Genomic DNA, 115343 nt, shown 5'->3' with positions numbered 1-115343 from the left:
GGCCTCCGCCGTATTCACGGCAGAGCCTGCGGAAAGCGGAGTTGGTGATGCCCGCCATGGGAGCGAGGATCACGGGGGTGTCCACGGTGATCCCGCCCAGCTGCAGTGGCGGAAGCTCAAGCTTGGGAGAAGGGGGCGTTGCTACGACAGTCACCTGTCCATTGTCGCAAATGGTGGCAAATCGATATCCGGGGCAACTTCTCAGGTGGTCCCGCTGGGGCCGTGGTTGCGCCGCTCCGCTTCCCGTTGGGCGCGCCGGCTCCCCGGACGGGCCGGTGGCGATGAATCCTGTGGTGACGCCCCGGCGTCGTGCGTTTCCCCGCGGTCCGAACCCACGACGGCGGCCGCTGCGGCAAGTGCGCCGGTATCGTCCACGTCGTCGGGACTGATGCCCGAAGCGCCGTCCCCGGCGTTCCGGATGCCGGTGGCCTTGACCACCAAAACGGCGATCAGGGTGGTGACCGGGATGGCCAGGACCAGTCCAATGGAACCAACCAGGGTGCGGATGACTTCCTCGGACAATTCAGCGCTGGTCAATGCCTCGTCCAGGGGCCGGTCGTAGAGCATCACAATGATGAGGATCGGCAGGGCCGCCCCGGCGTACGCGAAGGCAATGGTGTAGACGGTGGAGGCGATGTGGTCGCGCCCGATCCGCATGGCCGAGGAGAACAGCTTCCGCGCGCTGGTGTTGGGCGCCAGTTCATACAGTTCCCATACGGCCGACGACTGCGTGATGGTGACGTCGTTGAGGACACCCAGGCCGGAGATGATGAGGCCGCACAAAATGATGCCGGAGATCGAGATGTTGCCGGACATGTTCACCAGCGTTGCGGCATCGTGGTCTCCCACACCGGCCAGGTTGGCTGCGTCGGTGGCCCATGCCGCCAGGAGTGCCGTAATGCCGAGCCCGAAGATCGTGCCAAGCAACGCGGTTGAGGTCCGCGCCGAGAACCCATGGGCGAAGTAGAGCACCCCGATCATGATCACGGTGGACCCCACCAAGGCCAGCAGCAGCGGCGGCTTGCCCTCCACCAGACCGGGAAGGATGAAGCTGACCAGCACGGCGTACGCTCCCACCAGGCCAAGCAGTGCACGGAAGCCGCGCCACCGGGCCACCGCTATGACCACGGCGGCATAGAGCACGGCAAGCAGTGCAATGGGGACGCTGCGCACGAAGTCAACAAACACGTAGGCCGGCGCACCGCTGCCCTGGGAGGCGCCCTGGACCCCGGAGAGATTCAGGTACCGTATGGAATCGCCCACGTCCACGCCATGGGATTTGGCGACATCCGGATTGATGACGACCTTGACGGGATCGCCACCTTTGTCAGGCTCGGTGAACGCGAACGTACATTCCGACCCGGCCTGCTGGCCACCCTGGTTTGGGTCGGTCTGTCCAGGAAGCGACTGGCCCGTCTGCATGCAGCTTTCCTGGACCACGCTTTGGATGCGGCCCGTATCAAAGGTCACCCCCGGGGCAGCCTGGTAGGGACTCGCGAACGAGATACCCTCCCGGCTGCCCGAGGGCCACATCAGGATCATGGCAACGAGCGTCAGCACGCCCAGCGGGACAAGGACGGCCGCCAACAGCCAGTTGGCGCGTTTCCTTGAAGCCAGCGCCTGTGGTGTTGGCGCGGAGCCTTCCGGCTGTCCGTGTGAGTGACCATGGCCCATCAGCAGCAAAACCTCATGCTTTCAACCCTACGCGGGTCAGTCGCTCACGATCAGCGTGTCAGCACCGCGGACGTGTGCCTTGCCGGACTCCAGCAGCGGAGCCAGGACGGAGCGCAGCGCCGCCATGGACTCATCGACTTCCAACAGCACGGGATGCTGGTAGGCAATGAGCGCCAGCAGGTCCCGCACTGCCGATTCCGCCTCGCCGGGAGCGAGGTCCGGATCATGACCCAGGAAGACATCCGAGGGCTCCTCGGAGTTCCCTTGGGCATAACTGATGGCGAAAGCCTGGATCCTGCCCTTCCGGGACGCCGGCACGCCAGGTCCGAAAGCGCTGGCCTTCGGCGCCCGCAGGACGATCGCACCGTGGGCACCGGTGAGGTCGTGCAGGAACAACCGCTGGACGGTGGCAATGCTGAGCTCGCCGGGGCTGTCCCAATGGTGCACGGCCGAGTAGTACCGGCCCACGACGTCGCTGAGCTCCACCGAGCCGGTAGCCAGGTCCTCCACCCGCTCGGAAGCGGCCTCTTCGGAGCCATCGCCGAACCTTGGAAGCTTCAGTGGCTCGGGATCCACGACCACCAGCTGCGAGCGCTGGATGGGGCCCAGGCCGGCTGCCTCGGCGAAGGCGGCACCGGGCGTGCCCGGCTCCACTTTGCTGCGGAGCGCTGAAACGCCCGACGGCGAGTTGGCGGCTTCGCGGCGAAGCATGGTCAGGAGCGTGGCACCGATGCCGCTGCGGCGGTGGTCCTTGGCGACCTCGATGTAGGCCCAAAGCCGCTCCGGATGCAGCGACGCCTCGTGGACCACGCCGGCGGCCACCGGGATGCGGACTCCGTCCACGACGTCCTCGGCCACGATGCACCGGCGCCACGGCTGGTTGCCGGAGGGTGCCAGTGCGGCGCGGAACTGCTCCGCGGGCAGGGTCTCCGGGTCGCCCCAGATTTCCAGGAGGGCGAGATCGTCGCCCTCCTTCCACTCACGGTATTCGAGGGCCACTGCTAGGCACCGATCAGGCGGGCAGCCAGGTAGGCCTCTACCTTGTCCAGGGAAACACGTTCCTGGCTCATGGTGTCGCGCTCACGGATGGTGACGGCCTGGTCCTCGAGGGTGTCGAAGTCCACGGTGATGCAGAACGGTGTGCCGATCTCGTCCTGGCGACGGTAGCGGCGGCCGATCGCGCCGGCGTCGTCGAAGTCGATGTTCCAGTTCTTCCGCAGCTGCGCGCCGAGGGCCTTGGCCTTCGGGGACAGGTCCTCGTTGCGGCTCAGGGGCAGGACAGCTGCCTTGACCGGGGCCAGGCGCGGGTCAAGCTTGAGGACCGTGCGGACATCGACGCCGCCCTTTGCGTTTGGTGCCTCGTCCTCGGTGTAGGAGTCGATCAGGAAGGCCATAAAGGAGCGGGTCAGGCCCGCAGCGGGCTCGATCACGTAGGGGGTGTAGCGCTCGTTGGTGGCCTGGTTGAAGTAGCTCAGGTCCGTGCCGGAGGCCTTGGCGTGCGTGGAGAGGTCGAAGTCCGTGCGGTTGGCGATGCCTTCAAGCTCGCCCCATTCGGAGCCCTGGAAGCCGAAGCGGTACTCGATGTCCGTGGTGCCCTTGGAGTAGTGGCTCAGCTTCTCCAGCGGGTGCTCGAAGAAGCGGAGGTTCTCTTCACGGATGCCCAGGCCGGTGTACCAGGCCATGCGTTCGGTCATCCAGTACTTGTGCCACTCTTCGTCCGTGCCGGGCTCGACGAAGAACTCCATCTCCATCTGTTCGAATTCACGGGTACGGAAGATGAAGTTGCCGGGGGTGATCTCGTTGCGGAAGGACTTGCCGATCTGGCCGATGCCGAACGGCGGCTTCTTGCGGGACGTGGTGAGCACGTTGTTGAAGTTCACGAAAATGCCCTGCGCGGTCTCGGGGCGCAGGTAGTGCAAACCTTCTTCGCTGGCGACCGGGCCGAGGAAGGTCTTCAGGAGGCCGGAGAACTCCTGGGGTTCAGTCCACTGGCCGCGGGTACCGCAGTTGGCGCAGGCGATGTCGGCCAGGCCGTTCTCCGCTGGACGGCCCTTCTTTTCCTCGTACTCTTCCTCGAGGTGGTCTGCACGGTAGCGCTTGTGGCAGGAGAGGCACTCCACCAGGGGGTCGGAGAAGACTTCCACGTGGCCGGAGGCTTCCCACACCTGGCGGGGCAGGATCACGGAGGAGTCCAGGCCAACGACGTCCTCGCGGCCACGGACCATGGACTGCCACCACTGGCGCTTGATGTTTTCCTTCAGTTCAGCACCGAGGGGACCGTAATCCCAGGCAGAGCGGGAGCCACCATAGATTTCACCGGCCTGGAACACGAATCCCCTCCGCTTGGAAAGGGAAATGACCTGGTCGAGGACGGATTTTGCTGCCATGGGTACTCCATATTTCTACAGGGCCGCTGGGTGCGGTCCGCGGTGGTTTGAACTGTGCAGGAAGCTGCGTGTCCTAGCCTACCGGCCTTTGGCGGCCGGCCTTCCGGCAAAGGATCCTTTCGGCCATGGAAGAGTGGCCACAACGATCGCCGCAAGGGTCAGCAGCGTACCGAGCACCGTGGGCAAGGCGACCACCGTTCCGGAGGTGGGGATCACGACGTCGAGCGCCAGGGAGCCCACCAGCTGGCCGGCAATCATGCCCAGGCCGGTGACCAGGACACCCAGGCTGCGGACCAGCAGGGCCGCCAGGCCGATCGCCACACAGCCCAACGGCCCGCCCAGGTAGTACCACAGCTCGCCCGGCAAGGGATTCCCGGGACCTGAGACCGCAGCCTTGATGAGCCAGGCAATCCACAACACCACCGAACCAGCGAGGAAGTTGACCAAGGTGGCCGCAATGGGCGTGCCATAGTGCACGGTCGCCGTTCCGTTCATGGCCTGTTGGAAGCTCATCAGGAAACCCGCTGCCAAAGGCAGGATGACCGGCACAAGCAAGGTTCCGACGTCGGACACGCCGCCCAGGCGCGGCGACACGGCCCAGGCGACGGCAGCTACGGTGAGGATGCTGCCAGCCACCCGCATGCCGGTAACGGACCTCTTGCCGCCGGGAGCTATCCCCAACCGGTCCACCAGCAGTCCGCTCAAGGTCTGTCCTGTCACGGTGGCGACAGTGAACACCGCCACACCCAACAGTCCCACGGTGTAGGACTGGGCAAAGACGAAGAACGCCCCCACGGCGCCGGCCATGACATAGAAGGGCGGGAAACTTCGGTTGCGGACCGCCGGGACAATGCGCTGCAGCCCGGCCCTGCCCTTGGGCGTGGCGAGCGATATCGCTGCGATCACCACCAGGCCTGTGGTGAAACTCACCACCGAGGCGGTAATACCGTCATGAAGGTTGGTGGCCAGTGCCCCGTTGATGCGTCCCTGCACCGGGAGCACCAGCCCCGTCAGGACGGCCAAAGGCAGGCCAAGGACAAGCGGAAAGCTGGAACGACGGGAAGGCTGCGGCACTGTCACCACACTACTTCAGGCATCATTGCTGTATGAGCAACCCCGAAATCGAAGAGATCCCCATCCGCGACGACATGATCCGCCTGGGCCAGCTTTTGAAGCTCGCCAACCTGGTGGAAGACGGGGTTGAGGCTACGGAGCTCATCAAGAACGGCCTGGTCAAGGTCAACGACGACATAGAGGAACGCCGCGGCCGCCAGCTCCACGCCGGCGACACCGTGAGCGTCAATGGACAGACCGTCCGGATTACCGGCAACTCCTAGCCCGGGATCCCCCTAGCCCAGCACCTTGTGGGTGAGGAACTCCCCCACGTGGCCGATCTCCTGCTGGTTGATGCCGTGCCACATCCCCGTGTACAGGACCTTGGTGAGGTCCACATGCTTGCGCACCCAGCCCATGGTGTATTCAATCTTGTCCTGGGTGATGACCGGGTCCTGCTGGTCCCGGCCCCAGAACATCGGCACACTGCCATCAAGTTGGTCGTCGCGGAAGTCAGGGTCGCCGGCGGCGTCCACCACGAAACCTGAAAGCCCGACGACGGCGGCAAAGTCCGCGGGACGGTAGCGGAGCATGGTGGTGGCCATGGCCATGCCCATGGAGAAGCCGAGCAGTGTCACCGAGGAATGGTTCGCTTTGACGGTATCGAGCCACTCGAGCGCGTATCCGGCGGCCAGCTTGACTGCATCCAGTGAGTACTCGATCGATGCAGTCAGCGGAAACCACGTGTACCCGGGCCCGGTGGGCATGGGGGCCCGCAGCGCTGCCACCACGAATCCCTCAGGCAGCAGCCCGGCCAGGCTGAAGAGGTCGTCCTCATTGGAACCGTAACCGTGCAGCAGGACCAGCAGCGGTTTGCCTTCCCGTTCTGACTCGTCGTGGGACCAGAGAACAACGGGCGCGGGGAATGCAACGGCTTCAGTCATGGGTCTATTCTTGCAGTTACCCGCTGGTAACAACCTACGGTCGCGTAGGTTGGCAGGTTAGAGGCAGGATGAGAAGCGTGAGTGACGTGAATTCATTGGTCCGGCCGGACGACCCGGCCCAAAAGCATCCCTGGAGCCGATACGTAGCGCTGGGAGACTCGTTCACCGAAGGCATCGGCGACCCCGAGCCGCAGAACCCCGGTGGTTTCAGGGGATGGGCTGACCGCGTAGCCGAAGAGCTGGGCCGCGGCCACGAAGACTTCGCCTACGCCAACCTCGCCATCCGGGGCAGGCTTCTGCAGCAGATCATCGACGAGCAGGTGGGACCCTGCCTGGAGCTGCAGCCCGACCTCGTCTCCATTTCCGCCGGTGGCAACGACCTCATCCGGCCCGGGGGCGATCCCGACCTTTTGGCAGAGAAGCTGGATGCCGCCGTCGGGCAGTTGGGCTCCGGGGGCGCCACCGTGGTGCTGTTCAACGGGCCCGACACCGCGTCATCCGTACTGGGCCGCATCCGCGGCAAGGTGGCCATCTACAACGAAAACCTCCGCACCGTGGCCGCGCGGCACGACGCCATCATCGCTGACATGTGGTCGCTCAGGCAGCTGGCAGATGTCCGGATGTGGGACGAAGACCGCCTCCACTTCTCGCCCCTGGGGCATCACACCATCGCCATGATGGTCCTCGAAGCACTGAACGTTCCGCACACCCTGGAGCCGTTGAGCCCCAAGCCACTCCCCCCGCGGACGTGGCGCGAGGCGCGTTCCTCGGATCTGGTGTGGGCCCGGGAGTACTTTGTGCCGTGGGTGATCCGCCGGTTGCGCCACCAGTCTTCAGGGGACGGGATCTCACCCAAGCGCCCGACGCCGGGACCCGTGTTCGGACCCGGCAGCACCATGGTGCCGCGCGGCTAGGCAGGGACCGGTCGTGCACGGTGTGACAGGCCAGGCAGCTGCCGTCGTCGACGTCCGCCTGCGGCGGCAACGGCTTCGGCCGCCCTATGGCGCAGACGTAGCCGGCGTCCTGCGACACCTCCTTGCGGTGCAGTCGCAGGAGTTCGCCTACGCGCGCTGGTCCATTGCCCAGCGCACTCCCGGGGCCACAGCCGACGACGTCGAGCAGGCCGTGGCAGACGGGACGATCCTCCGGACCCACATTCTGCGGCCCACCTGGCATTTCGTCCACCGGGACGATCTTGGCTGGTTGATGGCGTTGTCCGCCGAACGCCTTCATCAGGGCAACAAGGGAATGTACCGGCAAACCGGCGTGGATACGGAAACCGCCGCCCGCAGCGGACGGATCCTGGCCGAAGCGGTGGCCGGCGGCAAACACAAGACGCGCGAAGAGCTGGGACAGGTGCTGGAGAGCGCCGGGCTGCCGGGAAAGGGCCTGGGCTTCATTTACCACCTGATGCACGCAGAAACCAGCGGAATCCTGGTCAGCGGCGCGCCGGTGCGTTCAACCGGCGGCGCCCTCAAGCAGACCTATGCACTCTTCGAAGAGCGGGTTCCCAACGCCTCCGGTCTTCAGGAAAGGCCGGGCTTCCGGGGTGACGAGCGCGACCACGCACTGGCACGGCTGGTTCTACGCTACTTCGGCAGCCGGGGTCCTGCGACCGTGAAGGACTGTTCTGTGTGGTCCGGACTGACCATGCAGGACATCCGCCGCGGCCTGGATGCTGCCCGTTCCCTGTCCGCGGAACTCACCACGATGGACGTGGACGGCGTGGAATGCCACGTGGCTGCGGAGGAAGTGGAGTCCCTGGCCCGGTCCGGGCAGCCGGCCCGTCCCGGGCAGGCACTCCCCCGGACGCGGCAGGCGGAGCCCAGGATCGACCTCGTCCAGTGCTATGACGAATACATCATGGGCTACTCCCAAACCCGGCACTACCTGGGCGGAACAGCACCTTATTTTCCGGAGGACAAGGGTCCCATGCACGCGGTGTTGCTGGATGGCCGGCTGGCCGGTTGGTGGCGACACAGGCTCTCGGGCGGAGTATGCGGGCTGGAAGTGCGCATGAACCGTGAACCCGGGCCGGAGGAACAAGCAGCGCTGGACGCCGAGGCCCAACGCTACGGTCAGTTCCTGCGCCTGCAGACGTCGCTGGTGTAACGGCCACCCGTGGTTCCAACAGCCACCGCACCGCTACGCGAAGAACGCCTCGCGGAGCTGGGTGGAAAGCTGGCCGATTTCCGTGAGGAAGCCGTCGTGCCCGATCGGCGCTTCAATGACATGAACAGGGACCTGCCCGGGCAGGTGCGCGGCCAGTTGCCGGGACTGCTCCGGAAAGTAGAGCCTGTCCGTGTCCACTGCCGCGACAAAGAACTCGGCGGTGGCCCGTCCGAGGGCTTCCTGGAGGCTGCCGCGACCACGGGAAACATCGTGGGACATCAGCGCTTCAGTGATGGCGATGTAGCTGTTGGCGTCAAAGCGGCGGACCAGCTTGGTGCCTTGGTGGTCCAGGTAGCTCTCCACCTGGTAGCGGCCGCGTTCGCCCAACACAGCGGCGGCCAGGGGCGTCTCCTGGTGCTGGGCTTCCCTGCCGAAGCGGACATCAAGTTCCAGCGCTGACCGGTAGGTGATGTGCGCGATGCGCCTCGCCAGTGCCAGGCCCGCCTCCGGAGCCGGTCCGTCGTAGTAGTCGCCGTTGTTGAAGTGGGGGTCCTGGCGGATGGCCAAGGTCTGCGACTGGGCAAAGGCGATTTGCTCGGCGGTGCTGTAGGCACCGACTGAGATGACTGCGCATCGTTTGACGCGGTCAGGAAAAGTCACGGCCCATTCAAGGGCCCGGGCACCACCCATGGAGCCGCCAAGCACCGCATGCCACTGGCGGATCCCCAGCGTGTCGGCAAGACGGGCTTCGGCTTCGGTGCTGTCCCGCAGGGTGACCAAGGGGAAGCGGGACCCCCAAGGACGTCCGTCCGGGGCCGTCGAGGACGGTCCGGTGCTTCCGTAGCATCCGCCCACAATGTTGATGGAGACCACGAAGAACCGGTCGGTGTCGATCGTGGCGCCGGGACCCACCAACTGCTCCCACCAACCGTCCTCGTCGGTGGCACCCTTGGCTACGTGCGTGCTTCCCGTCAGCGCATGCTGGATCAGGACAGCGTTCGATGCATCGGCATTCAGCCGTCCCCACGTCTCGTAGGCCAGGACGACATCAGGAAGGAAGCCGCCCGCTTCAAGTTCCAGGGAACCGATGCCCGCGTATTTGACGATGCCGTCTTCTTCGCCCGATTTTGGGAGTGCTGCAGCAGTAATGGTCATTCCTTTGACACCTATCGTCGCGCTTGCCCATCGCCACTTCTGCGACAGGCCAGGTCCTCACCCGGGGCACCCCACCGCGGAGGAGGGTTGCCGGCCAGCAAGCCGGGGCTATGCGCTGGCACTCATGACCTAATACGTAGAGTCTAGGAAGAACATGGCGGTTCTGGCGAAGAATGTGACAGCAGTGTGACGGTTTTTCACTGCCTGGTTCGCCAAAGACCCCGCACGGGCCCCGTCCGGCGAACATTCGACCGGCGGGGCCACGCCAGGGCCTTGCAGAGCCTACGCGCCCTTGGCGGCGCGGAAGCCGGCTTCGAGGTCGGCGATGATGTCGTCGACGTGCTCGATGCCCACAGCCAGGCGGACGAGACCCGGGTTCACGCCTGCTGCCACCTGCTGTTCCACGGTCAGTTGGCTGTGGGTAGTCGACGCCGGGTGGATGACCAGGGACCGGACATCGCCGATGTTCGCAACGTGAGAGTGCAGTTCCAGGGCATCCACAAAGCGCTTGCCTGCCTCGACTCCGCCCTTGATGGTGAAGGCCACCACGGCACCCGTACCGCGTGGACCGTACTTCCGGCCGCGTTCGAACCAGGTGCTGGACGGCAGCCCGGCGTAGGCGACGGATTCGACGTCGTCGTGCGCTTCCAGCCATTGCGCCACTGCCGTGGCGTTGGCGACGTGCCGTTCCACCCGGAGGCTCAGGGTTTCCAGGCCCTGCGCAATCAGGAAAGCATTGAACGGAGACACTGCGGAGCCGAGATCGCGGAGCAACTGGACCCGCGCTTTGAGGATGTAGGAAAGGTTGGCGCCCAGTGCTCCATCCTTCCCGAGGTCACGGGCATAGACGAGGCCGTTGTAGCTGGGATCCGGCGTGTTGAAGTTGGGGAAGCGGTCCGGGTCCTTGCCGAAGTCGAAGTTGCCCGAGTCCACGATCACGCCGGCGATCGCCGCACCGTGACCACCCAGGTACTTGGTGGCTGAGTGCACCACGATGTCCGCACCCCACTCGATGGGACGGATCAGGTAGGGAGTGGAAAGGGTGTTGTCCACGATCAGCGGCACGCCGGCATCGTGTGCCACCTGAGCGATCCCCTCGATGTCCAGGACATCCTGGCGCGGGTTGGACACCACCTCGCCAAAGAAGAGCTTGGTGTTGGGCTGGACGGCGTTGCGCCACTGATCCAGGTTGTCCGGATCCTCAACGAAGGTCACGGCAATCCCGAACTTCTTCAGCGTGTGCGCCAGGAGGTTATACGTGCCCCCGTACAGGCTGGGGCTGGCCACCACATGGTCGCCGGCTTCGGCGATGTTCAGGATGGCGAACGTTTCCGCTGCCTGGCCCGAACTCAGCAGGAGGGCGCCGAGCCCACCTTCCAGGCTGGCAATGCGCTGCTCCACGGCATCCTGGGTGGGGTTGCCGATCCGGGTGTAGATGGGCGCAAGCTCAGCCAGGGCAAACCGGTTGGCAGCACTCTCGGCACTGGGGAACACGAACGAGGTGGTCTGGTAGATCGGAAGCGAACGCGCCCCTGTTGCAGCGTCAGGTTCCTGGCCTGCATGGATCTGGCGGGTTTCAAAGGACCATCCCTGTGACATTGCGTTCTCCTCTTCGTAGCGCATGGGTTTTCAGTTGGTGGTGCCGGGTGGGTTGCGGCCAGTCTAGGAACCCGCCCGCGACTTGGACAGCTTTATGACGAAGACAGTATTTTTCGGTCCCCGCGCGTCTGTTCCGGGTCCAGCCATGACGGTTCCGCTACCCGGGCGGCAACATCCCACCTTGGTTAGGCTTGACTTAGCTGAGACCCCGATCACAAAGTGCCAAGATGAAGCCATGCGCATGGATCACGTCTCTTACGCTTGTGAAAAAGATGGCCTTTTGGCCACCACCGAACGAATTTCCGCGGCTCTGGGAGTGGACGCAGTGCGGGGCGGAGTGCACCCGCGCTTCGGCACCCGGAACATGATCATTCCCCTGGCGGACAACAAATACCTGGAAGTCGTGGAGGTCCTGGACCACCCTGCCTCCGACAAGGCACCCTTCGGCCAGGCAGTACGGGCACGTTCGGCTGCCGGCGGTGGCTGGATGGGCTGGTGCGTCGCCGTTGACGACCTCGTCCCCTTTGAAGACCGCCTCGGCCGCTCCGCCGTTCCGGGCAACCGCAAGTTTCCCGATGGCCGGGAACTCGTGTGGCAGCAGATCGGCATCCTCGGCCTGATCGCCGATCCCCAGGTGCCGTACCTGCTGAAGTGGGAAGGTGACCCCTCCCTGCATCCCTCCAAGGTCTACGAGAGCGACGTCAAGATGTCCAGCCTGACCATCGCCGGGTCGGCTCAACGCGTCACCGAGTGGCTGGGCGAGCCCGTGGAGAAGCCCCTGGAAGACGTGGCAGTCCAGTGGATGGCTCCGCACGGAACCCCGGGCATCATGTCGGTGACCTTCGAAACGTCATCGGGAGCCGTCACCATCTGACGCGTTCTGCCAGAAACTTCGGCCGCCATCAGCGGGTGCCAACGACGTCACCCACCGATGGCGGCCGAATACCTTTAAGCTCCTTCAAGCTGCTTTAAGCTCCGAACGCGGCCCAGGCCGTGGCGTTATCCGAGTCCCACGGCCTTGCCGAAGAGGCTGAATCCCACAAAGGCCACAATGTCCAGCAGGGCGTGGGCGATGACCAAAGGCATGACGCGCTTGGTCTTCGTGTACAACCATGCGAACACCAGGCCCATGACCACGTTGCCGATGAACGGCCCAAAGCCCTGGTACAGGTGATAGCTCCCCCGCAGCAACGCACTGGAGATGATCGCCAGGGGCACGCTCCAGCCGAACTTTCCGAAGCGGTCCATCAGGTACCCCACCACGATCACTTCCTCGACGATCGCGTGACGCAGGGCGGAAAGGACCAGGACCGGCACAGTCCACCAGTAGGCGTCCAACCCGCTGGGGATGATGGCCGTGGTGATGCCCAGGGCGCGGCCGGCCGCATAGAGCCCCAGCGACGGTATGCCGATCGCCGCAGCGAGGCCCAGCCCCTGCAGTGTGTCCTTTCCGGGCCGGGAGAAGTTGAAGCCCAGGCGCGCGAACGCCGAACCGGCGGGGGCGTGAAGGGACAGGAAGTAGAACACCAGGACCACGGGCACCAGGGCGAACATGATGTCCAGCAGCTGGTACGTGAGGTCGAAGTACTCCCGGGTACTTTGGGACCTGTTAAGCGTGGACGTCGCTTCCGACAGCGGAGCGCGGGTCAGTTTATCCAGGAGTTGGACCACCGAATACACGGCGGACTGGCCCAGCGAGAGGCCCAGGACAATCAGGACCTCTGCCCGCAGGCGGCGACGGGAAGCAAGAAGCATGTACCTATCTTGCCTGCAGTTCCTGCGACTTTCCCGAAGGAACCCGGAGGCAGCTCAGGCGGGAGGCGCGACGATGACCTCCGTGCCCTTTGCCTCGAACGCCGCCTTGTCCGCTGCGCTGATGCCGGAGTCCGTGATGAGGTGGCGGAAATCGTAACCGGCCATGGCCGCGAAGGAACGCCGGCCGACCTTGGATGAATCGGCCACCACGTAGGATTCGGTGGCGCGGCGTGCCATGACGGTGTTCACCATGGCTTCGCCCTCGTCCGTGATGGTGGGGCCAAGATCCGGATCCACGCCGTTGACGCCGACGAACGCGATGTCCAGGGCGACTTTCTGCATGATGACGTCCGTGTAGGGTCCCACGAGCTCATAGGAGCGGGTGTTCAGGATGCCGCCCGTGACCATGATCTTGATGTTGGGCCGCACGGCCAGTTGCGAGGCAATGTTGATGGCGTTCGTTACTACTGTCAGCGTGGGCCGGTTGGACGGGGCGTTCAGGTCTTCGCGTGTGGAGAGCAACTGGGCCAGGGCCGTGTTGGTGGTTCCGCCGGTCAGGCCGATCACGGATCCGGGACTGATGAGTGCCGATGCCGCCTGGGCGATGTCCTGCTTGGCCTCGGCGTGGTCGTCGCGGTTGTACCGGCCGGGAAGGTCGTACGCCACGGAGCCGGTGGTGGCACCGCCACGGGTACGGCTCAGGAGGCGCTGTTTGGCGAGGCTGTCCAAGTCCCTGCGGGCGGTGGCAGGCGATACGCCGAGCCGCGTCACGATGTCCTCGACTTCCACATGGCCGGATTCGGCGAGGAGGTCAAGGATAGCGGTCAGCCGATCGGTGCGGGTCATGACAAGCCTTTCGCGGATGTGTCTATTTCGCTTTGGCGAACAGCGTCAGCATACGTGCAGATTCCATCACCAGGGCGTCCCGGCCGGCCGTGATGTACTTCCGCGAATCCACTGCTGCCGGATGGGCGTCGAGGTACTCGCGGACGGCACGGGTGAAGAACCCATTGAAATGTGTGGATACGTTGATCTTAGTCATACCGGCACCGATAGCGGCTACGAGCATACCGTCTGTGACGCCGGAGGATCCATGGAGGACCAGCGGTTTGCCGACGGCGGCCTTGAGGCTGGCGATCAGGTCCAGGTCCAGCGTGGCGCTCCGCTCCGTCATGGCATGCGAGGAGCCCACGGCCACGGCGAGCGCATCAACGCCCGTGGCTTCAACGAACGCCCGTGCCTCACCCGGGTCGGTGCGGACACCGGGCGCGTGGGCGCCGTCCTTGCCACCGACCTTGCCGAGTTCGGCTTCCACATAGACTCCACGGTCATGGGCGTAGCGGGCCACTCGCCGTGTGACCTCCACGTTCCAGTCGTAGGGCAAATGGGCGCCGTCGAACATTACGGACCCGAATCCGAGGTCCACGGCGGCCAGAGCGAGGTCTTCGGACTCGGCATGGTCCAGGTGCACGGCCACCGGCACCGCTGCGTCCCGGGCAATGGCCAGGGTTGCGGCAGCAAGGGGTTCGAGGCCACCGTGGTACTTGGCGCAGTTCTCCGAAATCTGCAGGATCAGGGGCACCCCTGCCGCTTCGGCACCAGCTACCAGCCCTTCTGCCGTTTCGACATGGAGGACGTTGAACGCGCCTTGTCCGGTGCCCTCCGCCGCGGCCCTGTCCATCAGTTCCCTGGTATTGACCAGCGTCACAGGGTCTCCTTCCATGTCACGATCAGTTGATCTTCAAGTTCCTTGTACTGCGGCGATATTTCGCCCGCCGCTGGCATCAGCACGGCGGCCGCCGACCAGGCCGTGGCGCGTTGGAGTAACAGGCGTGGTTCCGTCACGCCTTCGGCGAGCGCGACGGCGGCAGCCGCCACACCGGCGTCGCCCGCTCCTGTGGGATTCCCGCTCAATGGAGCCGGCAGCCGCGCACTCCAGTAGCCGCCGGGGGCAGCGTGGTCGAAGGCGAGCATGCCGTCAGCCCCGGCGCTGACGAGTACCGTCCTGGCGCCCAACGAAATCAGCCAGAGGGCGGCCTCCTCCAGGCTCTGCTTCCCCGTCGCTTCGGCGAGTTCATGGTGGTTGGGTTTGAGGACATCGGCACCTGCCCGGGCTGCGGCGATAATCGCCGGACCGGAGGTGTCGATGATGGCTGGTATCCCGGCGTCGTGGGCCAGCTCCACCAGGAAGGGGTAGAAGTCGGCGGGAGCATCCGGCGGCAGACTGCCGGAACCTACCAGGACGGCGGCAGCTTGGTGGCCGTCACCGCCCTGGACGGCTGTCACGACGGCGGCACGCAGCGAGCGCCAGTCGTCCGGCAGGAGGGCCTGGCCTTCTTCGTTGAAGATGGAGGTCTCCCCTGCAACGGTGTCCACCAAGGCGATACTCCGCCGGGTTTCGGCGGCGACGTTCACGAGGCTGTGCGGCACGCCGCTGGTCCACAGCTCGGCGGCGAGGGTTTGTCCGGCGGCACCTCCTGTTGGGGCAACGGCGAGGACGGGATGCCCTACCTGGTGTGCCACCCTGGCGACATTGAGTCCCTTGCCTCCGGCGCGGCTCAGGGGTGTTGGAACCCGGTGGCTGGCACCCTCGGTGATGCCGTGCACCGTGTAGGTCATGTCGATCGCCGGGTTGGCAGTGACGGTGACGATGCGGTTCATGGGGTGGTCCCCAGCAGTGCCCTCGCGTTCAGGGCGGCTCCGAGCAACCCGGCGTCCTGTCCAAGTTGGGCACGGATCAGTTGGGGCCGGCGTTGGAAGTCCAGGGTCCGGTCCACGCGCGCCCTCAGGGGTTGGAGCAGTTCTTCGCCCGCTTCGGCGAGGCCGCCGCCGATCACCACGGCCTCGGTGCCCATGATGTTGACGCACTGGCAGATGGTAAAGGCGAGGGCATCCAGGGCATCGGACCAGACCCGGGCAGCGAGCTGGTCTCCTGCCTTCGCCCGGAGGAGGACGTCGCGGGCACCGGTGACTGGCGCACCGGATCCGGCGGCATACCGTTTGGCAATGGCACCCGCTGAGCCGACCGCCTCAAGGATGGTGGCCCCGGGAAGGCCTGGACCGGCGTCGGGGTTGGGAACCTGGGCATGGCCCAGTTCGCCGGCGAACCCGCCAGCGGTGACCGGGCTCCCGCCGGAGAACACGGCGGCAGCGATACCAGTGCCCACCACCATGACCACCACGTCTTTGAAGTCCCTGGAGCCGCCGAAGCGGTGCTCCACCGCAGCTGCCGATCGGACATCGTGGTCGAAGGCCACGGGAATCCCCAGCCGCTTGCTGGCCTCAGCGGTGAAGGGAAAGTCGCGCCATCCCAGGTTGGCCGAATAAACGCCGATGCCCTCCACGGGGTCGACGATGCCGGGCACGATCACGCCGGCCGCCTTGGGCGGGATGCCGGGAAACTCCGCGGCGAGTTCGTCCGCGAGGACTGCGAGGCGGTCGAGGACCGCCTCCCCGGGGTGGATAGGGTCCACGGGGGTGGGGACGCGCCGCAGTCCGAGGACCGTTCCCTGGGTATCCACGAGTCCTGCCTTGACGTCCGTGCCTCCGACGTCGAAGGCCAGGACTGCCGACTGGGCGGCTCCGAGAACCATGGCGGGGCCTAGGCTGTTGCGTCGAGGATGACGGAGCGGGTCAGGTTGCGGGGCAGGTCCGGATTGAGGCCGCGTGCGCGTGCACGTTCCAGCGTGACTTTGTGGACCCGGGCCAGTTCCGCCAGCGGGTGCTTTTCGGTGTGGAGGTACAGGGCGCCCGTGACGGCCATGTCATTGTCCAGGCCTTCGGGCTGCTGGCCGAACAACCAGGTCACCCGGCCGGGAGCGGCGATGGAGATCGGTCCGTGGCGGTACTCCATGGCCGGGTAGGACTCGGTCCAGCCCTGGACGGCTTCGCGCATTTTGAGGCCTGCCTCGTGGGCGAGGCCGATGGTCCATCCGGTGCCCAGGAAGGTGAACTGCTCGGCGTCCAGCAGTTCCTGCGCCACGGGTTCTGTTACGGCACCGCGGGCGTCGGCAATGGCCGTCGTGAGGTCGACGCCCAGGCTGGCCAGCAGGTACACCAGGGCAGAGGTTGCGAACCGCGTCTGCACCACGGAGCGCTCATCGGCGTAGGGCAGGCCGATCACGGCGTCCGCCAGTTCCACGATGGGCGATGACGTATCACCGATGATCGCTACCGTCGGGACGAGCCCCTTCAGTGCACCCAGAATCTCCAGCACCTCGGTGGTGGTGCCGGAGCGCGTGATGGCCACAACGGCGTCATACTGCCGTTCCGGGCTGTTGTTGTTCAGGAACGCCTCGGAGGCGGCGAAAGCATCGGTCACGCCCTTGCCCGCTGATTCACGTGCTGCGGCGTAGCTCTGTGCCATGAACCAGGACGTGCCGCAGCCGATCACGGCGATGCGCTGGCCGTCGGCGGGGAGGAGGTTTTCCGCAGCGGCTTGTTCGATGGCGCGCTGCCATACCGCAGGCTGCGATGTGAGTTCTTCTTCCATGAAGGCACCCAGGATGTTGTGGCTCATAGCGTGTTCTGCTCCCGCTCAACTAATGACGTTTCTTGATCCAAGAAAACACTAAACGATCATTTTCAATCTCACAAGGATCATCTACTGGAGTGGATACAGCCATTGGCACCCTGGGGACGAACGCTTCGCTCAATCGCTCATTCCTGTTCCCCCTTGTTCGCTTTAGTCAATTCGGCGTTAAGTCTTGTCAACTTCTGTGCAATGAAGCAGTCTTAGGAGCGCTAGATAGAAGTTGATTGTTTCGAGCACAAAAAGATCATGAAGGAGCACCATGCCCGAGCCTTCCTCCATCAGACGACTAACGGCGCTCAGTCTGGCCTGCGTCGTCGCCTCATCCACGCTGGGACTCTTGGCCCTGCACCCGACGCCTGCGTCAGCGGTGACGGAAACTGCGGGCAGCACCACCCTGCAGTCCGGTCAGCTCAGCGTTGACGTCTCCACCACGTTCCCCCAGGTCCTGAACTACACCGACACTGCCACCAGGGCATCGCTGCCCGGCACGCCCGCTTCGCTGAAGACCATCACCATCAACGGCACCGAATACGAGGTTGAGGGGACATCCACGACGTCCGGCAAGGACACGATCGACTACGTCCTCACCGTGCCCACGTTTGGAAACGCCACCATCAAGGCCCGGCTGTCCGTGAAGAAGAATGTGGTCTCGTTCAACGTCACCGAGATCAAGGATTCCCCGGAATTCCTGGTCAAGACCTTGCAGCTCCCCCGCCTCAACCTCGTCACCGTGGATTCCACGCAGCCCGGGGCCCAGGTCTCCACGGCCAACCTGTCCGTGGACCGCAGCGTCACCGGCGACGAGTTCACGCCCATCACCGCCTCTACCCCCGTGGATACAGCAGCCAAGAGCTCTGCGTACGCACTGGCCAACACCTCCGCGCTGGGGGCCGCGTTGGAATCCAATGCCCTCTATGACACCTCGTCAGGACCGGGTTCCAAGGACCGCGGCCGGTTCTGGCGCCAGGCGGTGTCCAACGGGACCGACGGAGTCTCCATGGGAATCGCGAGCGGCCAATGGCTCTACCGCGCCGAGGGTTCGGACACCACGGAGGAACTGCCGTGGACGCGCGTGGCCATCACCCCCGACGCCAACTCTGACGGCATCGTCGACTGGCAGGACGCCGCCATCGCCATGCGCTCAATCCAAGTCAGCGCCAACAAAGGCGAACAGACCCCGGACAATGTGGTCACCCACATTCCCTTCAATTTCGCCTCCCAGGCCACCCACCCCTTCCTCCGCACGCTGGACGACGTCAAGCGGATTTCCCTGGCCACCGACGGGCTGGGGCAGGTTGCCATGCTCAAGGGCTACACCAGCGAGGGCCACGACTCTGCCAACACCGATTACGGTGACAACTTCAACACCCGTGCCGGCGGCTTGGAAGACCTCAACACACTGGTCAAGGAAGGCAAGGACTGGAACGCCAGCTTCGGTGTCCACATCAACGCCACCGAGATCTACCCCGAGGCCAAGTCCTTCAGCGAAGACCTGCTCAGGGCGGACAAGGCCCTCGGGTGGAACTGGCTGGACCAGTCCTACTACATCAACCAAAGGCACGACATTAACTCGGGCAAACTGGCCCAGCGCATCAAGGAACTGCGCGAGGCCACGGACAAGAACCTGGATTTCGTGTACGTCGATGTCTACTACGAGTACGGCTGGCTGGCCGAACGCCTGCAGCAGGAACTGGTCAAGAACGGCTTCCGCGTAGGTTCCGAGTGGGCGGACCACCTGTCCCGGAACAACACGTGGTCGCACTGGGCCAACGACGAGAAGTACGGCGGTTCCACCAACAAGGGCATCAACTCCCAGATCCTCCGGTTCATCAACAACAGCCAGTCCGACGTCTGGAACCCCGATCCCAAGCTCGGGGTAAGCCACATCGTCGAGTTCGAAGGCTGGACCGGCCAGAACGACTTCAACGCGTTCAGCGAGAACATCTGGACCGCCAACCTGCCGGCCAAGTTCCTCCAGCACCACCCGATCACCAAGTGGACCGCGGACCGCATCGACCTCACTGATGGCGTGGCGGTCACCGGGAATACCGCTGAAGCCCGCAACATCACCGTGGGTGGAGCCTCCGTCCTCTCCGGCGGTTCCTATCTCCTGCCGTGGTCCTCCAAGGAGAACAACACCTTGGACAAGATGTACCACTACAACCCCACGGGCGGCTCCAGCACGTGGACACTGACCAAGGACTTTGCCAACGCCAAGTCCCTGGAACTGTTCAAGCTGACGGACAACGGACGGGTGAAGGTCGCGGACGTGCCTGTCATCAACGGACAGGTCAGCCTCGCCGCGGACGCCAAACAGCCGTATGTGCTCACTGCGAAGAACAACGCACTTCCCAAGAACGCTTCCTTCGGTTCCGGAACTTCGTTCAACGATCCCGGCTTCAACGGAGCCGACCTCACCGCCTGGAACCCCACCGGAACCGTCACCCAGGTGCGTGACGACAAGGGCCGCCGCTTCGCCCAATTGGGCGCGTCGCCGTCGTCGATCAGCCAGGACGTAAAGCTCGACGCCGGAACCCAGTCAGTGAGTGCGTGGCTGGAAATCCAGCCGGGCAAAACGCGGCCCACCACACTGTCGGTGACGGTCGATGGCAAGACCGAAAGCACCACCATCGATTCCTCGAACGCCGAAAACTTCGTCGCCGGCGACGAAAAGCACGGCACGGCCTTCCAAAGGGTCCGTGTGCTGGTGGACGTGCCGCGCAACGACACCAAGGCAACTGTCACCCTCACGGCGGACGACGGCGACGCCACTGTGCGCGTGGATGACTTCCGGGCGGTGAAAACCTCCCGCGTGGCCACCACCGGCGTGCTCAGCGAAGACTTCGAAAACGTGGACCAGGGTTGGGGACCATTCGTGAAGGGCAACGCCGGAGGGTCTACCGATCCCCGGACGCACATCACCGAACGCAACGAACCCTTCACCCAGAAGGGCTGGCATACCAACGTGATCGACGAGGTTCTGGACGGTCGGTGGTCCTTGATCGCCCACGACGAAAACCGCGCTCCCAATGGAGGACCCGGCATGGTGTACCGCACTACCGAGGCGACAGTTCCGTTCAAGGCCGGTCACAAGTACAAGGTCTCGTTCGACTACCAGAACTCCAAGGCCGGGCAGTACGCCTGGGTTTCGGGTTATGACTCCGCGGCAGGCCCTGCGGTAACAGGCAGCCAGCCGATTGACACCAAGACCTCCACCACGCGGTTCGAGCAGGTCTTCGATACGGGCTTCTGCGGAGACTATTTCGTCGGGCTGCAAAGGACCGGCAGCGCCAACGGCTCGGACTTCACCCTGGACAACCTCCTGGTGGAGGACCTCGGCGCCTCAGATGCCGTCCCGGCATGCGCCCAGCTCACGGCTGCCCTCCAGGACGACGTCATCCAGCAGGGCCAGGCCCAGGATTTCATGACGACGTTCGTGTCCGATGAGCCTGCGGCCATCAAGGATTTGGCCGTGGAACTCGCCTTGCCCGAAGGATGGACAGCGAGCCCGGCCACCCCGTCCACTGCCGGGGACCTGCCAGCCGGTGGCCGCCTCACCACCACGTGGAAGGTCACCGCACCCGCTTCAGCCGACGGTGACTACCCCATCACAGCGACGGCAAAGTACACCACCACCACGGAACCCGCGGGCAGCCGCACCATCAGCACCACGGCCAGCGTCCGGACACTGCCCAAACCGCCGCAGGCCACCGTCTACGCGAGCGACCACCCCTGGGTGAGTGCCACGAACGGCTGGGGACCAGTGGAGAAGGACATGTCCAATGGAGGAACCGGAGCCGGTGACGGCACGCCGCTCACCTTGAACGGCACCGTCTTTGCCAAAGGTCTCGGCGCCCACGCCAACGGCACCATCCGGTACTTCCTCGGCGGCCGTTGCACCACGTTCACCGCCACCGTGGGCATCGATGACGCCCAGCCAACGCGGGGCAGCGTCAAGTTCTCCGTGGTTGCTGACGGTACGGCCAAAGTGACCACGCCAGTGCTTGGACCCACCAGCGCTCCCCTGCCACTGACTGTCGATGTCGCCGGAGCCCAGTACGTGGAGCTAGTGGCCAACGATTCCGGTGACGGCAATGGCAACGACCACGCCGACTGGGCGGACGCCAAGTTCACCTGTTCGTAGGCTATGGCCCCGCTCCTAGAAAGCCTGCCGGCCGGCCCGCCACACCGAGTGCGTGAGCGGAATTCCCGGCCGGTAGGCCAGGTGCGTCGCTGAGGGCGCCTTGAGCATATGCAGGTCCGCGCGATGACCGACGGCGAGCGAGCCCACCGCCCGTTCGCCGTCGACGTCGTTCCCGGACTCCCGGCCCAACGCCAAGGCGCCGCCGTACGTCGCCGCCCGGACGGCCTCGTGGACGCTCAAGCGCATCTGGAGGACCGCCGTCGTCACGCAAAACGCCATGGAACTCGTGTAGGAGGTACCGGGGTTGCAATTCGCGGCGAGCGCGATCTGGACGCCGGCGTCGATCAGCTCCCGGCCAAGGGCCAGGGGTTGCCGGGTGGACAGGTCGCAGGCGGGCAGGCACGTGGCCACGGTGCCTTTTGCGCCGATGCCTGACCGGGCGTCCCAACCTGACCAGGTTTCAGCGAGCGCCTTGATGTCTGCTTCGGAAAGATAGTTCACGTGGTCCACGCTCGCGGCGGCAAACTCCACGGCCAACGCAACGCCCGGGCCCTCGCCCAACTGGTTGCCGTGCACGCGCAGTCCCAGCCCTGCGGCCTGGGCCGCCTTGAGCACCCTGCGGGACTGGTCCTCGGTGAAGGCACCGGTCTCGCAAAAGACATCCGCCCAGCGGACGTGCGGCAGGACGGCGTCGAGCATTTCACCGCAAACCAGGTCCGTGTACTCCTCGGGGTCTGCCCCAGCGGGGACGAGGTGGGCGCCAAGGTAGGTGACCTCATCCACCAGCTCGGCCGCGATCCGGGCGCTGCGGGCCTCGTTCTCCACGTCCAGGCCGTATCCGGTCTTGCTCTCCAGATATGTGGTGCCCTGCGAGAGCGCCTCTTCTACGCGGCCCTTGACCAGCCGGGTCAGCTCCTCGTCGCTGACACTTCGTGTGGCGCCCGTGGTCACGGCAATGCCGCCAGCACTGTAGCTCTCCCCGGCCATGCGTGCCTCGAACTCGGCGGTGCGGTCGCCGGCGAAAACGAGATGGGAATGCGAGTCCACCCAGCCCGGCAGGACGGCGCGGCCCTCGGCGTCGATCCTGTCATCAGCCGCCGGGGCGTCGGCGCTGGAACCGATCCAGGAGATGCGCTCGCCTTCGAACACGATCGCCGCGTCTTTCAGGACCCGATGATCCAGGTCCTGGGTCATCAGTTCGCCGATGTTGGTGATGAGGGTGCTGGCTGGTGTCATGTCCCTATTGTTCAGCGCCGGATGGACCAGCGGACCGCCGCGAGCTGCTCCGCTGTCCGGGATTCCGGACTGCCGGCTTTTGTTTCGCCAAGGATGAGGCCTGCCGCCAGTTCTGCTACCGCGGAACTAGTCTGGAATCCGTAACCGCCCTGGCCGGCCAGCCAAAAGAAGCCGGGGGCCTCGGCGTCGAACCCCACCACGGGAATCCCGTCCGCGGCTTCGGTCCGCAGGCCCGTCCAGGAACGGTCCACCGAGTCGATGCCCAGGGTGGTCACGGTGTTGAGGGTGTCGATGAGTTTGTCCACGTCTCCGGCGTAGGGCCTGGCATCTTCAGCGCCGCTGGGAACGTGCTCGGACGGCGACACCAGCACCTGGCCGCCTTCGGGCCGGAAGTAGAAGGAATCGTCCGCGGCGCAGACCATGGGCGTTTGCGGGGCGAGAGGCGTTCTGACATTGACGATCGCCGCGGTCCGGCGGTACGGCTGGAGTCCCAATTTTTCGACGCCGCTGATGACGGCCAGTTCATCTGCCCACGCGCCCGCGGCGTTAACCACGACGCCGGCTTGGAAGCCTTCGGTGCCGGCGCCCACCTCCCAGCCGCTGCCGATGCGTTGTGCGGAGTGGACGCGCGCTCCGGTGAAGATGTCGACACCCGCCGCTTCAGCCCGTTTGCGGTGGTCGTCCAGCAACAAGGGTGCGTTGCAGCCATACGATCCACTGTCCAGGCCTGCTGCAGTGAAAGAGTCCGGTTTGAGGACCGGGCAGAGCTGGAGTGCCTCGGCATGCGTGATGGTGTGCATGTTGCCGCTGGCTTCTGCTTTGACCTTTTCTTCGTCACCCACCAGCATGAAACCACGCGGAGTCAGGACCGGTTCGGGAAGGTTTTCGTCTCTTGCCCTCATCAGCTCCAAGGTGCGGATAGTCAATTCCTGCACCACGGGCGGACCGTAGCTGGGAATCAGCTGGCGGGCTGAACGTGAGGAGGTGTGGAAGGCCAGGGTGTGCTCGGCTTCCACCAGGGCGACTGAGCACTCTTTCCCCAGGGCTGATGCGAGGGACAGTCCCGCGATCCCACCGCCAACGATTACCACGTCATAATTCGAAGCCATGGTTCCATCCTTCCAGACGCTCTCTCACCAAACACCCCCTCCTGGGCGTCCCTCTCTCACCAAACACCCCCTCCTAGGCGTCCCTCTCTCACCAAACACCCCCTCCTAGGCGTCCCTCTCTCACTTGCCCGAGGGGAGTGAGAGAGGGACGCACCAAAGGGGGTTATCGGTGAGAGAGCGTTCGGCCAAAGGGGGTTATCGGTGAGAGAGGGACGCACCAATGGGGGTTATCGGTGAGAGAGGGTGGTGGGGTCCAGCATCGGTTCTGCCCGTGTCAGGCGACGGCGTCGCGACTCTTGACGAACGCCTGGACGCACGCTTCGACGTCGTCCGTGCTGTGCGCGGCGGAGAGCTGGACGCGGATCCGTGCCGCGCCCTTCGGGACCACGGGGTAGCTGAAGGCGGTGACGAAGACGCCGTGGGACAGCATCTCGTCGGCAATGCGCGCCGCAACCACGGCGTCACCGAACATGACCGGGATGATGGCGTGCTCGCCGTCGAGCAGTTCGAAACCTTCCTCGCTCATCCGGCGACGGAACAGGGCAGCGTTTTCGAACAGGCGCGTCCGCAGCTCACCGGAACCCTGCACGAGTTCCAGGGCCTTAAGAGTGGCAGCCACGATCGCCGGCGCAAGGGAGTTGGAGAACAAATACGGACGGGCCTTCTGGCGCAGCATCGCGACGATCTCGCCGCGGCCGGAAACATAGCCACCGGAAGCGCCGCCCAACGCCTTGCCAAAGGTACCGGTGTAGATGTCCACGCGGTCCGAGACTCCGGCGTGCTCGGGCGTCCCGGCACCAGTGGAACCCATGAAGCCCACGGCGTGGGAGTCGTCAACCATGACCAGGGCGTCGTGCTTCTCGGCGAGGTCGCAGATCGCTTCCAAGGGTGCGAGGTAGCCGTCCATGGAGAACACACCGTCGGTGACGATGATCTTGCGCCGCGAACCCGAGGCCTCAAGGAGCTTGGCTTCGAGGTCTGCCATGTCCTGGTTGGCGTAACGGAAGCGCTTGGCCTTGCTCAACCGGATGCCGTCAATGATCGAAGCGTGGTTGAGGGAGTCGGAGATGATGGCATCGTCCGGGCCAAAGAGGGACTCGAAGACTCCCCCATTGGCATCGAAGCAGCTGGAGAAAAGGATGGTGTCCTCGGTGCCGAGGAAGGCCGAAACGCGGGACTCAAGTTCCAGGTGGAGGTCCTGGGTGCCGCAGATGAACCGAACGGAAGCCATGCCGAAGCCGCGCTCGTCCATGGCGGACTTCGCAGCGGCGATGATCTCCGGGTGGTCGGCCAGGCCAAGGTAGTTGTTGGCGCAGAAGTTCAGTACCTGGTTGGCCGGCTGCCCGAGCTGGCCCGCGGCGATGTGGCTTGCCTGCGGGGAATCGATGTGGCGTTCGGTCTTGAAGAGCCCGGCGCTGCGGATCTCCTCGAGTTCGCCCTGGAGTTGGTCTTTGATGGCTGAGTACATTGAATTGCTCCTGAGGGTTCTAGAGTTCAGTCCAGTCGAGGACCACTTTGCCGCCTACGCCGTTGCGGGCGATCTCGAAGCCCTTCTCCCACTCGGTGGCGGGAAGCTTGTCGGTGATAACGGCCGAGATGTTGCGGTGCAGCACAGGGTTGGAGGACAGCATGGCGCTCATGGCGTACCAGGTTTCGAACATTTCGCGACCGTAGATGCCCTTGAGCGTGAGCATGTGGGTCACCACCTTGCCCCAGTCGATGTCGATGGACTGGCTGGGCAATCCCAACATGGCGATGCGTCCGCCGTGGTTCATGTTGTCGATCATCTCAGGCAGCGCCGTGGGGTGTCCCGACATTTCCAGGCCGATATCGAAGCCTTCGCGCATGCCCAGCTCCTGCTGTGCCTCGCGGACGCGCATCCTGGACACGTCGACGGCGAGGTCCACGCCCAGTTGACGGGCCAGTTCCAGGCGCGGCGCCGAAACGTCGGTGATGGCGATCTTGCGTGCCCCTGCGTGACGCGCCACGGCAATGGCCATGAGGCCGATGGGTCCGGCGCCCGTGATGAGGACATCTTCACCGACCAGCGGGAAGCTCAGCGCCGTGTGCACGGCGTTGCCGAAGGGGTCGAAAATGGCACCGAGCTCGGGGGTGACGGATTCGTCGTGGTGGACCCAGACGTTGGTCTCCGGGATCACGACGTATTCGGCGAACGCACCATCGCGCTGCACGCCCACGGAAACCGTGTGGATGCACATTTGCCGGCGGCCTGCGCGGCAATTCCGGCAGATCCCGCAGACCACGTGGCCTTCGCCGGAGACGCGGTCGCCGACCTTGACATCGCGCACGTCCTCGCCGATTTCCACCACTTCTCCGTAGAACTCGTGCCCGGCAATGAGCGGAGTCTGGATGATGCTTTGGGCCCAGGCATCCCAACTCTGGATATGGAGATCGGTGCCGCAGATGCCGGTGGTCATGACCCGGATCTTGACGTCGGACGGGCCCGTTGCGGGCTCGGGCCGATCGACGAGTTCGAACCCTTCGTGGGGTCCGGATTTGTAGAGAGCCTTCATGGGGTTCCTCACTGGCTGGGTGCTTCGTTGCTGCTGAGTCCATTGAAGACCCACGCATGGTTTAGCACAACTAGATTCTTCTCAATCAACGATTTAGCATTTGCTAATGGAAATTCATCAGCTGCAGATGCTCCGCGAACTCGGCGACCTGGGCAGCGTAAAAGCCGTGGCGGAGACCCTCATGGTCACGCCCTCCGCGGTTTCGCAGCAATTGGCCCTGTTGCAGAAATCCGTTGATGTGCCGCTGACCCGCAAGGAAGGCCGCGCCTTGGTGCTCACTGACGCAGGCCGCGTCCTCGCGGAGGCGGGTGCCGCCGTCGTCAATGCCATGGCAGACGCGCGGGCCGCAATCGGCGCGTACCACGAAGCTCCGGACTCGACTGTCAGCGTGAGCGCGTTCCACAGCGCCGGCCAAGCCTTGTTCGCGCCCTTGGCTGCATTGCTCCGCGCGCAAAAAGCGTCCGACGGCGGTGCGTCGCCGCTGCTGCGACTCTCCGATGAGGATGTGGCCCAGGAGGATTTCCCGGGGTTGGTGGCCCGCTACGATCTTGTCCTGGCCCACAGGATGGACAACAGCCCGCCATGGCCGGAAGACAAGGTGGCGGTGATCCCGTTGGCGGACGAGCCACTGGACATTGCTTTGCCGGCAGGACACCCGCTGGCGTCCCGGCGCGAACTCGAGCCTGCCGACGTCGTCGACGAACCGTGGGTGACCAGCCGCGACGGGTACTCGCCCGCGGACGTGCTGGCCGCCGTCGTGGCTGTCAGCGGACGCCCGGCGGAAGTCCTGCACCGCATCAACGACTATTCAACGGTGGCGGCCCTCGTTTCCGCAGGGGGTTCGATCGGGTTGCTGCCGAGGTTCACCGCGCGGCGGGTGCTGGATGCCGGCGTGGTGCTGCGTCCCCTTGCCGGGGTGAACTCGGTGCGCAAGATCGACATCCTGGCCCGTCCGGAGACCCTTAAGCGGAAATCGGTCATGACGGTGTGCGAGTCACTTCAAACCGTCATGACCGGGCTCTCCTCACCCAACTAGGTCGCATTTGTGCGCGTTTTGAGCGCTCAAACGCGCTTAACTGCGACCCAGTTGGGTACGCGGGGGTGGTTCAGTCGCGGACCAGGGCGGGCTGGCCGGCGTCGAAATACTCCACCAATCCGGCGGGCAACTCCGGCACCTCCCGGGCGGAGCCATCGCCGCGCAAAGACTCGGCCGCGAGGATGCCGGCGACCACCGCCTGCCGCGCCGCAACGGGGCTGGTCTGGGTGGCGCCGCCCTCCGCAGCAAACCGCAGGAACTCCTCGACCAGCCGCGGATCGGCTCCGCCATGCCCGCCATCGCCGTCCTGGATGGTGATCACCTGGTCAGGCTCCCCCCGCCCGGACGTCCGGGAGGTCCACACATTGATGGTCTCCCCCGGGCCATCGCCGAAGTTCTCGATCCGGCCCTTGGTGCCGATGATGGTGTAGTTCCGCCAATAGTCCGGAGTGAAGTGGCACTGCTGGTAGGAGGCCAGCACGCCGTTGTCCAGGACCATGTTCATCATGGAGATGTCCTCCACATCGATGACCTCGGCCAGGTCCTTCTGCTCCGTCGGCGGCCAATTGTCCAGGGAGAACCAATCCCCCATCCGTTTGCCGTCATTGTTGCCGCGGTTCGGCACCCCGCCGTACACAGCCAGGTCCCCCACCGCGGCGACGCGCTTGGTGTAACCGCCGGCCAGCCAATGGATGACGTCGATGTCGTGGGCACCTTTCTGCAGCAGCAGAGAGGTCACGTTCGCGCGTTGGGCATGCCAGTCCTTGAAGTAGAAATCGCCCCCATGACCCACAAAGTGGCGGCACCAGATCGCCTTGACCTCGCCGATGGTGCCCTCCTCGATGAGCTGCCGCATCTGGACCACCACCGGCATGTGCCGCATGTTGTGCCCGACATAAAGCCGGGTCACTGTTTCATACGCCGTCTGCAGGACAAGATCTGCAGCTTCGACCGTGACATCCAACGGCTTCTCGCAGAACGTGGGGATTCCCGCCTTCAGCGTGCGGACAGCGACGGCGGCATGCTGGTTGTCGGGTGTCAGCACCATGACGGCGTCCAACCCGGCGGCCAGCAACTCCTCGAGGTCGGCGGTGATGCGGGCCGAGGGGATGCGGTCGGCGGCATCCGCCCGGCCGCGCTCGCTGAGGTCGCACACGATCGTGACCTCAGACCCTTCGCCCGGCTTGTGGGCGTGCTTCCACAGCCCTGAGCGCAGGCCGAAACCTACGATGCCGACCTTCAAATCCTTTTCCATGGTGTACAAGGTTCTTTCTGCTGGTTGTTAGTTGTGTCTGTTGGCGGCGCTGCGATGGGGCGCCGATTCCCTCACGAACAGGTGCCAGGGGAAGTCCAGGACGGTGGGTGTTTCCGGGCCGCCCTGGTCTGTGGCCCGCTGCAGGAGCAGGTGGGCCAGTTTGTCGAAGAAGTCCACCGGACCCACTGTGCTCAGGGACGGTGACATCCGCTCCCCCTCCACGGTGTTGCCGACGCCGATGATGTCTACGTCCTTCCCAACAGCGAGCCCGAGTCGTTGGGCGGCGTTGATCGCACTGACGGCGGCATAGTCCGTGGTGGCGTAGATGGCGGTGGGTCGGTCCGGAAGCGCCAAGAGGCGGGTGGTGGCCGCATATGCCCCGGCCGAGGTTCCATCGAAGAGCCCCACGTAATCCCCGCGCTCAGCGATCCCGGCGGCAGCCAGGGCCTCGGCGTAGGCACGGTACCTGGTACCCCCGGACGTCCCCGCCGAAGTAGCCGGGGTGAGGCAGGCGACCCTCCGGTGGCCGTGCAGCAGGTGCTCCACCGCCATCCGGCAACCCGGCCCGGCGATGGAACGGATGACGTCGAATCCGTCGGCCTCAAGCTCCTCGTCAAAGACCACCAGGGTGGTGCCGTGCTGTGCCAGCTTCCGCAGGGCGTCCCGCTCCCCGGCCCGGACGGCATCCACGAACACCGCGTCGGCATTGTGCGTCCCGAGCACCTTCACCCAGTCTGCGTCGCCGAGGATCATCGGCGTGATGCCCAGCGGCTCCGAAGCACGCTGGACCGCTTCGATGACCGACAGGGACCATGGATCGGACAGCATGGTCAGCGAGAGGATCACGGTGTTGGTGCGTCCGGTGCGGATGGCACGGGCCGCCTGGTTTGGTCGGTACCCGAGCCGCTCCGCAGCTGCCTTGACCTTTTCCGCCGTCGGGTCTGAAACACCGGGACCGCCATCACCGCGGCGGCCCGACAACACATACGAAACCGTGGCGGTGGAGACGCCGGCAAGTTCAGCCACCATACGGATGGTGGGCCTGACGCCGGTACTGCTTGTTTTTGCCATGGTTCCCCCTGGTTGAAGATGTGGTGTCCGTTACCCGTGGTGTAGAGGCTAGTCCCTTGACGCGGGCTAGCTCCGGAACACCGGCGCGTTGGGGTCCAAGGCGGCCTGGTATTCGTCCCGCATCTTGTCGCCGCCCTCGCTCTTCCAGCGCTTGACCGCGTCCTTGAGCTCGTCGATTTTGGCGCGCCCGGTGATGATGTCCACCACCTTGTCCCGGAGCTGCTTGGTGATCTTGGCGCCCACCTTGGCGTTGGTGTCCGAGTAAGTACCGTTGGTGGGGTTGCGCCAGGCGATCTCCAGGAGCTTCTGTTCCTGCTGGTTGACGTAGCGCGTGTCATCGTCAAAGCCGGGATTGAAGATGACGTTTTCAGGGCTGGCCATGATGTTCAGGGCCGAAACCAGCCCCGGGGCGTTGGTGGTGCCGGTCTCCGTGCGTACCGGGTTGCCGTTGCCGTCCAGCGTGTAATCCTGGCCGGCCTCGCCGAAGTTCTTCTGCATGTACTCCACCGTGCCGAACGGGGCGGAGAGGTAGTTGATGAGGGCAAGCAGCTCGCGGATCTTGCCTTCGTCGGCCTTCTTGAACGGTGTGAATCCCACGGTGCCGTAGCCCATGTCATATACCGGCTTGACCTTGCCATCCGCGCTGAAGGGGATGAGGATGTCGAACTTTGTATTCTTGCTCAAAGCACGGTAGCTGCGGATGTCGTGGGGGCCGCTGACCACCTGCGCCGCCACGCTGCCATTGGCCACCCTGGTACGGATGTCCGCGGCCTTTGAGTCGGGGTAGAACACGCCTGCCGCGAACATCCTGGCCGTGAACTCCACGCCGGCCAAGTATTCATCGGTCTCATACAGGTGCGTCAGGGTGCGGTCCTTGTTGACGGCCCAGCTGTTGGGGGCCCCGAACCATTCGGTCACCATGTGGAGGGCGTTGATGTAGGCAGGCTCCAGGGCGTACTTCTGTTCGCCCGGCCGGGTCAGCTCCTTGGCCTTCTCCAGGAATTCGTCCGCCGAGGCGGCCTCGAACCCGCCCACCTCTTCCCAGACGTTGTGGTTGCCTACGTAGACCTGTCCGAACGGGGTGCTGGGGATGGGAGCACCCCAGATTTTGCCATTCACGACGGCGGTCTTCCAGGAATCCGGCTTAAGTGCGGCCAGGTTGGGGTACTCAAGGACGGCGTCCCCGGAGAGGTAGGGCGTGAGGTCCTGGAACTTGGCCTCCAGCATGGGCCCGACGTTGGGGATGCCCTGGTTGGGCGGAACCCACATCATGTCCGGCAGCTCATTGCTCGCCAGGACCGTAGCGAACTTGGCCGGGTAGCCATCCCCGATGTCCTCGGCGATTTGCAGTTCGAGGTCGCCGCCGAGTTTCGCATTCAGGCGCTGCCAGAAGGGGTTGTCCTTCAAGCCCGGGCTCATCGTGTCGAACGTTTCGGTCAGGCCGCTGACTTTGCCCTTGAGGGGCGGGGTCTTTACTGACTGCACGGCTTCGGGCAGCTTGAAGTATCCGGCCTGGAGACCCTTGGCATTGCCGGGCAGGTCCGGGGTCACGCCGGTGAATTCCTTGTAGGTTGGCAGCTTCACCGAGGCGGAGGCTGCGGCGCCTCCGTTCCCGGCCCCTCCACCGCTGCCGCATGCGGACAATCCAACGGCAGTGACGGCCAGGCCGGCGAGGCCGAGGAAACCGCGGCGGCTGAAGCCCGCCTGTCCTGAGGTAGTGCTGGTCATAGCATGACCCTTTCTGGTGATGTGTTCTTAGGTGATCGTGACGAGGTTGGTGCGGAGAGCTAGCCCTTGACGGCGCCGGTGATGACGCCCTTGGCGAAGTGCTTTTGGAGGAACGGGTAGACCATGAGGATTGGCACCAGCGCCACCACCACCACGGCCATCTGGATGGACTGCGGCGGGGGTGTGGTGGTGATGCCAAGCTGGTCCGCAGCACCGCTGCCCTGCACTACGAAGTTGCGCAGGAGCAATTGAATGGGCCACTTGCTGTGGTCGTTGATGTACAGGAGTGCGTTGAAGAAGGAGTTCCAGAAACCCACGGCGTAAAACAGGCCGACCACTGCGATTACGGCCTTGGACAACGGCATGACGATCCGCCACAGGATCTGCCAGTCGTTGGCGCCGTCGATCCTGGCGCTTTCGATCAGTTCACCGGGGATATTCATGAAGAACGACCGCATCACCACAAAGTTGAAGGCGCCGAAGATGCCCGGCAGGATCAGTGACCACAACGAGTCCAGCAGTCCAAGCTGCCGGATCATGAGGAAGGACGGGATCAGCCCGGGAGCAAACAGGAGCGTGAACAGCACCGCCAGCACTACCGGCCGGCCGAACAGCACCGAACGGCTCGTGGCGTAAGCCATGGTGATCGTGACGAACAGGGCCAGGATGGTTCCCACTGCCGTCACCAGCACACTGACTCCCAGCGACTGCAGCACCATGGGTCCCTTGAAGATGGTGGCGTACGCCTCCAGCGTGGGACGTTCGGGCCACAGGACAAACCCACCGGCCTCCACCAGCTGCTGGTTGTCCGCCAGCGAGGTGGAGACCACCAGCAGGATGGGCGTGAGGATGGACAGGCTGAAGGCCACCAGGACCACCGCCTTGACTGTTTGGTACAGGGCGGAGGGGCGCTCCTTCCATACCGGACGCTTGGGGCTGTAGCTCAGCTCCCGTGGTTTCCTGGTGAAAAGTCTTGTTGCCATGAAGTTCTCCTTGTGCGGCAGCTGCGGGCCTGCGTGGCCTTCAGCGCGCTTGTTTTGCGAAAATTCCGTCTTCGCCAAAGCGGTGGGCAAGTTTGTTGGCGCCGTAGATCAGCAGCGCGCTGACGACGCCTTTGGCAAGTCCTGCCGCTGCGCCTGAACTCCAGCCACCACCTACCACGCCGGTGTAATAGGTGAAGGTGTCCAGCACTTCGGCTGCCCCGGCTCCCACGGCATCGCGCTGCAGGATGAACTGCTCGAAGCCCACGGAGAGGATGTCTCCGATGCGCAGGATCAGCAGCAGGACGATGACGGGCCGGAGGCCCGGGAGGGTGATGTGCCACATGCGGCGCCAGCGCCCTGCGCCGTCGGCCGCGGCGGCCTCGTAGAGCGAGGCATCAATACTGGCGAGGGCTGCCAGGAAGATGATCATGGCCCATCCGGCGTCCTTCCAGATCATCTGCACCACTACCAGCACGGGGAACGTTTCCGGGTTGGTCATGAACGGGATCGGCTCCATGCCCCAGTCCCGGAACACGTTGTTGACGAACCCCGCGCCGCCGAGCATCTGCTGGAAGAAGGCGATGACCAGGACCCAGGACAGGAAGTGTGGAAGGTAGGCGATGCTCTGGAAGATCCGCCGCACCCGCGTGCTGATGAGTGAGTCCACGATCAGCGCCAGCACCAGCGGTACCGGGAAGAGGAAGACCAACTGCCACGCGGCCAGGTAAAGGGTGTTCCAGAACGCATGGATGAAGTCCGGGTTGGCAAAGAGATCCGTGAAGTTTTGCCAGCCGACGAACAGGCTGTCCCCGATCCCCAGGTAGGGCTGGTAGTCCTGGAAAGCAATGACGTTCCCCAGGATGGGGATGTAGAAGAAGACGAGCAGGAATGCCACACCCGGCACCATCATCAGGAGCATCTGCTTGTCACGCCGGAACCGCGCGCGGAAACTCTGCGCAGGGGTCCTGCTGCCCTTGCGCCCGCCCCCTCCGGGTTTTCCCGGCTTGGCCGCCGGGGCACCATTGCCCTGTGCTGCCGCGACCCGGCCGGCGGCCGGCGCGACCGGAGCCTGTTCCGTTGTCGAGTTCATACTGTCTCCTCGTGTGCCGGGCGAAAACCATTAGTGTGATCCGCACCACGCTCGTTAACCGTTTAACAAACCATAAGGGAGGTGCCATGCGTTTGCAAGATCATGATTGAAACCGGTTCTAAAAATCACTTTTCATCACTTTTGTGCTGCCCCCTGTAGAATTCTCGTCAGCATGCCCAAGGGGCTCGCGGCGGGGACCGCACCCGTTTCCGCCCGGCGCGCCCACTGGAACGGGTGCGCGTGGTGGAAAGGGGTGCGCTCCCGCTGTGGATCGGGTGCGCATGGCGGAAAGAGGTGCGCTACCGCTGCGGAACACGCGGGCAGCGCACGGAATCAGACTGAGGATTGACATGGCAGATTGCTGCAGTCCGGGCGCAGGCTCCGGGAAAAGTACGACGCCGGAGCTGACGCCGGCACAGCGCACGGCGGGCGGCCACCCCATGGCGGGTACCGGCGTCGTACCTTCCGCCTCCGTGAGCGCAAACGACGTCCCTGTCCCCGCCGGAACGTTCGCCATGGGTGACGCCTTCAACGAAGGCAACGCCGGCGACGGCGAGGCCCCGGTCCATCCTGTATCCGTTTCGGCCTTCCGCATCAGCGCCACCACAGTGACCAACCAGCAGTTCGCGGAGTTCGTGGAAGCCACCGGCCACCGCACGGAATCAGAGACCTTCGGGACCTCTGCCGTGTTCCATCTGGCGGTCAAGGCCAAAGAGCAGGACATCCTCAACCGGGTCAACGACGTCCCCTGGTGGCTTAATGTCCGCGGAGCGAACTGGGCCCACCCTGCCGGCCCGTTGTCGCACTGGACCGAAGTCCCGGACCATCCGGTGACCCATGTGTCCCATGACGATGCCCTGGCCTACTGTGCATGGGCTGGCCGGCGGCTCCCCACGGAAGCCGAATGGGAGTACGCAGCACGCGGCGGCGTGGAGGGCCGGCGTTACCCGTGGGGAGATTCCCTCCACAACGGGCACGCGGTCGGAAGCGCGCGCCACCACTGCAACATCTGGCAGGGGGAATTTCCCGTCCGCAACGACCAGGAGGACGGCTACCTCACTACGGCACCGGCCCGCTGGTTTGAACCCAACGGCTACGGCCTTTACCAGACCAGCGGCAACGTCTGGGAGTGGTGCAGCGACTGGTTCCTGCCGAAGTACTACCAGACATGCCTGGCCTCCGGCACCGTCCACGATCCGCAGGGGCCCACCATCGGCCGGGGCAGGGTGATGCGGGGCGGCTCTTATTTGTGCCATGACTCGTACTGCAACCGCTACCGGGTGGCGGCCCGCAGTTCCAACACCCCGGATTCAGCCAGCGGGAACCTGGGCTTCAGGACCGTGGCTCTCTAAAGCTACTTGGGGCCGTGCCCGCGTTTGTGGCCTTGGCCGCGGAGCGCGTCCAGATCTCCGGCGATGATCCTGGTGGCGCTGACAGTCCCGCCGTTCCTGGTTCCGGAGACCTGCACGGTGTCGCCGGACTTCAGCTCGGCTGCAGTGGCCGAAGGCAGGCCGGGATTGCCACGTCCGTTCCGGGGCCGCACCGTGTCGGCGGGAACCGTGGAGATCTTTGTGTCGGAGGTGATGGCGTACCGCTGCGTGAACCCGTCCTCACTCTTCACCGTGATGTCCGTGGAGTTGACGGACTCGATGGTCCCCCGCTGGGTAACAAGCGTCCTGAATGTTCCGTCCGCGTCCTTCACCACGTGCTCGCCATGAAGAGCTTGCCCGCGCTTGGCGGTGGATTTGGGCGGCGCATTGCCGTTGCCCCGGGTTTCGGACGGGCCCGGTGAGGCGGACGTGCCCGACGGCGACGGGCTGGGCTGGGTGCCCGCCCAGACTGCCGCTGTTCCACCGGCGGTCACGGCGACGGCGATGCCGCCTGCGAGGAGGGCCTTGCGAAGGCCTGGAGAAAGGGTGGCCATGGGTTAATTGTGCCCCTTGACCAAGAAAAAGTGGGTCGCAGTTGTTGCCGTTCTGAGGGCTCAAAACGGCATCAACTGCGACCCAGTTGGGTGAGAGGAGGGTCTTAGCCCTCTACCCCGAGCTTCTCGAGGATGAGCTCCCGGACACGGCCGGCGTCGGCCTGGCCACGCGTGGCCTTCATGACGCCGCCAACAATGGCGCCGATGGCCTGGATCTTGCCGCCACGGATCTTCTCCGCGACATCCGGCTGCGCAGCCAACGCTGCGTCGATCGCTTCAAGGAGCGGACCGTCGTCGGAAACCACGGCGAGGCCACGCTTTTCGATGATCTCTTCCGGCGTACCTTCACCGGCGAGCACACCGTCAAGGACCTGTCCGGCCATCTTGTTGTTGATCTTGCCCGCTTCCACCAGCTTGTTCAGCTCCACGATGGTCTGCGGGGTGACACCGAGCTCGGCCGGCTCAACATCGGCAACCTTGGCACGGCCCACGATCTCGCCCATCCACCACTTGCGCGCCACGGCGGCGCTGGCACCCGCGGCCACGGTCTCCTCGATGGAGTCCATGACACCGGCGTTCACCACGTCACGGAATTCCAGGTCGGAGTAACCCCAGGCTTCCTTGAGGCGTTTGCGGCGCTCTGCCGGCGGTTCGGGCAACGTGGCACGGAGCTCTTCGACCCATTCGCGCGATGCAACCACGGGGACCAGGTCCGGTTCCGGGAAGTAGCGGTAGTCGTCGGCGTCGGACTTGGCGCGGCCCGAGGTGGTGGACCGGGTGTCCTCGTGCCAGTGCCGGGTCTCCTGGGTTACCGGCTGCCCCGAGTCCAGTACGGCTGCGTGCCGCTGGATCTCGTAGCGGACAGCGTGCTCGACGGCGCGCAGCGAGTTCACGTTCTTGGTCTCGGAGCGGATACCGAAGCGTTCCTGGCCGTGCGGGCGCAGTGACACGTTCGCGTCGCAACGGACGTTGCCCCGTTCCATGCGGGCATCGGAGACGCCCAGGTTCTTCACGATCTCGCGGATGGCGGCGACGTAGGCCTTGGCGAGTTCCGGTGCACGGCTGCCGGCGCCTTCAATCGGCTTGGTCACGATTTCCACCAACGGAACACCGGCCCGGTTGTAGTCCACCAGCGAGTAGTCGGCACCCTGGATGCGACCGGCCGCGCCACCCATGTGGGTCAGCTTGCCGGCGTCTTCTTCCATGTGGGCACGTTCGATTTCCACGCGGAACACCGTGCCGTCTTCGAGTTCTACGTCCAGGTAGCCGTCATAGGCGATCGGCTCGTCGTACTGGGACGTCTGGAAGTTCTTGGGAGTGTCCGGGTAGAAGTAGTTCTTCCGGGCAAAACGGCAGGACTCGGCGATCTTGCAGTTGAGGGCCAGGCCGATCTTGATGGACGACTCAACTGCCGCCTTGTTCACCACGGGCAGGACACCGGGCATGCCGAGGTCGACCTCGTTGACGTTGGTGTTGGGCTCGTCACCGAACACATTGGGGGCGGAGGAGAACATCTTCGTCTTGGTGTTGAGCTCCACGTGGACCTCGAACCCCAGCACGGGATCGTACTTCTCCATGGCCTCTTCGAAGCTGACGATTGCGTCGACGGACATTAGTTGGAACCTCCGGCGGTGGTGGCTGCAGAGCCAAGGGCTGCGGTTTTCAGGTCAGGCGCCTGGGCCAGGATGGGACCGCCCCACTTGTCTTCAAGGATCGATTCGAGCACGGCACCAACCCGGTAAAGGCGGGCGTCCCCGCGGGCCGGGGCCAGGAGCTGGATGCCCACGGGCAGGCCGTCCTCGTCGGCAAGGCCGCCCGGCAAGGAAAGCCCGGGGATGCCTGCCAGGTTGGCGGGAATGGTGGCGACGTCGTTCAGGTACATGGCCAGCGGGTCGTCCAGCTTCTCGCCAAGCTTGAACGCAGTGGTGGGAGAGGTCGGCGAAATGAGGACATCCGCCTGCGCGAACGCGGCATCGAAGTCGCGCTGGACCAGCGTCCGGACCTTCTGGGCGGAGCCATAGTAGGCGTCATAGTAGCCGGCGCTCAGGGCATAGGTACCCAGGATGATGCGGCGCTTGGCTTCGTCGCCGAAGCCGGCGGCGCGGGTGGCTGCCATGACGCGTTCAATGGTCATGGGACCGTCGGTGGGCAGAACGCGCAGGCCGTAGCGGACCCCGTCGAACTTGGCCAGGTTGCTGGAAACCTCGGACGGCATGATCAGGTAGTAGGCACCCAGTGCGTATTTGAGGTTGGGGCAGGACACCTCCACGATCTCGGCGCCCGCATCCTTGAGCAGCTGCAGGGATTCCTTGAACCGGTTCTCGACACCGGCCTGGTACCCCTCGCCGTGCAGTTCCTTGATCATGCCGATCTTCAGTCCGGCGACGTTGCCCACGCGGGCAGCCTCCACCAGGTTGTTGAAGGGATCCGTCAGGGAGGTTGAGTCGAAAGGATCGTGCCCGCCGATGACTTCCTGCAACAGTGCGGAGTCCAGCACGGTGCGTGAGACCGGGCCGATCTGGTCCAGGGAGGAGGCCATGGCGATCGCGCCGTATCGGGACACGGCACCGTACGTCGGCTTCATGCCGACGGTTCCGGTGACGGCACCGGGCTGGCGGATGGAACCGCCGGTGTCGGTGCCCAGGGCCAGCGGCGCTTCGAAGGCGGCGACGGCAGCGGCAGAGCCACCACCGGATCCGCCCGGAATGCGGTCGAGATCCCATGGGTTGCGGGTAGGGCCGTAGGCGGAGTGCTCCGTGGAAGACCCCATGGCGAACTCGTCGAGGTTGGTCTTGCCCAGGATCGGCATCTTCGCGGCGCGCAGCTTCTTGATGACCGTGGCATCGTACGGGCTGTGCCAGCCCTCAAGGATCTTCGAGCCGGCAGTCGTGGGCTGCCCGATGGTGACAATCAGGTCCTTCACGGCGATGGGCACGCCGGCCAGCGCATGAAGGTCTTCACCTGCGGCCCGGGCAGCGTCCACCTCAGCTGCGACGGAGAGTGCTTCTTCGGTATTGACGTGCAGGAAAGCGTTGACGTGGCCATCGACCTCGGCGATCCGGTCCAGGTGCGCCTGCGTGACCTCGACGGCGGAGACCTCACGGGCAGCGAGCTTGGCTGCGAGGCCGGCAGCGGAGTGGTGGATGAGTTCGTTCTTCAGCTCAGTCATGGTGTTAGTCCTCATCCAGGATCGCGGGGACCTTGAAGCGGTCTTCGGCAGCATCGGGAGCACCGGACAACGCCTGGCCGGCTGTGAACGTGTGGCCCACGACGTCCTCGCGGAACACGTTGTTCAACGGAATCGGGTGGGACGTGGCCGGGACGTCGTCGCCGGCGGCTTCGCTCACGGACTTCACCGAATCCACGATGACAGCAAGCTCGCCCGCCATCCTGTCCAGTTCTTCGTCACTCATTTCGATGTGAGCCAGACGCGCAAGATGCGCGACATCGTCACGGTTGATCGCAGCCATGGATCTCCCCTGCAAAGTTCAATTGGTTTTCCGGACCAGTCTACTTGGCTTGGGGTCCCCTTGAACCAAACGGGGCAGCAGAGCGGACCATGTCCGGCTCTGCTGCCCGTCGGCACCTGGGGGCTCAGCCGATCGCGATCGCTCCGGTCAGCATGCCCACTGCCAGCATGACCACGGAGATGGCTGCCGACCGCCACAGGACCTTCTTGTGGTGGTCGCCCAGGTCCACCTTGGCCAGGGATACCAGCAGCAGGATGGCGGGCACCAGGGGGCTTTGCATGTGGAACGGCTGGCCGGTGATGGATGCGCGGGCCATGTCTGCTGCCCCGACGCCGTAATGGGCGGCGGTTTCGCTCAGGACGGGGAGGACACCGAAGTAGAAGGCGTCGTTGCTCATGAAGAACGTCATGGGGATGCTCAACAGGCCGGTGATGACGGCCATGAAGGGTCCCATGTCGGACGGGATGATCTGGACCAGCCACTCGGACATTGCCTTGACCATGCCGGTGCCGTTGAGGACGCCCGTGAGGACTGCAGCAGCCATGACCATGCTGACCACGGCCACGATCGATGGCGCGTGGGCGATCAGCTGGGCACCCTGGTCCTTCACCTTGGGGAAGTTCACCAGCAGGGCGATCGCGGAGCCGACCATGAACACATACGGCAGGGGGACGATGTTGGCGATCAGCACGCCCATGACGGCCACCGTGAGCCCCAGGTTGAACCAGAAGAGCTTGGGACGGAGGGTGGACCGGTTGGGATCCAGCGCGGTGTCCGCCATGGCGGTATCGTGCTCGTCCACCAACGTAGCGGTGTCCTGGTCGAGGACCGCGACGCCGGCACCTCCACCGGTGCCGGGCTTACCGGCGGTGCGGCCCAAGCCGGAAGCACCCTTGGCGGAGCCGACGGTGGCGGACCCGCCGCCGGTCGTGCCGCCGTCGAACGCGTCCGAGGGATCTGCGACGTCACCCCAGATTTCCGGGGCGGTGGCACGGAGGCGGTTGCGCTCCTGGAGGCCGAGCAGCCAGGCGAAGACGAGGACCACCGCAAGTCCCGCGACCAGGGACGGAACCATGGGGAGGAAGACGTCGTTGACGTCCAGGTGCAGGGCTGTGGCGGCACGGGCGGTGGGGCCGCCCCACGGCAGGATGTTCATGGTGCCGTTGGCAAGGCCTGCAACGCAGGTAAGGACCACGGGGCTCATCTTCAGCCTCAGATAGACCGGGAGCATGGCTGCCGTGGTGAGGATGAAGGTGGTGGAACCGTCGCCGTCCAGGGATACGGCGGCGGCCAGGAGGGCGGTGCCGAGCACCACCTTGGCGGGGTCGTTGCCCAGCTTGCGCAGGATGAACTTGACCAGGGGGTCGAAAAGTCCGACGTCGATCATCAGGCCGAAGTAGATGATGGCGAACATCAGGAGCGCGGCCGTGGACGTCATGGACTTCATCGAGTCCATCACCATGTCGCCGATGCCGAGGCCGGCGCCGGCGAAGAGGCCGAAGACGGTAGGGACGATGATCAGCGCCAGGACCGGCGTCAACTTTTTGGTCATGATCAGGACCATGAAGACCGCAATCATTGCGAATCCAAGCAAAACCAGCACGGCCTGCTCCTTACTTCTCTGTAGGCGCCACTTCAGTGTGATGCGCACAACAGACGCTATAGTGGCGCCGGTCACGGGTGGGGGTTTCGCTCGATTGATGGGAATAGTGATCATTGAGAGCGTTTTGCGCATTCTGCTCAATGCTTCAATGGAAGTGGAGGAAAGGAGCAAGGGTGCCGCGGTTCAACCGGGTGAGCATGCGCTTCTCCACCCAAACACTCCTGCTGCAGTTGGGGGTGGTCCTGTTGGTGGTCCTCCTCAGCGGCACCGTCCACGCCTGGCTCGTGTACGAACGGATCGGCAACGAGGCCGAGAACCAGGCCCTCACCCTGGCCAGGACCGTGGCCGCGGATCCCGACGTCCGGGCCCAGGTCCAGGACATCAGCAAGGAGCAAGGCACTCCCCCGGCATCGGTGCTCGCCGCCGGGCCGTTGCAACAGGCCGCCGAGGCAGCCCGGGTCCGCACGGGTGCCCTGTTCGTGGTCATCACGGACGAGACCGGGTTGCGCCTGGCCCACCCTGAGCCCGCACGTCTGGGCGAACGCGTCAGCACCGACCCCTCCGCTGCACTGGGCGGCCAGGAAACCACCACCCGAAATACCGGCACCCTGGGTCCGTCCGCGGGAGCGAAAGTTCCCGTCTACGCGCCCGGCACGGGCAGCGCCGGCGGCACTGACGGGCAGGGCCCGATCGTGGGTGAAGTGAGCGTGGGCTACTCCGTGGAATCGCTCAGCAAGAGCCTGGCCCGCGACATCATCCCGATCGCGGTGACAGCAGGCGGCGCCCTGCTGGCCGGCGTCCTGGCGTCGTTCCTTCTCCGCCGCCGGCTTCAGCGACTCACCCTGGGACTGGAACCGGAAGAAATCAGCACCCTGGTCCACGACCAGGTAGCCGTGCTCCAAGGCGTGGACGAGGGCGTGATCGGCATCGCCGCCGACGGCCGGATCTCCGTCTTCAACGCAGCTGCCGCCCGCCTGCTGGACATGCCCGACGCCACCGGACAGGCATGGAACTCAGCCCCTGTTCCTGCCCCGCTGAAGGAGCTGACCCGACCCGCCGCGCAGGACGCGGAAGCCGTTGAGGTACTGGCCGGAGACCGCGTCCTGGTGGCCAGCGCCCGCAAGGCATGGCACCGCACAGAAGACCTCGGCTGGGTGGTGATGCTCCGCGACCGCACCGAGTTGCAGCAGTTGACGCGCCAGCTGGACGCCGTGGGCACCATGTCCGCAGCCCTCCGTGCCCAGCGGCACGAGTTCGCCAACCAACTGCATACCATCGCCGGTTTCATGAGCATCGGCCAGCATGAGCAGGCCAAGGAGTACCTGGCAAGGATCTCCGCAACCGGGCCGCTCAAGTTCCCCGTGGAGCAGGCCGAACTCCTCCAGGACACCTACCTCCAGGCCTTCATCGGGGCCAAAGGCGTGGAAGCTTCCGAGCGCGGCGTGGTGTTGAAAATCGGTCCGGAGACGCTGGTGCGCGGGCACGTTGCCGACCCGCAGGATGTCACCACAGTGCTCGGCAACCTGATCGACAACGCCGTGAACGCCTCCGTCGCCGGTTCCGCCGCGGAGCGCTGGGTGGAGGTGGAGCTCCTGGATGACGTCACCGGGAACGGCGGTACCCTCCACCTGGTGGTGGGCGATTCAGGTGACGGACTGGGCGCATTGGATCCCGATGAGGTCTTCGCCGAGGGATTCACGACGGCGGAGGCACCGGTGCGTGCCGGTGCCGGACAGGGCCTGGGGTTGGCTTTGGTGCGACAATTGGCGCGGCGCCGGGGCGGAGACGTGCGCATCCTGGACACGGGCACACAAGGTGGGCCGGGCGCCGTCTTCATGGCCTCCATCCCGGGAGTCATGGCAGCGGGCGGCACGGACAACGGAGCCGGCGCAACGCCGGAAAAGGAGAGCGATGGCTGAGGACCTGCGGGTGTTGATCGTTGACGACGACTTCCACGTGGCCAGGCTGCACGCGGCCTACGTGGATTCGGTGGCGGGCTTCATGGCTCTGGCTCCCGCCGGATCCGTATCGCAGGCACTGCAGGCCATCCACAGCCTGAGGCCGGATTTGGTGCTGCTGGACGTCTACCTGCCGGACGGCTCGGGGCTGGATTTGCTGGGCCAACTGGACGTGGACGCGGTGATGCTGACGGCGGCCTCCGATGCCCGGTCCATCAGGGTGGCGCTGCGGCGGGGAGCGCTTGGTTACCTGCTCAAGCCCTTTACCGCCGAGTCGCTGTCCCAGCAATTGCGGTCTTATGCCCGGTACCGCAGGATCCTGGGGCAGCAGGCCAGCGTAGACCAGATGAGCATCGAACGCGCCAAGCGGGCGCTCATTCCGGGCGACGTCACGCCGTCGGCCAAACCGCGGTCGGCCACCGAGGCGGCCGTTTTGGAGTCACTGCTGCCGGGAGAGCAGTATTCGGCCGCCGAAGTCGCGGACCGGGTCGGCGTCTCCCGGGCCACGGCGCAAAGATACCTGTCCTCGCTTGCGGACGATGGCGCCGTCGACATCCAGTTACGCTACGGAACCACAGGCCGCCCGGAACACCGATACGGCATCCCCGGCTAACCCATGTAGGTCGCATTTGTGCGCGTTTTCAGCGTTCAAAACGCGCACAAATGCGACCCAGTTGGGTGCTTACGCGGGCTTTTGGGCTACGAGTTCGATTTCCACGAGCATCTGCGGGTCGAGGAACGGCAGGACGTGGACCAGCGAAAGGGTGGGGCGGATCTCCCCGAACACCTCACCGTGTGCGCGGCCGGCGTCTTCCCACTTGCTGATGTCCGTCAGGTACAGCTTGGACTGGACAACGTCCTCGTAGGAGAAACCGGCTTCTTCCAGGACGGCGCCGAGCTTTTCGAGGATGTACTTGGTCTGGGAGTAGAAGTCGTCACCAACTATCGCCTGTTGGCCATCAACCAGTCCGGAAGCCGCCGTAGCGGAGATGAAAAGAGTGTTGTCCACCTGGACTGCACGTGAGTAGCCAAGGGTCTGCTCCCAGACCGAGCCCGAGCCGTACGTCTTGCGCATTGCGGCGCCTTTCCTGTCGCTTCCCGGCCTGTTGCCGGGGTATCCGAGGAAAACTTTAAGGCTGGGAAAGCTCAAGCCTGTAAACGAACAGCTTTATGTCGGTACCCGGAACGAACCAATCACGCTCGGGGGCGCGGTCGAAGCCGGTGCGCTGGTAGAGGGCATTGGCGCTCTCCCACGTGGCACCGGTGGTGAGGCATACGGCGTCGATTCCTTCGGTCGCCCGGGCCTGCTCGACGACGGCCTGCACCAAGGCGCGGCCGGCCCCGGAACGCTGCACGGCCGGGTCCACGACGAGGGTGCGCAGTTCCAGTTCGCCTTCGAGCCCGATGTCCGAGAATCCTCCGCCTGCGGGTGCGGCCGTGACGGAGCCAATGATTTCGCCGTCGCGCTCGGCCACCAGGACATCGGCATGCTTTGCCCTGCCGGCGACGTTCTTCAGTTCCTGAAGGTACGGGTGGTCTGCGCTGCCGTAGTACCCCGCCGTGACGTACGAATCGAGCGTGATGCGGGCAACGGCGTCGTAGTCTTCGGGCAGGGCGGGGCGGATGGTAATCGGCGAAAGCACCAGTCAATGGTAGTGGCACCTCCGGTGCCGATTGCGCCAAAAGCCGCTTTCCGTGACCGAACTATCAGTAATCTAACGAAAATCCACGACGGCGGGAGGTACCGGCTTGTTGCTTTGCATGGCTTTGCGTTGAGTCCGGTTGCGCCGGGTGAAGCAGGATTTCCCGCCGTTTCAGGCTTGTGTCCCGGCGCTGGCATCTTCCTCGCCGGGCGTGCTTGAGTTGCCACACCGCCGGCCCGGCAATCCCCCACCAAAGCACCCCATCCGACAAATCCGAGGAGAAAACCATGGCTGCTCCCGAACGCCAATTGCACCTCAATGCCTTCCTGATGAGCACAGGACACCACGAAGCCTCCTGGCGCCTGCCGGAAAGCGATCCCCTGGCAGTGACCAGGATCGGGCACTACCAGCACCTGGCCAGGACCGCCGAGCGCGGCAAGCTCGACTCGATCTTCTTCGCCGACTCCCCCGTCCTGTATGGCGAAGTGGGGCGCCGCCCTGCCGGGAAGCTGGAGCCCACCGTGCTGCTGACCGCCCTGGCCGGAGCCACGGAGAAGATCGGCCTCATTGCCACAGCGTCCACAACCTACAACGAGCCCTTCAACCTCGCCCGCCGTTTCGCTTCCGTGGACTGGGTCAGCGGAGGCCGGGCAGGCTGGAATGTCGTCACCACCGCAGGTCCCGACGCCGCCCGGAACTTTGGCGTTGACGACCAGCCCGCCCATGCCGTCCGGTATGAACGCGCGGCAGAGTTCATCGAGGTGGCACAGAAACTCTGGGACAGTTGGCAGGACGACTCGATCCTGGCGGACAAGGAAGCAGGTGTCTGGGGTGACGGCGGGACCATCCGCACCATCGACCACGAAGGCAAGCACTTCCGGGTCCGCGGTCCCCTCAATGTTCCGCGCTCACCGCAAGGCCACCCGCTGATTGTCCAGGCAGGCTCCTCGGAGGATGGACGCAAGCTGGCCGCCCGCTACGCAGAGGCAGTGTTCACGGCCCACCAGACCCTGGCCGATGCACAGGCCTTCTATTCGGACTTGAAAGCCCGGACCCTGGCCGTGGGACGCGATCCTGAGGGCATCAAAATCCTCCCGGGCATCGTCCCCGTGATCGGTTCCACCGAGGCCGAGGCATTGAAATTGGAACGGGAACTCGATGAACTGATCAAGCCCGAATACGCCCGGGAACAACTGGCCAAGACACTCCGGTTGTCCCCCGAGGACCTTCCCCTGGACCGGCAGCTTCCCGCAGACCTCCCGTCCGAGGACGACATCGAAGGCGCCAAGAGCCGCTACACGCTGATCGTGGAGTTGGCCCGGCGCGAACAATTGACGGTGCGGCAACTGATCGGCCGCCTGGGTGGTGGCCGCGGACACCGCACGTTCTCCGGCACCCCCGAGCAGGTCGCGGATGCGATCCAGGACTGGTTCGTGGCCGGCGCGGCGGACGGCTTCAACATCATGCCCCCGGTCCTGCCATCGGGACTGGAAGTATTCGTGGACCAGGTGGTGCCGATCCTCCAGCAGCGAGGCCTGTTCCGTACCGAATACACTGCCTCGACCCTGCGCGGACACTACGGCCTGGAACGCCCCGCAAACCGCTATGAGGGGAAAGAAGGGTCTCGCCTGACGTCCATCGGCTCGGCGTTCTAGGGTCTGGGCTTCAGCGTTTGGGCCACGACCACAGCGGCCCCTCCAGCGACCCGAGCCCTTTGATCCTGGTCTCGCCCAGGTCCTTGTAAAGCTCGTGTTCATGGGCGGCGCCACTGGTCCGCAGGGCCGCCAACAGGGCCTCCGAGTGCGTGACCACAATGATCTGGCTGCTGGCGCTGGCTTGGACAATGAGTCCGGCCAGCGCCGGCATCAGATCCACATGGAGGCTTGTTTCGGGCTCGTTCAGCACCATCAACTCCGGGGGCCTGGGTGTCAGCAACGCCGCGGTAAGGAGCAGGAAACGCAAGGTCCCGTCCGACAGCTCGGCAGCAGACATGGGGCGCAGCATGCCGGGTTGCCGCAACTCAACGCTGAAACGGCCTTCGGCCACCGCCACCGACAACCGGCTGCCGGGAAAGGCGTGCTCGACGGCGGCATCCAGCTTCCGCTCAAAGCCCACCTCGCGAAGGGTTTGGAGGGCCGCGGCGAGGTCCTTGCCGCTGTGGTGCAGCACGGGTGTGCGGGTGCCTATCTGCGCCTGACGCGCGGGGGCGTCGGCGTCCGTACGGAAATGGTCGTAGAAGCGCCAGGACCGCACGGAATCCCGGACCCGCAGCACTTCCGGGGCCCGGTCCTGGTCCGAGACTTCGGTCAGCATGCTCTGGAACGTGTCCAGGCGGCGCGAGAGCTCTGTCCATTGCCCGTCGGCATCGCGGAGCCTGGCCAGGCTCCCCTTCCGGTCCACCAGCAGTGAGCCGGGCCTGGCCACCGGCCCCGAGAAGATCTGCTCGCGCTTAATTTCAGGGTCAAGCATGAACGCGGAGGGCCTGGGCCTGCCAGTGTCCTGGTCAAACCACCCACCGCCCGGTACCGGGAGTCCCAGGTCGACCAAGTAGCCAAAGGAGTCACCGGAGTAGCCCAGCTTGAGGCTGACCGCTTCCCTGCGGACGGCCCCCTGGACGGGCACTTCCCCGCGCCGCATGGCCTCGCTGATGGATTCCGGTCCGGCCCACAAGGTGGACGGAAGCCCGCCGTCCTTGGCCAGCGACCCCACCACGTTGCCGTTGTCACCCCCGGCGCACTCGGCCAGTAGCCGGAGTGCGCGGTACAGCGACGACTTGCCGCTGCCGTTGGCCCCGGTCACCACATCCAAGCCATGGAGTTCGAGGGTGAGGTCCCGGATGGAGCGGTAGTTGGCGATGGCCAGCGTGCGGATCATGGACAGGTCACACGGGGAAGCGGCCGGACAGTTCCAGCGTCGCGGCACAGGTCCACGCCGCCAACCGGTCCTCGGCGCGGGGTCCGCCGTCGAGCGGGCTGTCCAGCTTGGGCCTGCGGACCCAGCACCCGGCTTCCTCGGCAACCAGCGCACCCGCGGCGAAGTCGTGCTCGTTCAGGCCGCGTTCACCAAAAGCATCGAACGTTCCATCGGCCACAAGGCACAGGTCCAGGGCCGCGGAACCCAGCCGCCGCACATCCGCGAAGCCCTCCATCAAACTGGCAAGGCCCGCCACCTGGCTGCCTCGCGTGGCAGGGTCGTAGCTGAAGCCTGTTGCGAGGATGAGTCCGGTCCGCCCCGGAACCGGGCCGGTGAGGCGCGTGGATTGTCCGGCAACGTCCAGCCACGCGCCATGGCCCTTGGCTGCGGAGTACACCCGGCCCAGCGCAGGGGCGTGAACCACGCCGGCCAGCCAGACGCCGTCGGAATCCGCCACGGCTACCGATGTGGCGTAGTAGGCGATGTTCCGGATGAAGTTGGTGGTGCCGTCCAGCGGGTCAATGGACCACCGATAGCCCGATGGCTCCGACGGCCGGGTGGTGCCGTGTTCCTCTCCCGTGATGAAGTCCCGGGGACGGGCGGCAGTGATGGCCTCACGGACCGCGTTTTCCGCCGCGACATCGAATTCGGTCACCCAGTCACCGGCGTCTCCCTTGTTGGAGACGCCAAGCTCCTCCCCGCCTGTGCCGCCGGCTGATCTGCGCGACAGAACCGCAGCGCCGGCAGCGGCGGCAGATTTTGCTACCGCCAGCAGGTCCCGCACATCCGTGGCCTGGTGGCCGGCGTTGGATCCGTGCGCCGTCATTCGGCTGCAGCTTCCACCGGTTGGGACTCCCCGGCATCGTCTCCGGCCTCCGGGGTGGCTGGCCCGTTGGCGAGGAGGTCGCGGAATCCGTCCTCATCGAGGACCGGGATGCCCAGCTGCTCCGCCTTGTCCAGCTTGCTGCCCGCGCTCTCCCCCGCCACCAGGTAGCTGGTGTTCTTGGAGACGGATCCTGATGCCTTCCCACCGCGGATGATGATGGCTTCCTTGGCTTCGTCGCGGCTAAAATTGGGCAAAGTACCGGTGACCACAATGGTGAGGCCTTCCAAGGTGCGCGGAGTCGCGGTGTCGCGTTCGTCCTCCATGCGCACCCCGGCAGCTGCCCAGCTGTCCACGATCTCGTTATGCCAGTCCACGGCAAACCATTCCTTCAGTGCAGCCGCGATGGTGGGTCCCACACCGTCCACATGGGCCAGCTGCTCTTCCGTGGCATTCCGGATGGCGTCCATGCTGCCGAAGTTGGTGGCCAACGCCCGGGATGCCGTGGGTCCCACATGCCGGATGGAGAGGGCCACGAGGACACGCCACAAGGGCTGCTGCTTTGCTTTCTCCAATTCCGCGAACAGTTTTTCCGTGGTGGCGGTGGGCTTGGACGGGGTCTTGGCACTTCCCCGGGTGTAGAAGTACGGAACGAGCTCGTACTGGCCCGTGCCCACACCCTTGGACTTCTTTTCCCGCCGGATCAGGACGTTGGCAAGGTCTTCCCTGGTCAGGCTGAACAGCGCTGCCTCGCTGGTGAGCGGCGGGGTTGCCGGTTCGGCAGGCTGGGTCAGCGCGACGGCGGCTTCCCACCCCAATGCCTCAATGTCGAAGGCGCCACGGCTGGCCACGTGGAACACGCGCTCACGCAGCTGCGACGGGCACGATTTGGCGTTGGGGCACCGGATATCCACGTCGCTTTCCTTGGCCGGGGCCAGCGGCGTGCCGCAGGAGGGACATTCGGTGGGCATCACGAACTCACGCACCGGCGGATCCTGCTTGTCCCTGAGCGCCAGCACCGGGCCAACAATCTCCGGGATGACGTCCCCTGCCTTGCGCAGGATCACGATGTCGCCGATCATGACGCCCTTGGCCTTGACCACATCCTGGTTGTGGAGCGTGGCCATCCCCACGGTCGAGCCTGCCACCTTGACCGGTTCCATCAGTCCGAAGGGCGTGACGCGGCCGGTCCGGCCCACGTTGACGGCGATATCCAACAGCTTGGTGTGGACTTCCTCCGGGGGGTACTTGTAGGCGGCAGCCCAGCGCGGCACGCGCGAGGTGTAACCCAAGGCGCGCTGGGTGGCGAAGTCGTCGATCTTGACCACGATGCCGTCGATTTCGTGCAGGAGGTCATGGCGGTGCTCGCCGTAGTGGGCGATGAATTCCAGGACGCCTTGATATGTATCCAGCACCTTGAAGTACGGGCTCACGGGCAGTCCCCATCCGGCCAGCAACGCATAGGTTTCGGACTGGCTCCTGGCGTCCAGGCCTTCGCGTGCGCCGATGCCGTGGACGAACATGCTCAGCGGGCGCTTGGCTGTTTCCGCAGGGTCCTTCTGCCGCAGCGAGCCTGCAGCGGCGTTGCGGGGATTCGCCAGCGGCGCCTTGCCTGCTGCCACCAGCGCCTCGTTGAATTCGGCAAATGCTTTTGAGGGGATGAAGACTTCGCCGCGGATCTCCACCTCGGAGGGATACCCGGAGCCGCTGAGCCTGCGCGGGATCTCCTTGATGGTGAGGACGTTGTGGGTGATGTCTTCACCGGTAGTGCCGTCGCCGCGCGTGGCGGCACGGACCAGCTGGCCGTCCCGGTACAAGAGATTCACGGCCAGGCCGTCGATCTTCAACTCGGTCAGCCATGCGATGGGTGGAACGCTGTCCCCGAGCTTGGCCGCGGACGCTTCAGCCTTGCGGACCCAGGCTTCCAGTTCATCAAGTGAGAAGACATCGTCCAGGCTGTACATCCGCTGCAGGTGTTGCACGGCCGCGAAGGCGGAAGAGACCTCGCCGCCGACTTCCTGGGTGGGCGAATCATTGGAGACCAGCTCCGGGTGCAGCGCTTCGAGTTCTTCCAGGCGGCGGTAGAGCTCATCGAACTCGGCATCGGAAACGAGCGGCTCGTCTTCCTGATAGTAGGCATACCGGTATTTGCGGACCTGGTCCGCAAGGTGCTCATACTCGTCCCGCAAGGCCTCCGACGGCGTTGCGCCCTCCAGGGCTGCGACGGCTGCGGCGGGTTCCTGGCTGCTGGTGTCGACCGGATCTGTCTTCTCGCGTGTGCTCACAGGTCTATCTTGCCGCACGCCAACGACAATATGTCGGCAGTCAGTGGGACGACAGACGGTTCCTGCTCCAGAGGGCGAACGCCAGTCCGCCCAGGCCCACCAGCAGCACCACACCCATGATGCCGAAAAGCCCCACCATGTTGGGGCCGGTGAAGCTGCCGGAAGCCATCACGGCGGCCTGTGTCTCCTTGCCCTGGTCGATCGGGGTGTTCCAGTTGGAGGACTTCGTCGCAGTTGGCGTCGAGGACGGCGTCGGGCTGGCTGTGGAGGTGGGGCTTGCCGACGGCGTGGGGGACCCCACCGAAGGAGCCGACGACGGCGCCACCACCTCGGGTGCCACCGTTGCCGGAGCCTGGACGACAGCCGGTTGCGGGGCCTGGACGGCAGGTGCGGGCGCTGCAGGGGCAGGCGACGCGGGTGCCGGTGCGGGTTCCCGCACACGCGTGGGTTCCGGCTTGGGTGCGGGTTTCGTCCTGCCTGCCTCGGGCGCCAGGCCCGGCTCCGTCGGAGTGGGCTCGGACGGAGCTGACAGGGTGGGGCAGGGCAGGGCCGACTTCCCGTTGCAGGGGGCTGCCTGTGCAGCCCCCTGCGGGATCAGCAGCGCTCCTGCTGCAAGAAGCACTCCCGCAACAACGGCAGGCAGGCGGCGCCGGGCGGACGGCGTGGCGGCAGGACGAACAGTGGCATGCATGGGACGTGACCTCGCTGGGGGCGTTGGGGCGCTTAGGCGGTCCGGATGTTTCCGGCATCCTCCTACACGGGGCCGTCCTGAGGCAAATCCTAGCTTCGGTTCTCCGGCGGCATGGCCACTTGGAGTTTCCGAACCTTGCCCCGGCCCACGATGTAGCCACGTCCCGGAATGAAGTCCTTGCTGATACGCCCCAGGGATGTATTGAGAAGGCTGTCGCCTTCCACGTCCCCGGGGTTGAGCAGCAAGCCGCGACGCCCGGATTTGAAGGGCTGGGCCAGCGACCATGCCTGGGACCAGGTGGAGGTTTCGGATTCGCCCACCACCCATTGGTCGGCCCGGATCGCCGCCGTCACCAGGCGTCCGATGCCGGACTCGGCGAGGGTGTCCGTGAACTCGGTCAGGCCCTCGATGAAGATCGCCATGCTGCCCGGATTATCGGTGGCTTTGTCGATGAGATCGTCCACGACGTCCGAGACCTCATCCGGTCCCACCAGCGAACGGCTCCAGATGTTCAACGTGGCCACGGCGGACCGGCGGGAACCAATGTAGACCAGGTCCGTTTGCGGGTTCGACTTCCGCATGGCGTAAGCCAGCGTGACCAGGGCCACGGTGCGACCGGCGCCCGGAGGGCCGGCCAGTAGCAGCGAACCCTTGGCGGCGATGGAAGCCGGACCCAGGGTCTCGTCATCCACGCCGATCACCGGGTTGTCCAACAAGCCGGCGGGCAGGATGTCCAGGTCCACCATGTCCGGCAGGCGCTGGATCTGCGGAGCCTGCTCCAGGCCCTGGCGCAGCATGGCCTGGCTGAGCTTGGATACTTCACGGGCCTGCAAGGCAAGGTTGGAGTTGCCGCCCAGGACTGCCAGTTGGACTTCCAAACCGTCCAGCAACCCACGGCCCGGGGGTGAGGCCGCAGTGAGGACGTCCTTGGGCACGTCCAGTGTCATGTAGTCGTCTTCCGAGCTGAGCCGGAGGACCAACCTTTTCTGGATGGAGGCCAGGAGGGACGCCGGCACGGAGTTGGTGCGGTCACCGCTCACCACCAAATGGATGCCCAGAGGGCGTCCATCGGTAGCCAACTGAAGGAAGATGTCCCACAGCGCGGACAGGTTGCTGTACTCGTAGCCCTCACGGAAGGCGGACATGCCGTCCACCAGGACAAAGATGCGCTTCTCGTCCGGACGGTTGGCGAGTTTCCGGTACTCCACAATGGTGGCGGCCCTGACCTCGGCATACCGGGCGGCGCGATCGTCCGCGATGTCCTTGAGCCAGCGCAGGAGCCGGCCAACACGTTCCACGTCGTCGCCGTTGATGACCTCGCCCACGTGCGGGAGGCCGTCGAGCATCTTGAGGCCTGACGAACCACAGTCGATTCCGTACACATGCACGGGACCGCCACGGGGTGTCACGGCAGCAGCAATGGCAATCCCCCGCAGCGCAGCCGACTTACCCGAGCCGCCCGTACCGTAGACAGCCATGTTGCCGTCCTTGTCCGGCTCGTAGAACACCGTGGGCTGGTCCTGGTGGGCAGGGTCGTCCGCCACGCCCAGGAGGAGCCTTTCGTCACTCCTCGGGTTGGGCAGCTTGGAGAAATCGTAGGTGGTGGCGAGCTCGTTGAGCCATGGCTTCCTGGGCGGTTCAATGCCCAGGGCATCGGCCGCCCGGGTGATGTTGGCGGTCATCCTGGCGATGTCATTGGGACCGGCCGGTTCCTCCACGACGTCGGTAGCAGGTGGCGGCTCCCAGGACGCCCCGGAGCCGAAGGCCATCTCCACGATGTCAATCCGTGGACGCTGGGGCTTGTCCGTGGTCCAGCCGCCCGCATAGCCGGTCTGGAAGCCTTGGACCCGCCCAGGACCTGTCTTGGCAGCGCCGCGGCCGGGAATGGACGGATCGAAATAGGCTGCGGTGGGAACGCCCAGGATGTCCACGGCGTCCACTTCGTCGGCCATGCGCAGGGCAACGCGAAGGTTGGTGTTGGCCCGCAGGTTGTCTTTGATGACACCGGCCGGGCGCTGTGTGGCCAGGATCAGGTGCAGGCCCAGGGACCGGCCACGCGCGGCAACGTCCACCACGCCGTCGACGAACTCCGGAACCTCCGTGGCCAGCGCGGCGAATTCGTCCACGATGATGATCAGGTAGGGCGGAGCTTCCGGATCCGCTTCCCGCTGCAACGCCAGGAGGTCCTTGGCCTTCTTTCGGTTCAGCAGCCGTTCACGGTAGTGGAGTTCGGCGCGGAGCGAGGTCAGCGCCCGCCGCACCAGGTGGGGTGAAAGGTCGGTGACCAGGCCCACGGTGTGGGGCAGGTTGACGCAGTCCGCAAAAGCGGCCCCGCCCTTGTAGTCGACAAAGAGGAAGCTGACCCTGTCCGGGCTGTAGGCCGCTGCCATGCCCATGACCCAGGACTGCAGGAATTCCGATTTGCCGGCACCTGTAGTACCGCCCACCAGGGCATGCGGGCCCTCGTTCTTGAGGTCCAGGTAAAAGGGCTCGACGCCCTTTGAACCAACCAGGGCGCGCAGGCTGCCGTTGTCTTTGCGGTTTGCCACCGCCGTTGCGTGGACGGAATTGTTCTCCTGCCACCGTTCGGCAACCGCCTGCGGGTTGTCCATGAGTTCCTTGCCCGTCAGCGTCGCGTAGGACACCGCACGCGGAAGATCGGAATCGTCTTCCAGCGGGTTCCCAACGTCCACCAGCGGAGACATCATGCGGGCCAGTTGAGTGGCGAGTTCGGCGTCCAGGCTTTCGCAGCTCACCGGGTAGGTGTGCCGGCCCAGGCGGACCTGTCCCGTGGTGGTGCCGTGGTCGCCGTCGACGGAGAGGAAGTCGCGGCAGGCGGCCGGCAGGGACTGCACGGTGGCGGCCACCCACATCACGTGCACGCCAAAATCGGGTCCGCGTTCCACCAGGCGCGTCAGCCGTCCGCGGTCAACGGGAGCATCGTCTTCAACCACCACCAGGACGGCAGGAACCACCGGAGCGGGAAGTTCCTCGTGTTCGTCCTTCACACCGGGACGGGGCTGGGGTCCTGGCTCCTTGGCCAGGGCTTCCCGCTGTTCCACGAGGTCCTCCAGACGGGACAACAGCGAAGTACCGGCCCCGGGACCTGCAGCCAGGTGGTCACCGGACAACGGGCTGTGGCCCGAGCCCACGTGGGGCAGCCACTGCAACCAGTCCCAACGCTCCCGGGACCGGCCGGAAGTCAGGGCGCCCACCGCCAGTTCGGCCGGTGAATGAAGGCCGACGAGCTGCAGGACCATGCCCCGGGCGACGTCGTCAACCACGGAACGCTCCCCCGCCACGCCGAACGAGCCGGACGTACGCAGCTGGGACACGATGGGCACGCCTTCAATGACCCGGACCTGCTGCAGGCACTCCTGGATTTCCTTCATGTACTTCGGTTCGGTGTCGTTGGCTCCGGGCTCGTCGAACTGGATCCGCGACGGCGCGGAGCCCAGCCCGAACCGGACACCCAGGAACTGCTGGTGCTCAGGACGGTTGGTCCACAGCAAGGGTCCGAGCTTGTAGATGGCATCCACCGTGTCACTGACGGACGGTGCTTCCTGCAACCGGACCGCCCGCTCGATGTTCTGCTGGCGGTCGATGTCCTCCCGGAAGGCCAGCATCGCCGCCCGGAACTGCTTGAGGCCTTCCTTGGCCTGGCGCTTGCTCTGCATCTTGTGGTCCACATAGTGCCCCACAATGAAGATCGGCATCATGGCCATGAACAGCACGGACAACAGGTTCTGGGTGACGGCGAAGAGAACGCCACCCATGAGGAGCGGCGCAATCAGCATGATGTACGGGAACGGCTGGTGGTCCGGTCGCTTGGGACCGGCAGGCGGAACGCGCTTGGGCGACTCGAAGCGGGGCAGGACCCGCGGTGAGCGGTTGAAGTCCACCAGGGGTGAAGTCGGGCCGCCACCGTGGTTCCTGGACAGCGCCACGACCCCCACGGTCGTATCACCCAAGGTCACGGTGTCGGACGATTCGAGGGTGGCCCGGGTGACGGGAAGCCCGTCCATGAGGAGTCCGTTGGCGGAGTTCGTGTCCACTATTTCCACGGTCTCGCCGACGGTGATGCGTGCGTGGCGCTTGGACGTCAGCGGGTCCGTGAGGCGGATGTCGGCGTCCCGGTCCCGGCCGATGTAGCTGGTGCCGAACGGCAGCGAAAATTCGCGTCCGACGTCGGGCCCTGACATGACGCGCAATGTGGCGGCCGCGGGTCCACGGTTGCTGCGGTTGTCCGCGAACTGGTCGCTGACCTGCGTCAGCGACACCTTGGAACCGGGTCGCAGACCGGACTCGAGCAGGTTGTCTGCGGGGTTGAGCACGCGCCCGGACAGCCCTCCGCCGACGAACGCCTCGTCCACGCTGATGGAAAGGTTCGACGGCGGTTCGGTCCCCTTCCGTGCGGGGTCGGACACCCAGAGCTCCGTGGCGATGTCCGCCACCGTTGCCCGGCCGTCCACGGTCACGGCCAGGTCCTTCGCTTCCGCGGGGTCCCGGCGCAGGGTCAAACGGAACTTCATCCTTCGTCGGCTCCACTCATGGTCTCAAGGAGGTGCAGGTCTGCGGGTGTCACCAAATGGGACGTGACGGCATGTTCCACCAGGCGTGCTCGTCGGTTGGTGGCCAGTTTTCCGGCCCCACCGCGCAAACCGACCACGCCTACGCGGTCCAGCTTGTCGCACACGTTGTCCAGTTTGCGGTTGAAGCGGGTCAGCGCCCACCCCAGCCGTTTGGCTGCCTCGGCAGAGGACGGGATGGCGCTGAAACCGGTCCCTTCCCGCCGCAGCATGGGCTCGGCCAGGGCCACAATCAACGCCTTTTGCGAATCGGTGAACACCACAGGTCCGATGGTGGTGTCCCCGGCTTGGTCCTGGTCCCGGGCTTCATGCCGGAAAGACGGTGTCTTCAGGTGCACGGCGAACTCGTACGTGGTGGGGCCGGCCGTGAAGATGACGTTGGTGTGGCTGAAGACCAACGGAATCCGCGCCCCGGGCGCCAGCCAGGCCTGCATGCCGCCGGAGCCGTCCGCGATGGTCGCCGACAACATGCTGCCGACGTTGCTGAGCCACCAGATGCCGTCGTAGCGGGCAATCTGCAGGAAACGCCGGTGAAGGTACGGGTTGTCGTCGACTTCCAGGTCGCCTTCACGGCCGATATTGAAAATGTCTTCGTCGGATGGTTCGTACCATTCGCCACAGAAATCTATTGCTAGATCCCCCATGATCTGTGCCTCCTGAGTGGAATGTAGATGTGTTTCATTGGGCCGTCAGTCCTCCACGCAGGCGATGGAACCCTCGCCCCCGGGCGAGGCAGTACCGTCAGCCCGGACAATGATCACCTGGATGCAAAGCTCCTTCTCGGTGCCAAACCAGGCCCGGGCACGGGGTTCAGTTTCCGAACTGCTGTACTCACTTTCTGTGAGAAGGACGGTCCGGTAGCGCCACTTATAGGTGTCCCCCTCCTTGGGCTGCGGATTCTTCCACTGGAAATCAGCGAAGTCCGGCTTGTCAGGGTCACGTGTTCCGACCAAAGCCTCGACGTCGGGAACCCCGCCATCACCGATGGCGTCGGCCGGCGGTTTGCTGGCGGTCTCGGTGGGAGCAGCCTTGGGCTGGGCATTGCCGCCGAGGACCACCCCGACGACGATCGCGACGGCCAGGACCGCGGCACCGGTCACGGCAAGCCACAGGTTGCGTTTGCTGTGGTCGGCCACGGCGGGTTCACCGCCGGCGTCTGCCGGGGCCTGTACCGCCGATCGGGCAACCGTGGCGTCCACGTCATGGTGCTTGCCCGAGGGTTGCCAGCCACGCAGCACTGTTGACTCCGCCGGTTCCTGGTCGGCCGGGCCGGTTGCCCCGAAGTTTCCGGTCTCGAACCGGGGCATCGAGGGGGTTGTCTCCGGTCGGAAGGCCGCGGGAGGAAGCTGGGGCGCCGGCCCGGTGAGGGGCGCCGGCCCGGTGAGGGGTGCCTGCCCGGTGAGGGAGGCGGGCCCGGTAAGGGGCGACGCACCAGGCCGCGCCTGGCCCGGCAGCGTGGACGGGAAAGTCCTGGCCGGGAAAGTGGGCGCAGACCCGGTGGTTGCCGTTCCGGCGGCGTCGGGGTCGATTGAGGCAATGCTGCGGACGCGCGTTTCCTCGACGTTGTCGTCCGGATGCTGGTCATCCCCGTGGCCCGGTTCCTGCAGTACTTCGAACGGTGTGACGGAAAGGTTCAGTTCCGTCTGGATCCGCTGGAGTGCCAGGGCGAAGGCGTGCGCCGAGGAGTACCGGGACCCCGGCGACTTGGCCATGGCCGTGGCCAGGACGAGTTCCAGTGATTCGGGGACGTCGGCCCGGCCCAGCCGCGGCAGGGGCGAGTTGGTGATCCTGGCGATGAGTTCGCGCTGGGAGTTGTCCTGGCCCGGCAGGACAAAGGGCGAACGCCCGGCCAGCAGTGTGTACAGCGTTGCGCCGAGAGCCCAGATATCCACGGGGACTCCGTCCACCGGTCCCCCGCGGAACTGTTCCGGGGGTGACCACGGGATGGACATGCCGGCGTCGTCCTCAGTGTCGGCCCCGATGGTGCCGGAGATGCCGAAGTCCGTAAGGGCAGGCCGGTTGTAGTCCGTCACCAGGATGTTGGCGGGCTTGATATCGCGGTGCACGATGCCCGCGCGGTGGGCAGTTTCGACGGCGGAAGCCACCTGGATGCCGACGGCCAGGACCTCATCCACACTGAACCGCTGGCGCCGGTACCTGACGTCAAGGCTCGGACGGGAGCAATACTCCATGGCCAGGTAGGAGTGGCCGTCTTCAGTGATCTCCGCTTCGAAAATCGTCACGATGTAGGGGTGGGACGACAACTGCGCCATGAGGTTCGCTTCGGATTCGAAGCGGCGCCGTGCGCCCTCGGTCTTCAGGTCCGAGAGCAGCACCTTGACGGCTACTTTCCGGCGCGGCCTGTCCTGTTCGTACAGGAAGACGTCGGAAAAACCACCGGATCCCAGCAAGCTGACGTAGGTGAATCCGGGAATGGCGGGAGGCGGCGCGGGGGGCCTCTTGGAACTCAAAGAATCTCCTCGAAACGCAATGAAATATCGTCACCCAGTTCAGCGATGTCGCCGTCCAGCAGGATGGCCATCTCGTTCTGGGCGAGCCGGCGCGGGGCCTGACCTTCCCTGATCAGGACGGTCCCGTTGGTTGCTTTCAGGTCGCACAGCATGACGTGCCAACCCTCCAGCCTGACCTCGACGTGGGAGCGGGAAATGTCTCCGCCCGGGCTCTCGACCTGGACCAGCCTGGGCATGGTTCCGCCTTGGACCCTGGAGACCGATGGCTGGCGGCCAATGATGAGCGACTGGTCAAGGTCGATCAGCTCGCCCGTGGACAAGCGCATGCGTCCCAGCCGCGGCCGTGGAACCTGGACTGCATCGCCGGACAGCCCGAGGCCACACGCGGCGCACTGCGGATACGTGGGCGGATTGGCATGCCCTTGGGAACACACCCGTGCCAGGACGCTCGGCCCGTTGCCCGGGAGGGCGGTCGCTGGGTCTTGTCCTGCGGGGGCGGGGGCATCCGCCGTAATGCTGCTCTTCATGACCGTTTGGCCGTCGTGGTCGAAATCGTCGACGGCGGGCGGCTGGATGGCGTCCCGCGGAGGCACTTGTGGCGGTACAACCGGCGCTTCAGGCGCAGGGACGCTGGCGGCATTGCTGCTGCGCAGCCACGGCACGGAGTCGATCAGTGCTGGCGCTGCCACACTGGACGCTGCGGTTGCGTCCGGCGGTGGGCCTGACGCTGCGGCGTGCGCATTGCCCGACGGCGGGGCTGCCGCTGCCTGGGCGTCCGGATCCTGGGCTTCCCGTTCCCGGGCTGCCGGTTCCTGCCCGGCCTGTCCCTGTGTGGGCGGCTCCTGTCCGGGCGGTTCTTGCGCGGGCGAGGCAGCAGACGATTCCGGCAACCCCGGAACGGGGACGTCGTGGTCGTCGGCATCGGCATCGATCCTGACTGCCGCGTCCTCGATGTTCCGCATGACCGTCTTGTCCCACAAGTGGTCGTAGTTGGTGGTGGTCTCCAGCGACGGCACGATCGGATCGGTGGTGCTGGTGGCAGCTGACTCGGCATCCTGCACCGAAGCATCGCCGGCTGATCCCTCGGGTTCGGGGTCGGGTTGCCCGGCGCTGCTTTCCGGCACGGCATCAACGGGTTCCACCGGACCGGGAACGATGGTCAGACCCAGGTCGGCGTCGGCATGCCCTGCAGCATCGTCATGAACTGCAGCATCGGCATCGGTGTAACCGATCATCGTCTCGTCCGAGGCCGCCCGCGTTTCCGGAGCGGGCTGATGGATCCGCGTTTCCGGAGCGGGCTGATGGATCCGCGTTTCCGGAGCGGGCTGATGGGGCTGTGCCGGAGCAGCGGCGACGACGGGGGGAACCGGTGTCTGGGTCTCCTCCTCCTGCGGCGTGAGGATAACGTTCAGGGAAGCGAGCCGCACGACTCCTTCGTGCAAGGGCAAGCCGGCACCTGTCGGGGCATCATCCGTAGCTGCTGGTCCGATGCGCAGGCTGTAGGAATCCGGGCCCGGCAAGCGCCGTTCGGTCCACGTAGTGACGTCCCGGCCGGACAGTTCCTGGTCCCCCGCAGGGTTCTGCACGGCCAGGTCCAGGTCACCGCGGAGGAACACCCGGAGCCCGTCCTTGGCGTCGATGATGCCGAAGGGAGGAATCCTGCTGAGGGACACACCGAAGGCACTGGTGACCTCATGGAGGACCTCATGGGGTTCGGGGGCTGAGGACAGCAGGTCCCATACCGCGTCCAGCAGCGTGGGCGATGTATCCGGGCCCAGCACTACTACTGTGCCCCGGCGGATGACACCGAACCAGTCACCGGCCGCATACCGCATGGCCGGGACGTTGTTACTGCTTGCCATCAACGCCTTCTTCCCCGCCTTCCTGGTTGCCGCCGGCAGCTGCGCCGTTCACCCATGCCCTGGGAAGCGTGTCCTCTTCAACGTCCGTTTCGCTCTCCGGCCGCGGCGCGGTGGTGGCGATTCCGGCGTCGTTAAGCACGTTTTTCGCGTCCACCACAATCACCGTGACGTTGTCCCGCCCGCCGCTGCGGAGGGCCGCCTGGATCAGGGCATCCACCGCGTCCTGTGGGTGGGCGACCGTGCTCAGGATGCGGAACAAGTGCTCATCGGTGAGTTCCCCGTTAAGGCCATCGGAGCAAACCATCACGCGGTCGCCCTCCTGGATGGGCAGCAACCAAAAGTCGGCCTCGGTTTCGTCACCCGTGCCCAAAGCCCGGGTGACCACATGGCGGCGCGGGTGGATGGCGGCCTGGTCGATCGTGATGTCGCCTGCATCCACGAGTTCCTGCACCTCCGAATGGTCGACGCTGACCTGCGCGAACTCCCCTTGGCTGAGCCGGTAGGTCCGCGAATCGCCAATGTTCATGACCAGCCAGTACGGCACGCCCATCTGCTCCACCACCACGACGCCGGACAGCGTGGTTCCCGCCCTCCCGCCGGTTGCACCGCGGATGGCGGAGTCCGCCTTCAGCAAGCACGCCTGCAGGTCTGCTGCGGAAGCGGACCGCAGTCCAGCAGCCAGTTCCGGCGCGCTCCCCAGCGAACGGACACAGATCCCGCTGGCGATCTCCCCGGCCTCATGCCCGCCCATGCCGTCGGCAACGGCAAACACGGGGTCCGAGGCGATGAAGGAGTCCTCGTTCAGCTCGCGCCGCAGGCCGCGGTCTGTGCCGTAACCGTAACTCAGCCTGAAAGAGGTACCGCCGGCGGCGGCATCGGCGTCGGCGGGGCTTGCCGGCTGTGAGTTCATGCTTGTCCTAGGTGGAAGGAACGGTCTCCGAAGTGAACCGTCGAGCCGGGGCGAACGAATACCGGCTCGCCCCGAGTCAACCTGGTCTGGATACCATCGGGCGTGGCAACGGCTGTTCCGTTGGTGGAGTTGCGGTCCGTCACCCAGATGCCGTCTCCGTCGACACGGAGATGCAAATGCGTTTTGGAGATGGAGCGGCCCGGATCCGGTACGGGCAGCAGTTGTTCAACGCTCTCCCCGGGCTGCGGAGCAGGATTGCGTCCGAGGAGCACGCTGCCCGCCAGCTGGACGTCCTGCCCGTCGTCGATACGGACCCGCAGCACAGCCTGGACACGTGCGGTTCCCGGGCGCAACTGGGTGCGCTCCACATCGTCGTCCGGATGCACCGTCACCGGCGCAGGTGCGGCCGGCTGGAAGGTTGCAGGTGCCGGCGCAGTGTGGCGGGGTGCTGCCGGTGGATGCCACTGGTTGGGGTCGTGGGAGGGCTGCGCAGGCGAAGGTAGGTGCTGTGCCGGGGCAGGCTGGGCATTGAGGATCGCCGGGGACTCCGAGGCGGAAGGCACCGGCGACACCACGGGCTTGACCGGCGGAAGGTCGACGGGAGCAAAACTGTAGGGTCCCTGGATGCCGCCTGTCGCTACAGGGTTCCTGCCGGCTTGGACATCGAAAACCAACGTCTTTGCGGCTTTGTCATGCCAGCCACGGAGCTTCCCGTTACTGTCCCACGCGTTGGAAACCACCACCAGGACAGCCCACACCACACCCAGCACCATCAGGGGCAAAGCGATCCAGAGCACCAGGCCCAGCAGCCCGACAGCCAACAAAATGCTCCCGGCCACGACCCCCAGCAACAGGACGCCGCCGATGATAAGGCCCCGGACGAACACGGCTCCGGCGCCGGGTGCATATCCATCGGCGTCGGAGCTGCGGATGCCCATCAGCTGGTTGCCGATGGTGTTGCCGGATCGTCCTTCCATGGCAAGCAAGACGAACATGTAAACCAGGGTGACCGCCAGTCCGATGCTGCCCAGCAGCACCAGGAGTCCGGTGTCGTAGACGATGAACCCGTTCCTGCGGGTTTGGGTGATGCCCGCAATCCCGATGGCAAAGGTGGCAGCCAACACGGCAACAGGTCCCACCCAGTCCAGCACTGCCGCGCCCAGCCGTTTGCCGGCAGATGCCGGCACCAGTTCGAGCTTTGTGGTCATGGTCCCTCCCCCTGGCCCCTGATGCGCGCCTGTTGCTGTACTGCGTGCCGGAGTGCCCGGCGGGTGGCCGGCACCCGACGGCATCACCGTGAGCGGCGACGACACTACCGAGATACTACCGGGATCGGGGATGCCCTGCCCGTCAGGGAAAGGCCGGGCTGCTCTCCGGGCATGGTTGACGTTCCGCTCCTTGCGGGCCCCGCGGTTAGTCAGCGGCGACCCGCAATGCGTGCAGAATGTGGCCCCGGACGGAACCTGGTGCCTGCAGGCCGGGCAAACTTCGGCCTCACTGCTCATCCTTGGTGTCTTTCTTGTTCATGCCGGCTTGGCGGCGGTAATCCCGACGGCTCAATGCGGCCCGGCCATCGGACAGGAGGGACCGTGGCGAGAAGCGCGCCTGCTGCCGCTTCCAGAACCCCACGCTTCCCGTGATGTCACCCAGCGAGGTATCCACGATCTTCCAATACTCCCTGACCTCCTCCTCGCTGGGCTGGCCGGCACCGAAGACTGCGGCATCGGCCCGGTGGGCCAGGAGGGTGGTGGTGTTTCCTGCCTGGGGGAAAGCGTCAGCAAGGACGGTGGCCGACTCGCGGCGTGTGGACTTGGGGTCGATCGAGGCTCCCATGTCCGTCGCCAGGCTGACAACCTCGTTCCAACCACCGCCAACCCGCTGGGCGGGGTGACCGTCACGGAAACGCGCCTTCCGGCGTCGTGCTTTCAGCAGGAGGATCAGCAGCAGCGGCAAGGCGAGAATTCCCAGCGGAATCAGCGCCACACCGATGGCGGCCAGCAGCGGACCCCAGAACAGCCAGGGGTTGTCCTTCTTTTCGTCGGCGTCCAAGGCATCCGGGGTGGAATCCGGCGGGAGGTCCGCCGGCTCCTGCGGCGGGGGCGGCGGCTGGAGCACCTGGGGTTTGGGCTTGGACTTGGTGTCAGGATCCGGAGGAATCGGAACGTTGTCCTTGGGCGGGGTGGGATCGAAAGCCACCCAACCGACGCGGTCGAAGGCCACCTCGACCCAGGCGTGGACGTCCTTGCCCGTGATCTTGATGTCGCCGGCACCGTTTTCCGGGCTCTTTGGATCGGGGTAGAACCCCATCACCACCCTCGATGGAATGCCGAGGTGCCGCAGCATCAAGGACATGGCCACTGCGTATTGCTCGTCGTCGCCCAGCATCTGCTTGGCAGAGAGCAGGTTCCTTACGCGGGCGGCGCTGTGTCCGGGCAGGCTGGGCAACTGTCCTTCAGCCACCAGGCCGTTGCTGAAAGCACCGCTCTTCTGGAAATGGGCTTCGATCTGCCGGACGCGGTCAATGGCCGTCGGCGCATCCGCGGAGAGTTCGTTGGCCTGCGAAGCTACGATCGGCGGGACTTCCTGGGCATCAGGCAGAGTGAGCTTGGCAAAGTCGTACTGCGTCAGCTGTCCGTGCTCCAGCGTGCCGGGATCCGAAACCTGGACCGTGTAGGTGTCCCCCTTGGACAGGCCCTGGGTGGTGACCGCGGTGTCAGTTCCGGCGTTGAAGTACAGACCCGAAGCCGCACCCGAACCCTGCTGGAAGCTCATGCCCGTGGTGTGGCGGCCGCCGGGCACAAAGTAGCCCTGATAGTCCTCCACGCTGATTTGCAGGGTGTAGTTGGTGCCGGCCACCGGACTTCCGGCATCCGCCAACGTGTTCAGCGAACGGGCATCACCGACTTTGCTGAAGTTGCCGGAGCTGTTGGGGTCCATGGTGTAGTTCAGGCCGTTGAAAGCATCCAGGGCAGCCAGGCGCACCCGGGCGTCCTTGGGCAGACCCTTGACCGTGAAAAGCGTGGTGTCTTTCTCATCCTTGACGAAGTTCCGGAAGCTCGCCAGCGGCGTGATGTAGTCCCGCGGATCGAACGGCGGGACGATCGTGTTGCGCAGCACCTTCCGGTCGTCGCTTGCGGTGACCAACGGCGAAGCGATCGCTGTGACGCCCACGGCGACCGCGATGACGCCGGCTGCCGTTCCGAGGCGCCGCAATTTCCCGCGGCGGGCCGCTCCGGCGTCGGAGTCCGGCCGGTTGGCCGACACCGTCCTGGTGCTCGTTTGGCGCAGCGCATCGCGGCGGAAAGTCGCCCACACAATCGACACGACAGCCAGGGACACGCCGCGCTCAACGGTGAGGAAGCCGGCGCTGGTGCTGAAGGCGATTCCGGTGACGAACAGCACCAACACGGGCAGGAGTGGCCAGTACGGGCTCTTCAGGCGCCATGTCAGCAAGCCCGCCGCCAGCGACATCAGCAGGGAGCTCAGGAACGGCACGATCAGCATGCCGTTCGCCGTGCCCACGGGGACACCTACGGTCAGCATGTCCTTCCACGCGAACACGATCCCCAGCAGCAAGGTCCGCAGCGAGTCCAGGCTGGGCAGGAAGCCCAGGACGGCGGTGTCCGGCACGGCCAGGGCAGAGCCGAACAGCATGTAGGCGCCGAAGGCCAAGGCCACGGTGATGAGCAGGCCGAGGCGCAAATGTGCGTTGAGGACGGCAATCCCCAATCCCAGCACAATGCCGCCTGCTCCGGCCAGAAGGTAGTAAGGGTCTCCCCCGAAACTCAGGCTGAAACCCAGGACTCCGAGGAACAACAGGACCACCAGGGCACCGCAGTCCGCGGCAAAATGCCACAGCGGACGGCCGTCGGCGAAGATCGAACCAGCCGGGGTGCGCCTGGCCGCGCGGGCACCTCCGGCGCGTTTGCCGCCGTCGGGATGACCGCCTGACCTGCGGGGGCGGACAGAAGGCGCGGTGCTCATGCGGCCGCCTTTCTCAGAACAATGGCGAGGTCGTCGAGGTCCCCTACGGTGAGGACGGTCAGGTCCGCGATGTTGGCCCTCGACGGCGCGGCGCCGGGTTGGACACGGACGGCAAGGCTGCGCACACCCGGCGGAACGGACGCCGCTGCCGAGCGCAGCTGGGTCGCAGTCACCAGGCTGCCGACCACGAAGAACACGACGGAGGCGTTGGGAACGGTATCGGCAAGCGTCCGGGCGAGGTCGACGGCGGTCTTCCGCATCGGGGCCCCGACGATCCTCGTCATATCGTCCAGCAGGTTGCGGCCCGTTTCGCAGCGAAGCGGACCTTTCTGCGTCATGACGTCGAGTTCGCGTTGTTCCCGGATGGCCTGCCGTCCAATGGAAGCAGCCACCGAAATGGCAAGCTCGAACCCGGATTCGGAATCGTATTCGTCCGTGTTGATCGACAGGGAGATGGCCAGGTGGGCACGCCGGGTCTCCTCGAACTGCCGGACCATAAGTTTGTTGGTGCGGGCCGTTGTCTTCCAGTGGATGTGGCGGCGATCGTCCCCGGGAACGTAATCGCGGAGGGCGTGGAAGGATACGTCAGCGCTGGAAAGCTCCGTGGTGGGCATGCCTTCAAGGTCCCGGATGAAACCCGCAGCCGAACCGCCCAGGGCGGCGGTCCGCGGGTGCACGAACAGGTCCACCGGCTCCGTCCAGAGGACGCGGCGGCGGAGCAGGTGCAGCGGATCGGCACGGACCGAACGGACAGGACCCACCACGATCACCGCACGCCGGGCCGTGGGGATGGTGAAAAGGTCCTCGTGGACCTGGGCAGGCTTCATGCGCGGCAGGTGGAAGACGGCCGTTGCCGCACCCACGGGAAGCTCCAGCGACGCCGGCAGCAGAGGCCTGGTGGAGACGTTGGACACGGCGATGCTGCCCACGGCGTCATCCCCTACGGCCACGCGGGTACGGGCCAGGTCCAGGTTCACGCCGTAGGCCGAGCGCCCGACAATGAAGATGACCGCCAGGAGGAACAGCAGGAAAGCGACCATGGCGGCCGATTTGGCTTCCTGCCAACCCCAGGCCTGACCGGCAACCCATAATCCGACCGCCGTTGCCAGCACCACCCAGCCCAGCACACTGACCACGGAAACAACAGGCCAGACGAACCGGAGCCACAGGCTACGGACCTTGGACCACGCCGGTGCGGCAAACTCGCCGGCAGTGCCCAGGGCTTCGGCCCACACGGCGGAGGGATGCAGTTTGCCTGGCGTGTTCGCCGTTCCGGGGCGCCGGCGGCCGGAGCCTGCAGTCCCTGCGGCGTCCGGGCCGGAACCGCGCAAGGATCGGATCTTGCCGCCAAGCGCCGACGCAGTGCGCTTGAGCGACTCAGCAGCCCTGCTCAGGGGTGTGCTGGAGGACATGGTGGGACCTTTGTTCGAACCGGGTGCGGGAATGATGACTGCGCTGGGCGCTATGCGCTGGCGCGTTGCTGCGGGGCGGCAACTTCAGCCAACACACGGCCCAATACCACCTCGGGAGTCGCGCCCGAGAACTCGGCCTCGGGATCCATCACCAGGCGGTGCGTCCACACCACGGGGGCCAGTTCCTTCACATCATCGGGCAGGACGAAGTTGCGGCCCTGTCCCGCCGCCCATACCTTGGCCGCCCGGACCATGGCGAGGGCGCCACGGACGGACACGCCCAACCGGGTCTCGGGGGCGTTGCGGGTTTCTTCACACAACCGGGAGATGTATTCCAGCACAGCGGTGTCCACATGCGTGGTGGCTGCGAGGTCAGCCATGTCTGCCACGGCCTGGGTGGTGATGATTGCGGACAGTTCGCGGGACCGGTCCTTCAGGTTGCTGCCGCCCAGCAGGCGCACCGTGGAGGAATGGTCCGGGTAGCCGATGGACGTCTTGATCAGGAAGCGGTCCAGCTGGGCTTCCGGAAGACGGTAGGTACCGGCCTGCTCGATCGGGTTCTGGGTTGCCAGGACCATGAAGGGGCGTCCGGCGTCGTAAGTGGTGCCGTCCACCGTGACCCGGGATTCTTCCATGACTTCCAGCAGCGCGGACTGGGTCTTGGGCGAGGCACGGTTGATTTCGTCCGCGAGCACGATGTTGCTGAAGACCGGGCCCTTGTGGAATTCGAACTTCTGCGTCTTCTGGTCATAGATGGTCACACCGGTCACGTCCGAGGGCAGGAGGTCCGGTGTGAACTGGATGCGGTTGTGCGAACCCTGGACCGTGGCCGCCAGCGCCCGGGCCAATGACGTCTTGCCGGTTCCGGGTGCGTCCTCGAACAGTACGTGGCCCTCGGCCAGCATGGCGGTGAACGTCAGGCGGATGACGTGTTCCTTGCCAAGGACCGCCTGGCCGACGTTGGCAACGAGCTTCTCGAACGTCTCTGCAAACCAGGCGGCTTGCTCGTTTGTCATGGTCATGGCGTCAGGGTCCTTTTCTTGTGGTCAAGCTGTGCCCGGGGCCGGTTGGTCCGGCCCCGGTTTTTCGTTCGGGAAGTGTTGCAGTGCTAGCGGTTCGGCATGCCATTCGGCGGGTTGCAGCCGATGTTGGTGGTATCGCAACGGATCCAGTTACCTGCCGCCATGCCGCTGGTCAGGTGGTACCAGATACCGGACGGGTTGTTGGAAGTCTTGTACCAGACCTGGTAGCGGTCCGATTCTCCCGAAGCCCCGGCATTGAGCCACTTGCCTTCGCCAACACAGGACGACGGGTTGCCTGCCCGGAAGCTGTCAGTGCCCTTGCGGGGCTCCGTGCAGCTTCGTACCGGCGTGGCGGTGACGGTCCAGGACGTGGGCTGTGGCGGCGGTGGTTCGGCCCCGCTGCGCGAGGTGTCACTGCCGATCCGGCCTTCCTGTCCCCCACTGATCGCACGGACACGCAGGGTGTGGGTTTCGCTGTAGCCAACGCTCTTGGAGAAGCTTCGCTCGTTCGTGCCGACCCAGCCGCCGCCGTCCAGGCTGTACTGGTATCCCGTCACGGGACGGCCGTTGCCGTTGGGCTGGTTCCAGGTCCAGGACACGGTCTTGTCGCCTGTTCCGCTGCTCTTGCTGCCGCTGACCGTGGGAGCGAAAGCCAGCCCGTAGGGGTTCACCACGTTCGATGAGGGACTCGCATCGCCGGGAGTGGCGTTTTGCGAGGAGACCGCCCACACGACAACACCGGTATCGGTGCCGTTCGGGGCGGGAACAACGCCGCCTCCGGCCGGGATGGCGCCGGTTCCTGCCCCGGAGGTCAGGCGGTACCTGTAACTGATCTCGGCAGCCGTGGCTCCATTGCGCCCGGCAGCAGTGAGCGGATTGAACGCCACCCGGATTTTCCCGCCGTCGGCGTTCGTTTCCACGAGGGACGCGGTGGGGGCGTCAACCATTCCCGGCTTGCCCGCAGCGCGGATGGGTGCCGATTGCTGGCTCACCCCGCTGACCCCGGCCTTGTTCTTCGCGGAGACCGTAAAGGTGTAATTGGCCTCGGCATTGTCCACGGTGACGTTCTGTGAGGTAGCACCCACCGTTTGGGAACCCACGACGGCGCCGCCCCGGTAGGTGGTCAGCGTGTAGGCGGATATGGGGTCACCGTTGTTGTTGGGCGCCACCCAGCTGACCTTCAGCTGGCTTTGGGTACCCACGGAGCCTGCCCCCGAGACGGAGGGCGCGGCCGGCGTCGCTGGAACACCGGCCGGCGTTTCGGCGGCCGAGTACGGGCTCCACTCGGAGGGATCCTTGGCATCGTTCCGTGCCAGCACCCGCACCTTGTAGGCCACGCCGTTGGTCAGGCCGCTCCACGTGTAGCTGGCACCGGTGAGGTTCTGGATCTGCGGGTTCTGCCCGGCCGGGGCCGGTGAGATTTCCAGATCGTAGGACTTGATGGGCGAGCCCTTGCTGGCCGGAGGCACCCACGCGACGGACAGCTGTTTGTCGCCGAACTTCAACGTCGGCGCAACGGGAGTATCCGGCTTAACGTCGGGGCGGACCTCGGCGGAGGCCGGCGAGCGGTCAGACTCCCCGATCGCGTTGGTCGCTGTCACCGCAAAGTGGTACTTCACGTTGTTCGTCAAGCCCGTCAAGGTGCAGGTGTTGGCCGGGCAGTCCTGCTTGAAACCGCCCTCGCCGTACACCGTGTACTTGGTGATCGGCGAGCCCCTGTCGGCAGGAGCAGTCCAGGTAAGCAGCGCCGTTTGGTCGCCCACACTCTGTGCCAGTGGCGTGGTGGGCGCCACGGGCTTGTCCTTGACAGTGAGCCGGACGCGGGCCGTTGCATACCGCGACTTCTCCCCAGTCTTGTCGGCCACGGTGTAGGAGGTCACCAACGTGCCGGTGAAGCCAGGGGCGGGAGTGACGGTGATCGAGTCGCCATTCACTTCCGTGTTGCCGCTTCCCGTCTCGGTCTGCGCAGCCACGATCTTCAAGGGCGTGTCAGGGAACGGGTTGGAGTCATTGGCCAGCACGTTGATCGTGACGGGCTTGCCGGATTGGGCTTCCGGTTCCACGTCGTCGTTGGCCACGGGCTTGGGGCGGGTGGAGGCTGACAGGGAAAGCTTGTAGTTGCCGACTGCTTCCAGGCCGCGGGGATCCTTGGCCTTCACCTGGACGGTGCTGCCCTGCCCGATCTGTACCGAGTCGTCGGCAGAGACCTTGAGGGTCTTGCCGTCGATGCTGACCCGGAAGCCGCCGGAGGGAGCGCCAACGAGCTCGTACTTCATGTTCCGCACGTCGTCGGCGTCGGGATCGGACGTGAGCTTTTCCAGATCCAGGCTGGCAGAGTCCCCCTTGGGAACTTCCACTTCGCTGCCCAGCAGGGTCGGAGGATTGTTCTTGTTGGGGTCCGGAAGCACCTTGGTACGGATGCTCAAAGTGGACTTCAACCCGTCGGGATCGTCCGGCCCCGTTCCATCTGTTACTTCGAAGCTGATCGAGCCGGGACCGACGTATTCCGCGCCGGCTGTGTACTTCACAGCCGTTCCCCCGTTGGCGATTGGATCGCTGCCGTCGGCGCCGATGAGCTTGATCCGGTCTGCCTGCGTCAGCCGGGGCGAGCGGCCATCACGGACCTTGACCCACTCACGCAGGTCCACGGTAACGGACTGGCCGGACACGAGTTCCACGACGTCGTCCTTGGCCAGGGTAGGAACCTGCTGTCCCAGGCCCGGCACCCAGATGATGGCCGTGGACTTCTGGCCGTCCACGTCTTCCACGGTGTACGGCACCAGTTGCGGCTGCTCCGTCAAATCCACTACGACGTTGCCGTCGGTTCCGGGCCGGGCTGTCTCCAGGCCGGTGCTGATCCTGAGGTTCTCCCCCACACCGTCCGGGTCCTCGTCGTTCTTGAGGACCGGTACGTCCACTGCCGTCTTGCCCAGGGTCTGGGCTGACGTCACGCGGTCGTCGCGGGCTATCGGGGCCTGGAGCGGGATGTCGTTGTCCACGATCACCCGGATGGTGGCCTGACCCACGGCGTCCCGGTCATCGGCCACGGCATACCGCACGTTGACCGTGCCTTCGGTGGCCGGTGCGGTGACCAGGATCCGGCCGCTGGTCTTGCTGACGTGGGCGTCCAGCCCGGCGTCGGCCTCGATGCTGTCGCTGAGGATCCGGATGAGGTCGCCGTCCGGGTCGGAGTCGTTCGCCGTGGCGTCCACGGCGATCTGGCGTGCAGGGCGCACTTTCACTTCGTCATCCACCGGCGCCGGCTTCTGGTTGTCATCGCCGCGGGGCGCGACGCCGACCGTCACGGTTCCGGTGTTGACCGCACCTTGGCGGTCGATCACCTTGTACCGGAACGTATCGGTTCCGGCGCCGTCACCGGCGGCAACGAAGTCGATGAAGTTGCTTCCCGCCGTCGCGGTTCCCATGGTGGGCGTGCTGTCGATGCCGGTGAGCTGCACCGAGTCGCCGTCGGGATCGATGCCATCCAACGGGACCGGGATGCGGACGCTGCCGCCTGCAACGACCCGTGCCGTCAGGTTCTGCGGTTGCGGACGCGAGTTCTGAGCACCTTCCAGCGGAAGGATGTGGATGGTGACCGCGGCGGCGCTCTTCTGGCCCTGCGGGTCCACGGCGTTGTAGATGGCCCTGACGGTCTTGGGCGTCGGTCCTGCGATGAAGCGCAGCGTGTTCTCAGAGATGAACGCGGTGCCGTCCTCGTCGGCAATGGTTTGGGCCAGTTCCGGGTCAACGGACAGTTCCTCGCCCTGCGGATGGGTGTCGTTGTCCAGGACAGGAATGGTGACGACGTCGTTCACGCGGACGTTGACTTCGTCCGGTTTCGGCTGGGGAGCTTCCACGACGGCGGGCGCCGGCACCGGGACCACGCCCACCGTTCCGGTGGCCGAACCGCGGCCATTGGACATGGTGTAACTGAAGGTGAACGGCTCCGTGGCGCCCAGGACATCAGTGACGCGCAGGACACTGTGGTCGATGACGCTCACCGACGCACTGGAGCCCGGCGGGACCGTCACGTTCTGGAGGACGAGGACCCCACCGGAGGGGTCGGAGTCGTTGGCCAGGGGATCCACCAGGACGCTTCCTCCAACGGGCAACAGGGCCACGTCATGGACGGCCACCGGGGCGCCGGCGTCCTTACCGGATTCAACGTCCACGCGGATCAGGCCCTGGCTGCTCTGCGGGCCGTTGCTGGCGATATAGGTGAGGTACACCGGACCGGGAGTGTTGCTGCGGAAGGTGAACGTCCCGCCGTCGGTCACGGGACCCAATTCGGCCTGGCCGGCCGCCTCCACGTGTGCCACGCGAAGTGCGCCGCCGTTGGGGTCGACGTCGTTCTTCAAGGGCGAGATCACCAGGTCCTGGCCCACCACTGCGGTGACGTGGTCCGCGTTGACCACGGGAGCGAGCGCTCCCGGTGGCTGCACGTTGACCACCACCCGTCCCGTGGTGGTGGCCCGGCCGTCCCAGACGGTGACGGTGACGTTCTTCTTGCCGGCAGCTGCACCGGAATCCTGGTAGGTCAGCAGGCCGTCGCGGCGTACCTTGACCTGGTCCTGCTCATTGTCGGCTTTGGCATCGAGCAGGACGAGGTCGTCGCCGTCCGGGTCCATCCAGTCGGTCAGGATGTTCTGGCTGACGGACTTGCCCTGTTCCACCAGCATGGTGGTGGGCTCGGCCCGCTTGAAGAACGGTGGCTTGTTGTCCTCGGGAGCCACCACGTTCAGTGTGACCCGTCCCCCTGCGGAAAGCCCACGGCCGTCGGCAGCGTTGTAGTCGAAGGATTCTGTGCCCGGCTTGGCGTCAGCGGGAACCCTGATCTGGAAGGCCGACCCGCCGTAGATGTTCTCCAGGGCACCGGCTTGGGGTCCGTTGGCACCGACCGCAGCGGTGAGGACGTCGCCGTCGGGGTCGGAATCGTTGTCCAGGACGCTCAGGATGGTGGTCCGGCCCGGCCTCACGCCGTATTCATCGGGTTTGGTTTCCGGTGCCCGGTTGGGCTTGGTACGGTCCGGCAGGACGTTGATGGTGTTGTTGTCCGCTGATTCCTGGTCCTGGTCGTCCGATTGGTTTTTCGGCGGGACGACGTCGTCCCAGTTGTTGACCAGCTGCATGTTCTGGTTAACCATCCACACGCTGCCGGAGTTGACGTCGTTGAGGACCACGAGATCTCGGTTCACGCGGAAAACATAGCTGGGCGACGCACTGGCCTTCGGGACATCGTTCTTTTTGTCGTCGGCGTCGTTATCGCAGTCGCGGACGTACTTGTTCGCACCGGCCCACGCCGAGTGCACGCACTTGCTGACCTGGACAGGAGCCGCAGGGATACCTTCCCCCTCGGCGTCCACCGTAGCGGCAGTGGAACCGTCCAGCGGCTGTTTGAGAAGGGAATTGCGCGTGGCGATGGCCACGAAGCCGCTGTCTTCGCTGCTCTGCTGGAGCTTGGCCTCACGGGCATCCTGGAGCTGGAGCCGACGGCCTCCGGGGAGGAAGAGGTTTCCGGCACCGGCATCGAGTACCACCGGCTTGTCCCCGACCACGGAGATCTGGAGGTCTCCCGCTCCCTTGAGTTCGTCAACCTTGGTGACTTCGGACGCCGTGCGCTCCCCCGTGGCATCGACAGTCGTCACCGTGATCTCACCCTTGCCGGGGTCCGCGGTATAGATGCGGTTGTCGTGCCCGACGGCGGACACCACACCCTGCGAACCGGTCAGGACGGGTTCGGTCCCTTCCTCGTCAAAGCCGTTGACCGTTGACGGCGACAGCGCCCAGACCTTGCCACGGGCGGGGTCAGTGACGGACAGGACTGTGGTGCCATAGCTCACTTGCGACGACGACGGCAGCTGTTTGTCGCCGCCCAGTTTCAGGTTGGCGGCCGAAACCTGGTTAATGGTGGAACCGGTTTCGTCATCCACGAAGACGTTGCCATCATGCTGCAGGACATCGAAGGTGGTGCTGGCGGGCGTCACCGCGCCGTCCAGGACCCGCGATGGGTAATTCAACCGGCCCACGGCGTTCTTGGTCTTGCTGACCACCCACACGCCGCCGTCGTTCAAATCCACTTCGGTGGTCTTGAATCCCGGGTACAGGATGGCGCCGGCGACGAGTACGCCACCGGCCACGGTCACAGCAACGGCCGATACGGCCTTTTGATGTCGACGCTTTTTCAGCCCCAGCTTGCCGAAGAAAGATCTCACAGCCCCAAAATTCCCTTTTCGCACAGCTGCTCCCCAACAGCTCCTGGATCCGCCGACGACTGTCGGCGGCCGGTCATTCCGCAGTACCCCCATACGGCGGCGGAATTTTCAGTCCATAAGACTATCCCACGCGCCACGCGGCCCGCCAAGGGAACCCGGGAGCGGGCTCTCCATTGGCTTTGACAGCCTAAGGGATCACGGACGCGCCGCGCGATGGGGACTACTGCCCGGCCTTGGACCGGCACCAGGGTCAGCACGGCGGCGCTCCCACTGCGCTGGGCTCACCCATTGTGGTGTGACCTGCGATGATGTAGCGGCCTACGTTGCGGTAGGAACCGTCCTCGATGCGCCACCACGTGAAGGTGAGATTGTCCACGTCCTGCTGGACGATGTAACACTTGACCACCATTTTTTGGCCGGGGTACTCCCACGGGGGTTGGTCGCCGCCCTTTCCGTCACACGTGAAGTCCGGCTTGGGCTGGTAGTTCTTTCCGCCCTGCGTGTAGGTACACGACCTCTGGACCACACCGGTGTTCAGGACGCCCTCCCACACTCCCTGCCTGCCGGACGTGGCACTGGCTGAAGCGATCGGACCGCCAGTTCCCAGGGAATTGAAGGTCTGCACGTTGATGTGGCTGGTCTGCTCCCACCCGCCGGTGTTGACGGTGCGGCTGCCCGACGCTGCCACGGTCTCCCAGGCCCCGCCATTGATGCTGATCTTTGTGGTCTTGACGTCGTTGGTGGCCGCAGACGGTGACGACCAGCTCAAGGTGACGGACTGGTTGTTCAGACCGCCGTTTTGGCCGGACGCCGACGGCGTTCCCGGCGCCCCGTAGGGGGTAACGGAAGCCCCGCCGCTCGGCGGAGAGCTGGGCGCCACGGACGAATTGGCCGTCACGGTGATGGTACTGGCTTGACCGTTGGCGAAGCCGCCCACGGTCTGGCCCGGCTGGATCGGTCCGCTCTGGCCCGTGCTGGCCCTGTACGTGTAACTGACCTCGCTGGCGCTTGAACCGTTCCGTTGGTCAGCGTTGAGCACGTTGAAGTTGATGGTGACCTGTCCCCCGGCGCCGCCGGTGTTGGCAGGAGTTGCACTGACCCCGGTGACGGCACGAAGCTCGCCGGTGGCACGGCGGGGCGCCGACGGCGCGCTGACCGCGCCCTTTCCTGCCTTGTTCTCCGCCTGGACCGTGAACGTGTAGCCCGACTCGGAGTTGTCGGCCCTGAACGTCGCCGAACGAACATCCCCGGACACGGTCTGCGTCTGGGCCGCTCCGCCGCCGCCGGTCATGGTGACGAAGTAGTTCTTGATCGGGTCACCGTTGATGTTCGGTTCCGTCCACGTCGCCCGGAGCTGGTTCTGCGTTCCGACAGAGGACACGACGGCGGTCGTCGGCGCCGCGGGTGCACCCGGCAAACCGGCAGGGTGGTCTTCGGCGGAGTAGACACTCCAGTCTGATGGACCGAGCTCGTTGACGGCCTGCGCACGCACTTTGTACTTCACGCCGTTGGTCAGTCCGGTCCAGGTGTAGGTCAGGCCCGTCACATCATTTTTTACCGCAACTCCGTTGGCCGGGGGCGGGGATATTTCCAGGTTGTAGTGCTTCACCGGCGAGCCCTCTGTCTTGGCCGGGCTCCACGTGACGGCGAGGTCCTTGTCACCGGCCTTGACCGTCGGCGCGTCAGGCGGCGACGGCTTTTCATCCGGACGGATCTCGTTCGAAGCCACCGACGGTTGGGAGTCCCCGACCTCGTTGGTGGCGACGACGGTGAAGACGTATTTGACGTTGTTGGTCAGGCCCGTCAACGTACACGTGGTGGTGGGGCACTCCTGCTGGAAGCCTGAGGACCTGACCGTGTACTTGGTGATGGGCGCGCCGTTGTCCGACGGCGGCGCCCATTTGAGGACGGCCGTGCGGCTTCGGACGTCCGTGGCCACAGGTGCCGAAGGGGCGTCCGGCTTGTCCCGGACGGTGATCCGGATCCGCCCTACGGCCTGCCGGCCGGGATCATCGGTCTTGTCCTTAATGGTGTACCGCACCACGAGGACACCCTTGAACCCCTCGGCAGGGGTCACAGTGACGGAATCACCGGAAACGGAAGGCTGGCCGGAGGCCGAGCCCGTCTCCACCACGGCTGACTCGATCTTCAGCGGAGCATCACTGAAGGGGTTGAAATCGTTGGCCAGGACGTTGACGGTTTCCGACGCGCCGGCGTTGGCCTTGTCCACAGCGTCGTCATTGGCGGCCGGCTTGGGCCTGTTGGATGAGACAACGCTGACGGTGACCGCAGCCTTGACGGCGTCGGACCGGCCGTCGGTAACCCTGAGGGGGATGATCCCCCGGGCTCCCGGGTTGACTGAATTTCCGGGCGTGACCCGCAGGACGGTACCCTCGATCCTTGCTTCGATCCCGCCGGGCAACTGCCCGTCAAGCTCGAACTTCAGCTGTCCTTGGTCTTGTTCGTCAACGTCAGTGGCCAGGTTGGCCAGCTCCAGTTCCGTTGACTCGCCCTTGGGAGCATCGATGGCAGCCCCACTGAAGGTGGGCGGGTGGTTCGCATCCGGATTGGGCAGCACCCGCGTCATGATGGTCAGCGTGGATGTGAGGCCCTCGGGGTCGTCGGGTCCGGATCCATCCGTGACCTCGAACGTGACGGAACCAGGGCCCGTGTAATCTTCCTGGGCCGCGTAGCGGAGCGCCGTTCCGTCGCCGGCAATGACGTCCTGCGGGTCGCCGCCCTGGACCTTGATTTTGTCCGCCACGGTGATCCGCGGTGCCCGGCCGTCCCTGACCCTGACATAGTCCTGCAACGCCAGGATCACTTGCTGGCCGGCAGTGACCTCCACCACTTCATTCGTGGAAAGAGTGGGGTACTGGAGGCCCTGCCCGGGAATCCACATGAGCGCTGTGGCCGACTGACCGTCGATGTCGGTGACGGTATAGGGAATCAACTGGTCCTGGGACGCCAGCGTCACCACAACGTTGCCCGACGTTCCAACCCTCGCATTCGGGTTGCCGTCCGGGAGGGTGATTTTCAGGTCCTCGGCAATGCCATCGGGATCGGAATCGTTCTTCAGTACCGGAACATCAATGGCCGTCTTTCCCAACGTCTCGGCGAGGGTGACGCGGTCGTCCACTGCGACAGGTGCGTGCAGCGGCGCGGTGGGGCTGGTCTGGACCCTGATGACCGCGCTGGCTTCGGCCTTTTTGTCGTCCTGGATCCGGTAACTGACACTGTCGGTTCCGGCAACGCCCGGCGCGGTCAGCAACACCCTTCCGGTGACGGCTTCCACCTGCAGCTCCGGGTTGGCTTCAAACGAATCCACCAATCCGATGGGATCACCGTCAGGATCGGAGTCGTTCTTCAAGGCATCAACGGCAACCCGGCGTCCGGGACGGACGTCGATGGCATCGTCCACTGCGATGGGCTTCTGGTTGTCGGCTTCGGCCGGAGCGATGCCAACGATCACAGTTCCCGTGTTTTCGGCACCAATCCGGTCCCTGACGCGATATCCAAAGGTGTCCGTGCCGAACGATTTTCCGCCGGCAGTGTATTCCAGATAGCCGTCGCGGAGAACAGCTGTGCCGAGTCCGGGCGCCTTGTCTATACCGATGACCTGGACCGAGTCGCCGTCGGCATCGATGCCATCGGTCGGAACCGGAATTTTGACGGTCATGCCGGCCACTGCCCGCGCCGTCAGGTTCCTGGGCTCCGGCCGGGTGTTGGTGGCGTCATCGCGTGCCCGGATCCGGATGGTGACCTGTTGCGAGTCCGTTTGGCCGGACGCGTTGCTGACCTTGTAGATTGCGTAGACGGTCTTCGCTTCCCCGCCGGCGATGAAGCGAAGGGTGTTACCGGCCACAAACATCCGGCCGTCGGCCTCATCCGGCAGCTGGGCCAGGACAGGATCCAGGGTCAGCTCACCGCCGTTGGGGTCGGTGTCGTTCTCCACCACCGGGATGGTCACCACATCACCGGCCCGTACCGTCACTTCGTCGGGTTTTGCCTGCGGCGCCTGGAGCTTGGTGGGCGCCGGCACCACCTGCACGGAGATGTCGCCCGTGGCAGAGGCCTTGCCGTTGGAGATCGTGTACTTCAGCGACAACTGCTCCTGGGCACGGATGTCCGTAATCTTCACCACGGAGTGGTTGAGGACAGCCACACTCACCGGCAGGCCATCGGCAGCGGTTACCGACTGGACCACCAGGACGCCACCGGCAGGATCGGAATCATTGCCCAGGACATCCACTACCACGCTTCCGCCGCTGGGCAGGAGGGCGACGTCCCGCACGGCCACCGGTGCGCCGTCGCTGTTGCCCGAAACGACATCCACCCTCACCAACTGCTGTGCGCTCGCCGGCCCGTTGGTCACCATATAGGTGACATAGTGGGCGCCCAGCGTGGACGAGGTGAAAGTGAACGTCTGCTGGTCCGGGCCCACCACTGCAGTCGACTGGCCGTCCGGCTGCGCCTGGGCCAGGCGCAGCGTACCGCCCTGGGGATCGGAATCGTTCTTGAGGGGCGCGATCACCGTGTCCTGGCCGGCGACGGCCACCACGTGGTCGGCGTTGGCCACGGGCGGCAACGCACCGGGAGCGCGCACGTCCACGGTGATGCGGCCTTCGGTGGTCAAAGTGCCATCCGAAACACTGACCGTCAAGGTTTTGCGCCCAGGTCCCGCTCCGGAGTCCTGGAATGAGAGCAAACCGTCAGGCCGCACCCGGACCTGGTCAGCGGGATCGCTGCTGGCAGCCGAAACGGCAAAGATGTCGTCACCGTCGGGGTCAAGCCAGTCCGTCAGGACATACTGGCTTGCTGTTTTGCCGGTTTGGACCACCAGGGTGTTATTGCGGTTGGGTTTCTGCTGGGGTGCGCTGTTCTCTCCCGGGGGCACAATCCGGAGATCGACGTCCGTGGCAGCTGTTCCGCCCCGGCCATCATCCACGGTGTACTTGAACGTCTCTGAGCCGGTGGTGTCCGGTGCCACGGCGATCTGAAAACCGGTACCCCCATACACCTGCGAGAGCGCCCCGGACCTGAGCCGGTCGCCCGTGGACACCGTCAGGACGTCGCCGTCGGCATCGGCGTCGTTGTCCAGCACCGGAAGGATGGTGGTCTTGCCTGCCCGGATCCCGAAGGCATCCGGCTTCGCCGCAGGGGGCGTGTTCGGTTTGGTCCGGTCCGGCAGGACTGTTTGCTGGACTTCGTCGGCCGAGTCCTGGTCGGCGTCGTCGGAGGTCTGCTGGGGCGGAATGACGTCGTCCCAGTTGTTGACCAGCTGCATGTTCTGGTTGACCATCCACACGTTGCCGGAGTTTATGTCGTTGAGGACCACGAGGTCGCGGTTCACGCGGAAAACGTACGACGGCGAGGCGCTCGCCTTGGGCACGTCCGCGCGGCGGCTGTCGGCGTCGTTACTGCATTCCCGGAGGTACTTGTTGGCGCCGGACCACGCCGAGTACGTGCACTGGCCAAGCCGGACGGGCGCCGCGGGAACACCGCGGCCGTCTGCTTTCACCACTTTCGCCGTTCCGCCATCCAGTGGCTGCAGGAGCAGGGCTTCAGGGGTGGCAATGGCTACTGCGTCCGCCGCAGGACCGCTCTGCTGCAGTTTGGCCTCGCGGGCATTGTCCAGCTGGACCTTGCCGCCGCCGGGAAGGACGATGGTTCCCGTTGCCGTGTTCAGCAGCACGGCTTTGTCGCCGACAGCGGCGAGCTGGACGTCGCCGTCGGCTTTGAGTGCCTCGTCAGTACGGACCTGCGACTCCACCGGCTTTCCGTCGGCATCTACCTTGGTGACCGTGAGCTTTCCGGTCCTGGGATCAAGGGTGTGGATGGCATCGTCCACGCCCACCACGGACTTGATGCCCGGGGACTGCTCGAACAGGGGCTCCGACTCGTCGCTGAAACCGCCGATGGAGGTGGGTGAGACAGCCCAGACTTTGCCTTTGGACGGGTCCGTGACGGCAAGGACTTTGTGTCCGAAGCTGACTTCTGCGGCTCCGGGCAGTTTCTGGTCGCTCCCGAGGCGCATGTTGGCAGCGCTCACCGGGTTGAGGGTGGCACCGCTGGAGTCGTCGATGAAGACGTCGCCGGCCTGCTGGAGGATGTCGAAGTCAGTACTGGCAGGCGTTACCGCACCGTCCAGCGACTTTGAGGGGTAGTTGAGGCGGCCCGCAGCATTCTTGGACTTGCTGACCACCCACACGCCGCCGTCGTTCAGGTCCACTTCTGTGGTCTTGAATCCCGGGTACAGGATGGCACCGGTGACAAGCACTGCGGCAGCAGCGGTGAAAGCCGTGACCGCCAGGGCCTTGGTGCGGCGTTTCCTGGGCCCCCGTTGGGCAGGCCTCATGGTCGGAGCCATCCACATCCCCCATGCAAATCGGCAGCCGACAGGATCGCGCGGCTGGCTTGACGCGAACAAGCACCAAGCCTACCGGGTTAATCCATCGATTGGCGAAGATGTGACCTGCATCGCCTGTCAGTCCAGGCCAGGCCCCTGCCCCGGCCCCTGGCCAGCATGACGGGATGGATTTCGCCAAAACCACGGACGTTTTCCGACGCCTGCGGTACCAGGACGAACCGGTCATCCTGCCCCAGCGCAGCAGCCGTCATGGCGTCCACCAGCACCGTCCCCGGCTGGGCGAGGCTTGTGAGGCGGGCCGCCAGGTTAACCGTCGGGCCATAGATATCACCCAAGCGGGAGAGAATGCGGCCCCACACCATGGAGACACGGGCCTGCGGAAGGATCTCGTCCTCGGTGAAGGCGTGGGCCAGGGCCAGCGAAATTTCCGCCCCTGCGGCCGGCGTTTCGGCGATGTACAGGACTTCGTCACCCACGGTCTTGACCAGGCGGCCACCACCCACGGAGATGATTTCGGCACACTTGTTCTCGAAGCGCTGCACCATCTGGGCCAGCGTCTTCTCATTCATGCGGCGCGACAGGCTTGTGTAGGACACGAGGTCCGCGAAGCCCACGGCCCGGGCCAGGGGCAGCGGAGCATCGTCCTCGTCACCTTCGCGGCCTTCCTCGCTGGCCTGCAGGCCGGCTTCGGCCCGGACCGCGAGGCGCTGGACGCCCGCGTTGAGCTGACGGCGGTAGGAGTAGACCAGGATTTCCTCAAGGGAGTCCACCAGCGCCGGCAACTGGTTCACCAGCTGCTTCCGGGCCACGGCATCCGGAATACCCTGCTCCTGGACCATGTCCTCCACCAGGGCTTCAACCTGCCACACCACCATCCGGTCCGTCATCTGGCCGATGGACCGGGTGACCGAGATAGCGGCTTCCTCGGTCAGGAGACCGGCCCGGACCAGGTCCAGGATGGTGGTCAGCGCTGCCTGGTCCCGTTCGGTGAAGGCAACATCGTCATCGCCCCAGTTGGGGAATCCAAGCGCACGCCACAGCTTCCGGGCGGACAGCACCGAAACGCCTGCCCCGGCAGCAACTTCACGACGGCGGAGCTTGCGTTCGCCGCCGAGGAGCCTCGCCTCGAGCGCTTTGATGGCAAGCCGCTCGGCCGACATCACACCGGTCGGTGGTCCCGTGGCGACGCTTGGCGCAGGCTCGGTGTCCTCGTCCACGGAAGGTTCGGGTACGGCGTCGAACTCTTCGCCCAGGTCCTCGCCGGACTTCTGCCCTTCAACGCTCATCTCATCCACCTTCTCCCAGCTCCCACGGCACCTCATCGAAGTCCGTCAGGACTTCACCCTCAAAGACCTCACTATTCGGCAGTTCGCCCATTGCATCAAGGACGAACTCCCGGAATTTTCCGGCTTCCGGCACGTCGGCCAGTACAGCCGTACCGGATGGTCCGGTATCCAAGGATATATTCCCGGAGCGCAATGACCGTTGGAGCAGGTTCTGATGGACACCCACGCTGCGTACCGAGGCCAGCGGCACCTGCCAGTCGGCGCGGTTGAACATCCCGTATTTGGCGATCACCCGGCGGCTGGTCAGGACATAGCGGACCGACCGCCATTTCAGCAGCCTCTTGACGCTGTAGCCAAGGAGCACCAGAGCCGTCAGCCCGCCGCACGCACCCAACAGCCACGGGGTCCACTCACTGGTGATGAACGGGGCGAGCCGCTGCGGATTGCCTTTGACAATCCATGCGCAGGCATAGGCCGCCACGGCAGGCAGCACGATGAAGGTCACCACAGGAAAAAACAAGGAGCGGGCCTGTTGCCGCGTGATGGTAATGACCTGCTCCCCGGGAAGCAGTTCCTTACGCATAACCGCTTTCTGTGGCGCGCAGATGCACCACGTCTCCTGCCGTCACCACATGCTCCCGCCCACCATGGTCCACCACCAGCAGGGAGCCGTGCTCATCCAACCGTGAGGCATGGCCCACCAGTTCATGGTCCCCCGGCAGGTGGGCGCGGACCTCCCGGCCCAGGGTGACCATGGCGGATTCGACCCTCTTGTGCAGCGAGTGGCCTCCCTCCAGGCCTGCTGACGGGTCCCCTTCCGAATTGCAGAAACTCCGGTAAAGCCGGGCGAAACGCCTCAGGTATGCCTGCAGCAGCGAGGTGCGGTCCGTCGTCGTGCTTCCTTCCAGGGCCAACGACGTTGCCGTTGGCACCGGCAGTTCATCTTCCGACAGGGAGACATTGAGGCCCACGCCGAGGATGACGGCAGGAACTGAACCGTCGCCCGGTGAAGTCAGCTGGGCGAGGATGCCCGCTACCTTGCGCCCGTTTACCAGGACGTCGTTGGGCCACTTGATGTCCGCCGTAATGCCTGCCGCCTCCTGCAAGGCCTCGCGCAGTGCCACCGCCGCCAGCAGCGATAGCCAGGAATAGCTTTGCGTTGGTACCGGCATTCCGTCGGCGGTGACGGGACGAAGCACCATGGACACGGAAACGCCGGACCGTTCCGGGGATTCCCAGTGGCGGTCCAGGCGCCCGCGGGCGGCCGTCTGGTGCTCAGCGGTCAGGACAGCCAGGTCCGCCCATTTCTTCGGTTCCACTGTGACAGCCCGCACCAGGTCCTGGTTGGTGGATCCCGTGGAGTCGACGATCTTCAGCTGCGAAATGCCCGTAGCCGACAGGAACTCCGGGGCCAGCAGCGCGTCGCGGTCCAACGCAGAACGCTCCCGGGAGTCGTGGCGGTGGCTGGAATCAGGCTGTTCGGCATCCATGGCAGAATCCTATCCAGTCGGGACGCGCGCAAGCGCCCCGGGCGCCTGCGAATCTGCTTAGAGGAAGATGTCCCGGACCAGTTGGTCTTCGGGAGCGCCCAGGCTGTAGGGCGAGAAATCATCAACACCCGCCGCTCGCAGGACGTCCTCATCGGTATGGAAATTCCCGGTCGTCTTCGTGCCGCCTGAAAGGTTGGCGCCGGTGAGGATGGCGTGGGCGGCATCAGCCATGATCTCCGGGCCCCGGGCAGCCTTCACCATCTGCCCGCCTCCGGGCATGTTCCGGATGGCTGCGGTGTCGATCAGCGTGCACGGCCACAGAGAGTTGACGGACACGCCGCGGTCCTTGAACTCTTCTGCGAGCCCGAGGGTGGTCAGGCTCATGCCGTACTTGGCCATGGTGTACGCCAGATGCATCCCGGCCCACTTGGGGTCCAGGTTCAGCGGTGGCGACAGCGTCAGGATGTGGCCACTGCCGGAATCCAGCAGTGCGGGCAGCGCCAGCTTGGACAGCAGGAAGGTTCCCCGGACGTTGATGTCCTGCATGAGGTCGTAGCGTTTCATGTCCACAGCGTCAGTGCGGGACAGATCGATCGCCGAGGCGTTGTTGATGACGACGTCAATGCCTCCAAACCGCTCGACGGCGGCACTCACCGCGGCGGCTACGTCATCGTCATTGCGGACGTCCCCGACGAGGGGCAGCGCCTGCCCGCCGGCGGCCACCAACTGCTCAGCAGCCGTGAAGACCGTGCCTTCCAGCTTCGGGTGCGGCTCGCCGGTCTTGGCCAGCAGGACGATATTGGCTCCGTCCCGGGCGGCCTTGGTGGCAATGGCAAGCCCGATGCCGCGGCTGCCACCGGACATGATGATGGTTTTGCCCTTCAGGGAACCGGTGGCTGCATACGGAGATGCGCCGTGCTGCGGGACCTGGGAAGCGTCGTTGCCTTGAGTCATGGACACACTCTAACCCAGATATGTTACTGACGGGTAACATAGTGGCTTCTTCGGCTTCACATCGGAAAATTGTAGGGTTTCTACAGCGGTTCGCGGCAAAGGCGTCACTAGACTGGCCAGCGAGGCCTGTTCTTTGTACGGAAGCTACTTAACGAGCTTTTACCGTAAATGGACTGCGCCAGCGAATATCAGCTACAGAGCCGGAGACACTTGATGAGCCACGATCTGACAACGACAGCGGGAAAGATTGCAGACTTCCGCGACCGCCAGGCACGGGCTGAACAGCCTTCGGGCCCTGAAGCGATCGAGAAGCAGCACGCACGCGGCAAGAACACGGCCCGTGAGCGCATCGACCTGCTGGTTGACCCCGGATCGTTCGTCGAGTTCGACGCCCTGGCAGTGCACCGCTCCACCGCCTTCGGCATGGAAAAGAAGAAGCCCCTCGGCGATGGCGTGGTTTCCGGGTACGGCACCGTGGACGGCCGCCTGATCGCCATCTACAGCCAGGACTTCAGTGTCTATGGCGGTTCCCTGAGCCAGGTCAATGGCGAAAAAATCGTCAAGGTCCAGGAATTCGCCCTCCGCAATGGCTGCCCGGTAGTGGGCATCAACGACGGCGGCGGCGCCCGCATCCAGGAAGGCGTGGCGTCGTTGGCCATGTTCGCGGACATCTTCCGTAACAACGTACACGCTTCCGGAGTGGTCCCGCAGATCTCCCTCATCATGGGTCCGTGCGCCGGTGGGGCCGCATACTCCCCCGCCCTGACCGACTACGTGGTCATGGTGGACAAGACCTCCCACATGTTCATCACCGGACCAGACGTCATCAAGACCGTCACCGGCGAAGACGTGGACATGGAAACCCTGGGCGGTGCGCGCCAGCACAACGCCACCACAGGAACGTCCACGTACCTGGCCTCCGACGAAGCCGACGCCATCGAGTTCGTCCGGGAACTGCTGGACTTCCTCCCGTCCAACAACCTGTCCGAGGCGCCCGTGGTGGAGCACGACCAGGAACTCGAACTGGACGAGGACGATCTCGCCCTGGACGGCCTGATCCCGGACTCCGCCAACCAGCCCTATGACATGCGCAAGGTCATCGAGCAGATCGTGGACGATGCCCACTTCCTGGAGATGCAGTCCCTGTATGCCCCCAACGTGATCATTGGGTATGGTCGGGTTGAAGGCCACACGGTGGGCATCGTGGCCAACCAGCCCATGCAGTTCGCTGGAACCCTGGACATTTCCGCCTCCGAAAAGGCCGCCCGCTTTGTCCGCCACTGCGACGCCTTCAACATCCCCATCATCACCCTGGTTGACGTTCCGGGCTTCCTTCCCGGCAAGGACCAGGAGTTCCAGGGCATCATCCGCCGCGGCGCCAAGCTCCTCTACGCCTACGCCGAGGCAACTGTTCCCAAGCTCACCGTCATCACCCGCAAGGCGTACGGCGGCGCGTACATCGTGATGGGCTCCAAGAAGCTCGGCGCCGACCTCAACCTCGCGTGGCCCACGGCGCAGATCGGTGTCATGGGTGCCCAGGGCGCAGTCAACATCCTGTACCGACGTGACCTCGCCGCCGTTGCCGAAGCCGGTGGCGATGTTGAAGCCAAGCGGGCCGAAATCATCCAAGGCTACGAGGAAGAACTGCTCAACCCCTACCAGGCCGCCGAACTGGGATACGTTGACGCCGTGATCGCTCCATCCGACACGCGATTGCAGATCATCCGTGGACTGCGCGCCCTCCGGGACAAGCGCGCCAGCCTGCCCACCAAGAAGCACGGGAACATCCCGCTGTGAGCGCGGCACAGAACCCGGTACCGGCCAGCGAGCCGGTGCTGCCCATGTTCTCCGTGGTCAAGGGAGACCCCACGCCCGAAGAGCTCGCGGCGCTGGCCGCCGTCGTCGCTTCCGTTGGAGTACCCCAGGCCCCGGCGCCTTCAAAACCAAACGTGCGCCACTGGGTGCGCCGCCAGCAGTTGCGCCTCGACCCCACCCCGGGTCCCGGCGCCTGGCGGCGCAGCCGCGGCTGATTCCCGACGCACGTTCAGCAACCCTTTCACGTGACGGTGGTGACGGTTAGGCTCTGGGGGTGACTACTGCAAACACCCCTGCACGGCCCAAGTCCGCCATTGACGCCGTCGCCGATGCCTACACAGACAAGCTGATCGAACTCAATCCCAGCTTCGCCACAACGCTGGGGTTGCCGGGGCACGAGACGGAATACCAGGACTATTCACCGGCCGGCACCGAGGCACATGCCAAGGCCACGCGGGAGGCCTTGGAGGCGCTGGCTGCCCTGGAGCCTTCCGATGACACCGACGTAGTGACCCTGGATGCCATGCGCGAACGGCTCGGCCTGGAACTGGAGATCCACGCCTCCGGCTGGGATGCTGCCGACCTCAACAACATTGCTTCACCCGCACAGGACATCCGCGCCATCTTCGACCTCATGCCCACGGACACGGTGGAGCAGTGGGGACATATTGCCGGCCGCGCGGCCAACGTCCCCGGGGCCATTGCGGGATACATCAGCTCGCTGCGCGCTGCTGCGGCTGACGGCAAGGTTTCCGCCGCCCGCCAGGTCCGGATCGTCATCGAACAAACCAGCCGCTACGCCGCCGAAGACGGGTTCTTCGCCAAGCTTGCCGCTGAGGCCACGGTGGGCGGCTCGCCGCTTCCCGGCGACGTGCAGGCCAAACTCGACGACGGATCCTCGGCGGCGCGGGAAGCTTACGGTTCCCTTGCTGCTTTCCTCCGGGACGAACTGCTGCCCGCCGCTCCGGAGAAGGACGCCGTGGGCCGGGAACGTTACGCCCTGGCATCGCGGTCCTTCCTGGGCGCCACCGTGGACCTTGAGGAAACGTACGCCTGGGGCGTGCAGGAACTTGAACGGCTCATTGCCGAACAGGAAAAAGTGGCCGGTCAGATCAAGTCCGGCGCCTCGATCGAAGAAGCCAAAAACATCCTGAACAACGATCCCGCCCGGCAGATCAAGGGCACCGACGCCCTCAAAGCCTGGATGCAGGACCTCTCCGACCGTGCCGTATCCGAGCTTGCCGACGTGCATTTCGACATTCCGGACATCATGAAGACCCTCGAATGCATGATCGCCCCCACGGACGAAGGCGGCATCTACTACACGGGCCCCTCCGACGATTTCTCGCGCCCTGGACGCATGTGGTGGTCTGTCCCCGCAGGTGAGGACACGTTCACCACGTGGTCGGAGACCACCACCGTGTTCCACGAGGGCGTTCCCGGCCACCACCTCCAGGTTGCAACGGCAACCTATCGCCGCGAACTGCTCAACAACTGGCGCCGGAACGTCTGCTGGGTGTCGGGGCACGGTGAGGGTTGGGCGCTCTACGCCGAACAACTGATGCTGGAACTCGGTTACCTCAAGGATCCGGGCGACCACATGGGCATGCTGGACGGCCAGCGGATGCGGGCAGCCCGGGTGGTGTTCGATATCGGCGTCCACCTGGAACTGCCCGTTCCCGAACGGTGGGGCAGCGGAACCTGGACGCCGGAGAAGGGCTTCGACTTCCTCAAAGCCAATCTGGACATCAGCGAAGGCCAACTGCAGTTTGAGTTTGCCCGCTACCTCGGCTGGCCCGGGCAAGCACCCTCCTACAAGGTCGGCCAGCGCCTGTGGGAGCAGATCCGGGCGGAGCTGGAATCCCGCGAAGGCTTCGACCTGAAGTCCTTCCACAGCAAAGCGCTGAACATCGGCTCGGTGGGGTTGGACGTGCTGCGCAGGGCGTTGCTGGGCTGATCCGGGGCGCTCACCGGAGACCAACGTCACAAACGCACAAGGAATAACTTTTGCGCACGTAACATTTCTAAACGTCCGTTCGCTATGTTATTTGCGAAGCACCTACCGTGTTCCGGTGAGCACCTCAAACACCATCACTCCCGCATCCGGCACGTCCGGTTCCCGGCTCCCCAAATGGGCCGGTTCCTTCGGCGTCCAGATCATCGCCGCCCTTATCGTGGGCCTCGTCCTGGGCCTCATCGCCAAGTACACGGGCAGCACCAAAGCAGCCCCCAACGGGCTTGGCGCAACCCTTCAGACGATCGGTTCCAGCTACGTCGCCCTGCTGCAGACCGCCGTCGTTCCACTGATCTTCACCGCCGTGGTGAGCTCCATTGCAAACCTCCGACAGGTCTCCAACGCAGCGAGGCTCGCTTGGAACACGCTGCTGTGGTTCGCCATCACCTCCCTCGTTTCCGTGCTTATCGGCATCGGCTTGGGCGTGCTGCTTCAGCCCGGTGCCGCCACCGGCATCACGGAAGAAGCCAAGTACGCGGGCAAGACGGGTGACTGGTGGGCGTTCCTCATCGGACTGTTCCCCAAGAACTTCCTTGGCCTCGGCGCAAGCTCGACGGTCACCGAAAGCGCCAACGCCGCCACCACAGTCAGCACGTCCGTGAGCTTCAACGTCCTCCAGATCCTGGTGATCGCGATCGCCGTCGGTATCGCTGCACTCAAGGTGGGCAAGCAGGCCGAGGCTTTCCTGACCTTCAACGCTTCAGCCCTGGCCGTCATCCAGAAGGTCTTGTGGTGGATCATCCGCATCGCCCCGATCGGCACCATTGGCCTGATCGGCAACGCCGTGGCCATCTACGGCTGGGACACCATCGGATCGCTGGGCAAATTCACGCTTGCCATCTATGTAGGCCTGGCTCTGGTGCTGTTCGTGCTCTACCCGGTGCTGGTCCGCGCCCACGGCCTGTCCATCAAGCAGTACTTCTCCGGCGTGTGGCCGGCCGTGCAGTTGGCCTTCGTTTCCCGCTCGTCCATCGGCACGCTGCCGCTCACGCAGCGCGTCACCGAGCGCAACCTCGGCGTTCCCTCAGGCTACGCATCCTTCGCCGTGCCGCTCGGAGCCACCACCAAGATGGACGGCTGCGCCGCGATCTACCCGGCCATCGCTGCGATCTTCGTGGCCCAGTTCTTCGGCATCAACCTGGACTTCAGCCAGTATCTGCTCATCGTCCTGGTCTCAGTCCTGGGTTCAGCGGCCACGGCCGGCACCACCGGCGCCGTAGTGATGCTCACCCTGACCCTGTCCACGCTGGGACTGCCGCTGGCCGGCGTCGGTCTCCTCCTGGCCATCGACCCGATCCTGGACATGGGCCGGACCGCCGTCAACGTGGCAGGCCAGGCCCTGGTCCCCGCAATCGTGGCCAAACGCCAAGGCATCCTGGACGAATCGCTGTACAACGCGCCCCGTAACGGCGCTGCATTCAACGACGAGTCCGGCACGGACACCCCTGCGACAGAGGCCCGGAAACCGGAACTGGCTGACACCAAGGCCTGACCGCAGGCTTCCATGCCTCAAGTGAATCCCCGGACTTTCCCCGGGGATTCACCTGTTTAACGGCGACTTCTGGATAGGCTCTGGATCATGCTGATCGTTACCTCGAATGAAATTCCCGGCCACCGCATTGACGCCGTCTTCGGCGAAGTCATGGGCCTCACTGTCCGTTCACGCGACATCGGGTCGCAGATGCTCGCCGGATTCCGCTCCTTGGGTGGCGGCGAACTGCCCGAGATGACCCGCGCCCTGTACGAGAGCCGCCAGGAAGTGATGGCCCGCATGGTCAACGAGGCACAGCAGCGCGGTGCAAACGCGATCGTCGCCATGCGTTTCGACACCTCCGAGATGGGCACCAACTGGACCGAAGTTTGCGCCTACGGAACGGCTGTCTATGTTCTGCCGCTGGGTGAGGGCGAGCCGGGAGCAACCGGGCAGTCGGTTTATCTGACCAAGCAGCAGCCACAGCAGGGAGCAGGCCAGCCGCAGCAGAGTGCGCCGCAGCAGCCTGGTCAGCAGTTCCCCGGCCAGCCGCAGTTCTAAGAAAGCCCCGGCACAGCCCCGCCCGCGTCAGTGCAGGGCTGTGCCTGGCAAAGGCGGCGCCTTGGACCGGTAGGTGTGTCCTGTCGGAGTCCTGACATCCATGCTGTGCATGGGCAGGGCGGTTACTGTTGTGGACGACCACCCCGGGCTCTCCTTGGTGTGGTTGCACTGCTCGCAGAGTCCGGCACCGTTATTCAGGCTCGTGGGACCGCCTGAATGCCATGGAACGATGTGGTCGATGTGGCGTATGGGCGCGTCACAGTAAGGCGTGCGGCACACGGCGTCCCTGGTTTCGATGAACCGCCGCAGGCCGCCGGGGAAGAGCCTGGACCTGGTATCCATGGCCACAAGTTCTCCGCTGGCCGACGCTGTGTAGAGCCGGCGCAGGTAGACATCGTAGTTATGACCTTTAGACCCGGATCCCCCTTGTCCGGACGCCGCTTGCAGTTCGCTCGAAGACGGCGGCGGCCCGCCCGCATTAATCCCAGCCCCGCCACCCTCACCAACAAGAGCACGTGCCCAGCCGCCCGGAACGATGCCATAACCCGATAACCGGGCCGGCTCCGAATCTCCCTGGAACAGCGTACGGTCGGTCATGACGAGCTGAAGTTCGAGCCTGCCTACACCCCCCGGCGTTCCAATGAGCCGTTCAACCAGCGTGTCCGCCATAACCTGGCCCCTTGAACGGTCGTCGCCGCCCGAACGGGCAGAATCAGCCGACTGGGCCAATGCCTTGTAGGCGGCAACGCCCTGGGCTACAGGAAGCAGCGCGGTCAGTATCGCCATGGTGTCAGGAGCCGGCCGGAGACTAACATGCCGTTCCGAGGCAGCCCTGGCAGCGCGCCGGGTCACCGAACGAGGATCCCGACGGTAAGCGGCGGCCTTGGCAGCGGCGACGATCGAACGGTCGCCGGCGCCGTCGAAGGTCCCGCTGTCCGCGGCGAGTTCCTCATCTACCGCGCATCGATCCTCAGCGGACAGGCAGGCGGTTTCCCTGACCAGCAGAGTGGCCCGCCACTCATTGAGTTGGCCGGAGTCAAGCGCTGCCAGAGTGCGTGGCATCTCGGTTACCAGCGCCTTCGCGAAGCCCAACAACCGTGAACCCCGGTTGGGTGACTCCCGCCGTGCCAGCGCGACCTGAGCGGCGACTCCCCTGCCACGTTCCGATGCCGGGACGCCCGCTTCTGCTTCGACTTGGCGCTGGGCCTGTTCAAAAGCCACAGCGATCTTGGCCTGCAGACCGGAAATGGCGGACTTCATGTCCTCCAGAACGCGCAGCTGCTCGATCAGCTGGCCAGCGACGGTCAGTCCCTGAACCGGACCGGCGAGGGCAGGTAGCGGCACATTAGCTGCGCCAGCTTCCTGAGCCCCAATCCGTTCCATTCATTAAGGCTCCCAGAGAGGTCTGACATTTTAGGCTCGCTGCTGGTGGGACGGACCGAAACACTGCTCAGATTGCGCAGAGTGCAAAGTTGCACTTAGTGTAAGTATGTGACCCCCAATCAGCCGCCCGCTCCGCCCGGCACAGCCGAGTCAGGCGCTCCCTCGCGCCGCGAACTCAACAAGGCAGCCACCCGCAGCTCCATCGCAGCAGCCGCCCTTGACCTGCTCCGCGGCCACGGCCCGGGCAACTTCACCGTGGAAGACATCTCCGCCGCCGCAGGTGTATCCCGACGAACCTTTTTCAACTACTTCCCAAGCCTCGAGGCAGCCCTATCGTCCGTGGCCGACGGCTTCATGGATCGCGCCCTGGAGCAGTTCAAGCTGCGGCCCAACGACGAAACCATCCTCGAATCAGCCCAAGCCGCCCTCATGGCCCTCGCCGACCCGATGTCCGTTGCGCCCATGGCGGAACTGTTCAGCCTCACCCAGGACAACCGTTCGCTCGCCCGCTCCGAACTCGAAGCCTGGGACCACTGCACGGGACAAATCATCGACGCAGCCCGTTCCAGGCTGGGCGAGGACGTCAGTGAGCTGTACCTCCACGCACTGGCAGGCTCGGTCATTTCCTGCGGAAAAGCAGCCATGAACGTCTGGTTCGCTGAACGCGGGCCGGATCTCTCCCCCGAATCGCTCGCAGTCCTTCGCCAGCACCTCATCGATGCGATGGGGCTGCTGGGAGCCGGCTTCGCGCCGCCGTCGGACATTAACAACAGTGCGGCAGCCGCCGCGGCGTCCTCCGTTCCAACCACCACAGATCGGTTCTGACATGGCATCGTTCCTCTACCGACTCGGCCGGTTCTCCTACCGCCGCCGTTGGCTGGTCATTTCCCTATGGCTGGCCGTTTTGGTCGCCGTTGGCGGCTCTGCCGCTGCGTTCCACGGCACCATGTCCAACAACTTCACCATCCCCGGCACTGAAACACAGCAGATGGCCGACAAGTTGAAGGAAGCCCTCCCGGAGGCTTCGGGCGGGTCTGCGAGCGTGGCGTTCGAGGCCGGCGCTTCGGGCTTCGACCAAGCGGGCAAGGATGCAGTGGCAGATGCCTTGGCCAAGCTCGAAGAACTTCCTGACGTCCAGGGTGTGGTCAACCCCTTCGCCACGCAGGAGCAGTTGGAGCAGGCCGCAGCCCAGCTCGCCGACGGTGAGGCAAAGGCCGCTGCCGGGCAGGCGCAGTTGGATGCTGCCCGGGCGCAGCTCACCGCCGGTGAAGCCCAGCTTGCCGGAGCCGAACAACAGCTTGCTGCAGCAGGATTGACCCCCGCCCAAATTGAAGCGCAGCTTGCACCTCAACGCGCCCAGCTCGCCGCCGGCAAGGAACAGCTCGACGCCGGAACAAAGGAAGCCGCCGACGGCGCCGCGGCGCTGGCCCTCGCCAAGCGCCAGATTGAAGCGTCAGACGGCATGCGGTTCGTCTCCAGCGACAACAAGGCCGCGATCGCGCAGGTCCAGTTCAAGACCTCCATCAATGCCGTGTCACCCGACGTCCGCAAGGAAGTCCAGGACATCGTCCATGGCGTCTCCTCCGCCGGCGTGACCGCGTACGCCAGCAAGGAAATCACGGAAGACGTTTCGCAGATCTTTGGCGTGGCGGAAATCGTGGGCGTAGCAGTGGCAGCCCTTGTCCTGATCCTCATGCTCGGAACCCTCATTGCTGCCGGACTGCCGCTTCTCATGGCCATCATCGGTGTGGCGGTTGGCGTCGGCGGGACCTTCGCCCTCACGAGCGTGATCGACATGAGCTCCATCTCGCCCATGCTTGCCCTGATGCTGGGCCTTGCCGTGGGGATCGACTACTCCCTCTTCATCGTCAACCGCCACCGCAACCAGCTTCTGGCGGGCATGGACGGCGAAGAATCGGCTGCGCTGGCCACAGGAACGTCGGGCAACGCCGTCCTGTTCGCTGGCCTGACGGTCATCATCGCACTGGCTGCACTGGTAGTGCCCGGGCTGCCGTTCCTGGCCGTCATGGGTGTTGCGGCCGCAGCGACAGTTGCGGTCGCCGTCGTCGTCGCCCTGACCCTGACGCCCGCGATCCTCGGCCTGATCGGACGCCGGCTGGTCTCCAAGCGTGCGTGGGCCAAAACCGCGCGGCACAACGCCGAACCTGGCCACGAAGCCGCGGACCGCGAACTCGACGAGAAGCGCAGCACCCGTGGGTGGGGCGGGCTGGTGACCCGCCACCCCTGGGTGGCCCTGATCCTCAGCATCGCATTGCTGGGCGCGGTTGCGCTCCCCGCCTCCCAGCTGCGGCTGGCACTGCCCGACGGCGGGTCCGAACCGGTCGACTCCCAGGCCTTTAAGGCGTACGACCTGACGCGCAGCAGTTTCGGCGAAGGAGTGACCGGACCGATCGTGGTGGTCGGCGAGTTCCCCGACGGCCTCAGCGAAACAGACGCCAGGAACAAGCAGTTTGACGTCGCCGATCAGTTGCGGAGCGTCGAAAACGTTGTCGCAGCCGTGCCCGCCGCGCTGAGCGAGGACCGACGCACCGCCGTCTACCAGGTCATTCCCAAGGAAGGCCCGGCCAGTGCCAGCACGGTGAAAGTGGTGTCCGAACTCCGTGCAAAGGGTGCGGAGATCCGCGAAGAGACAGGTGTCACCATCGGCTTGACCGGACAGACGGCAGGCAACATCGACGTCTCCGAAAAGCTCGGTGCCGCCCTGCCGCCCTACCTGGCAATCGTCGTCGGGCTATCCCTGATCCTCTTGCTGCTGGTGTTCCGCTCCATCGTGGTGCCGCTGCTCGCCACTGGCGGGTTCCTGCTGTCGCTCGCCGCCGCGTTCGGCGCCGTGGTGGCGGTGTATCAGTGGGGCTGGCTGGGCCAGGTGTTCGATGTCGCCAACCCGGGCGCAGTCCTGAGCTTCCTGCCCATCATCCTGATCGGTGTACTGTTCGGTCTGGCCATGGACTACCAGGTGTTCATCACCTCCGGCATGCGTGAGTCCTTCATGCACGGCGAATCGGCCAAGCACGCCGTCCGGACCGGGTTCAGCCATGCCGCTGCCGTGGTGACGGCTGCAGCGATCATCATGGTCAGCGTGTTCGCCGGCTTTATCTTCAGCCACCTGACCATGGTCCGGCCGCTCGGCTTCGCCATGGCGTTCGGTGTGCTGATTGACGCCTTCGTGGTCCGCATGACGATCGTTCCCGCCGTCATGTACCTCCTCGGCGAAAAAGCCTGGTGGCTGCCGAAGTGGCTGGACCGTCTCCTTCCGGACGTCGATGTGGAGGGCGCCAAGCTGAACCGCAGCGACCGTGCCACGTCGGGCGCGCAGGAATTGGTCCACTGACCCTCTCTCACCGATTGCCCCCTTTTGACTGACCCTCTCTCACCTATCGCTTCCTCCCGGCCATCCCTCTCATCTGACACCCTGTCCATCCAACCTCCGGCGTCCCCGGACGGACCGTGGCAATCGGTGAGAGAGCGTCCGGCCAAACGCGGCGATCGGTGAGAGAGCGTCCGGCCAAACACAGCAATCGGTGAGAGAGCGTCCGTATAGGCTTGGGGGCGTGACCAGATTGATCCTTGCATCCCAGTCCCCTGCCCGCACCAAGCTCCTCACCGAGGCAGGCATCCGGCATGACGTCCTTGTTTCGGACGTGGATGAGGACGCGGTGCAGGCCCGCTACGGAGTGACGGATCCCCACGACACCGCGCTGCTCCTTGCCCGCGCAAAGGCCGAAGCCGTCGCGTCACTTCCCGAAGCCGAGGGCGCCCTGGTGATCGGCTGCGATTCGGTCTTCGAGTTCGACGGCGAGTCGCACGGCAAGCCGTACACGCCGGATGTCGCCAAGGAGCGTATGCTGCGCATGAGCGGCTCGAAGGGGGTTCTCCACACGGGGCACTGGCTGGTTGACTGCCGCGAGACCGCCGCAGACGTGGACGACGACGAGCCCGCCACCGGGACCGGCGCCACCTTGGGTGCCGTCTCCAGCGCGGAAGTGCACTTTGCCGAGATGTCCACCGAAGACATCGACGCCTACATCGCCACAGGCGAACCGCTCCACTGCGCAGGCTCCTTCACCATAGACGGCTTGGGCGGGGCGTTCATCCGCAAGGTCGACGGCGACCCGCACGCCGTCGTCGGGCTTTCCATCTCCACGCTTCGCGACTTGCTCAGCCATGCGAACGTCAACGTCACAGAGCTGTGGGCCCAGGAAACAGGTTTGTAGCAACCCTACAAAGGAACGCCGCTTCACACACGGAATCCCCCATCAATATGGGCGGAACCCTCACAATCACGCTAGGCTCCCTGAAGGACAGAAGGAGTCAACAACTTGTCAGCTAACCCGGCGCAGCCCATTTCCAGCCCTCTAACCAAGGTCTTGATTGCCAACCGCGGCGAGATCGCGGTCCGTATCATCCGAGCCGCCCGGGACGAAGGCATCGCCTCCGTAGCCGTTTACGCAGACCCGGACCGTGATGCCCTGCATGTTCGCCTCGCTGACGAGGCCTACGCACTCGGTGGCAACACGGCAGCGGAGTCGTACTTGGTGATGGATAAGATCATCGAGGTCGCCAAGCAGTCCGGCGCCGACGGCATCCACCCCGGCTATGGCTTCCTTGCTGAAAACGCCGAGTTCGCCGCCAAGGTGATCGAAGCCGGGATCAACTGGATCGGCCCCTCCCCCGAGGCCATCTCCGCACTCGGCGACAAGGTCCAGGCCCGCCACATTGCCGAAAAGGTCGGCGCCCCGCTGGTCCCCGGCACTGCCGACCCGGTCAAGGACGCAGACGAAATCCTGAAGTTCGCCGAGGAATTCGGCCTCCCCGTTGCCATCAAGGCAGCGTTCGGTGGTGGTGGCCGCGGCATCAAGGTCGCCCGCACCATGGAAGAGATCCCGGAGCTCTACGAATCCGCTGTCCGTGAAGCCGTCGCAGCATTCGGCCGTGGCGAGTGCTTCATCGAACGATTCCTCGATTCCCCGCGCCACGTGGAAACCCAGTGCCTGGCGGACGCCTACGGCAATGTTGTTGTGGTCTCCACCCGCGACTGCTCCCTGCAGCGCCGCAACCAGAAGCTCGTGGAAGAGGCTCCCGCACCTTACCTGAGCGAAGAGCAGAACAAGCGCCTCTACGAATCCTCCAAGGCCATCCTCAAGGAGGCCAACTACCTCGGCGCCGGAACGTGCGAGTTTCTGGTAGGCCAGGACGGCACCATCTCCTTCCTCGAGGTCAACACCCGCCTTCAGGTGGAGCACTGCGTGTCCGAGGAAGTCACGGGCATCGACCTGGTCCGCGAGCAGTTCCGGATCGCCCGCGGAGAAGCCCTGGGCTACGAGGACCCCGAAGTCCGCGGCCACTCCTTCGAGTTCCGCATCACGGGCGAGGACCCGGGCCGCAACTTCATGCCTGCACCCGGCACCATCAGCACGCTGAAGAACCCCACCGGCCCCGGCATCCGCGTTGATTCCGGAGTGGAACAGGGCGACATCATCAGCGGCAACTTTGACTCGATGCTGTCTAAGCTGATCGTCACCGGTTCCAGCCGCGAGCAGGCACTCCAGCGTTCGCGCCGTGCCCTGGAGGAAATGGTGGTGGAAGGCATTCCCACCGTTATCCCCTTCGACCTCGCCGTGGTCACGGACCCTGACTTCGCACCGGCCGAAGGCCCCTTCAAGGTCCACACCCGCTGGATCGAGACCGAGTTCGTCAACAACATTCCGGCGTGGTCCCCGTCCGGCGCCGGCGCAGAAGGTCCCGACGCCGGTGATCGCCAGCGCGTGGTCGTCGAGGTTGGCGGCAAGCGCCTTGAGGTCGTCCTGCCCTCCGGACTGGGTGCCGGCGTCGCCGCTGCTTCCAGCGGTGCGGGCGCCAAGGCAGGCAAGTCGAAGAAGCGGTCCCGCTCGGCAGGCGCCACCGCCGCTGCTGCCGGCGGCAACGCCCTGACCTCCCCGATGCAGGGAACCATCGTCAAGATCGCTGCAGCCGATGGCGACGTGGTGGCCGAGGGCGACCTGATCGTGGTCCTCGAAGCCATGAAGATGGAGCAGCCCCTGACCGCGCACAAGGCCGGTACTGTCCGCGGCCTGACGGCATCCGCTGGGGAAACCGTGTCCGCCGGCGCTGTCATCGCCACCATCGAGGACTAAAGCGAAGTACCCCATCACGACGCCGGCCCCGCACCAAACGGTGCGGGGCCGGCGTCGTTGTTGGGGTACTTAGGCCACGTTGTTCTCGTAGTCCGTGTCCTTGGTTTCGCGGGTAAGCCAGAGCGCGACGAAGGTGATGACGGCGGCAACTGCCATGTAGACCCCCACCAGCCAGGTGCTGCCGTTGGCGGCTGACCACAGGGCGATGGCGATGAAGGACGCAGGAGCTGCACCGATCATGGAGGACAGGTTGTAGGCCACTGCTGATCCGGTGTAGCGGACGTTGGCGGGGAAGAGCTCGGGCAGGATTGCTGCCATGGGGCCGAACGTCAGGCCCATGAGCGTAAAGCCAACAATCAGGCCCACCATCGCCGCTGCCTGGCCCGGTCCGAACATGGTGAACCACAGGGCGCCGAAGACGAAGATTCCGGCGGTGACGCCCAGCAGGAACTTGCGGCGGCCCCACTTCTCAGCAAGGGGCCCGGAGACCACCGTGAAGATACCGAAGAAGACAACACCGAGGATCAGCATCCACAGGAAGTCGGACCGCGGAATGCCGAGGCCGGGAACATAGGCCGCGATCTGTTCTGCTGTCATCGCAGTGCCGGTCTTCTCGGCCGCCGCTTGCGCGCCGGCGAGGGTGGGCTTGGTGCCGTAGGACAGCGTGAACGTGGTCATGATGTAGAAGAGCACGTAGGTGGCCAACATGATGAACGTACCGGCAACCACGGGGCGCCAGTGCTTCTTGAACGTGGCGCCCAAGGGCAGCTTCTGGACCTTGTCCTGTTCAATGACCTTGGTGAAGGACGCGCTCTCCACGAGCTTGAGGCGGACGTAGAGGCCAACGATGACCAGCACGGCGCTCAAGAGGAATGGCACTCGCCAGCCCCAGGCCAGGAACTGCTCGGCAGTCAGTGCGGTGTTCATCCAGATGAAGATGACGTTGGCGATGATGAAGCCGATCGGGGCACCCAGCTGCGGGAAGGTTCCGTAAATGGCGCGCTTGCCTTCAGGAGCGTTCTCGGTGGCGAGCAGGGCCGCACCGGACCACTCTCCACCCAAAGCCAGGCCCTGGAAGAACCTCAGGACAACCAGCAGCAGCGGCGCCATGATGGCCCACCCGGGCAGCGAAGCCTCCGGAAGGAGACCGATCAGGAACGTGGCGATACCCATGGTCAGCAGCGAAGCGACCAGGGTGCCCTTGCGGCCGATCTTGTCACCGAAGTGGCCGAAGACCACGGCACCGATGGGCCGTGCGAAGAACGCAACGCCAAAGATGGCAAAGGCACTGAGAAGGGCGTTGATGTCGGTGGCGTTGGGGAAGAAGAGTTTGGGGAAGACGAGGACCGACGCGGTGGCGTAGGCGTAGAAGTCGTAGAACTCGATCGTCGTGCCGATCAGGCTGGCGAAGATCACCCGGCCCCGCGAGTTCACCGGCTTGGTGGACTCACCTTCCTTGGAGGGTGCAGTGGAAGACATGTGTAGTAGCAGCTTTCGTTCACGCCGGCCGGTGCCCTGCGACCCGGTCGGCGACGGAATATTCGAGAGTTCAATAATAGTTCCCGGAGTCCATTGAATGGACAACAAAGTCCACGATCCGGACTGACAGGAAATTTCCACACTGTGGGCGGCGCCACAACCTCACCATCGTCTCACGTCCCCGTGACCCCGCAGATAGGGAAATGTCACAGCACGTTTACAAACCGCGACGGTCCGCGAAATGAGCGCTACCTACCTTGGGATAACACCGTCCCCCATCAAGGAGGCACTCCCGTGACTGTTGACCGCACCGCAGATGCACTGGCCCCCACCCAGTCCACTGCCACCGCTCCCGCCCTTGAACACCGCCCCGGCCGCTGGATCGCCAACTGGGACGCCGAAGACAAAGGGCAGTGGGAAGCCGAAGGCCGGTCCATCGCCAAGCGCAACCTCTACTGGTCGATCTTCGCCGAGTTTCTGGGCTTTGTTGTCTGGCAGCTCTGGTCCATCGTGGTGGTCCAGCTCCCCGCAGCCGGATTCACCTTCGACACCAACCAAATCTTCTGGCTCATCTCCATCCCCAGCCTGGTAGGCGCCACGCTCCGCATTCCCTATACCTTCATGGTCCCCAAGTTTGGCGGCAGGAACTGGACCATCATCTCGGCCCTGCTGTTGCTCATTCCGTCCACAGGCCTTGCGATCTGTGTCTCCAACCCGGACACGCCCTTTGGCGTCATGCTCCTGATGGCAGCGCTGGCGGGCTTCGGCGGCGGCAACTTCGCCAGCTCCATGGCCAACATCACCTTCTTCTACCCCGCCCGCGAAAAGGGCTGGGCACTGGGACTGAACGCCGCGGGCGGAAACCTGGGTGCCGCCGTCGCGCAGCTGGTTGTTCCCATCGCCGTGACGGTACTTGCCGCTGGAACCGTCAACCTGCCCATGGCCGGCCTCATCTGGATTCCCTTGATCCTGATTGCCGCCTTCGGCGCCTGGAAGTACATGAACAACCTCACCAGCGCCAAGGGTGACGTCGCCGGATCCGTTGCTGCCATCAAGGAGCCCCACTTGTGGATCATGGCCTTCCTGTACATCGGCACGTTCGGCTCGTTCATCGGTTTCGCAGGTGTCTTTCCCAAGCTCATCAAGGACTACTTCCCGGAGTTCTCCTCCATCCATGTCGGCGCCGTGGCCCTGTCCCTGGCCTTCCTGGGTCCGTTGGTCGGTTCCCTGGCCCGGCCGTACGGTGGCCGCATGGCTGACCGCATGGGCGGTGCCCGCATGACCATCACGGCGTTCGCCTCGATGGCAGTCATCACGTTGACCATGATCTGGACCCTGCCGTTGAAGAACTTCTGGCTCTTCCTGGGCTTGTTCCTCCTGCTGTTTGTTTCCAGCGGCTTCGGCAACGGTGCAACGTACCGCATGATCCCGGTGATCTTCGCGACGTCCAGCCGCGCTGCCCGCTCCGGTGCGAGCAGTGCAGCCACGGCCCGGCTCGCGGCCTCATCCCTGGGCCTGATCTCCGCCATCGGTGCCTACGGCGGGTTCGTCATCCCGCAGGTGCTCAATGCTTCCAACTCCGCCGCAGGCTCTTACACCCCGGCCTTCTACGGCTTCGTGGCCGCGTACGTCCTGATGCTCATCGTCTGCTGGGCCTGCTACATCCGCCCCGCCCGGAAGCGCAACACGATCGGACACATCTAGATGCCAAACGGCGCCGATACCCACTGCCCTTACTGCGCCCTCCAGTGCGCCATGACGCTGACCCCGGCTGCGGCTTCGGCCCCGGCCGGGGCAGTGCCCGCACGCGCCGGAGAGCCGGACCAGCCCGCCGTTCCCCTTGAGGTTTCCGGGCGCGACTTCCCCACCAACCGTGGCGGGCTGTGCCGCAAAGGCTGGACATCGGCGTCGTTGTTGCGCCACAACGGCCGGGTCACCGAACCGATGTTGAAAGGCTCCGACGGAGTCCACCAGCCGATCTCCTGGGACCAGGCCCTGGCGCTCATCACCGCGGCCGTCAAGGAAACGCAGCAGCAGCACGGGAACGACGCCGTGGGAGTTTTCGGCGGCGGTGGCCTCACCAACGAGAAGGCGTACATGCTGGGCAAGTTCGCCCGGCTGGCCCTGCGCACCTCGCGGATCGACTACAACGGCCGGTTCTGCATGTCCTCGGCAGCCGCAGCAGGCAACAGGGCTTTCGGCGTAGACCGCGGGCTCCCGTTCCCGGTGACCGACCTGGACTCGGCATCCGTGATCCTCATGCTCGGCTCGAACGTCGCCGAAACCATGCCTCCCTTTGTCCAGCACCTCCAGGGCGCCCGCGACCGCGGCGGGTTGATCGTGGTGGACCCCCGCCGCTCGGCTACTGCAGCGTTCACGTCCGACGGCGGCGGCCTCCACTTGCAGCCGACGCCCGGTACCGACCTGGCCCTCCTGCTCGGCATCTCCCATGTGGTGGTGCACGAGGGATTGGTCGATGCGCAGTACGTTGCCCAGCGGACTTCCGGCTACCCGGCGTTGGTGCGAAGCCTCGCAGCTTTCTGGCCCGAGCGCGTCCAGTCGATCACCGGCGTGCCTGCCACCCTCATCCGCGAAACCGCACGCCGCCTTGCCCAAGGCGCCCGTGCCGGGGGTAGCTACATCCTCAGCGGCCGGGGCGTGGAACAGCACGTTGACGGCACGGACACAGCAACCGCCGCCATCAACCTGAGCCTCCTGTTGGGCTTGCCCGGATCCGCGCGCAGCGGCTACGGCACGCTGACCGGGCAGGGCAACGGCCAGGGCGGACGCGAACACGGCCAGAAAGCTGACCAGCTCCCCGGCTACCGCAAGATCACCGACCCGGCCGCGCGCGCCCACGTCGCGAAGGTGTGGGGCATCGACGAATCGCTGATCCCCGGACCGGGACTTCCCGCCGTCGAACTCCTCAAGTCCCTCGGAAAGCCCGACGGCGTCCGGTGCCTTTTCGTGCACGGCGCCAATGTGGTGGTGTCGGCACCGGACACCAACGCCGTCACTGCCGGCCTCCGGGACTTGGACTTCCTGGTGGTGTGCGACTTCTTTCTATCCGAGACGGCCTTGGAAGCGGACCTGGTGCTGCCGGTGACGCAGTGGGCGGAAGAGGAAGGCACCCTGACCAACCTGGAAGGCCGGGTGATCCGGCGTCGTCGGGCCATCACTCCCCCGCCGGGCGTTAGAAGTGAACTGTGGCTCATGGCTCGCCTGGCCGGGCTCCTTGGGGCGCCGTCCACCTTCAGCGAAGATCCCGAGACCGTGTTCGAGGAACTGCGTCAGGCTTCTGCCGGCGGGCTGGCCGACTACTCCGGCATTGATTACGCCATGCTGGACCGCGGCGAAGCTGCTTACTGGCCGTATCCCGTCGGCAGCGGTGGTACCCCCCGGCTGTTCGCCGATGCCTTTGCCCACCCGGACGGGCGCGCCGTGATGGTTCCGGTGAAGCCGTCGAGGCGAGCCGAACGGTCGTTTGCGGACGACTCGTTGGCACTGGCAACCGGCCGCTTGTTGGAGCACTACCAATCCGGAGCCCAGACCCGGCGCGTTGCCGAACTGCTGGCGGCCCAACCCCAGGTCCGGTTGCTGATCCATCCTGCGACGGCTGCTTCGCGCGGGATATCGGAGGGCGATTACGCCACCGTCACCAATGAGCGCGGCGAAGTGCTGTGCCGCGCTGAACTGAGCAACGCCGTCCGGCCCGACACCGTGTTCCTGCCCTTCCACTTCCCCGGCCAGGAGAACGCCAACCGGCTCACCGAGGCCGCAACCGACCCCATCTCCGGCATGCCGGAGTTCAAGACCAGCCGGGTGTGGGTCCGGCGGGCAGCGTCCACCCCGGTCCCCGCCGTCCCTCAGGATGCGGGCCTGTCATTGCACGCCAAGGAGGCTTCATGAGCGAGCGCATTGTTGTTGTCGGATTCGGACCGGTGGCCGCGAGGTTGGTGGAGGAACTGGCTCCTGCCGTCCGCTCAGGCCTTGTGCAACTGCTGGTTGTGGGGCAGGAAACCGAAGCCGCCTACAACCGGGTGATGGTGGCAGAGCTAGGCGTCGGGCGCACTACTGCTGAGGCCCTGGCGATGGCCGACGCCGCTGAGCTGGAAGCTGCGGGAGTGGAGGTCCGGCTGGGAACCAAGGTCCGGAGGATCGACCGTGCCAGGCAGCAGGTAGTGCTCTCCGATGGGACCCGTGAGCACTATGACCGGCTGGTCTTCGCCACGGGCTCCCGACCCGTCATTCCGAACCTCACGGGACTGAACCCGGACCCCTCCGGCCCGGTTCTTCCCGCGGGCGTGATCACGCTCCGGGACCTGCAGGACGCGGCCGTGCTGCGTTCGGCTGTTGCCGGCCGCAAGCGCGTAGTGGTTCTCGGCGGTGGTGTTCTGGGTCTTGAGACCGCGTTGGCTGCCTCCGAGGAAGGCGCCCGGGCAACCGTGGTGCACAACGGGCCCTTCCCCTTGGGCCGCAGCATCGACCGCGGCAGCGGATCGGTCCTGACCAACAGCCTCCGGGCCAGCGGGGTCCGCATGGCCGGCAACGCCCGATCCACGGGGGTGGAAACCTCCGGGCCCGGCGGGTCTTTCTCCGCCTTGCTGCTGGACGACGGCTCGGCGATCGACGGCGACCTGCTGGTCTTGTCCTGCGGCGTGCGCCCACGGATTGAGTTGGCCGAAGGGTGCGGGCTGCCCGTTGGCACGGGAATCCTTGTGGACCACCACCTCCGCACCCACCACGAGCCTCACATGTTCGCCATCGGCGATTGCGCGGAGGTGCGGTGCGCCGATGCTTCATGCGTTGAATGCCGGACAGCCAGCGGTCCGTCCGGACTGGTGGGACCGGGATGGCGCCAGGCCGAGTGGCTGGCCGAATACCTGACGGTCCTGGCCCGCGAGGGACAGGAAACCGCGGATTCGGTGGCGGGCCTGGCTGCCGAGAAACCCGGCGTGATCGTCCTGAAAGCCCGCGGAATCAACCTCGCCCTGGCCGGCGACAACCAGGCCGACCCGTGGGATGAAGAACTCCTGGAAGCCGGAGCCGCAGCAGGCCGACCCCGCCGGCAGGTGTCCCAGTGGGCCGACCCCGAGCACGGACGCTACGTCAAGATGACCACGCGGGGCGGGGTGCTGGAAGGGCTGGTCGCCGTCGGTATGCCCAGGACCGCTGCTGAGCTGGTTGTCCTGTTTGAACGGTCCTCCGAGCTTCCTGCAGACCGCTCCCTGCTACTGCGCCTCGACGGGCCGGACCAACTGGACGGGAGCGCCGAGAGCAACGACCCCCAACGCACGGTATGCCGGTGTGCAGGTGTCAGCGCGGCCGCCATCGGGGAATCCGTGGCGGACGGCTGCTCAACTGTGGCCGGGGTTTCCAAGGCCACCCGCGCGGGGACGGGGTGCGGCGGGTGTCACGAGGACATCAAGGGCCTCATCGAGAAGCACTTCCAGGCTGCGGCTGCCTGAACTCCCCCGCCCCTTGGCGCCCAGTTCGCTGGAAAGCTGCGGGAGCGCCGGAAGTTTCCGGGCACTCCGGCTGGTTTCCGGCGAACTCGTGGCCTGCGCGCCGACCCCAGACCAGCCAAGCGCCCTCAGCAAGAACTACATGTGCACGTGCAAACGGCGCGCTGCCTCGGAGATGGAGCCGGTCAGCGAGGGGTAGACCGTGAAGGCACTCGCGACGTCGTCCACGTGCAGCTTCTGCGTCACGGCGACGGAGATCGGGAAGATCAATTCCGAAGCGTTCGGCCCAACCACCACGCCACCGATCACAGTGCCTGAACCCTTGCGGGCGATGATCTTGACGAAGCCGTCCTTGGTGTTGCGCATCTTGGCACGGGCATTGCTCAACAGGGACAGCATCACCACGTCGCCCTGGTACTTGCCGGAAGCCAGGTCGGCCTCGGAAACGCCCACGGAAGCGATCTCCGGCGAGGTGAAGATGTTGGAGGCCACCTGGTTGAGCTTGAGCGGCTTCACTCCGTCGCCCATGAAGTGGGCAATGGCGATGCGCCCCTGCATAGCCGCAACGGAGGCCAGGGCAAAGACACCCGTGCAGTCACCGGCGGCGTAGATGTTCGGAGCCGTAGTGCGGGAAACACCGTCCACCTTGATGTGGCCCGACTCGGTGAGCGCAACTCCGGCTTCCTCAAGGCCCAACCCCGCCGTGTTGGGAATCGAGCCGACACACACCAGGCAGTGGGAGCCCGTGACGACCGAGCCGTCACCCAAGGTGACCTTGACGCCGTCGTCCGTCCGTTCAACCGCATTGGCACGGGAGCGGGACAGGACCCGCACGCCTCGACGCTCGAAAACGCCCTCCAGGAGCTTGGCGGCATCCGTGTCCTCGCCGGGGAGGACCTGGTCGCGGCTGGAAATCAGCGTGACCTTGGAACCCAGGCCGTTGTAGGCGGAGGCGAACTCGGCGCCGGTCACACCGGAACCCACCACGATCAGTTCCTCGGGAAGCTCGTCCAGGTTATAGATCTGCGCCCAGTTGAGAATACGTTCCCCGTCCGGCTTGGCTGTGGGCAGTTCGCGCGGGTGGGCGCCGACTGCCAGCAGGATGGCGTCGGCGTCGATGGTGCGGGTGCCCTCGAGGGTGAGGACCTCGATCGTGTTGTTGTCCAGGAGCTTGCCGGAGCCGATGACGATGTCAACGCCCAGGCGTTCGAGGCCGGCACGGATGTCGTTGGACTGGCCGCGGGCAAGATTGAGCACGCGGTCGTTGATGTGTTTGAGGTCGGCGTGCGGCTTGGATGCGGAGTCGTCGAACTTGACGCCCAGCTCATCCGCCTCGGCGACGCGGGTCATGAGGTCCGCCGTGGCGATGAGGGTCTTGGACGGGACGACGTCGGTCAGGACGGCCGATCCGCCCAGGCCCGCCCGTTCGATGATGGTGACTTTGGCGCCGAGCGAGGCGGCCACCATGGCGGCTTCGTACCCGCCGGGACCACCTCCCAGGATCGCGATTCGTGGGGAACTGAAGTCAACTTGGGTGGTCACAATTCTCAATTCTTCCGCATACACGCTTCGGCTGCCAGTCAGCCAAGCCTCACCCGCGTCAGGCCTCCAACGCAAGGTCCGCGCCGCCGTCGGACGCGTCCCTACCGGAACCCGGCAGCCGCACGGTAGCTTGTACCAGTGAGTAACACTGAGCTGATGAACACAGACCCCTTTGAAGCCGCCAAGGATGCCGCGGACTACATCGCCACGGAAACCGGCGTGGAGTCACATGATGTGGCCCTGGTCCTCGGATCCGGTTGGGCCGAGGCTGCGGACCTGATCGGCGAAACCACCGCGACACTCAGCGCCTCGGAGGTTCCCGGCTTCCACAAGCCCGCCGTGGTGGGGCACGTGGGCACCATTCGCTCCGTACTGACCAGGGAAGGCAAGCGCGCACTGGTCCTGGGTGCCAGGACCCACTACTACGAGGGCCGCGGCGTCCGCTCCGTGGTCCACGGCGTCCGGACGGCGGCCGCGGCCGGGTGCAGGACGCTGGTGCTCACCAACGGTTGCGGCGGCCTCAATGAGGCCTGGAACCCCGGCACCCCGGTCCTCATCAGCGACCACATCAACCTCACTGCGACGTCACCGCTGGAGGGAGCCACGTTCGTCGATCTCACCGACCTCTACTCGTCGCGGATCCGCCAGCTGGCCCGGGAAGTCGACCCATCCCTCCAGGAGGGTGTCTACGCCCAGTTCACGGGACCGCATTACGAAACGCCGGCCGAAGTGCAGTACGCCAAACGGATCGGTGCGGACCTGGTGGGTATGTCCACAGCGCTTGAAGCCATCGCGGGCCGCCACGCCGGCATGGAGGTATTCGGAATCTCGCTGGTCACCAACCTGGCAGCCGGGATCAGTCCGGTTCCGCTGAGCCACGCCGAGGTCCTGGAAGCAGGGGAGGCCGCCGGGCCGCGGATTTCCACATTGCTCGCGGAGATCATCGCCAAGCTCTAGCTATTCGGCAGGACCCGGATCAGGCGCAGGGATACCCACCCGGATAAACACCGGCCCACTGGAAACCCCGTCCACCGTGGCCGTGATACTGGCCTCGCCTTGCCCACCGGCCCGGACCAGCCCGGAAGAACTGACCGATACGAAGACCGGTCGGCTGGATGCCCAGGAAATGACGGGTTTGCCGGGCTTGCCGTCGCTGTACCGCACTGCCGCGGTCAGTTGGAGGCTGACTCCCGGTTGGAGCGCGTGCGGCCCTGCGGGACTCACGACGACGGCCACCGCCACGTGCTCGACCGTCACCTTGGACTGGGCCCGCCATTCACGGCCCTCCTGGTCCACATGGACGGCTTCCACCAAGGTTTGTCCGACGCTCCGGCCAGCCAGGAGTCCGGTGGCACTGACGGTAGCGACCTGCGGGTTGCTGCTGGACCAGGCCACGTCGGTTGCGGGCGCCGAGGTGCCGTCAGAGGATGCGGCGATGGCTGTCAGTTGGACACTCTGCCCTTGTTTGACGGTGACCTCGGCCGGGTCCACGGAGAGGCCGGTCACCGCAACCGGTGGCGGGGTGGTCACGGTGATGCGCGCCGTGGCCTCAAAACCGTCGTGGGCGGCGATGATGTCCGTGGCCCCGGGCCGTCCACCGGTCACCAGCCCGTTCCCGTCCACGCTGGCTGTTCCCGGGTCCGCCGACGACCAGAAGGCTTCAGCGTTGAGTTTCCCCAAGGCCCCGTTGCTGTAGTTTCCCTCGGCCGTCAGCTGCACCTTGCCTCCCACGTCCACGGACGCTTCCCCGGGACGGATGGCCAAACCGGTCAGCGCAGCACCATCGGGCGTGGTGACAGTGAGCTCGAAACGTCCGGAGACGCCGTCGAACGTTGCCGTTACGGCAGCCGAGCCGGGCGCAACCGCCGTGACCTCCCCTGTAGCTGCCACTGCCGCTACGGCCGGATTCTCCGAGGCCCAGGCGAGCCCCTCCGTTATTGACCTGCGGGTGCCGTCGCTGTAAGCCGCCTCCGCCTCAAGTTGTGCGGATGCTCCCGGGAGCAGGGTGTTGGATGGACCGGTCACGGTCAACGACTCTGCGGCGGCAGCACCCGAAACCAGGATGCGGGCCGTCACCAGGCCGGCAGCCAGCACCAGCGCCGACACGATGACCACCACCCAAGTCCGTATCAGCCTGCGGCGGACCCGCGCCATGCCTTCGGACAGGGCGCCGTCCATGTCTGCGGGGTAGGTGCGGACATGGCTTGCAGCCTCGGCCAGCAGAAGTTCCCTAAGCTCGCCTCTCATGGCGTGCCGGTCTCCAGCGCCAGGTGCCTGGTCCGGGCACCGGCTTCGGCCAGTTCCTTGCCAACCTCTGCCGGTTTCCGTCCGGTGATGCCTGCGATTTCGGTAACGGTCAGTTTGGCGAATTCGTGAAGGACGACGGCGACCCGCTGGTCGTGCGTCAGGCCCGCCAGCAGGCTACGGTCCCGTTTGGGGTGTTTCGTCCTGCCCTCCGCCGTGAGCAGCCACTTGCGGTAGTTCCCCAGGATTTCCACGTACAGGCACAGGGTATAGACGCGCAGCTGCGGGGTGACCGGACCCTTCCACGCACCCGAAGCCTGGGACCAGGCCGCTTCCAGCATCCGGCGTGCGTGCTCCGGGTCGCCGCACAGCAGATGTGCACAGTATTCAAGGTCGCCTTTTTGTTGCTCGAAGACGCTGCGGAACTCGGCGTGCCTGTCCTTCAACGCCGGACCCAGTTTCACGGTGGGCGTCAGCCCGAGCTCCACCTCACGGATGACGGGCATGAAGACGGCGACGGCAAGGGCAAGGAACCCGGCCCCGATGAGGACGCCTGCCTGGATGCCCACCGGAAAGCCCCAGGGAAAGACGGGTGCCAGCCAGCCGAAGGCTATGACGCCAAGGGCAAGTACTCCGATCACCAGCCGCAAGGGAGTGATCGAGGAGCGCCATCTCCGCTTGGGAACTTCACACATGGGCACCAGCCATCCGGAAGTACCGGGCCTGCCATAGCACCGGGACTGCTACTAAATTGTACGTCCATCGATTGGAGTTGAGCACCCAACCAGGTCGCATTAGTGCGCGTTTTGAGCCTCCAAAACGCGCACTAATGCGACCTAGTTGGGATGGCCGATACGGGAAGGACCACCGCGCCGTCAAGTCACATGGGCACGAAGTAAACGGACTGTAAATTCCGGGAATCCCAAGGCACTTCGAAGAAATATTTGACCGGCCATTGCCGGTTCTGGCACGCGCGCGTGTTGGCAGTGTAAGCGCTTGCATATAGATGTCAGACAACCTCGGAAAGCTGCCGAAACACGCTTTGAGTTTGAACCTCACACGTGTTTAGCGTGGAGTGCCTCCGGTAAGTCGACGTGCCGGAGCACCGGCTGCGGGCATCCATCGGATCCCGCAGCACCCTCGAAACGATGGCGTCCCTCGAAGACGCCACCAGCGGCTCGGGCGGACACCTGACTGGAGAGCCCCTTCACGGGGAAACCAGGGCATGCGCCCCACTCCACGAAGTCCAACACTCCGCGAGAAGAGCAAGCATGAACACGCACTCAACCCCTCAACGGCCACGCCGCCCGCTGCGCAAGGCGACCGCCTTGGCAGCGGCCGCAGGCGTAGCCGGCAGCATCCTGCTGGTGACACCTGCTGCGCAGGCCAACCTGCCGGCCGACCCGCCGTCGAACACCATGCCGGCACCCACGCCCGGCTTCCCGCTGCCGACCAAGCACACGCAACAGGCCTACGATCCGGCAGCAAGCTTCACCTCCAAGTGGACCCGCGCCGACGCCAAGCAGATCATGGCGCAAAGCGACTCCACCGTGGCTCCCGGTGAGAACTCCATGAGCCCCAACGTCACCATGCCGGAGATCCCCAAGGACTTCCCGGCCATGAACGACGACGTGTGGGTCTGGGACACCTGGTCCCTGACCGACGAGCACGCCAACCAGATCAGCTACAAGGGCTGGGATGTCATCTTCGCCCTGGTCGCCGACCGCCACGCAGGCTATGGCTTCGACCAGCGGCACTGGAACGCCCGGATCGGCTACTTCTTCCGCAAGACCAACGCCGACCCCAACAAAGACAAGTGGAACTACGGCGGGCACCTGTTCCTGCCCAACTCCTCGATCGGCAACACCGAATGGTCGGGCTCCACGCGCCTCATGCAGGGCAACAAGATCAACGTCTTCTACACCGCCACCACCTTCTACGACGTGGCCGAGCGGAATGCCGGCGGCGGCGGTATTGCCCCGGACGCGGTGATCGCCAAGGCGCTGGGCAACATCCACGCCACCAAGGACGGCGTGACGTTCGACGGCTTCCAGCACACCAAGCTCCTGGAGCCGGACGGCAAGTGGTACCAGACCAAGGCCCAGAACCCGGGCTTCGCCTTCCGCGACCCGTACACGTTCGAGGACCCGGCCCACCCCGGCAAGACCTTCATGGTCTTCGAGGGCAACACCGGCGGAACCCGCGGCCAGTACAAGTGCAAGCAGGAAGACCTGGGCTACCGCCCCGGCGACCCCAACGCTGAGACCCTGGACCAGGTGAACAACACCACCGGAGCCTGGTACCAGACCGCCAACGTCGGTCTCGCTGTGGCAGACAACAAGGATCTGACCAAGTGGAGCTTCCTGCCCCCGATCCTGTCCGCCAACTGCGTCAACGACCAGACTGAGCGTCCGCAGATCTACATCCAGAACGAGGACGGCAAGAACAAGTACTACCTGTTCACCATCAGCCACCAGTTCACCTACGCAGACGGCATGCGCGGCCCGGACGGCGTTTATGGCTTTGTGGGCAACGGCATCCGTTCCGACTACCAGCCCGTGAACAACAGCGGACTGGCCCTCGGTTCGCCGACGGACCTGAACATGCCCGCCAACGCCCCGGAAGGTCCGGACCCGCGCCAGAACGGCCGCCAGTTCCAGGCCTACTCGCACTACGTGCAGCCCGGCGGCCTGGTCCAGTCGTTCATCGACAACGTGGACGGCGTCCGCGGCGGCTCCCTCTCCCCCACCGTGAAGATGAACTTCAAGGCCGGCGTGACCCAGGTTGACCGCAGCTTCGGCAAGAACGGCCTTGGTCCGTTCGGCTACCTCCCCACCAACGTGCGAGTCGGCGGCGAGGGTCTCTACAAGTAATACCCGGCCCACAAGGCCCGGCGGGGGTTCGCCGGTCACCAGCCGGCGCACCCCCGCCATCCCCCCAACCCCAGGATTTACCCATGACTTTCCCCAGCCACCGCCTGTCCCGCCGCCAACTGCTCGCAGCAAGTGCCGCCGTCGTGGTTTCCTTCACGGCCGCCTCCTGCACCGCGCCACGCACCAGCGAAAGCACGACGCCGGTACCCGCCTTGGGCGGGCCGCAGCCTTCCGCGTCGGATCCCTGGCGCCCTGCCGTCCACCTGACGGCCTCAAAGAACTGGCTCAACGACCCCAACGGCCTCGTGTTCCACGACGGTACATACCACGCGTTCTACCAGTACAACCCGCGCGGAAACTCGTGGGGCAACATGTCCTGGGGGCACTCCATCAGCAAGGACCTGGTGCACTGGGAGGAACGTCCCGTGGCCATGGAAGCGGGACCGGAAGAAGAAATCTTCTCCGGCTGCATCGTGGTGGACAAAGACAACGCCTCGGGCCTGGGATCCGCGGAAAATCCGCCCATGGTGGCCCTGTATACGAGCGCCTACGGCAGGAACGGCAGGCTTCCCCAGGGTGCGCAGGCGCAATCGGTGGCGTTCAGCCTGGACAACGGGACCACGTGGGAGAAGTACCACGGCAACCCGGTCCTGAACCTCCAGCCCACCAACAACAACTTCCGCGATCCCAAGATCACCTGGTATGAACCGGGCCGCTACTGGGTCATGACCACGGTGGTGGCCGACGCCCAGGTGGTGAAGATGTTCAAGTCCACGGATCTGCTGCAGTGGGACTTCCTCAGCGACTTCTCCGGCGTCGGCGCCCAGGGCGGACTGTGGGAAGTACCTGAACTGCTCCAGATGCGGGTCGAAGGCTCCACGGCCAGGAAGTGGGTGATGCTGCTCAGCATCAATCCCGGTGGCATCGCGGGAGGGTCGGGGATGCAGTACTTCGTGGGTGAGTTCGACGGCACCACGTTCACCGCGGAAAATGCCGCCGCGCCCGGTGCACCCCTGACCGAATCCCAATGGCTGGACCATGGTGCCGACTACTACGCCGCCAACTCGATCACCGGCGCTCCCGGCGGCAAGCCCATACTGCTGGGCTGGATGGGCAACTGGGACTATGCCCAGCACGTCCCCACCACGCCCTGGCGCGGATCCATGGCGATTCCACGTGAGCTCACCCTGGTCCGGGGGGAGCAAAGGCTTGAACTTCGCTCGGCGATTGCCGCGGCAGCCGTCAGTGCGCTGGAAGCCAAGGGCGGGGCCGAGGTCAAGGACCTCACCGTCGATTCCGAGGTGCAGGAGCTGCCGTTTACGGCACGGAGCCAACTCCTGGATGTGGAACTTGACCTGGATACGGCCACCGAAGCCGGGATACTCCTCCGGCGTGCATCCCAGGATGGCCCAGGGGAAGGCGCAGATGGAGGGCTGAGGATTTCCTGGAATGCCGGATCCCGCACGTTGAAGGTGGACCGCTCACAAGCCGGCACCACCAATTTTTCGGAGAAATTCAGTCCCTGGCACGAGGTCCGCCTTCCAGGCCCGGAGCGTACAGTCCGCCTCCGGATCCTGCTGGATTCTTCGTCCGTTGAGGTCTTCGCGGAGGATGGCCAGGCCGTGGTTTCGGACACCTTCTTCCCAGGCTGGGACAACCTGGGCACGGCCGTCTTCAGCATGGACGGCGCCGCCTCCTTCAGCGTCAGGTCGCGGACACTCCAGCCCTGACGTGGGACGGCACCGTGCCCGCGGGCAACCCGACTTCCCCCTTTTGCGACCGGAGGGGGAGGCAGGACCCCCATGCGTCGTTGTAGTTTGGTGCTTATGACATCGAGCGATGCCACCCTTGACCAGCTGATCGACCAGGCCCGTGAGTGGGCCGCACAGGACCCGGACCCCGTCACCGCCGCGGCCCTCCGCGATCTGGCCCACGCCGCCGGAGCCGGTGACGCCGGTGCCGCCCAGGAACTGGGTGACAGCTTCAGCGGCACCCTGCAGTTCGGCACGGCCGGGCTCCGTGCAGCCCTCGGCCCCGGCCCCAACCGGATGAACCGCGTGGTAGTGCGCCGGGCAGCGGCGGGTCTGGCGGCTTTCCTGGCTGAAACGGTCGGAGCGGCTTCACCCGGAACCCGGCCGCGCGCCGTCGTGGGCTTTGATGCACGCTACAACTCCGATGTCTTTGCCCGCGAGACGGCGGCAATTTTCACGGCCGCCGGGATCGAGGTGTTCCTCATGCCGGACGCCCTGCCGACGCCGGTACTCGCCTATGCGGTCCGTGCACTGGACTGCGACGGCGGCGTGATGGTGACCGCCAGCCACAACCCACCGCAGGACAACGGATACAAGGTGTACCTCGGCCGGCACGCCGTGAGCGAGAGTGGCCGCGGGGCCCAGATCGTGGCTCCGTACGACTCCGGGATCGCGGCAAAGATCGATGCCGTAGGAACACTGGATTCCATCGCGCTGGCAGATGAAGCCTGGACCGTGCTGCCGGATTCGATCGTCAGTGACTACCGGTCAGCCATGGCGGACCTGGTGGACAGGGAGCACTTCCCCGCCCGCGACCTGAAGATTGTGCTGACTCCCATGCACGGCGTAGGCGGTGACACTGCTGTGTCTGTCCTGCGCGCTGCGGGCTTCACCGATGTGACCCTGGTGGCAGAGCAAGCCCAACCGGATCCGGACTTCCCCACCGTCGCGTTCCCCAATCCCGAAGAGCCAGGCGCGCTGGACCTGGCGTTGGCCACGGCGGCGGACCTTGGCGCGGATATCGTCCTGGCCAATGATCCCGACGCCGACCGGGCGGCCGTTGCTGCGCTGGACCCGGCGACAGGTGCGTGGCGGATGTTGCGCGGTGATGAGGCAGGTGCCCTTCTGGGCGCCCACATCGCGGCACGGCTGGCTGCGAACGCCACGGGTGACGAAGCCCCCGAAGGTGTCTTCGCGAACTCCATTGTGTCCTCACGGCTGCTGTCCCGGATCGCCGCTACCGCAGGCTACGCCCATGTGGAAACCCTGACGGGCTTCAAGTGGATCTCCCGCGTTCCCGGACTGATTTACGGCTATGAAGAAGCCTTGGGCTATTGCGTGGCACCGGACCTGGTGCGCGACAAGGACGGCATCTCCGCGGCCGTGCTGATCGCTGAACTGGCTGCCGCTGCCAAGGCCGGGGGCAGGACGATCTTCGACACCCTTGACGAGCTGTATTTGGTCCACGGGCTCCACGCCAGCGACCAACTGAGCATCCGGGTGGCAGACCTTGGGTTGCTGGATGCCATGATGAACCGCCTGCGGGTCACCCCTCCCGAAGCGTTCGGAGGGTCCGCCGTCGAGGTATTCACGGACCTCGCCGAAGGCAGTGCGGACCTGCCGCCCACCGACGGTTTGCTGTACCTGACCCGTGACCAGAGCCGCGTGATCATCCGGCCCAGCGGCACCGAGCCCAAGCTGAAGTGCTACCTGGAAGTCATCCAGCCCGTAGAATCCGCCGCTGAACTTCCGGCGGCACGCCAAGCAGCGCGGACATCCCTGGACGATGTCCTCCGGGATGTCCGCGAAGCGCTGGGGCTCTAGAGCCCGATCTCGATGAAGCCGTCCACCAGGCGCGTGGCATAGGTCGCGAGCTTGAGCTCCGGGTTGGTGAAGCACTCGCCCGTTTCGAGGTCGTAGACCTCCTTGTGCAGCGGCGAGGCGATGGTCGGGCGGCTGCCGCGCGATCCGATGATGCCCCGCGCCATGACGTTGGCCAAGGTTGCAGGGTCCTGCTGGGCGACGGCGAAGACCTCACCCGGGGCGGTCAGGAACAGGGCCACTTGCGTGCCCTGGATCAGTGCCGCCTCGCCCCAGGCCGGTTCGAGCTCGTCCACCGGGCACACGCGGTGCCAGGTTGCTGTGGCGGACAGGTTCTCTGCGCGGTCAAGAATTACGGTCATTTCAGCCCCTCTCGCTGTGTCCGGACGCCGGCATCTTCCACCTGCACTCCCCCGGACGGGCCACGTTCGCGGCCACTCCTTCACGCTAGGACGCGGGTGTTTCATCAGGTGTCCGCGTATGTGTCCAGCGCGTAAAAGAGACCTCACGCGGCCGGAAACGCGTTCGTGATGCAGAAGTTAAGATCACGAAACAAACGGGAAACTGAAGCGAAACTGCCCCTCCCTAGGCTGGTTCCACAAGTTGCGGAGATCCGTCTGCGACCTTTGCGAAAGGCCCACCAGTGACCGGACACACTTCAAGTACAGAAAACCTGCGCCGCATCGTGGTTGTCGGAGGCGGCCCTGCAGCCCACCGTTTCACCGATGCCATGGTCAACCGTGGGCTTGAAGGTTGGCAGGTAACAGTGCTCACGGAGGAAGCCCACCTTCCCTACGACCGTGTGGCCTTGAGCAAGGCCCTCACCGAGACCGGCGTGGACCTCACCCTGGGTGCGGCGTCCATGTGGGACCACGAGGCAGTGACGCTCAAGACCGGCGAGCGCGCCGTCAAGATCGACACCGTAGCCAAGAGTGTCCTCACCGCTTCCGGCAACAAGTATGTGTACGACCAACTGGTGGTCGCTTCCGGCTCGGACGCAGCCCGGCTCCCCATTCCCGGTGCGGAGCACACGCATGTTTACCGCACGCTTGAAGACGTGTGGGCCATTAACAAGGCCATTGCGGAACTCGGTGCAAAGCTCGGCCGCAAGGTCAACGCCGTCACCATCGGCGGCGGCCTGCTGGGCCTGGAGTCCGCCGCCGGAACCGAACAGCTCGGCGCCAACCCTGTGGTGATCAACGGCTCACCGTGGCTCATGAACACCCAGCTGGACGAGGGCGCAGGCCAGGCGCTGGGGCGCCTGATCGAGGCAAAGGGCTTCGAGGTCCACGGCGGCGTCTTCCCTTCCGAAGTCGTAACGGACGACGACGGCCAGGTCACCGGCGTGCTGATGGCAGATGGCCGCACCATCCCCGCTGACCTGGTGATCGTGGCCATCGGTGTGAAGCCGCGCGACGAGCTTTTCCGTGCCGCCGAAGGCGAAGAGCAGCTCTTCAGCCTCGGCCAGCGCGGCGGTGTAGTCATCAATGACTTCTGC

General features: G+C 65.2%; 82 protein-coding genes and 1 riboswitch (2 of these 83 cut by a window edge). Of the genes, 27 read left to right on the top strand and 55 right to left on the bottom strand.

Going from position 1 to position 115343, the window contains the following annotated elements:
* The 5 genes from dusB to ACUYMZ_RS08140 all read right to left on the bottom strand — a co-directional run.
* A protein-coding gene (gene dusB / locus ACUYMZ_RS08160) for a tRNA dihydrouridine synthase DusB (protein ID WP_426006718.1) crosses the window boundary here: on the bottom strand, nucleotides 1-154 show its 5' end (the start). The gene continues 1028 nt to the left of window position 1, outside the view; the window shows 154 of its 1182 coding nt (coding positions 1-154); its start codon is at nucleotides 152-154; the stop codon falls past the left edge of the window.
* A gap of 47 nt (nucleotides 155-201) precedes the next feature.
* On the bottom strand, nucleotides 202-1674 hold the full coding sequence (locus ACUYMZ_RS08155) for a YibE/F family protein (protein WP_481602698.1): 1473 nt from the start codon (nucleotides 1672-1674) through the stop codon (nucleotides 202-204).
* A gap of 36 nt (nucleotides 1675-1710) precedes the next feature.
* Entirely contained in the window at nucleotides 1711-2673 is a 963-nt protein-coding gene (locus tag ACUYMZ_RS08150; protein WP_481602697.1) for a GNAT family N-acetyltransferase, read from the bottom strand.
* A 2-nt stretch (nucleotides 2674-2675) separates the two neighbouring features.
* Nucleotides 2676-4061 carry a glycine--tRNA ligase gene (locus ACUYMZ_RS08145; RefSeq protein WP_426006714.1) on the bottom strand — a complete coding sequence of 462 codons (1386 nt, stop codon included), beginning with the start codon at nucleotides 4059-4061 and terminating at the stop codon, nucleotides 2676-2678.
* A 78-nt stretch (nucleotides 4062-4139) separates the two neighbouring features.
* Nucleotides 4140-5144: a DMT family transporter gene (locus ACUYMZ_RS08140; protein ID WP_442423413.1), complete on the bottom strand. Its 1005-nt coding sequence runs from the start codon at nucleotides 5142-5144 to the stop codon at nucleotides 4140-4142.
* Nucleotides 5145-5167: 23 nt separating this feature from the next.
* Between ACUYMZ_RS08140 and ACUYMZ_RS08135 the strand changes: the two genes are divergently transcribed.
* The gene (locus ACUYMZ_RS08135; protein ID WP_426006711.1) at nucleotides 5168-5398 is read left to right on the top strand and encodes an RNA-binding S4 domain-containing protein; all 231 of its coding nucleotides are present in this window, start codon (nucleotides 5168-5170) and stop codon (nucleotides 5396-5398) included.
* A gap of 12 nt (nucleotides 5399-5410) precedes the next feature.
* Here the strand turns inward: ACUYMZ_RS08135 and ACUYMZ_RS08130 are convergent, their stop codons facing one another.
* A complete protein-coding gene (locus ACUYMZ_RS08130; RefSeq protein WP_481602696.1) occupies nucleotides 5411-6058 on the bottom strand; it encodes an alpha/beta hydrolase in 648 nt (215 codons plus the stop codon).
* A 77-nt stretch (nucleotides 6059-6135) separates the two neighbouring features.
* On the opposite strand from ACUYMZ_RS08130, the gene ACUYMZ_RS08125 reads away from it, so the two are divergent.
* Both ACUYMZ_RS08125 and ACUYMZ_RS08120 read left to right on the top strand, forming a co-directional pair.
* Nucleotides 6136-6972 carry an SGNH/GDSL hydrolase family protein gene (locus ACUYMZ_RS08125; RefSeq protein WP_481602695.1) on the top strand — a complete coding sequence of 279 codons (837 nt, stop codon included), beginning with the start codon at nucleotides 6136-6138 and terminating at the stop codon, nucleotides 6970-6972.
* A gap of 13 nt (nucleotides 6973-6985) precedes the next feature.
* Complete coding sequence (locus ACUYMZ_RS08120) at nucleotides 6986-8170, top strand: winged helix DNA-binding domain-containing protein (RefSeq protein ID WP_481602694.1); 1185 nt, start codon at nucleotides 6986-6988, stop codon at nucleotides 8168-8170.
* Between the two features lie 33 nt (nucleotides 8171-8203).
* Here ACUYMZ_RS08120 and metX read toward each other — a convergent pair whose 3' ends face one another.
* Together metX and ACUYMZ_RS08110 are read right to left on the bottom strand one after the other, a co-directional pair.
* Nucleotides 8204-9325 carry a homoserine O-acetyltransferase MetX gene (gene metX / locus ACUYMZ_RS08115; protein ID WP_442423417.1) on the bottom strand — a complete coding sequence of 374 codons (1122 nt, stop codon included), beginning with the start codon at nucleotides 9323-9325 and terminating at the stop codon, nucleotides 8204-8206.
* A gap of 14 nt (nucleotides 9326-9339) precedes the next feature.
* Nucleotides 9340-9455, bottom strand: a riboswitch (SAM riboswitch).
* Between the two features lie 152 nt (nucleotides 9456-9607).
* Nucleotides 9608-10924 (bottom strand): bifunctional o-acetylhomoserine/o-acetylserine sulfhydrylase, encoded by a 1317-nt coding sequence (locus ACUYMZ_RS08110; protein WP_481602693.1) that lies wholly within the window; start codon nucleotides 10922-10924, stop codon nucleotides 9608-9610.
* Between the two features lie 235 nt (nucleotides 10925-11159).
* On the opposite strand from ACUYMZ_RS08110, the gene ACUYMZ_RS08105 reads away from it, so the two are divergent.
* A complete protein-coding gene (locus ACUYMZ_RS08105) occupies nucleotides 11160-11798 on the top strand; it encodes a VOC family protein (protein WP_481602692.1) in 639 nt (212 codons plus the stop codon).
* Between the two features lie 125 nt (nucleotides 11799-11923).
* Here ACUYMZ_RS08105 and ACUYMZ_RS08100 read toward each other — a convergent pair whose 3' ends face one another.
* From ACUYMZ_RS08100 to ACUYMZ_RS08075, 6 genes are read right to left on the bottom strand one after another with little or no spacing between them, the layout of a single operon-like run.
* Complete coding sequence (locus tag ACUYMZ_RS08100; RefSeq protein WP_426006702.1) at nucleotides 11924-12679, bottom strand: CPBP family intramembrane glutamic endopeptidase; 756 nt, start codon at nucleotides 12677-12679, stop codon at nucleotides 11924-11926.
* A 54-nt stretch (nucleotides 12680-12733) separates the two neighbouring features.
* Nucleotides 12734-13525 carry a DeoR/GlpR family DNA-binding transcription regulator gene (locus tag ACUYMZ_RS08095; protein ID WP_426006700.1) on the bottom strand — a complete coding sequence of 264 codons (792 nt, stop codon included), beginning with the start codon at nucleotides 13523-13525 and terminating at the stop codon, nucleotides 12734-12736.
* A gap of 22 nt (nucleotides 13526-13547) precedes the next feature.
* Nucleotides 13548-14402, bottom strand: coding sequence for a class II fructose-bisphosphate aldolase (locus ACUYMZ_RS08090; protein ID WP_426006699.1), 855 nt, complete (start codon nucleotides 14400-14402; stop codon nucleotides 13548-13550).
* Nucleotides 14384-15340, bottom strand: a complete 957-nt coding sequence (locus tag ACUYMZ_RS08085; protein ID WP_481602691.1) for a 1-phosphofructokinase family hexose kinase — start codon at nucleotides 15338-15340, stop codon at nucleotides 14384-14386. Before ACUYMZ_RS08085 ends, ACUYMZ_RS08090 begins: the two co-directional genes overlap by 19 nt.
* A complete protein-coding gene (locus ACUYMZ_RS08080) occupies nucleotides 15337-16272 on the bottom strand; it encodes an ROK family protein (protein WP_481602690.1) in 936 nt (311 codons plus the stop codon). Before ACUYMZ_RS08080 ends, ACUYMZ_RS08085 begins: the two co-directional genes overlap by 4 nt.
* Nucleotides 16273-16280: 8 nt before the next feature.
* The gene (locus tag ACUYMZ_RS08075) at nucleotides 16281-17198 is read right to left on the bottom strand and encodes an SIS domain-containing protein (protein ID WP_481602689.1); all 918 of its coding nucleotides are present in this window, start codon (nucleotides 17196-17198) and stop codon (nucleotides 16281-16283) included.
* Nucleotides 17199-17472: 274 nt separating this feature from the next.
* On the opposite strand from ACUYMZ_RS08075, the gene ACUYMZ_RS08070 reads away from it, so the two are divergent.
* Nucleotides 17473-21357 carry an endo-alpha-N-acetylgalactosaminidase family protein gene (locus tag ACUYMZ_RS08070; protein WP_481602688.1) on the top strand — a complete coding sequence of 1295 codons (3885 nt, stop codon included), beginning with the start codon at nucleotides 17473-17475 and terminating at the stop codon, nucleotides 21355-21357.
* Between the two features lie 15 nt (nucleotides 21358-21372).
* Here the strand turns inward: ACUYMZ_RS08070 and hutI are convergent, their stop codons facing one another.
* From hutI to tdh, 4 genes are all read right to left on the bottom strand, one after another.
* Nucleotides 21373-22593 carry an imidazolonepropionase gene (gene hutI, locus ACUYMZ_RS08065; protein WP_481602687.1) on the bottom strand — a complete coding sequence of 407 codons (1221 nt, stop codon included), beginning with the start codon at nucleotides 22591-22593 and terminating at the stop codon, nucleotides 21373-21375.
* A gap of 11 nt (nucleotides 22594-22604) precedes the next feature.
* Entirely contained in the window at nucleotides 22605-23702 is a 1098-nt protein-coding gene (locus ACUYMZ_RS08060) for an NAD(P)/FAD-dependent oxidoreductase (RefSeq protein ID WP_481602686.1), read from the bottom strand.
* A 274-nt stretch (nucleotides 23703-23976) separates the two neighbouring features.
* Nucleotides 23977-25170, bottom strand: coding sequence for a glycine C-acetyltransferase (locus ACUYMZ_RS08055; protein WP_481602685.1), 1194 nt, complete (start codon nucleotides 25168-25170; stop codon nucleotides 23977-23979).
* Nucleotides 25171-25189: 19 nt separating this feature from the next.
* Nucleotides 25190-26236, bottom strand: coding sequence for an L-threonine 3-dehydrogenase (gene tdh / locus ACUYMZ_RS08050; RefSeq protein WP_426006690.1), 1047 nt, complete (start codon nucleotides 26234-26236; stop codon nucleotides 25190-25192).
* A gap of 106 nt (nucleotides 26237-26342) precedes the next feature.
* On the opposite strand from tdh, the gene ACUYMZ_RS08045 reads away from it, so the two are divergent.
* Nucleotides 26343-27272, top strand: coding sequence for a LysR family transcriptional regulator (locus ACUYMZ_RS08045; RefSeq protein ID WP_442423421.1), 930 nt, complete (start codon nucleotides 26343-26345; stop codon nucleotides 27270-27272).
* Nucleotides 27273-27342: 70 nt separating this feature from the next.
* Here the strand turns inward: ACUYMZ_RS08045 and ACUYMZ_RS08040 are convergent, their stop codons facing one another.
* The 5 genes from ACUYMZ_RS08040 to ACUYMZ_RS08020 form a co-directional block, all read right to left on the bottom strand.
* Entirely contained in the window at nucleotides 27343-28536 is a 1194-nt protein-coding gene (locus ACUYMZ_RS08040) for a Gfo/Idh/MocA family protein (protein WP_481602684.1), read from the bottom strand.
* An 18-nt stretch (nucleotides 28537-28554) separates the two neighbouring features.
* Nucleotides 28555-29598, bottom strand: coding sequence for a LacI family DNA-binding transcriptional regulator (locus tag ACUYMZ_RS08035; RefSeq protein WP_481602683.1), 1044 nt, complete (start codon nucleotides 29596-29598; stop codon nucleotides 28555-28557).
* A 66-nt stretch (nucleotides 29599-29664) separates the two neighbouring features.
* Nucleotides 29665-31326 (bottom strand): type 2 periplasmic-binding domain-containing protein, encoded by a 1662-nt coding sequence (locus ACUYMZ_RS08030; RefSeq protein WP_442423423.1) that lies wholly within the window; start codon nucleotides 31324-31326, stop codon nucleotides 29665-29667.
* 59 nt (nucleotides 31327-31385) lie between these two features.
* The gene (locus ACUYMZ_RS08025) at nucleotides 31386-32309 is read right to left on the bottom strand and encodes a carbohydrate ABC transporter permease (RefSeq protein ID WP_481602682.1); all 924 of its coding nucleotides are present in this window, start codon (nucleotides 32307-32309) and stop codon (nucleotides 31386-31388) included.
* Nucleotides 32310-32349: 40 nt separating this feature from the next.
* Nucleotides 32350-33399, bottom strand: a complete 1050-nt coding sequence (locus ACUYMZ_RS08020) for an ABC transporter permease (protein WP_481602681.1) — start codon at nucleotides 33397-33399, stop codon at nucleotides 32350-32352.
* 350 nt (nucleotides 33400-33749) lie between these two features.
* Between ACUYMZ_RS08020 and ACUYMZ_RS08015 the strand changes: the two genes are divergently transcribed.
* The gene (locus tag ACUYMZ_RS08015; protein WP_481602680.1) at nucleotides 33750-34751 is read left to right on the top strand and encodes a formylglycine-generating enzyme family protein; all 1002 of its coding nucleotides are present in this window, start codon (nucleotides 33750-33752) and stop codon (nucleotides 34749-34751) included.
* Between the two features lie 2 nt (nucleotides 34752-34753).
* Here the strand turns inward: ACUYMZ_RS08015 and ACUYMZ_RS08010 are convergent, their stop codons facing one another.
* The 5 genes from ACUYMZ_RS08010 to ACUYMZ_RS07990 form a co-directional block, all read right to left on the bottom strand.
* Entirely contained in the window at nucleotides 34754-35323 is a 570-nt protein-coding gene (locus ACUYMZ_RS08010) for a DUF5666 domain-containing protein (protein ID WP_481602679.1), read from the bottom strand.
* Between the two features lie 104 nt (nucleotides 35324-35427).
* Nucleotides 35428-36936: an Asp-tRNA(Asn)/Glu-tRNA(Gln) amidotransferase subunit GatB gene (gene gatB, locus ACUYMZ_RS08005; RefSeq protein ID WP_426006678.1), complete on the bottom strand. Its 1509-nt coding sequence runs from the start codon at nucleotides 36934-36936 to the stop codon at nucleotides 35428-35430.
* Nucleotides 36936-38492, bottom strand: coding sequence for an Asp-tRNA(Asn)/Glu-tRNA(Gln) amidotransferase subunit GatA (gene gatA, locus ACUYMZ_RS08000; RefSeq protein ID WP_481602678.1), 1557 nt, complete (start codon nucleotides 38490-38492; stop codon nucleotides 36936-36938). Before gatA ends, gatB begins: the two co-directional genes overlap by 1 nt.
* 4 nt (nucleotides 38493-38496) lie before the next feature.
* The gene (gatC, locus tag ACUYMZ_RS07995; RefSeq protein WP_426006676.1) at nucleotides 38497-38793 is read right to left on the bottom strand and encodes an Asp-tRNA(Asn)/Glu-tRNA(Gln) amidotransferase subunit GatC; all 297 of its coding nucleotides are present in this window, start codon (nucleotides 38791-38793) and stop codon (nucleotides 38497-38499) included.
* A 124-nt stretch (nucleotides 38794-38917) separates the two neighbouring features.
* Nucleotides 38918-40396 (bottom strand): CitMHS family transporter, encoded by a 1479-nt coding sequence (locus tag ACUYMZ_RS07990; protein WP_481602677.1) that lies wholly within the window; start codon nucleotides 40394-40396, stop codon nucleotides 38918-38920.
* A gap of 197 nt (nucleotides 40397-40593) precedes the next feature.
* On the opposite strand from ACUYMZ_RS07990, the gene ACUYMZ_RS07985 reads away from it, so the two are divergent.
* Both ACUYMZ_RS07985 and ACUYMZ_RS07980 read left to right on the top strand, forming a co-directional pair.
* Nucleotides 40594-42315, top strand: coding sequence for a sensor histidine kinase (locus ACUYMZ_RS07985; protein WP_481605838.1), 1722 nt, complete (start codon nucleotides 40594-40596; stop codon nucleotides 42313-42315).
* A complete protein-coding gene (locus ACUYMZ_RS07980; RefSeq protein WP_426006673.1) occupies nucleotides 42308-42967 on the top strand; it encodes a response regulator in 660 nt (219 codons plus the stop codon). The genes ACUYMZ_RS07985 and ACUYMZ_RS07980 overlap by 8 nt, the downstream gene beginning before the upstream one ends.
* A 69-nt stretch (nucleotides 42968-43036) precedes the next feature.
* Here the strand turns inward: ACUYMZ_RS07980 and ACUYMZ_RS07975 are convergent, their stop codons facing one another.
* Nucleotides 43037-43429, bottom strand: a complete 393-nt coding sequence (locus ACUYMZ_RS07975; protein WP_426006671.1) for a RidA family protein — start codon at nucleotides 43427-43429, stop codon at nucleotides 43037-43039.
* A 55-nt stretch (nucleotides 43430-43484) separates the two neighbouring features.
* Nucleotides 43485-43997 (bottom strand): GNAT family N-acetyltransferase, encoded by a 513-nt coding sequence (locus ACUYMZ_RS07970; protein ID WP_442423428.1) that lies wholly within the window; start codon nucleotides 43995-43997, stop codon nucleotides 43485-43487.
* Nucleotides 43998-44284: 287 nt separating this feature from the next.
* Between ACUYMZ_RS07970 and ACUYMZ_RS07965 the strand changes: the two genes are divergently transcribed.
* Entirely contained in the window at nucleotides 44285-45652 is a 1368-nt protein-coding gene (locus ACUYMZ_RS07965; RefSeq protein ID WP_442423429.1) for an LLM class flavin-dependent oxidoreductase, read from the top strand.
* Between the two features lie 10 nt (nucleotides 45653-45662).
* Here the strand turns inward: ACUYMZ_RS07965 and ACUYMZ_RS07960 are convergent, their stop codons facing one another.
* The 19 genes from ACUYMZ_RS07960 to ACUYMZ_RS07870 all read right to left on the bottom strand — a co-directional run bounded on the left by ACUYMZ_RS07960 (nucleotide 45663) and on the right by ACUYMZ_RS07870 (nucleotide 83271).
* Nucleotides 45663-46871, bottom strand: a complete 1209-nt coding sequence (locus ACUYMZ_RS07960; RefSeq protein WP_481602676.1) for an AAA family ATPase — start codon at nucleotides 46869-46871, stop codon at nucleotides 45663-45665.
* 7 nt (nucleotides 46872-46878) lie between these two features.
* Nucleotides 46879-47736 carry an inositol monophosphatase family protein gene (locus ACUYMZ_RS07955; protein WP_426006665.1) on the bottom strand — a complete coding sequence of 286 codons (858 nt, stop codon included), beginning with the start codon at nucleotides 47734-47736 and terminating at the stop codon, nucleotides 46879-46881.
* Nucleotides 47733-50018, bottom strand: coding sequence for an NAD-dependent DNA ligase LigA (gene ligA, locus ACUYMZ_RS07950; protein WP_442423431.1), 2286 nt, complete (start codon nucleotides 50016-50018; stop codon nucleotides 47733-47735). The genes ACUYMZ_RS07955 and ligA overlap by 4 nt, the downstream gene beginning before the upstream one ends.
* Before the next feature lie 40 nt (nucleotides 50019-50058).
* The gene (locus tag ACUYMZ_RS07945) at nucleotides 50059-50709 is read right to left on the bottom strand and encodes a hypothetical protein (RefSeq protein ID WP_481602675.1); all 651 of its coding nucleotides are present in this window, start codon (nucleotides 50707-50709) and stop codon (nucleotides 50059-50061) included.
* Nucleotides 50710-50798: 89 nt separating this feature from the next.
* Nucleotides 50799-55241, bottom strand: coding sequence for an FtsK/SpoIIIE domain-containing protein (locus ACUYMZ_RS07940; RefSeq protein ID WP_481602674.1), 4443 nt, complete (start codon nucleotides 55239-55241; stop codon nucleotides 50799-50801).
* Complete coding sequence (locus ACUYMZ_RS07935; RefSeq protein ID WP_442423433.1) at nucleotides 55238-55942, bottom strand: hypothetical protein; 705 nt, start codon at nucleotides 55940-55942, stop codon at nucleotides 55238-55240. The genes ACUYMZ_RS07940 and ACUYMZ_RS07935 overlap by 4 nt, the downstream gene beginning before the upstream one ends.
* 45 nt (nucleotides 55943-55987) lie before the next feature.
* Nucleotides 55988-57769 carry a serine/threonine-protein kinase gene (locus ACUYMZ_RS07930; protein ID WP_481602673.1) on the bottom strand — a complete coding sequence of 594 codons (1782 nt, stop codon included), beginning with the start codon at nucleotides 57767-57769 and terminating at the stop codon, nucleotides 55988-55990.
* A complete protein-coding gene (locus tag ACUYMZ_RS07925; RefSeq protein ID WP_481602672.1) occupies nucleotides 57766-59631 on the bottom strand; it encodes an FHA domain-containing protein in 1866 nt (621 codons plus the stop codon). Before ACUYMZ_RS07925 ends, ACUYMZ_RS07930 begins: the two co-directional genes overlap by 4 nt.
* Complete coding sequence (locus tag ACUYMZ_RS07920) at nucleotides 59618-60541, bottom strand: PP2C family protein-serine/threonine phosphatase (protein WP_426006657.1); 924 nt, start codon at nucleotides 60539-60541, stop codon at nucleotides 59618-59620. The genes ACUYMZ_RS07925 and ACUYMZ_RS07920 overlap by 14 nt, the downstream gene beginning before the upstream one ends.
* Nucleotides 60538-62046: an RDD family protein gene (locus ACUYMZ_RS07915; RefSeq protein ID WP_481602671.1), complete on the bottom strand. Its 1509-nt coding sequence runs from the start codon at nucleotides 62044-62046 to the stop codon at nucleotides 60538-60540. Before ACUYMZ_RS07915 ends, ACUYMZ_RS07920 begins: the two co-directional genes overlap by 4 nt.
* Nucleotides 62036-64525 (bottom strand): transglutaminase TgpA family protein, encoded by a 2490-nt coding sequence (locus tag ACUYMZ_RS07910; protein WP_481602670.1) that lies wholly within the window; start codon nucleotides 64523-64525, stop codon nucleotides 62036-62038. The genes ACUYMZ_RS07915 and ACUYMZ_RS07910 overlap by 11 nt, the downstream gene beginning before the upstream one ends.
* On the bottom strand, nucleotides 64522-65937 hold the full coding sequence (locus ACUYMZ_RS07905) for a DUF58 domain-containing protein (RefSeq protein WP_481602669.1): 1416 nt from the start codon (nucleotides 65935-65937) through the stop codon (nucleotides 64522-64524). Before ACUYMZ_RS07905 ends, ACUYMZ_RS07910 begins: the two co-directional genes overlap by 4 nt.
* Nucleotides 65938-65987: 50 nt before the next feature.
* Nucleotides 65988-66959 carry an AAA family ATPase gene (locus ACUYMZ_RS07900; protein WP_426006652.1) on the bottom strand — a complete coding sequence of 324 codons (972 nt, stop codon included), beginning with the start codon at nucleotides 66957-66959 and terminating at the stop codon, nucleotides 65988-65990.
* Nucleotides 66960-67045: 86 nt separating this feature from the next.
* Nucleotides 67046-73264 (bottom strand): Ig-like domain-containing protein, encoded by a 6219-nt coding sequence (locus tag ACUYMZ_RS07895; protein WP_481602668.1) that lies wholly within the window; start codon nucleotides 73262-73264, stop codon nucleotides 67046-67048.
* A gap of 157 nt (nucleotides 73265-73421) precedes the next feature.
* Nucleotides 73422-79541, bottom strand: coding sequence for an Ig-like domain-containing protein (locus tag ACUYMZ_RS07890; protein ID WP_481602667.1), 6120 nt, complete (start codon nucleotides 79539-79541; stop codon nucleotides 73422-73424).
* Nucleotides 79542-79618: 77 nt separating this feature from the next.
* Nucleotides 79619-80827, bottom strand: coding sequence for an adenylate/guanylate cyclase domain-containing protein (locus tag ACUYMZ_RS07885; protein ID WP_481602666.1), 1209 nt, complete (start codon nucleotides 80825-80827; stop codon nucleotides 79619-79621).
* Nucleotide 80828: 1 nt separating this feature from the next.
* Nucleotides 80829-81410: a PH domain-containing protein gene (locus ACUYMZ_RS07880; protein WP_481602665.1), complete on the bottom strand. Its 582-nt coding sequence runs from the start codon at nucleotides 81408-81410 to the stop codon at nucleotides 80829-80831.
* On the bottom strand, nucleotides 81403-82317 hold the full coding sequence (locus ACUYMZ_RS07875) for a biotin--[acetyl-CoA-carboxylase] ligase (RefSeq protein ID WP_442423442.1): 915 nt from the start codon (nucleotides 82315-82317) through the stop codon (nucleotides 81403-81405). The genes ACUYMZ_RS07880 and ACUYMZ_RS07875 overlap by 8 nt, the downstream gene beginning before the upstream one ends.
* A gap of 57 nt (nucleotides 82318-82374) precedes the next feature.
* Nucleotides 82375-83271, bottom strand: a complete 897-nt coding sequence (locus tag ACUYMZ_RS07870; RefSeq protein ID WP_442423443.1) for an SDR family oxidoreductase — start codon at nucleotides 83269-83271, stop codon at nucleotides 82375-82377.
* 213 nt (nucleotides 83272-83484) lie between these two features.
* Between ACUYMZ_RS07870 and ACUYMZ_RS07865 the strand changes: the two genes are divergently transcribed.
* The 5 genes from ACUYMZ_RS07865 to ACUYMZ_RS07845 all read left to right on the top strand — a co-directional run bounded on the left by ACUYMZ_RS07865 (nucleotide 83485) and on the right by ACUYMZ_RS07845 (nucleotide 89132).
* A complete protein-coding gene (locus ACUYMZ_RS07865; RefSeq protein WP_426006645.1) occupies nucleotides 83485-85068 on the top strand; it encodes an acyl-CoA carboxylase subunit beta in 1584 nt (527 codons plus the stop codon).
* Between the two features lie 44 nt (nucleotides 85069-85112).
* Nucleotides 85113-85301 (top strand): acyl-CoA carboxylase epsilon subunit, encoded by a 189-nt coding sequence (locus ACUYMZ_RS07860; protein WP_426007508.1) that lies wholly within the window; start codon nucleotides 85113-85115, stop codon nucleotides 85299-85301.
* 59 nt (nucleotides 85302-85360) lie between these two features.
* On the top strand, nucleotides 85361-87043 hold the full coding sequence (locus tag ACUYMZ_RS07855; protein ID WP_481602664.1) for a DUF885 domain-containing protein: 1683 nt from the start codon (nucleotides 85361-85363) through the stop codon (nucleotides 87041-87043).
* 115 nt (nucleotides 87044-87158) lie between these two features.
* Nucleotides 87159-88592 (top strand): dicarboxylate/amino acid:cation symporter, encoded by a 1434-nt coding sequence (locus ACUYMZ_RS07850; RefSeq protein ID WP_481602663.1) that lies wholly within the window; start codon nucleotides 87159-87161, stop codon nucleotides 88590-88592.
* A gap of 87 nt (nucleotides 88593-88679) precedes the next feature.
* Entirely contained in the window at nucleotides 88680-89132 is a 453-nt protein-coding gene (locus tag ACUYMZ_RS07845; RefSeq protein ID WP_481602662.1) for a YbjQ family protein, read from the top strand.
* 27 nt (nucleotides 89133-89159) lie between these two features.
* Here the strand turns inward: ACUYMZ_RS07845 and ACUYMZ_RS07840 are convergent, their stop codons facing one another.
* Complete coding sequence (locus ACUYMZ_RS07840; RefSeq protein ID WP_481602661.1) at nucleotides 89160-90515, bottom strand: HNH endonuclease; 1356 nt, start codon at nucleotides 90513-90515, stop codon at nucleotides 89160-89162.
* A 108-nt stretch (nucleotides 90516-90623) separates the two neighbouring features.
* Between ACUYMZ_RS07840 and ACUYMZ_RS07835 the strand changes: the two genes are divergently transcribed.
* The 4 genes from ACUYMZ_RS07835 to ACUYMZ_RS07820 all read left to right on the top strand — a co-directional run bounded on the left by ACUYMZ_RS07835 (nucleotide 90624) and on the right by ACUYMZ_RS07820 (nucleotide 96670).
* The gene (locus ACUYMZ_RS07835; protein ID WP_481602660.1) at nucleotides 90624-91340 is read left to right on the top strand and encodes a TetR family transcriptional regulator; all 717 of its coding nucleotides are present in this window, start codon (nucleotides 90624-90626) and stop codon (nucleotides 91338-91340) included.
* A gap of 1 nt (nucleotide 91341) precedes the next feature.
* Nucleotides 91342-93867, top strand: coding sequence for an MMPL family transporter (locus tag ACUYMZ_RS07830; RefSeq protein WP_481602659.1), 2526 nt, complete (start codon nucleotides 91342-91344; stop codon nucleotides 93865-93867).
* Between the two features lie 220 nt (nucleotides 93868-94087).
* The gene (locus ACUYMZ_RS07825; protein ID WP_426006637.1) at nucleotides 94088-94750 is read left to right on the top strand and encodes a Maf family protein; all 663 of its coding nucleotides are present in this window, start codon (nucleotides 94088-94090) and stop codon (nucleotides 94748-94750) included.
* A 105-nt stretch (nucleotides 94751-94855) separates the two neighbouring features.
* Nucleotides 94856-96670 (top strand): acetyl/propionyl/methylcrotonyl-CoA carboxylase subunit alpha, encoded by a 1815-nt coding sequence (locus ACUYMZ_RS07820; RefSeq protein WP_481602658.1) that lies wholly within the window; start codon nucleotides 94856-94858, stop codon nucleotides 96668-96670.
* Between the two features lie 69 nt (nucleotides 96671-96739).
* On the opposite strand, the gene ACUYMZ_RS07815 is transcribed toward ACUYMZ_RS07820, so the two are convergent.
* Nucleotides 96740-98149: an MFS transporter gene (locus ACUYMZ_RS07815; RefSeq protein WP_426006635.1), complete on the bottom strand. Its 1410-nt coding sequence runs from the start codon at nucleotides 98147-98149 to the stop codon at nucleotides 96740-96742.
* Between the two features lie 294 nt (nucleotides 98150-98443).
* On the opposite strand from ACUYMZ_RS07815, the gene ACUYMZ_RS07810 reads away from it, so the two are divergent.
* From ACUYMZ_RS07810 to ACUYMZ_RS07800, 3 genes are read left to right on the top strand one after another with little or no spacing between them, the layout of a single operon-like run.
* Nucleotides 98444-99853, top strand: a complete 1410-nt coding sequence (locus ACUYMZ_RS07810) for an MFS transporter (protein ID WP_426006633.1) — start codon at nucleotides 98444-98446, stop codon at nucleotides 99851-99853.
* A complete protein-coding gene (locus ACUYMZ_RS07805) occupies nucleotides 99854-102058 on the top strand; it encodes a molybdopterin oxidoreductase family protein (protein WP_481602657.1) in 2205 nt (734 codons plus the stop codon).
* Complete coding sequence (locus ACUYMZ_RS07800) at nucleotides 102055-103617, top strand: FAD-dependent oxidoreductase (RefSeq protein WP_481602656.1); 1563 nt, start codon at nucleotides 102055-102057, stop codon at nucleotides 103615-103617. The genes ACUYMZ_RS07805 and ACUYMZ_RS07800 overlap by 4 nt, the downstream gene beginning before the upstream one ends.
* Nucleotides 103618-103752: 135 nt before the next feature.
* Here ACUYMZ_RS07800 and ACUYMZ_RS07795 read toward each other — a convergent pair whose 3' ends face one another.
* Nucleotides 103753-105156 (bottom strand): NAD(P)H-quinone dehydrogenase, encoded by a 1404-nt coding sequence (locus ACUYMZ_RS07795; RefSeq protein ID WP_481602655.1) that lies wholly within the window; start codon nucleotides 105154-105156, stop codon nucleotides 103753-103755.
* A 156-nt stretch (nucleotides 105157-105312) separates the two neighbouring features.
* On the opposite strand from ACUYMZ_RS07795, the gene ACUYMZ_RS07790 reads away from it, so the two are divergent.
* Complete coding sequence (locus ACUYMZ_RS07790; protein WP_481602654.1) at nucleotides 105313-106113, top strand: purine-nucleoside phosphorylase; 801 nt, start codon at nucleotides 105313-105315, stop codon at nucleotides 106111-106113.
* Here ACUYMZ_RS07790 and ACUYMZ_RS07785 read toward each other — a convergent pair whose 3' ends face one another.
* Nucleotides 106114-107403 (bottom strand): Ig-like domain-containing protein, encoded by a 1290-nt coding sequence (locus ACUYMZ_RS07785; RefSeq protein ID WP_481602653.1) that lies wholly within the window; start codon nucleotides 107401-107403, stop codon nucleotides 106114-106116.
* On the bottom strand, nucleotides 107400-108095 hold the full coding sequence (locus ACUYMZ_RS07780; protein WP_481602652.1) for a SigE family RNA polymerase sigma factor: 696 nt from the start codon (nucleotides 108093-108095) through the stop codon (nucleotides 107400-107402). The genes ACUYMZ_RS07785 and ACUYMZ_RS07780 overlap by 4 nt, the downstream gene beginning before the upstream one ends.
* A gap of 576 nt (nucleotides 108096-108671) precedes the next feature.
* Between ACUYMZ_RS07780 and ACUYMZ_RS07775 the strand changes: the two genes are divergently transcribed.
* The 3 genes from ACUYMZ_RS07775 to ACUYMZ_RS07765 all read left to right on the top strand — a co-directional run bounded on the left by ACUYMZ_RS07775 (nucleotide 108672) and on the right by ACUYMZ_RS07765 (nucleotide 113848).
* Entirely contained in the window at nucleotides 108672-110273 is a 1602-nt protein-coding gene (locus ACUYMZ_RS07775; protein ID WP_481602651.1) for a glycoside hydrolase family 68 protein, read from the top strand.
* An 83-nt stretch (nucleotides 110274-110356) separates the two neighbouring features.
* On the top strand, nucleotides 110357-112003 hold the full coding sequence (locus tag ACUYMZ_RS07770; RefSeq protein ID WP_481602650.1) for a glycoside hydrolase family 32 protein: 1647 nt from the start codon (nucleotides 110357-110359) through the stop codon (nucleotides 112001-112003).
* 96 nt (nucleotides 112004-112099) lie between these two features.
* Nucleotides 112100-113848, top strand: a complete 1749-nt coding sequence (locus ACUYMZ_RS07765; protein ID WP_481602649.1) for a phospho-sugar mutase — start codon at nucleotides 112100-112102, stop codon at nucleotides 113846-113848.
* Here the strand turns inward: ACUYMZ_RS07765 and nirD are convergent.
* Nucleotides 113845-114207, bottom strand: coding sequence for a nitrite reductase small subunit NirD (gene nirD / locus ACUYMZ_RS07760; protein WP_426006621.1), 363 nt, complete (start codon nucleotides 114205-114207; stop codon nucleotides 113845-113847). The genes ACUYMZ_RS07765 and nirD overlap by 4 nt on opposite strands.
* A gap of 281 nt (nucleotides 114208-114488) precedes the next feature.
* Here nirD and nirB point away from each other — a divergent pair, with 281 nt between their 5' ends.
* Nucleotides 114489-115343 carry the 5' portion of a nitrite reductase large subunit NirB gene (gene nirB, locus ACUYMZ_RS07755; RefSeq protein ID WP_481602648.1) on the top strand. It continues 1773 nt past the right edge of the window, so only the first 855 of its 2628 coding nucleotides appear in the window; its start codon is at nucleotides 114489-114491; its stop codon lies beyond the right edge, outside the window.

It is taken from the genome of Arthrobacter sp. T572 (assembly GCF_056780115.1).
This window is presented reverse-complemented; position numbering and strand designations above follow the sequence as displayed.

Excerpts from the sequence above, each read along its gene's own strand:
- ACUYMZ_RS08155 (WP_481602698.1), bottom strand. The coding sequence starts at position 1,674 with ATGGGCCATGGTCACTCACACGGACAGCCGGAAGGCTCCGCGCCAACA.
- ACUYMZ_RS08145 (WP_426006714.1), bottom strand. The coding sequence starts at position 4,061 with ATGGCAGCAAAATCCGTCCTCGACCAGGTCATTTCCCTTTCCAAGCGG.
- ACUYMZ_RS08135 (WP_426006711.1), top strand. The coding sequence starts at position 5,168 with ATGAGCAACCCCGAAATCGAAGAGATCCCCATCCGCGACGACATGATC.
- ACUYMZ_RS08130 (WP_481602696.1), bottom strand. The coding sequence starts at position 6,058 with ATGACTGAAGCCGTTGCATTCCCCGCGCCCGTTGTTCTCTGGTCCCAC.
- metX (WP_442423417.1), bottom strand. The coding sequence starts at position 9,325 with ATGACCATTACTGCTGCAGCACTCCCAAAATCGGGCGAAGAAGACGGC.
- ACUYMZ_RS08110 (WP_481602693.1), bottom strand. The coding sequence starts at position 10,924 with ATGTCACAGGGATGGTCCTTTGAAACCCGCCAGATCCATGCAGGCCAG.
- ACUYMZ_RS08105 (WP_481602692.1), top strand. The coding sequence starts at position 11,160 with ATGCGCATGGATCACGTCTCTTACGCTTGTGAAAAAGATGGCCTTTTG.
- ACUYMZ_RS08100 (WP_426006702.1), bottom strand. The coding sequence starts at position 12,679 with ATGCTTCTTGCTTCCCGTCGCCGCCTGCGGGCAGAGGTCCTGATTGTC.
- ACUYMZ_RS08095 (WP_426006700.1), bottom strand. The coding sequence starts at position 13,525 with ATGACCCGCACCGATCGGCTGACCGCTATCCTTGACCTCCTCGCCGAA.
- ACUYMZ_RS08090 (WP_426006699.1), bottom strand. The coding sequence starts at position 14,402 with ATGGAAGGAGACCCTGTGACGCTGGTCAATACCAGGGAACTGATGGAC.
- ACUYMZ_RS08085 (WP_481602691.1), bottom strand. The coding sequence starts at position 15,340 with ATGAACCGCATCGTCACCGTCACTGCCAACCCGGCGATCGACATGACC.
- ACUYMZ_RS08080 (WP_481602690.1), bottom strand. The coding sequence starts at position 16,272 with ATGGTTCTCGGAGCCGCCCAGTCGGCAGTCCTGGCCTTCGACGTCGGA.
- ACUYMZ_RS08075 (WP_481602689.1), bottom strand. The coding sequence starts at position 17,198 with ATGAGCCACAACATCCTGGGTGCCTTCATGGAAGAAGAACTCACATCG.
- ACUYMZ_RS08070 (WP_481602688.1), top strand. The coding sequence starts at position 17,473 with ATGCCCGAGCCTTCCTCCATCAGACGACTAACGGCGCTCAGTCTGGCC.
- hutI (WP_481602687.1), bottom strand. The coding sequence starts at position 22,593 with ATGACACCAGCCAGCACCCTCATCACCAACATCGGCGAACTGATGACC.
- ACUYMZ_RS08060 (WP_481602686.1), bottom strand. The coding sequence starts at position 23,702 with ATGGCTTCGAATTATGACGTGGTAATCGTTGGCGGTGGGATCGCGGGA.
- ACUYMZ_RS08055 (WP_481602685.1), bottom strand. The coding sequence starts at position 25,170 with ATGTACTCAGCCATCAAAGACCAACTCCAGGGCGAACTCGAGGAGATC.
- tdh (WP_426006690.1), bottom strand. The coding sequence starts at position 26,236 with ATGAAGGCTCTCTACAAATCCGGACCCCACGAAGGGTTCGAACTCGTC.
- ACUYMZ_RS08045 (WP_442423421.1), top strand. The coding sequence starts at position 26,343 with ATGGAAATTCATCAGCTGCAGATGCTCCGCGAACTCGGCGACCTGGGC.
- ACUYMZ_RS08035 (WP_481602683.1), bottom strand. The coding sequence starts at position 29,598 with ATGGCAAAAACAAGCAGTACCGGCGTCAGGCCCACCATCCGTATGGTG.
- ACUYMZ_RS08030 (WP_442423423.1), bottom strand. The coding sequence starts at position 31,326 with ATGACCAGCACTACCTCAGGACAGGCGGGCTTCAGCCGCCGCGGTTTC.
- ACUYMZ_RS08025 (WP_481602682.1), bottom strand. The coding sequence starts at position 32,309 with ATGGCAACAAGACTTTTCACCAGGAAACCACGGGAGCTGAGCTACAGC.
- ACUYMZ_RS08020 (WP_481602681.1), bottom strand. The coding sequence starts at position 33,399 with ATGAACTCGACAACGGAACAGGCTCCGGTCGCGCCGGCCGCCGGCCGG.
- ACUYMZ_RS08015 (WP_481602680.1), top strand. The coding sequence starts at position 33,750 with ATGGCAGATTGCTGCAGTCCGGGCGCAGGCTCCGGGAAAAGTACGACG.
- ACUYMZ_RS08010 (WP_481602679.1), bottom strand. The coding sequence starts at position 35,323 with ATGGCCACCCTTTCTCCAGGCCTTCGCAAGGCCCTCCTCGCAGGCGGC.
- gatB (WP_426006678.1), bottom strand. The coding sequence starts at position 36,936 with ATGTCCGTCGACGCAATCGTCAGCTTCGAAGAGGCCATGGAGAAGTAC.
- gatA (WP_481602678.1), bottom strand. The coding sequence starts at position 38,492 with ATGACTGAGCTGAAGAACGAACTCATCCACCACTCCGCTGCCGGCCTC.
- gatC (WP_426006676.1), bottom strand. The coding sequence starts at position 38,793 with ATGGCTGCGATCAACCGTGACGATGTCGCGCATCTTGCGCGTCTGGCT.
- ACUYMZ_RS07985 (WP_481605838.1), top strand. The coding sequence starts at position 40,594 with ATGCGCTTCTCCACCCAAACACTCCTGCTGCAGTTGGGGGTGGTCCTG.
- ACUYMZ_RS07980 (WP_426006673.1), top strand. The coding sequence starts at position 42,308 with ATGGCTGAGGACCTGCGGGTGTTGATCGTTGACGACGACTTCCACGTG.
- ACUYMZ_RS07975 (WP_426006671.1), bottom strand. The coding sequence starts at position 43,429 with ATGCGCAAGACGTACGGCTCGGGCTCGGTCTGGGAGCAGACCCTTGGC.
- ACUYMZ_RS07965 (WP_442423429.1), top strand. The coding sequence starts at position 44,285 with ATGGCTGCTCCCGAACGCCAATTGCACCTCAATGCCTTCCTGATGAGC.
- ACUYMZ_RS07960 (WP_481602676.1), bottom strand. The coding sequence starts at position 46,871 with ATGATCCGCACGCTGGCCATCGCCAACTACCGCTCCATCCGGGACCTC.
- ACUYMZ_RS07955 (WP_426006665.1), bottom strand. The coding sequence starts at position 47,736 with ATGACGGCGCACGGATCCAACGCCGGCCACCAGGCCACGGATGTGCGG.
- ACUYMZ_RS07945 (WP_481602675.1), bottom strand. The coding sequence starts at position 50,709 with ATGCATGCCACTGTTCGTCCTGCCGCCACGCCGTCCGCCCGGCGCCGC.
- ACUYMZ_RS07940 (WP_481602674.1), bottom strand. The coding sequence starts at position 55,241 with ATGAAGTTCCGTTTGACCCTGCGCCGGGACCCCGCGGAAGCGAAGGAC.
- ACUYMZ_RS07935 (WP_442423433.1), bottom strand. The coding sequence starts at position 55,942 with ATGGGGGATCTAGCAATAGATTTCTGTGGCGAATGGTACGAACCATCC.
- ACUYMZ_RS07925 (WP_481602672.1), bottom strand. The coding sequence starts at position 59,631 with ATGGCAAGCAGTAACAACGTCCCGGCCATGCGGTATGCGGCCGGTGAC.
- ACUYMZ_RS07920 (WP_426006657.1), bottom strand. The coding sequence starts at position 60,541 with ATGAACTCACAGCCGGCAAGCCCCGCCGACGCCGATGCCGCCGCCGGC.
- ACUYMZ_RS07915 (WP_481602671.1), bottom strand. The coding sequence starts at position 62,046 with ATGAGCAGTGAGGCCGAAGTTTGCCCGGCCTGCAGGCACCAGGTTCCG.
- ACUYMZ_RS07910 (WP_481602670.1), bottom strand. The coding sequence starts at position 64,525 with ATGAGCACCGCGCCTTCTGTCCGCCCCCGCAGGTCAGGCGGTCATCCC.
- ACUYMZ_RS07905 (WP_481602669.1), bottom strand. The coding sequence starts at position 65,937 with ATGTCCTCCAGCACACCCCTGAGCAGGGCTGCTGAGTCGCTCAAGCGC.
- ACUYMZ_RS07900 (WP_426006652.1), bottom strand. The coding sequence starts at position 66,959 with ATGACCATGACAAACGAGCAAGCCGCCTGGTTTGCAGAGACGTTCGAG.
- ACUYMZ_RS07895 (WP_481602668.1), bottom strand. The coding sequence starts at position 73,264 with ATGGGGGTACTGCGGAATGACCGGCCGCCGACAGTCGTCGGCGGATCC.
- ACUYMZ_RS07890 (WP_481602667.1), bottom strand. The coding sequence starts at position 79,541 with ATGGCTCCGACCATGAGGCCTGCCCAACGGGGGCCCAGGAAACGCCGC.
- ACUYMZ_RS07885 (WP_481602666.1), bottom strand. The coding sequence starts at position 80,827 with ATGAGCGTTGAAGGGCAGAAGTCCGGCGAGGACCTGGGCGAAGAGTTC.
- ACUYMZ_RS07880 (WP_481602665.1), bottom strand. The coding sequence starts at position 81,410 with ATGCGTAAGGAACTGCTTCCCGGGGAGCAGGTCATTACCATCACGCGG.
- ACUYMZ_RS07875 (WP_442423442.1), bottom strand. The coding sequence starts at position 82,317 with ATGGATGCCGAACAGCCTGATTCCAGCCACCGCCACGACTCCCGGGAG.
- ACUYMZ_RS07870 (WP_442423443.1), bottom strand. The coding sequence starts at position 83,271 with ATGACTCAAGGCAACGACGCTTCCCAGGTCCCGCAGCACGGCGCATCT.
- ACUYMZ_RS07865 (WP_426006645.1), top strand. The coding sequence starts at position 83,485 with ATGAGCCACGATCTGACAACGACAGCGGGAAAGATTGCAGACTTCCGC.
- ACUYMZ_RS07860 (WP_426007508.1), top strand. The coding sequence starts at position 85,113 with ATGTTCTCCGTGGTCAAGGGAGACCCCACGCCCGAAGAGCTCGCGGCG.
- ACUYMZ_RS07845 (WP_481602662.1), top strand. The coding sequence starts at position 88,680 with ATGCTGATCGTTACCTCGAATGAAATTCCCGGCCACCGCATTGACGCC.
- ACUYMZ_RS07840 (WP_481602661.1), bottom strand. The coding sequence starts at position 90,515 with ATGGAACGGATTGGGGCTCAGGAAGCTGGCGCAGCTAATGTGCCGCTA.
- ACUYMZ_RS07830 (WP_481602659.1), top strand. The coding sequence starts at position 91,342 with ATGGCATCGTTCCTCTACCGACTCGGCCGGTTCTCCTACCGCCGCCGT.
- ACUYMZ_RS07815 (WP_426006635.1), bottom strand. The coding sequence starts at position 98,149 with ATGTCTTCCACTGCACCCTCCAAGGAAGGTGAGTCCACCAAGCCGGTG.
- ACUYMZ_RS07805 (WP_481602657.1), top strand. The coding sequence starts at position 99,854 with ATGCCAAACGGCGCCGATACCCACTGCCCTTACTGCGCCCTCCAGTGC.
- ACUYMZ_RS07800 (WP_481602656.1), top strand. The coding sequence starts at position 102,055 with ATGAGCGAGCGCATTGTTGTTGTCGGATTCGGACCGGTGGCCGCGAGG.
- ACUYMZ_RS07790 (WP_481602654.1), top strand. The coding sequence starts at position 105,313 with ATGAACACAGACCCCTTTGAAGCCGCCAAGGATGCCGCGGACTACATC.
- ACUYMZ_RS07785 (WP_481602653.1), bottom strand. The coding sequence starts at position 107,403 with ATGAGAGGCGAGCTTAGGGAACTTCTGCTGGCCGAGGCTGCAAGCCAT.
- ACUYMZ_RS07780 (WP_481602652.1), bottom strand. The coding sequence starts at position 108,095 with ATGTGTGAAGTTCCCAAGCGGAGATGGCGCTCCTCGATCACTCCCTTG.
- ACUYMZ_RS07775 (WP_481602651.1), top strand. The coding sequence starts at position 108,672 with ATGAACACGCACTCAACCCCTCAACGGCCACGCCGCCCGCTGCGCAAG.
- ACUYMZ_RS07770 (WP_481602650.1), top strand. The coding sequence starts at position 110,357 with ATGACTTTCCCCAGCCACCGCCTGTCCCGCCGCCAACTGCTCGCAGCA.
- ACUYMZ_RS07765 (WP_481602649.1), top strand. The coding sequence starts at position 112,100 with ATGACATCGAGCGATGCCACCCTTGACCAGCTGATCGACCAGGCCCGT.
- nirD (WP_426006621.1), bottom strand. The coding sequence starts at position 114,207 with ATGACCGTAATTCTTGACCGCGCAGAGAACCTGTCCGCCACAGCAACC.